Origin of the sequence: Rhizobium sp. Root1212 (genome assembly GCF_001424985.1) — a bacterium.
GTDB lineage: Bacteria > Pseudomonadota > Alphaproteobacteria > Rhizobiales > Rhizobiaceae > Pararhizobium.
The window spans coordinates 957427-1071519 of the sequence record NZ_LMDA01000001.1 but is presented as its reverse complement, the minus strand read 5'-3'; the positions used below and the strand labels follow the sequence as shown (position 1 = coordinate 1071519).

The window sequence follows — 114093 nt, the reverse complement described above, 5'->3', positions numbered from 1 at the left end:
GCAGATCGTCCAGAAGTGCTACTTCACCGAACAGCGCGCCGGCCTCGATATGGCGCAACAGAAGCTCGCGGCCCTGCGGCGTGATCAGCGACAGCTTTATGCGGCCGGAGACGAGAGCAATCATGTAATTGCCCTCGTCTCCGCGCTGGAAGATCACCGTGCCGGGGCTCCATTTGCGATGGGAGGCCAGAGTGGCAAGCGAGGCGATGCTGTCCTTGTCGAACTCCTCGAAGATCGGGAAGGAGCGCCAGAAGGCCGGGCTTTTGTTGATTTCGCTCATGCGACTTCCTCGTGCGGCACGCGTGACGGCTTTTGCCAACCTTTCCGCAGTCTTTCAGAGGTTGCAACAGGAAAAGCCGACAAAACCCTCCGCTCGCGCCGCTATCGGCTGGTGTTCCACATCTTCCCTCGCCATTATTGACGACGAATGCGGATCGTTTCCGATTATTGAACAATCTGTCTCCGGCGGGCTGGCTGGAAGAATTTGGTTTTGCTGTTAAATCTGATGCCACAACGAACCCTTAGCGGAGACTGAGTTCCCATGCAGCAGAGCCCCATCGTCCTCGTCGGACGCATCCTTCTCTCGATCATCTTCATTCTCGCCGGCTTCGGCAAGATCACCGCGCTTGGCGGCACCGCCGGCTATTTCGGCAGCATGGGCCTGCCGGTGCCGATGGTGACGGCCGTCGTCGTCGCCCTCGTCGAGCTTCTCGGCGGCATTGCCATCCTCGTCGGCTTCCAGACGCGCATTGTTTCCTACATCCTGGCGCTGTTCTGCGTGGCAACGGCCTTCGTCGCGCATTTCGATTTCGCCGACCAGATGCAGATGATCAATTTCCAGAAGAACCTAGCCATGGCTGGCGGCTTCCTGGTCCTGGCCGCTTACGGCCCCGGTGCACTCTCGGTCGACGCCCGTCGCGCCTGATTGCCTGCGGTATCGCAACAAAAGCCCCGCCGGGAGACCGGCGGGGCTTTTGCGTGTCTTGGCTTATGGGCAATTCAGTCACCGGTTGACGTTGACAGGGCCCATGATTGCATGTTGCCTGATGGGCACGAAGAATATGGCAGTTTGGTATCCCCCCATGAGCATGACTCTCACTGACATCGCTGATCGGATTGTTGAAAAGGCAGTGGATGCCCGCCGTTTTCTGGTTGCCGTCGCCGGTCCTCCGGGCGCCGGCAAATCGACCCTGGCCGATGCTCTGGAAGGGGAGCTTGTCCGGCGCGGCGAGCGTGCCGTCGTGCTGCCAATGGACGGCTTTCATATGGACAATGGCATTCTCGAAGCGCGCGGCCTGCTTCCGCGAAAGGGCGCGCCCGAAACCTTCGACGTCCGCGCCTTCGACGACATCCTGCGTGCCGTGAAAAAGGCGGATGAGGAGGTGCTGGTGCCGGTCTTCGACCGTAGTCGCGAACTGGCGATCGCCTCGGCCCGCGCCATCCCGGTGGAAACCCGGATCATCCTGGTCGAGGGCAATTATCTGCTGCTCGACGAGATGCCTTGGTCGCGGCTTGCCGGGCTTTTCGATTTCACGGTTTTCGTCGGTCCTTCCGTCGCGGTGCTCGAAGAGCGCTTGCGCGCCCGCTGGGTCCATTACGGGCTCGATGAAGCCGGCATTCAATGGAAGCTCCATGGAAACGACCTGCCGAACGGCCGGCGCATCATCGAAAATTCCAGGCCCGCCGATATCGCGCTTGAAACCTTCTCGATCGACTAAGGTCGGTTGTTTTCCGCCTCGCAATGATGGTATCGGAACCTTCGAATTTACTGATGTAGCGCCTTTGGCCCTGAAGCATTCGGAGACCTCCCATGACCGCACCCCGCCTGACGATCCGCCGTCCCGACGACTGGCACCTGCACCTGCGCGATGGCGGCATGCTCAAGGGTGTGATCGGCGATACTGCCCGCGATTTCGCCCGCGCCATCATCATGCCGAACCTCGTGCCGCCGGTCGTCACGACCGCCGATGCGAAAGCCTATCGCGAGCGCATTCTCGCAGCGCTCGCCCCCGGCGATCGTTTCGAGCCGCTGATGACGCTTTACCTCACCGAAGGCACCAATCCCGACGATGTCGAAGAGGGCAAGACATCGGGCCTCATCACCGCGGTCAAACTCTATCCGGCCGGTGCGACGACCAATTCCCACGGCGGCGTGCGCAATATCGACAATGCAATGTCGGTGCTAGAGCGCATGGCCAAGATCGGCCTGCCGCTCTGCGTCCACGGCGAGGTGACGACGCCGGAGGTCGACATCTTCGATCGCGAGGCCGTCTTCATCGAAACGGTGCTGGAGCCGCTGCGCAAGCGCCTGCCGGAACTGAAGGTGACGATGGAGCACGTCACCACCAGCAACGGTATCGATTACATCAAGTCGGCGGCATCGAACCTCGCGGGATCGATCACCACCCACCACCTGATCATTAACCGCAATGCCATCCTCGTCGGCGGCATCAAGCCGCATTATTATTGCCTGCCGGTTGCCAAGCGCGAAAGCCACCGGCTGGCGCTGCGGGCGGCGGCCACCTCGGGCGACAGCCGCTTTTTCCTCGGCACGGATAGCGCGCCGCATGTCGATCCGCTGAAGGAATGCGCCTGCGGCTGCGCCGGCATCTATACCTCGATCAACACGATGAGCTGCCTTGCCCATGTGTTCGAGGAGGAGGGCGCACTCGACAAGCTCGAAGCCTTCGCCTCGCTGAACGGCCCGGCCTGGTACGGCCTTTCGCCGAACGAAGACACGATGACGCTGGAGAAAAAGGCCGAAGCCGTGAGCTTCCCGGCCAAGATCGAGACCGAGGCCGGCCCGGTCACCGTCTTCGATCCGATGTTCCCGCTGCATTGGGACGTCGTCCGCGCTTCGAGCTGATTGCGCGCGCTTTCTTGTTGGCTTCGTGCGCGCCGCAACCTTTGCCGCGCCACTTTTCCTAGCTTTGAAAGCCCCGACCTGCTATGGCGCGGAGAGTGAAAAGCCGCAGCTGCAGGAGCCTTGCCCATGATCCAGACATCCTTTCCCGACAAGGCCGTGATGGCCGAACTCGTTGCCAAGATGCTGTGGGAAATCAAGGCGGTGCATTTTCGCGCCGATCAGCCCTACAAGCTCGCCTCGGGCATGGCGAGCCCGGTTTATATCGATTGCCGCAAGCTGATTTCCTATCCACGCATCCGTTCCACCGTCATGGATTTTGCGGCCGCCACCATCCTGCGCGATGCGGGCTTCGAGCAGTTCGATGTTGTTGCAGGTGGCGAGACCGCGGGCATTCCCTTTGCCGCCATGCTCGCCGAGCGTCTGGCGCTGCCGATGATCTACGTGCGCAAGGCGCCGAAGGGCCATGGCCGCAACGCCCAGATCGAGGGCCATATGCCGGAAGGCGCCCGCGTGCTGGTCATCGAGGACCTGACGACGGCCGGCGGCTCGATGTTCAAGTTCATCGATGCGATCCGCGCGGCCGGCGGCGTCGTCGATCACGGCATCGCGCTCTTCTATTACGATATCTTCCCCGAGGCCCGCGGCCAGATGAAGGACAAGGGCGTGACACTCCACAACATCGCCACCTGGCGCAATGTTCTGGCCGTCGCCAGGGAGCAGAAGCTGTTCGACGAGAAGACGCTCAGCGAAGTCGAGGCCTTCCTCAACGCGCCGCTCGAATGGTCTGGCCGCAATGGCGGTGTCAGCGCGCTCGCAAGCGCCTGACTCAGGCCGTCGAAAGGCTCTGGCTTTTTCGCGAGGCTTGTATTAAATCGATTGAAATCGTTGTGCAGGAGGACGTGCCGTCATGATCGTTTGCTGTGGAGAAGCCCTGATCGATATGCTGCCGCGGCAGTCGCAGGCGGGTGAAACGGCCTTTGCGCCCTATGCTGGCGGGGCCATCTTCAACACCGCGATCGCGCTTGGCAGGCTCGGCATTCCCACGGGTTTCTTCACCGGCCTGTCCGACGATATGTTCGGCGATATCCTGCGTGAGACGCTGAAGAGCAGCAACGTCGATTTCGCTCCCAGCGCCACGCTTTCGCTGCACACGACGCTTGCCTTCGTCAAGCTCGTCAACGGCTCGGCGACCTACGCCTTCTTCGACGAGAACACAGCGGGACGGATGATTACCCCCGAACATCTGCCGGCGCTTGGCGATTTCTGCGAGGCGCTGCATTTCGGTGCGATCAGCCTTATCCCCGAGCCCTGCGGCTCGACCTACGAGGCGCTGATGGCGCGCGAGCATGAAAAGCGCGTCATCTCGTTCGACCCCAACATCCGCCCCGGCTTCATCAAGGATGCCGAAGCGCACAAGGCGCGCATGCTGCGCATGGCGGCGATGTCGGATATCGTCAAGTTCTCGGACGAGGACCTCGACTGGTTCGGCGAGAAGGGCAGCCATGACGAACTTGTCGCCAAGTGGCTGACGCGCGGCCCGAAGCTGGTGGTCATCACCAAGGGCAAGGATGGCGCCGATGGCTATACCCTCCGCGGCAAGGTTTCCGTGCCCGGTGAAAGCGTCACCGTCGTCGATACGGTCGGCGCGGGCGATACCTTCGACGCCGGCATTCTCGCCTCGCTGAAGCTGAACGGGCTCCTGACCAAGAGTGCGGTCGCCTCGCTCAGCGAAGAGGCTGTTCGTGCGGCACTGACGCTCGGCGCCAAGGCCGCCGCCGTCACCGTCTCGCGCGCCGGCGCAAATCCGCCCTGGGCGCATGAAATCGGCATGTAAGCCGAGAGTATCTCACTCAGCCTGCTTTCATCCGCGTGTCATCCTGACGTGTTCAAAGACGTCAGGACATCCCGGATTGTCGATTCCATGCCTCCGGGATTTCGTCGGCTTGCGGCGGAGGTGGAGATGGATACGATGATTTTGGTCGTCAGCGATGCCTGGCATCCCCAGGTCAACGGCGTCGTCCGGACGCTGGATGAACTATCCCGCACGGTGGCGGAGCAGGGGGCGGACATTCGTTTCCTCACACCGGAGCGTTTTGCCACCATCCCCTTGCCCTTCTATCCCGACATCCGCCTCGCCTTGCCGACCCGCCGGCAAGTGGCGGAAGAAATCGACAGCGTCGCTCCTGATTTCATCCATATCGCGACGGAGGGGCCGCTGGGTCTCGTTGCGCGCCGCATCTGCCTGCAGCGCGGCCTGCCCTTTACGACCAGCTATCACACCCGGTTTCCGGAATTCGTCAGCGCACGCTTACCTATACCGGAGAGCTGGAGCTACTGGTGGCTGCGGCAATTCCACAATTCCGGCAATGGCATGATGGTCGCGACCGCGACGCTCGGAACCGAGATGGCGGCGCGCGGCTTCCGCAACATCAAGCGCTGGACGCGCGGCATCGACACCAATCTCTTCAATCCCTCGCGTCGCCGCGAGGACTGGCTGCCACGGCCGATCTTCCTCAATGTCGGCCGTGTTGCCGTCGAAAAGAACCTGCCGGCCTTCCTCGATCTCGATCTCCCCGGCAGCAAGGTCGTGGTCGGCGATGGTCCCGATCTGGCGAGCCTGAAGCAGCGTTATCCCGATGTGCACTTTCTCGGCCGGCAGATGGGCGCCGATCTCGCCGGCATCTATGCCTCGGCGGATGTCTTCGTTTTCCCGAGCCGAACCGATACCTTCGGCAATGTCATTCTGGAGGCCTTGGCCAGCGGCTGTCCGGTCGCCGCCTTTCCGGTAACGGGGCCGCGCGACATTCTTGCCGATGGTGGCGGTGCGCTTTCCACCGATCTCCGGCAGGCGGCGCTCAAGGCTCTGGATATTCCGAGGGAAAAAGCGCGGGAGAAGGCGCTGACCTACAGCTGGGCCGAATGCGGCCGGCAGTTTCTGTCCAATCTGAGCCGCGTGCCGAAAAATGCCTTTGCCGGTCGTGGACGCCGGCTTGGGACGTATTCCTGACGGCGCCCCACCCCCGCACTGTGCGTCATCCTCGGCCTCGTGCCGAGGATCTTCCAGCCTGTCCCTCTATGCGGAGACGCTGAAAGATGGTCGGGACGAGCCCGACCATGACGAAAGGAAGCCTTGGAAGCCCCCGGTGTTACTTCGCAGCCTTCAAGAGCGCCGCGACAAGCCCTGCCGTCGAGCTATCGTGTCCCGCAGCGCTTTCCTTACCTTCGACGACCGGCAGCAGCCCGGTCGCCAGTTCCTTGCCAAGCTCGACGCCCCACTGGTCGAAGGAGTTGATGTCGAACAGAGCGCCTTCGACGAAGACCCGGTGCTCGTAGATCGCGATCAGGCGGCCGAGTGCATAAGGGGTCAGCTTGTCGTAGACGAAGGTCAGCGACGGGCGGTTGCCGGGGAAGACGCGGTGCGGTGCGATCTTGCCGATCGAGGCGGCATCCATGCCCTTGGCGGCCATCTGAGTCTTGGCCTCGTCGAGGCTGCGGCCCTTCATCAGGGCTTCGGACTGGGCAAGGCAGTTTGCCATCAGCAGCTGGTGCTGATGGCGCAGTTCCGGCTCGTGGCCGTTGGCGGCGATCAGGAATTCGGCCGGGATGATGCTCGTGCCCTGATGGATGAGCTGATAGAAGGCGTGCTGGCCGTTGGTGCCGGGCTCGCCCCAGACGACCGGGCCGGAATTGCCGTCGACCGGCGAGCCGTCAAGGGTCACGCCCTTGCCGTTCGATTCCATGTCGAGCTGCTGCAGATAGGCGGGGAAGCGCGACAGGCGCTGGTCATAGGGCAGGATGGCGCGGGTGGCGTAGCCGAGAACGTTGCGATGATAGAAGCCGAGAAGGCCAAGCAGCATCGGAATGTTCTGGCGCACCGGAGCCGTCTTGAAATGCACGTCGATGGCGTGGGCGCCGGCGAGGAATTCACCGAACCTTTCCTTGCCGATGGCGATCATCAGCGGCAGGCCGATGGCCGACCAGATCGAATAACGACCGCCGACCCAATCCCAGAAGCCGAAGACGCGCTCGGAGCCGATGCCGAAGGCGGAAACCTTGTCGAGGGCGGTGGAAACGGCGCAGAAGTGATGCGCGACGGCCTCGTCGCCCAGTGCATCAACGATGAATTTGCGCGCGGTCGCGGCATTGGTCATCGTCTCGATCGTCGTAAACGTCTTCGACGCCACGATGAACAGCGAGGTCTCGGCATTCAGCAGCTTCAGCGTATCGGCGATATGGGCGCCGTCGATGTTGGAGACGAAGTGCAGGCGCGGGCCGTCATGATCAGGCGCCAGCGCCAGCGTCGCCATCACCGGGCCTAGGTCCGAGCCGCCGATGCCGATATTGACGACATCGGTGATCTTCTTGCCGGTCGCGCCCTTCAGTTCGCCGGAGCGGATCGCGTCGGAGAACACGCCCATGGCGGCGAGCACGGCGTTGACGTCCGGCATCACATCCTTGCCGTCGACGAGAACCGGCGTGTTGGCACGGTTGCGCAGCGCCGTGTGCAGAACGGCGCGGCCTTCGGTGAAGTTGATCGGATCGCCCGCGAACATCGCGTCGCGCTTCTTTGCGACGCCGGCTTCCGCGGCAAGGGCCTCAAGGCCGTCAAGGATACGGTCGTTGACGGCACATTTCGAATAATCGAACAGGATGTCGTCGAGCGTCACGCTGTATTTGGAGAAGCGGGCGGGATCGGCCGCAAAGGCCGCCCGGATATCCGTTGCCTTGGTCTCGGAAACCGTGGATTTCAGCTGTTCGACACGCGCGTTCATAGGGGCTCCTTGCGTCGCATGGGATGCGCCATCTAATCGATTTAGCAGCTGCTGATCAAGCCCCGCAGCCTCAATCGCGCAGGTTCTTGCGCAGGATCTTGCCAACGTTCGATTTCGGCAGTTCGTCGCGGAATTCCACGTATTTCGGCCGCTTGTAGTTGGTCAGAAGCTGGGCGCAGAAGGCCTTGACGTCGGCTTCCGTTAGCGCCGGATCACGGCGCACGACGAAGAGCTTGACCGCTTCGCCCGAATGGGTGTCCGGCACGCCGATCGCGGCGCATTCGAGGATACCCGGCATGGTCGCGGCCACTTCCTCGATCTCGTTCGGGAAGACGTTGAAGCCGGAAACGAGGATCATATCCTTCTTGCGGTCGACGATTTTGATCAGGCCTTCGGGGCTCATGAAGCCGATGTCGCCGGTGCGGAAGAAGCCGTCGCTGGAGATCGCCTTGGCGGTTTCCTCCGGCTTGTTCCAATAGCCGCGCATGACCTGCGGGCCGCGGATGCAGATTTCGCCGATCTCGCCGAGGGCCAGCGTGTTGCCGTCATCGTCGCGGATCTCGACGTCGGTGGAGGGAAGCGGCAGGCCGATCGTGCCGGTAAAGGCGTCGCTGTCCAGTCGGTTGGCGGTGGCGACCGGAGAGGTTTCCGACAGGCCATAACCTTCGGCGATCGGGCATCCCGTCATCTTCTGCCAGCGTTCGGCCACCGGCCGCTGCACGGCCATGCCGCCGCCGAAGGTCAGCGCCAGCGAGGAGAAATCGAGCTTCTGGAAATCGGCATTGTTCATCAGTGCGTTGAACAGCGTATTGAGACCGGGGAAGACATTGATCTTGTACTTGGCGATTTCCTTGACGAAGGCCGGGATATCGCGCGGATTGGGGATCAGGATGTTTTCGCCGCCGGTGCTGAGGCCCATCAGGCCGTTCACCGTGAGCGCAAAGATATGATAGAGCGGCAGCGCGCAGAGGAAGACGAGCCGCTCGGGCCGCGGCTTGCGCAGGAAGGCGGTTTCGAGCCACAGGCCCATCTGCACCATATTGGAGAGCAGGTTGGCATGGGTCAGGGTCGCACCCTTGGAAACACCGGTCGTACCCCCGGTATATTGCAGGAAGGCGACGTCGTCCTGTTTGACGGCAAGGTCCTTCAGCGTCTTGCCGCGGCCGGCGGCGAGCACGGCCTTGAAAGTCGTGTGCCCCGGCAGCGACCATACCGGCACCAGCTTCTTCACCCGGCGCACGACGAGATTGACGATCAGCCCCTTGAAGCCGAGCATGTCGCCCATGGTCGTCACGACGATGTGCTTCAATGCCGTGCGGCTTGCCACCTGCTCGACCGTGTGGGCGAAGTTTTCGAGAACGAAGATCGCCTTGGCGCCGGCATCGTTGAGCTGGTGCTCAAGTTCGCGCGGGGTATAGAGCGGGTTGACGTTGACGACGGTGTAGCCCGCCCGAAGGATCGCGAAAACGATGACCGGGTTCTGCAACACGTTCGGCATCATCACGGCGACGCGGTCGCCCTTTTGCAGGCCGATGGATTGCAGCCAGGCGCCGACCTTGCGGCTTTCGGCTTCCAGCCCGGTAAAGCTCAGCGACTTGCCCATGCAGGTGAAAGCCGGGCGATCCCCGTATTTTGCGCAGGATTGGACGAAGAGTTCGCCGATCGAATTGGCGGCGGGCTTAGCGATTTCGGCGGGCATGCCGGGCGGATAGGAGGCGAGCCACGGCTTTATCGTGGTCTGGCCTGTCATTTGGGCTTGGATGTCCGGCATTTTCTCTCTCCCGCGCAAAGTCTCTTTCGGCTTTCGGTTCGCCGCGCCTTTCGATCGCCCGCGGGCAATCGCCATGATGCTGCTGTCTTTGTGGTGGAAACCTCCCGAATTTCCACATCAGCAGCATGCCGGTTTTGCTGCGGCTCCTCAAGCGCATTCCCGAACTATATAACCTTAACGTAAACGTCAACGCGAGGATGGCGTTACATCGGGAATCCGGGTGGAGATCCCGCCAGATTTAGCGGGTCCTGTTGCAGTGCAAACACTTTCCAGCGGGCAATCGTCATACTATATTGCACCGCAGCAGCCCCATCTTGATTCCGGCATTCCGGCTGCTCTCTCGCATATTCGATTTTCATCCTTCGGCGCTCCGCGCCTGTTCAGGTCTTCGCCATGTCTGATGACGCACTGTCCCATGCCCCGGCTGCCCGTCTGGGCGGATATTCGATTGCGGAACTGGCGCTGGCCGTCGGCAGCTTCGCCATCGGCACGGGGGAGTTCGCGATCATGGGCCTGTTGCCACAGGTGGCGGATAGCTTTGCGGTCTCGGTTCCCGATGCCGGCGTCGTGATCAGCAGCTATGCCATCGGCGTGGTGGTCGGTGCACCGTTGATCGCGGTGATGGCGGCGCGGTATTCCCGCCGCTCGGTGCTTCTGGTGTTGATGGCGCTGTTTGCGCTCGGCAATCTTGCAAGCGCGCTCGCGGGCAGCTTCGGCCTGCTGGTCATCGCCCGTTTTCTTGCCGGTTTGCCGCATGGCGCCTATTTCGGCGTTGCAGCGCTCGTGGCGGCCGGCATGGCGCCGCCGAACCAGCAGGCGCGTGCCATCGGCCGGGTCATGATGGGCCTGACGGTCGCGACCCTGCTCGGCACGCCGCTGGCCGCATGGTTCGGGCAGGCACTTGGATGGCGGGCCGCCTTCGCCATCGTCGGCGGCATTGCGCTGCTCACGGTGCTGCTGGTGTCCATCCATGTTCCCAAGGACAAGGCCAATCCGACTGCCACGCCGCTGAAGGAACTGGGCGCGCTTGCGCGCATCCAGGTCTGGCTGACGCTCGGCATCTGCGCCATCGGCTGTGGCGGCATGTTTGCCGTCTTCACCTATATCACCCCGGCCTTGACGGAATCCGCCGGCGTACCGCTCGCCAGCGTGCCGATGATGCTGTCGGTTTTCGGCGCCGGCATGATCGCCGGCAACATCGTGGGGTCACGGCTTGCCGACTGGGCGCTGATGCCGGCCATCGGTATTGCGTTGCTCTTCAATCTGGCGGCCTTCCTGCTCTTCGCCTTCACCATGACGTCGCCGTGGCTCGCGGTCCTCAACGTATTCCTGATCGGCGGCGGCTTCACCGTCGTTCCCGGCATCCAGATGCGCCTCATTAACGTTGCCGGCGAAGCCCGGACTCTGGCGGCCGCCCTCAGCCATTCCGCCTTCAACATCGCAAACGCGATCGGTGCGTGGCTCGGCGGCGTTTCGATCGCGGCCGGTTACGGCTGGACATCGACAGGCCTTGTCGGCGCGATCATGGGCGTTGCGGGCATCGCCATCTTCCTCACCTCGGCCATGCTTGATCGCAAGGCTGCCGCCTGACGACATTGGTATGACGCCGCAATATTTCCTGATTGAAACAAAATGCGGCGTCTTACCCTTGTCATCCTCATCCTGACATCATTACTTGTGCCGCATGAAGCCCGTCAGACGTAGCAAAGCGACTGGTGGTATCGTTGCTTTGCTGGCATGCTAAAAGGTCTGACGAGGAGGAAATTGCGTGGCGATTGGCCAATTTGAACGGGGAATGCCGCAGCAGCAGGAGCCGCGCCTTTTCGGCCGTCCTGCATCCGAGCGTTCGGCGCTGATCGGGCCGATCTCGGCGGCGCGGTGGCTGCTTGTCTTCGTCCTTCTGGCCGGCGTCTATTTCTTCCATGGTTTCCTGGTGCCGGTGCTTGCCGCTCTCGTCATCGGCTTTGCCACCTGGCCCATCTATCGGCGGCTTCTGGCGGCGATCGGCGGCAATCGCACGCTCGGCGCCACCATCGCTATCCTCTGCGTCGTCGCCTTCATCGTCGTGCCGATCACGGTCGCGGCCATGTATGCGGTGGAGGAATTGCGCGGCTGGATGTTGTGGGCGATCGAGACCAACAGGGTCGGCGCGCCCGTGCCTCCGTGGTTTGCCGATATTCCCGGCATCGGCGGCTGGCTGGCGACGCAATGGACCCTATATGTCGGTCACCCCAAGGCGATCGGCGAACTCGTCCAGCTGATCAGCGGCTCGAATATCGGCAATATCTATCGCGGCGTGCTCGTGGTCGGCACCTCGGCCTTCCAGGCGCTGCTGACGCTCTTGTTCATGCTGATCTCGCTGTTTTTCGTCTATCGCGACGGCGAATCCTTCGTCGCCCAGATCGACAAGCTCGGCGAGCGCATCCTGCCGATGCGCTGGGAGCGCGTTTCGCGCATTGTGCCGCTTACCATCAGTTCGACGGTCACCGGCATGGGCACCATTGCCATCGGCGAAGGCATCGTGCTTGGCGTCGCCTATTGGCTGGCGGGTGTGCCGTCGCCGGTCACGCTCGGCCTCATCACCGGCATCATGGCGCTGATCCCCGGCGGCGCGCCGCTCTCCTTCACGCTGGTCTCCGCCTATCTGGTCGTCAGCGGTTCGCCCGTGCACGGCCTTGCACTTCTCGCCTGGGGCTCGGTGGAACTCTTCATCGTCGATAAGACGTTGCGGCCGCGGCTCGTCGGCGGGCCGATCAAGCTGCCCTTCCTGCCGACCTTCTTCGGTCTCGTCGGCGGGGTCAAGACCATGGGTTTCCTTGGTCTCTTCGTCGGGCCGGTGCTGATGGCGCTGCTGGTTGCGATCTGGCGCGAATGGCTGCACGAGGTCACGTCCCATCCGCCGCCGCCGGGCGCGATCATCCGCGAATAAGGGTCTTTACGCCCCTCAAAACTCCCTCGCAGGCGGGCCGATAACTTATCACAACGGTTACCTTTCGCGTTATTCTTCGCGAAACCAACTTGTTGTAGAGTAAGCTCGGCTAAAGCCTGTCGTGCAAAAATGCGTGCGCGGTTTTGCGATGAAACAAGGACTTGAAGCATAGGCAATCCAAGAGATCGTGAATGCTTTGGGAATGAGGGTTTGGAATGTATCGCGCTTTGACCTGCGATATCGAGGTGACGGTTGAGCCCTATTATCTGGAAGAGCAATCTGATCCGGATGACAGCCGCTATGTCTGGGGTTACCGAATTCTGATCGCCAACAAATCGGGCAGGACCGTGCGCCTGATGTCGCGTTACTGGAACATCACCGACGAGAACGGCCAGGTCGACGAGGTCAACGGCCCCGGTGTCATCGGCGAGCAGCCGGTGCTCAATCCCGGCGAAACCTACGAATATTCGTCCGGATGCCCGCTCGATACGCCGTCCGGCATGATGTACGGCCACTATTCGATGGAGACATCGGAAGGCGAGATTTTCAACGTCGCCATCCCCGCCTTCTCGCTCGACAGCCCCGGACAGGTCCGCACGCTGAATTGAAAAAGGCCCCGCGGAGCAGAGCCTTTTATCTATCTTTGTTTTTACTGCGGCCGCACTTCCGTCGCCTCGAAGCGATAGGTCGTCGAGCAGAACTCGCAGGTCACGCTGACATAACCGTCCTCGACCGTGTGGTCGATGTCTTCCTGGCTGAAGCTTGCCAGCACGTCGCGGATCTTTTCGCGCGAGCAGTTGCAGCGGTCGAAAACGGCCTGCGGCGGATAGACCCGCACACCACGTTCATGGAACAGCCGGTAGAGCAGGCGCTCGGTGCCGACGGTCGGGTCGGTCAATTCGTCCGCATCGATCGTCTCGACCATGACCACGGCTTCGTCCCAGAGGTCGTCCACCTCGAAATCGTCGTGCGGGTTGCTGCCGTCGCCGCCGGGAAGGTCGGCCTGACGCATGCGCTCCGGCGCTGACGGCAGGAACTGGGCGACCATGCCGCCGGCCCGCCAGCGATGGCGCGGCTTGCCGTTTTCATCGCGGTCGAGAAGCTCGGCCACGCCAAGGCGAACCTTGGTCGGGATCTGCTCCGATTGGCGGAAATAAACGCCGGCGATTTCCTCGAGCGAGGCGCCATCGAGCGGTACGATGCCCTGGTAACGCTGCGTATGGGCGCCTTGATCGATGGTGAAGGCAAGCACGCCTTCGCCTAGCAGTTCCTGCGGCTGCGTCTTGCCATTCTTTTCGGCCGTGGCCAGCGCCTCGGCGTTGTAGCGGGCGTAGGCGCGCACCCGGTCGGGCGTCGAGAAATCGGCGACGACGAGATCGACCGGGCCGTTGCTCTTCGTCTGGACGATGAGCTTGCCTTCGAATTTCAGCGACGTGCCGAGCAGCACGGTCAGCACGACGGTTTCGGCGACCAGCCGGGCAACGGGCAGGGGATAGTTGTGACGCTCCAGGATCGCATCCAGCATCGGCCCCAGCTGGACCGCGCGGCCACGCACGTCGAGACCTTCCACCTGGAAGGGAACGACATGGTCGTCACCGGCGAAATCGAACTGGCCAAGGCCTTGCAGGGTGCCCGTCGTGGTTTCCGTCATCGTTCTTGCTCCTTGGCATACGCTTGGGGGCCGCCGGCATGCAGTTTTGCGTGCCGGCGTCCATGCGCAGCGCTCGTTTGATCCGATGTCCGTACCCTTGCGGGACGTAGCGATCGGCAGGCCTTGCCGCCTGAAACGGTGGGCCGGATGGGTTGAATGTACAGCGTGCTAGAGCGCCCGTTAAGGGCGCCGGCGTTCCGGACGCTTAGATTGGGTGCCCGACCCGGACTTTCAAGAGATTGCGATCCCCGCCGTCAGAAGGCGCCGAGGCACCAGGCGAGGATCGACTTCTGGGCATGCAGGCGGTTTTCCGCCTCGTCGAACACGACGGATTGCTTGCCGTCGATGACGCCGTCCGTCACCTCTTCGCCGCGATGGGCGGGCAGGCAGTGCATGAAGAGCGCATCCTTGTTGGCCTTCTCCATCAGCGCTTCGTTGACCTGGAAGGGCTGGAAGATGTTGTGGCCGCGGGCGCGATGCTCCTGGTTCATCGAGACCCAGGTGTCGGTGACGACGCAATCGGCGCCTTCGACCGCCCGGTCGGCATCATGGCAGAGCAGGATGTTGCCGCCGTTGTTGCGCGCCCAGTTGAGGATCTTGTCTTCCGGCTCCGAGCCCATCGGCACGGCCATGTTGAGCCGGTAGCCGAAGCGCGCGGACCCTTCGACCAGGGAGTGCAGCACGTTGTTGCCGTCGCCGCTCCAGGCGATGGTCTTGCCCTTCACCGGGCCGTTATGCTCCTCGAAGGTCATGATATCGGCCATGATCTGGCAGGGGTGAGTGAGGTCCGTCAGGCCATTGATGACCGGCACGGTCGCGTGCTCGGCCATTTCCATAAGGCGGGCATGGTCGGTGGTGCGGATCATGATCGCATCGACATAACGCGACAGCACCTTGGCAGTATCGCCGATGGTTTCGGCGCGGCCGAGCTGCATCTCCGTGCCGGAGAGGAACAGCGTCTCACCGCCGAGCTGGCGCATGCCGACATCGAAGGATACGCGGGTACGGGTCGAGGGCTTCTCGAAGATCATCGCCAGCATCTTGCCGGAAAGCGGCTTGTCCGCGGTTCCGGCCTTGGTTGCCGCCTTTCGCACGCGGGCATCGTCGATGATGGTGCGAAGATCGGCCGCCGTCATGGCGGAAAGGTCGAGAAAGTGTTTGCTACCGGCCATTCTATGGATGTCCTGCTCTTGTTCGGCTGTTTATGCGCTTGCCTTGGTATTCTGGGCCCGGACCCGCTCGGCGGCACGCTCGATGCGGGCCATGCCTTCGCGGGCTTCCTCGGCCGTCACCGTCAGCGGCGGCAGAAGGCGGATGACGTTTTCGCCGGCGGGAACCGCCAGAAGCTGTTCGGCGCGGATCGCATGCAGCAGATCGGCCGAGGGCACCTTGGCCTTCAGGCCAAGCATCAGTCCGTCGCCCCGCACGCTTTCGATGACATCGGGGAAGCGGTCGGCTAGCGACGCAAGGCCCTGGCGGAAAACGAGGGCGACATCGCGGATATGATCGAGAAATCCATCTTCGAGCACGACGTCGAGCACGGCATTGCCGACGGCCATGGCGAGCGGATTGCCGCCATAGGTCGAGCCATGGGTGCCGGCGACCATGCCGGAGGCGGCTTCCGCCGTCGCAAGGCAGGCACCGAGCGGAAAGCCGCCGCCGATACCCTTGGCGACCGCCATGATGTCCGGCGCAATACCGGTCCACTCATAGGCGAAGAGCTTGCCGGTCCGGCCGATGCCGCACTGTACTTCGTCGAAGATCAAGAGCAGGCCGTATTCGTCGCACAGCGAACGCAGCTCTTCGAGAAATTCCTTGGGAACGACGCGGATACCGCCTTCGCCCTGGATCGGCTCGATCAGGATCGCGGCCGTCTCGTCGTTGATAGCGTTCTTCACGGCGGTCATGTCGCCGAAGGGAACCTGATAGAAACCCGGCGCCTTCGGGCCGAAGCCTTCGAGATATTTCGCCTGGCCGCCGGCGGCGATGGTAGCGAGCGTCCGGCCGTGGAAGGCGCCCTCGAAAGTGATGACGTGGAATTTTTCCGGGTGACCCTTGGAGAACTGGTAGCGGCGCGCCGTCTTGATCGCGCATTCCAGCGCTTCCGCGCCCGAATTGGTGAAGAACACCTTCTCAGCGAAGGTGTTGCGGGTCAGGCGGTCGGCAAGCTTTTCCTGTCCCGGAACCTCATAGAGGTTGGACAGGTGCCAGACCTTCTCGGCCTGATCCTTCAGCGCCTCGACCAGATGCGGATGGGCATGGCCGAGCGAATTGACCGCGACACCGGCTGCGAAGTCGAGATATCGGCTGCCATCCTCGGCGATCAGCCAGACGCCTTCGCCTCGCTCGAACCGCAGGGGCGCGCGAGAATAGGTGTCGTAGAGCGGCTTGGCTTCGGCCATGGCGCGGGTCTCCTTCGGTCTTCGTGGCTGATGGCGTCGGCTTCTCCTGAAGCGATGCCGGAGCGGTCGCGAGAAATTAAAAATGCCGCCTTGCGGCGGCTCGGGCACTATCGACATTTCACCACGGGATGTCAACAAAACTGCCGGGTTTGCGGCAATTTGCACGCGCCCGGCGCTGGCGGATTCCTTCGGGAATTTTTTCAGCTGAAGACCCTTGCAAAAATGCCACGCCTCGGCAGCAAGTTGGGGAAAACTCAAAAATCGATTCGCTCGGATTCCAGGGACTCTTGTCACGGAGTCCCCCTGTCTCTACGTTAACGGACAATTACTAGACGCAAGCGGCGGACCTAGTCACCAAAAGTATTGTGGCGTTTCAGCTTCGGCATATGGCCGGGGCGGGGTGATGGATTCTGTCCTCCCGGCGCTGTCACGGAGGCATGAGCATGAACTGGACAGACGAGCGCGTAGAAAAGCTGAAGAAGCTGTGGGCCGAAGGTCTGAGCGCAAGCCAGATCGCCGCACAGCTCGGCGGCGTCAGCCGCAATGCCGTTATCGGCAAGGTTCACCGTCTGGCGCTTCCCGGCCGCGCCAAGGCCGGCGGTACGACGGCAACCCCGGCGCGGGCCAAGCGCCCGGCCGCTGCCTCCGCTCCGCGCGCCACGACCTTCACCGCTGCCCGTCCGACGGCTGCGCCGCGTCCTGCGGTTCGTCCGGCCGGCTCCGCCGTGATGAAGGAAGAGGTCGAATTCGACATCGAGGCCGAAGACGAAATACAGACGATCGGCAGCAATGTCGTCGTGCCGATGTCGCGCCGCCTTGGCCTCACCCAGTTGACCGACCGCACCTGCAAGTGGCCGATCGGCGATCCGATGAAGGAAGAGTTCCACTTCTGCGGCAACGATAGCCCGGATACATCGCCTTACTGCACGTTCCATGCGAAGCTGGCCTACCAGCCCTCCGCCGAACGCCGCCGGGCCCGTTAAGCGCAGCTTCATTGGAAAAGCCGCCCTACCGGAAGGATGGGCGGCTTTTTTTGTTTTTCCGGCAAGTGGCGGCGGGCCGATGGTCAGCCTTCGAGAGAATAGCCGGCGCCGCGCACGGTGCGGATCACGTCCTGCATGTTTGAGAAATTCAACGCCTTGCGCAGGCGGCCGACATGCACGTCGACCGTGCGTTCGTCGACATAGATGTCGTGGCCCCAGACACCGTCCAGCAACTGCGAGCGCGAGAAGACGCGGCCGGGGGACGCCATGAAGAATTCCAGGAGGCGGAATTCCGTCGGGCCGAGGCGCACTTCGCGGGTCTTGCGGTGCACGCGGTGGGTTTCGCGGTCGAGTTCGATATCGCCGCATTTCAGCAGGGTGGACAGCACTTCCGGCTTGGCGCGGCGCAGCATCGCCTTGACGCGGGCCATCAGCTCAGGCGTCGAGAAGGGTTTGACGACATAGTCGTCGGCGCCGGTGGCAAGGCCGCGCACCCTCTCGCTTTCCTCGCCGCGCGCCGTCAGCATGATGATCGGCAGGCGTTCGGTCTCCGAGCGCTGGCGCAGCCGGCGGCACAGCTCGATGCCGGAAACACCGGGCAGCATCCAGTCGAGAATGAGCAGGTCGGGCAGCCGCTCCTGCAGGCGGATTTCGGCCTCGTCGCCACGATTGATCGTATCGACTTCGAACCCTTCGGCTTCCAGATTGTAGCGCAGGAGAACGCTGAGGGCTTCCTCATCTTCCACGACGGCAATTCTTGGTTGCATTTATTCGCTCCTTGACGCCCGCATAAGGGGGCGTTCGCCGGACCATACACGGTCCGGCGTTTCGTTTGGACTTTCGCGGTTCATCGGTCCGTTTCGGCGGCGATCAGTTGCCGATCGCGCCGACGGTGTTGGCGGTGTCGTCCTTCGGACGTTCGCCGACCGGGGCGGCGCCCGTCGCCATGTAATAGATCGTCTCGGCGATGTTGGTCGCATGGTCGCCGATGCGCTCGATGTTCTTGGCGCAGAACAGAAGATGCGTGCAGGGGGTGATATTGCGCGGATCTTCCATCATGTAGGTCAGGAGCTCGCGGAACAGCGAGGTGTAGATCGCATCGATCTCGCTGTCGCGCTCGCGGATGCTGTTGGCCTTTTCCGGCGAACGGGAGGCGTAGACGTCGAGCACTTCCTTGAGCTGCATCAGCGCAAGCTCGGCGAGATGTTCGAGGCCTCGGGCAAGCTGGCGCGGCAGGCTGGAATTGGCAACCGCGATGACGCGCTTGGCCGTGTTCTTGCCGAGGTCGCCGACCCGCTCGAGATCGGCGGCGATGCGGATCGAACCCATGATTTCGCGCAGGTCCGCCGCCATCGGCTGACGCTTGGCGATGGTGATGATCGCCTTCTCACCGATCTGTCGTTCGGCCTCATCGAGCACGACGTCGTCGGAAATGACCTTTTGGGCCAGCGCCAGATCGGCATTGACCAGGGCGCGGACGGAATCGGCGACCATCTGCTCGGCCAAGCCGCCCATCTCGGAAATCCGCCGCGACAGGTATTTCAGGTCTTCGTCATAGACGGAAACAATATGTGAGGAGCTCATCGTTCTTCCTTCGGATCACATTCAGGTTTCAAGGCAGAGAAGCCATCATCAGCCGAAGCGGCCCATGATGTAGTCCTGCGTGCGCTGGTCGTCCGGGTTGGTGAACATCTTGTCGGTATCGTTTTCCTCGACGAGATTGCCGAGGTGGAACATGGCGGTGCGCTGCGAAACGCGGGCGGCCTGCTGCATCGAATGCGTGACGATGACGATCGTGTAGTTGGCGCGCAGCTCGTGGATCAGTTCCTCGACCTTGGCGGTGGCGATCGGGTCGAGCGCCGAGCAGGGCTCGTCCATCAGGATCACTTCCGGGCTGACGGCAACGGCGCGCGCAATGCACAGGCGCTGCTGCTGGCCGCCGGAAAGGCCGGTGCCGGGCTCATGCAGGCGGTCCTTCACCTCGTTCCAGAGGCCGGCCTTCTGCAGGCTCAGTTCGACGATCTGGTCGAATTCCGCCTTGGTGCGGGCGAGGCCATGGATTTTCGGGCCGTAGGTGACGTTGTCGTAGATCGACTTCGGGAACGGGTTCGGCTTCTGGAACACCATGCCGACGCGGGCGCGCAGTTCCACGACGTCGATGTTCGGGTCGTAGATATCGTCCTCGTCGAGGGTGATCTTGCCGGTGACGCGGCAGTTGTCGATCGTGTCGTTCATGCGGTTCAGCGTGCGCAGGAAGGTCGACTTGCCGCAGCCGGAAGGGCCGATCAGCGCGGTGACGGTGTTTTCGCGGACGTTGAGGTTCACATCGAAAAGAGCGCGCTTCTCGCCGTAATAGACGGAAACATCCTTGCCGATCATCTTGTAGGGGACGGAGTTCATTTTCTGATCGAGAGCCTTTTCGACTGCTGCTTCGGACATCATGTTCATGTTTCTACCTCACTACCAGCGACGCTCAAAGCGACGCCGCAACAGGATTGCGCCAAGGTTCATGATGACGAGGAAGACCAGGAGGATGATGATCGCACCCGATGTCCGTTCGACAAATGCACGCTCTGCTTCATTGGCCCACATGTAGATCTGCACAGGCAGGGCCGTGGAGGGTTCCATCGGGGAGCCCGGATAATCGACGACGAAGGCGACCATGCCGATCAAGAGCAGCGGTGCGGTTTCGCCGAGCGCATGGGCAAGGCCGATAATGGTTCCGGTCAGGACGCCCGGCATAGCGAGCGGCAGGACATGGTGGAAGATGGTCTGCATCTTCGAGGCGCCGAGCCCGAGCGCTGCCGAACGGATCGACGGCGGCACGGCCTTCAGCGCCGCGCGGGTGGCGATGATGATCGTCGGCAGCGTCATCAGCGTCAGCACCAGGCCGCCGACCAGCGCCGCCGAGCGCGGCATGCCGGCGAAGTTGATGAAGACGGCAAGGCCCAGCAGACCGTAAACGATCGAGGGAACGGCCGCGAGGTTGTTGATGTTGACCTCGATCAGGTCGGTCAGGCGGTTCTTCGGTGCGAATTCTTCAAGATAAATCGAGGCGCAGACGCCGATCGGCAGGGCGAGAACGAGCACGATCAGCATCATGTAGAGCGAGCCGAGAGCGGCAACGCCGATGCCGGCGGCTTCCGGGCGGCTCGATGCGCCGTAGGTGAAGAGACCGGTGTTGAAGGACTTGGTGAGCGATCCGCTTTCGGAAAGCATCTTCATCCACTCGATCTGCTTGTCCTTCACCTTGCGGTTGGCTTCGGCGACGGTGAGATCGATCTGGCCCTTGTTGGCGCTGTCGATATTGCCTTCGGCGAGCAGCGAAACGGTCTGGGTCGTGCCGATCACCGACGGATTTGCGACGACGATGTCGCGCAGCTGAGTGCGGGCGCTGGCCGAAACCATGTCGGTCGCCTGCTTGACCAGGGCACGGTTGGCCGGGTCGATGTTCAGAGCCTTGACCAGCGCGTCGCGGACGAGCAGCGGATAGTTCGCCGTCATCAGCTTGGCCGGATTGTCGGCCCTTTCGTTCTTCGGATCGATGACCTTTTCGGAAAATTCGATCGGCAGCGAGATCGTGGTCTGCAGGAAGGCGGTGTAGCCGTTGGACACCACCGTCCAGAGCAGGACGAAGAGGAAGAACAGGCCGGTCAGGATGGCAGCCACGCCATAGACGCGGAAGCGCTTTTCCGCACGATAACGTTTCTTGATGCCGATATCGCGGCGGGTCTGGGCGGGGCGCACGAAAGTCGCGGGGGAGGAGGCGGTGATCTCGGTCATTCGTACTGTTCCCGATATTTACGCACGATGTAGAGCGCATAGATGTTGAGGCAGAGCGTGATCGCAAACAGGGTGATGCCGAGCGCGAAGGCCACGAGCGTCTGCGGCGAGTTGAACTCGAGGTCGCCCGTCAGCTGGTTGACGATCTTGACCGTCACGGTGGTCATCGCTTCGAACGGATTGAGCTGCATGCGGGCGGCAACACCGGCGGCCAGTACGACGATCATGGTTTCACCGACCGCACGCGAAGCCGTCAGCAGCAGCGCGCCGACGATGCCGGGCAGCGCGGCGGGCAGCACGACCTTCTTGATCGTTTCCGAGCGGGTGGCGCCAAGACCGAGCGAGCCGTCCCGCAGCGAGCGCGGTACCTGGGTGATGATGTCGTCCGACAGCGAGGAGACGAATGGGATCAGCATGATGCCCATGACGATGCCGGCGGTCAGGACGCTCTGTGCCTGGATGAAGTTCACATAGTTTCCGGTGACGAGCCCATTCAATTCCGCCGAGAAATCGCGCAGGAACGGGCCGACGGTGATCAGGGCGAAGAAGCCGTAGACGATGGTCGGGATGCCCGCGAGGATTTCCAGGAGCGGCTTGGCGATGCTGCGAACGGCGGGGCGGGCATATTCCGCCATGTAGATCGCCGCAAAGAGCCCGACCGGAACCGCAAACAGCATGGCGACGAACGCGATGTAGAGCGTACCGGCCAGCAGCGGCAACAGGCCGAACTGGCCTTCCGCACCGCCGCTGCCGGCAGCCGCGAAGCGCGGGTCCCAGACCGTGCCGAAGAAGAAGGTGCTGGGCGAGACCGACTGGAAGAAGCGGATTGCTTCCGACAGCATCGAGCCGATGATGCCGACCGTCGTCAGAATGGCGATGAAGGAGGCGAGCAACAGCGCGCCGAGCATGACGCGTTCGACGCGATTGCGGGCGCGGAAGGGAGCCGAGATGCCGCGCAGCGCGAAAACCGCGCCGGCAAGCGCGATGACGATGACGGCGGCCGTCATGGCCAGCTGGCTGCCGTCCTTCAGGTCGTTGTATTCCTGGGCGGTGCCGAGCAGATAGGGCTCGCCTTCGCTGGCCATCGGCACGCCCTTGGCGGCGAGGGTTTCGCGCAGGTTGGCGCTGCCATTGGTCAGCGCGGCGAGTTCATCGCCGCTCAGGAGGCGCAGGCCGCCGGCAACCGACATCACCTGACCGACCGCCAGCTGCACCGGGGCCTCGCCCTGGCTCGTCACGCTCTCGGGAAGCGCCTCGCGGATCGTCTTCTCGATCATGACAGGGCTTGCGACAAGCCAGACGCACAGCACGGCGAAGGCGGGCAGGAGAGCCCATATCGCCGCATAGGTGCCATGGTAGCCGGGAAGGGAGTGCAGCGTCGAAAGCTTGCCGTTGGCGCTGGCGACAGCACGCGACCGCGCGACGAAATAGGCAGTAACGCCGATAATCAAAACGATCAAAAGAATAAGAGAAGTGCTCATCAATAGGCCCCCCGGTCATTTCAATCATGAAAGCCGGCACTGCAACGAGGGAATGCGGCACGGCAATGCTGCCGTGCCGCCTGTCTGCTGTCAGAGCATGTTGCCGGCGGAGAAAGCCTTGCGGACTTCTTCGCGTTCTGCATCCGGGGCCGGAACGAGGCCGTAGGCGGCGAGCGGGCTGTCGGCGCCGATCATCTGGTCGTCGAGGAAGAATTCGACATATTCCTTGAGGCCCGGAATAACGCCGAGGTGCGCCTTCTTGACGTAGAAGAACAGCGGACGGGAAACCGGATATTCGCCGGAAGCGACGGTTTCAACCGAAGGAGCGATGCCGCTCATGGTGGCCACCTTCAGCTTGTCGGCATTGTTTTCGTAGAACGAAAGGCCGAAAACGCCGATGCCGTTCTTGTTGGAAGCGATACGGGCGAGGGTTTCGGTGTAGTCGCCGTCGATGTCGATCGCCAGACCGTCCTTACGAACGGCGATGCACTTCTTGGCGGCTTCCTTCTCGTCGGCGACGAGGCCCTTGATGACGTCGGTCGCGCCGGCTTCCTTGCAGCCTGCAGCCAGAACCTTCTCGTCGAAGACTTCGCGGGTGCCGTGCTTTTCGCCCGGAATGTAGGCGGCGATTTCGACGTCCGGCAGGTCCTTGTTGACTTCCGACCACTTCTTGTAGGGGTTGGCGACGAGCTTGCCGTCGACGACGACTTCAGCCGCGAGCGCCAGGTAGAGATCCTTCGGAACCAGCTTCAGGTCGGCATTGCCGCCGTCGGTCGCGAAAACGATGCCGTCATAGCCGAACTTGATTTCCTGAACTTCGGTGACGCCGTTCGACTTGCAGGTTTCCAGCTCGCTGTCCTTGATCTTGCGCGAAGCGTTGGCAACGTCGATGGTGTCCGGGCCGACGCCCTTGCAGAATTCCTTCAGGCCAGCGCCCGTGCCGCCGGATTCGACGACCGGCGTCTTGAAGTCCGGGAAGGTTTCGCCGAAGGTTTCGGCAACGATCTTGGCATAGGGAAGAACGGTGGAGGAGCCGGCAACCTGGATCTGGTCGCGGGCGGCGGCGGCGCCGGCAAAGGCGACCGATGCAACCAGGGCTGCAGCAGTGAGTTTCAAAACGTTCATCGAAATTCTCCCGGAATTGGGCTTGTGTTGGTGCGCCTTTTTGCGGGCGCTCGCATTGGCCGCTTCGATCGGCTGCCTCTAACTAGACCCCGATGGCCTTATCTTTTATGTCAATTCGGTGAAACATTTGTGACAGGCTAAGATATTGAATAGTATCAATTATTCAGAGTGTTTCAGCGACTGTCGCGGCTTTTGTGTCAGAACTTGACGGTAAAGACCGTGCCCTTGCCGACTTCCGACTGCACGATGAGACGGGCGCGGTGGCGGGTAAGGATGTGCTTGACGATGGCAAGGCCGAGGCCCGTGCCCTTCTTGGTGCGGCTCGCCTCGACATTGACGCGGTAGAAGCGCTCGGTGATCCTAGGCACATGCTCGGCCGGGATGCCCGGCCCATGGTCGCGCACGGAAACCTCGACCGGCTCGTCGCCGCCGCCGGTAAGCGTCACCTCGACCCGCTTGCCTTCCTGACCGTATTTGCAGGCGTTCTCGATCAGGTTCTCGAAGACTTCCGTCAGTTCGTCGCGGTCGCCCTGCACCGTTGCGGGGTGAGCGGGCAGGTCGAGAACCACCTCCACGCCCAGTTCCGACGCCAGCGGCGCGAGGCTGTCGCGGACATGGCCGAGAAGCGGCGCAAGGTCGATGCTTTCGTCGGGCGCGATATGGGATTTCAGCTCCAGCCGCGACAGCGACAGCAGGTCGTCGACCAGCCGGCTCATGCGGGTCGCCTGCTCGTGCATGATGCCGAGGAATCGTTCATGCGCCTTCGTATCGCCGCGCGCCGGTCCCTGCAGCGTCTCGATGAAGCCGCGCAGCGAGGCGAGCGGCGTGCGCAACTCATGGCTGGCATTGGCGACGAAATCGGACCGCATCCGTTCGATCCGCCGCGCCTGCGAAACATCGCGGAAGGAGAGCACGAAGAGTTGTTCTCCGGTATCGGCGGCTTTCTCCGCCGGCGCGGCCCGCACGATATAGACCGCATCGGACGGGATGCGCTCGGAATGCTCGATCTGGTTGGGTTTGCCGGTGGCGATGGTTTCGCGCACCATGTCGAGAATGCCCGGCGAGCGCAGCCGCGCCGAAAGGTCCGTATTGGCTGGAATGGCGCCGAAAGCCTTTTCCGCCGCGCGGTTCTGCAGGCGTACGCTTTCATCGCCCGAAATCACCAGGATCGGCATGTCCAGCGCATTAAACGCGGCAACGAGGATGCCGAGATCGGACGCGGAGGGGGCAGAGGTCGTCAAAACCGGTTGCGGCGGTGGCGCCGCCTTTTCGCCGCGCGGACTGAGAAGCGCGATCATCAGCACCAGCCAGAGAAGGCCGACCGCCAGCGTATGGATGCCGGCCAGAACGAGCGCGACACCCGCGACGATGGAAAGGAGAACCAGCCAGCGCCGTTCGCGCAGTGTTTCTCCCAGTCTTTCCGCAATGGCTTTCATTGTCTGCAATATGCTTCTTTCGGTGGCATGTGCGCTGCTGATAGCCGGCATTTATGACATGGATTTCACGACCTGCTTGAATTCGCAATGCGTTTGTGGCCTGCTCCCCAAAAACCGGCAGTGGCAGGGTGGAGACAGCAATGGGTGAACTTTCGATCGGTCTGGCGCAAAACGATCCTGTCGAACTGGAAATCGATGGCAAGCGCCGAAGCTTCGATGTCGACGATCCCGCGATGCCGGACTGGATCGGCAACGACGTTCTATCGTCGGGCGGCTTTCCCTATGACAAGAAGCTGAAAAGCGAGGACTACGAAAAGGACCTGGAAAAGCTGCAGGTCGAGCTGGTCAAGGTGCAGTTTTGGCTACAGGCCACCGGCAAGCGGGTGATGGCTCTGTTCGAAGGGCGCGACGCCGCCGGTAAGGGCGGCACCATCTATGCCACCCATTCCTACATGAACCCTCGTTCCGCCCGCGTCGTGGCGCTGACCAAACCGACCGAAACCGAGGCTGGGCAGTGGTATTACCAGCGTTACGTCTCGCATTTCCCGACCAAGGGCGAGTTCGTGATGTTCGACCGCTCCTGGTACAACCGCGCCGGCGTCGAGCCTGTCATGGGCTTCTGCACGCCGGAGCAATACGAAACCTTCTTCCGCCAGACGCCGCGCTTCGAGGAACTGATCGTCGATGACGGCATCTTCTTCTTCAAGTTCTGGCTCGATATCGGCCGCAAGATGCAGCTGAAGCGCTTCCACGACCGCCGCCACGATCCCCGGAAAATCTGGAAGCTGTCGCCGATGGATATCGCCGCACTCAGCAAATGGGACGATTATTCGAAAAAGCGCGACTGGATGCTGAAGGAAACCCATAGCAAGGATGCGCCCTGGACGGTGGTACGCGCCAACGACAAGCGCCGCGCCCGCCTGAACGTCATCCGCCACATCCTTCACCGGCTGGATTACGACGGCAAGGACCAGGGCGCGATCGGCAAAATCGACGACAAGATCCTCGGGTCGGGCCCTGATTTTCTGAAGTAGGGCGTTGTTTTCCCTTCTCCCCATCGGAGAGAAGGTGGCTCGAAGGCCGGGATGGGGGCTTTCCGCATGCTTGGAACATGCCGCATCACCCCTCGGTCACCTTTGCGGACATCTTCCCTGCAAGGGAAAAGGGCGCAAAAGGCTGGCGCCCCGCTTACTGCCCCGGAAGAACCCGGATGGCGAAGAGATTGAGGCTCTCGCCGGCGCCGGTCACGTCGCTCGAGAGAACGATGCTTCCGGGCTCGTTCGGCGCAAGGCTGCGGTCGAAGGTGACCTTGAACAGCATATCGATCTTTTCGTCATTGACGGTGAAGCGATGGCGGCCGCATTCGCCGAGGGTGCTGAAATCGCATTCCACGGAGAACTGCGTGGTCTTGCCCATGTCGGCCTGGACAGTGAGTGCTATCGTCGAGGTCTTGCCGGACAGTTGCTCCAGCACCGAAGCCGGGATCGGCAAACGGATATCGCCATCGGCCTCGGCGCTCGACGAGACCATGCGCAGATGCTGCCCGCCCTCGTCGCTCACCAGATCGGCGGAGGCACGCGCGCCTGCCTTCGGACCATCGCCGCTGCCGGGTGCATAGACGGAAATCCAGTCGCTGGAGAAGCCGGACTGCGCGCCGAGTGTCGAAAGGCCACCCGGAAAATCTTCCGACCTGACGCTGGCCGGCGGATTGGCGACGCTTCCGTCGCGCTCGGCCGCCGTCTGCAGCAGGCCGCTCGAAATCACCCACCAGCCGGCGGTGCCGAGGGCGGCGGCAAGCACGGCAATCACCATCAGGAAGGAGAAAATGCGGCTGCGCCAGCGGCGCTTCTTCGTCTTTTCCACCGCAATCGCGGTCTTGCGGCCGCGGTCCTTGCGATCCGCCTCGATCCGCGGTCCGTCGCCGGCCGTAAGGTCGGGCGTGTGCAATTCATCATCGGCGTCGCGCGCCAACCGCGGCTCGGGGGCGATTGTCGGCTCGACGCTTCTTGTGGCTATCAGCGGTTCGCCCCGAAGATTTGCCGGGCTTGCATCCTCGCGCCGGGTGGCGCGGCGATCCGGTGCGATGTCGAGGCTACTGTCGACCGAAGGCTCATCCTGGCGCGGCGGGGCGGCCTGTGTTGCCGGGGCTTCGACGGCCGCTTCAGCCTCGGCCTGCTTTTTCAGGCTGGTGCGCTCTTCCGTCTCGATAGCGTGGATCAGCACTTCCAGCCTGTGCCGCTGTTGGGCGATCACTTCGGGATCGTGCACATCCTGCTTGCGCAGGCCGGCTTCGAGCGCATTGCGCGCGGACTGGTAAATGCGGGCGCGCATTTCCGGGCTCGTCCGGTCGGAGCGCTCCAGCGCCTGCCGTATTGCCGTTTCCAGTCCGCTCACATCCGTCCTTTCGCTACCCCTTGGCGGTCGCCAACGAGGCCATCATCCGGTCCTTCCGCAAAGCGCGCCACCGGCCTTGAAACGCCAATGCCCACCTGCGATTAACGATTGGGTAACGGTTGCCGGCCCGATCTGCAAGTCTCGTGACTGTCGAGTCCGTGCAAGGTCTCAATAATCCCCGGCATTTCATGCTCCTCGTGGCATCTAGGCAAACACACACGTCGCTGCTACAAAAGCTTACGTTTACGCAAACGTCAAAAATCGATGAAGGAGGAAAACCCTATGTCCCTGCCAGCCATCCTCAGCGGAACCACGCGCCTTCCCGTCGTGGCGGCACCTCTTTTCATCATTTCCCATCCTGCATTGACGCTGGCGCAATGCAAGGCCGGCGTCGTCGGCTCCTTTCCGGCGTTGAATGCGCGCCCGCATTCGCAGCTCGACGAATGGCTTGCCGAAATCACCGAGGATCTCACGGCTTACAACGCCAGGAATCCGACCCGCCCGGCAGCCCCCTTCGCCGTCAACCAGATCGTGCACAAATCGAATGCCAGGCTGGAACAGGACCTGATGCTGTGCGTCAAATACAAAGTGCCGATCGTCATTTCCTCGCTCGGCGCTGTGCCGGAGGTCAACGCGGCAATCCATTCCTACGGCGGCATTGTCCTGCACGACGTGATCAACAATCGCCACGCCAATTCCGCCATCCGCAAGGGCGCGGACGGCCTGATCGCGGTTGCGGCCGGTGCCGGCGGCCATGCCGGCACGCTCTCTCCCTTCGCGTTGATTCAGGAAATCCGCAGCTGGTTCGACGGCCCGTTGCTGCTGTCGGGCGCGATCGCTACCGGCGGCGCGATCCTTGCCGCGCAGGCGATAGGCGCCGACATGGCCTATATCGGCTCCCCTTTCATCGCCACCAGCGAGGCCCGTGCCAGTGATGCCTACAAGCAGATGATCGTCGACAGCAATTCCGCCGATATCGTCTATTCCAACTATTTCACCGGCATTCACGGCAACTACCTCAAGGGCTCGATCCTTGCCGCCGGCATGGACCCCGCAGCGCTTCCCGAAGCCGATCCTTCGAAGATGGATTTCGAGACCGCGACCAGCGGCGCCAAAGCCTGGAAGGACATCTGGGGCAGCGGCCAGGGCATCGGCGCCGTCACATCGGTCACCCCGGTCGCAACGCTTGTAGATCGGCTTGAGCAGGAATACATCGCCGCCCGCCGGCGCCTGGCCCTTTGAGGGGGAGGTGTTTTTCCGGGGGTTGGTTTGAAATCCGGGCTTGAAATCCGCAAAGTTTGCTTGTATCAGCGCCTCACATTCGTTCACGGCTTGCTCCGCGAACGCTTCGGGCCGCTTTAGCTCAGTTGGTAGAGCACGTCATTCGTAATGACGGGGTCACGTGTTCGAGTCACGTAAGCGGCACCATTCAACCATCTGATACTGTAGCAATTTTTGCTGCCGATCCGCGTTGTCAACATATCGGATAGGCGCCGTGTCGGCACCCGGAATAAAATTCAAGCCGTGAAAATGATGCACAGAAAAGATGAGTTCTTGATTTGCAGCTCAGCAAAAGCTTCGTGCGCGGCCTACGAAACATCGTGCGCATCGGTGGCGAGCCGCCCATGACTACATCGAACAGCGTTTCGGTTGGCTTCTCTGACCTCGTTATAATGCGGCGTTACTAGCCCTAGGGTTGCGCTTTCGATCAGGGCGCGGGCATTTTCGATCCAAGGCGTGGCGGTCTGGAAATCCGGACCGGCGGAAAGCACGGTCTGAGGCGACAGATAGGAAGCCTCGATGATGTTGACCTTGGTGGTCTCCGCTCCTGACAGGAATTCCACGAACCCTTGCGATTTCTGCCGATGGCGCGCGAAGGAAGCGACATGCCATCCCCGGCGGCTCAGGCAACTGGCTGTTCGCCCACTCTCTTCGCCCCGGACAATGCACGAGCAATAACCCTAGAGAACGGCGCCTTTCCACCTTGGATTACACGGCGTGTCGTCCGTGCAGTCCCAATATTCGCCGGTCCGGCGTTCGTCCCGAGTGAGGCTGACATTGCGGCCTGCGAAGACCTTGCCGCTTCCTCAACTGCTCCGGCGATGCTGCAGCGTGAAGCGGGTGTCGATCGTCAGCTGCCTCTCGGGCTTTTCGCCGTTGAGATGGTCTTCGATCAGCCGTGCGGCTTCACGCCCGATGAGGTCGCCGGAGGGGCGGATGGTGGTGAGGGGCGGGTTGCAGGCAGCGCTGAAACTCAGGTCGCCGAAGCCGACGACGGCGAGCCGCTCGGGTACAGCGACCTTGAGCCGGTCGCAGGCAAACAGCGCGCCAAGCGCGATATGGTCGTTGGAGCAGGAGATGCCGTCGGCATCCGGATAGAGCCTGAGAGCGTCCGAAAGCAACATTGCACCGATTTCGGCGGACGCGGCGTCTGGATGTTCCACCACCCGCGCGGTGGCGCCGCCGTTGCGTGCGGCTTCCAGGAAGCCGTCGCAGCGTTGCTTGGCGCGACGGTCTTGATGCATGCGTGCGCCGAGGAAGACGAGGTTGCGGCGGCCCTGCTGGATGAGGTGCTCGGCGGCGGCGATACCGACCTGGTCGTGATGGAAGCCGATAGCGGAATCGATCTGCGGCCCGCCCAACTCCCAGATCTCGATGACGGGGATCGCGACATTGGCGAGCAGGCGGCGGGTCGCCGGGCTGTGAGATAGACCGGTGAGCACGATTGCGGCGGGCGCCCAGGAGAGCGCCATGCGAACCAATTCCTCCTCCTCGTGCTCGTCATATTCAGTGTGGCCGAGGATGAGTTGCAGGCGCTGCTTCTTCAGCGCCGTCTGCATGGCGGAGACCGTTTCGGCGAAGAAGGCATTGCGGACTGACGGTACGATGATGCTGACGGCGCGCGAAGACGCGGCCGCCAGGCCGCCGGCCATCAGGTTTGGTACGTAGTTGAGCTTGTCGATCGCCCGACTGATCGTCTGGCTTGCGCTCGCGGACACCGCCTCCGGTTTGCGCAGGAAGAGTGAGACGGTGGACGGCGAGACATTGGCGAGTTCGGCCACGTCGGTCATCGTTACCGACTGCATCTTGCGGCGATTGCGCGGCGGCTTCCGAATAATCTTTTCCATGGCCATCTCCGTAGCGCTATTATCGTACTTATAGCACAGTTTTTGAATTTCGACAATGAAAATGCCGCGCCAGTTTTGGCATAGTACAATGAATTAACAGCGTTTTCCGAACTATATCGGATCACTTTCGTCATCGTTCGAAACGAAAAATAAGTTTTCGAGCGCCATCTTGCATCATTTGAATCGTAGCGCTATTATTGTTGTCATCAAGCCGGAGGAACCTGGCCGCGATTGGGAGAGAGGAATGGCTTCTGTCAGCCTGCGAAAGCTGGAAAAGAGTTACGGTGCGCTCAGCATCGTCAAGGGTATCGACCTTGAGATCGGCGATGGTGAATTCGTGGTCTTCGTCGGACCGTCGGGATGCGGCAAGTCGACGACGCTGCGCATGGTCGCCGGCCTTGAAAGCATCAGCGGCGGGGAAATCCGCATCGGCGAGACCCTGGTCAACCGTCTGCCGCCGCGCGAACGTGACATCGCCATGGTCTTCCAGGACTATGCGCTTTATCCGCACAAGACGGTTCGCGAGAACATGGGCTTCAGCTTGAAGGTGCGCGGCATTCCGGCGCGCGATTCCGATGCGCGTATCAACGAGGCAGCCGAGATGCTCGGCATCGGCCATCTGCTGGAACGGCGCCCCGGCCAGCTTTCCGGTGGCCAGCGCCAGCGTGTCGCCATGGGCCGCGCCATCGTGCGCCGCCCGAAGATCTTCCTCTTCGATGAGCCGCTTTCCAACCTCGACGCCAAGCTGCGCGGCCAGGTGCGCACCGAGATCAAGCGCCTGCACCAGCAGATCGGCACGACGATTATCTATGTCACCCATGATCAGGTCGAGGCGATGACGCTCGCCGACCGCATCGTCATCCTCAAGGGCGGCGATATCGAGCAGGTCGGCACGCCGGACGAGGTCTACAACCGGCCGCAGAGCATCTTCGTCGGTGGCTTCGTCGGTTCTCCGGCGATGAATTTTGCCAAGGCCAAGGTCGATGCGGGTTGTCTCATCTTCGCCAATGGCAACCGGCTGGCGCTGTCGGCCGTGCGGCCGGGCCGCGAGCATGGGCTCGACGGGCGCGAAGTCGTCGTCGGCATCCGACCGGAACATTTCGGTCCGGCCGTCGATCCGGCGGTGGCGCTATCGGCGCGCGTGCAGGTCGTCGAACCGCTCGGCTCCGATACGCTGGTCCATTTCGCTGTCGGGGAGGACATGCTGACCGCCCGCATGCCACCGGAGGCGCGGCCTGAAACCGGTTCGGAATTCCGCATCGGCGTTGATCCGACGAAAATCCATCTTTTCGATGCCGCGAGCGAACGCGTCATCAACTGACAATCCACGGGAGGATAGAATGAATATCAGGTTCATGGCGGCCGCGCTCGCCGCCGCAAGCATGCTCGGTTCCATCACGCCGGCTTTTGCCGATACGGAACTGAAGATCTTCGTTTCCAGCCAGCACCAGCCGGATGTCTGGCGCAAGGTGCTCGACAAGTACGAGGCGGCCAATCCGGGCGTGAAAATCGCGATCGAGACCGGCGGCAACACCTCGGAAGCGCAGGCGCAGTATCTCAACACCGTCATGTCGGCGAAGGATTCGAACCTCGACATCCTGATGCTCGACGTCATCCGCCCGGCGCAATATGCGGCCGCCGGCTGGACGTCCGACTTCGAGGGCAAGGATATGTCGGTCTACCTGCCGGCCTATGCCGAGGCCAATACGGTGGATGGTAAGATCGTGGCGCTGCCGGCCTTTGCCGATGCCATGTTCCTCTACTACCGCAAAGACCTGCTCGATAAATACGGCATCGCCCCGCCGAAGACCTGGGAAGAGCTGGCGGCCGCCACCAAGAAAATCGCTGACGGCGAGAAGAACCCGGAGCTTCAGGGGCTGTCCTTCCAGGGCAAGGCGATCGAGGGCGCGGTCTGCACCTTCCTGCTGCCCTATTGGAGCCAGGGCAAGACCCTCGTCGAGAACGGCAAGCTCACCTTCGATCACGATGCGGCCGTCAATTCGCTGAAGCTGTGGAAGGGCTTCGTCGACGACGGGGTGGCCAAGAAGAACATCGCGGAAGTCGCGACCGACGACACGCGCAAGGAATTCCAGGCCGGCAGCGCCGCCTTCGCGGTGAACTGGTCCTATGCCTGGACGCATTTCCAGGGCGCTGAATCCGCCGTTGCCGGCAAGGTCGGCGTGACGCGTCTTCCCGCCCTTGGCGGCGGCGAGCAGGCAAGCTGCCTCGGTGGCTGGGAATGGGGCGTTTCGGCCTATTCCACCCATCAGGACGAAGCCAAGAAACTGGTCGAGTATCTTTCCGGCGAGGATGTCTCCGTCTTCATGGCGGCGAACGGTTCGCTGTTGCCCAGCTATGCCGGCGCCTACAAGAACGAGGAAGTACTGAAGGCTGTGCCGTGGTTTGCCGATGCGCTGCAGGTAGTCGAAACCGCCAAGGCCCGTCCGGTGACGCCGCGCTACAACGAGGTCAGCGAAGTCATCCGCACGACGGTCAACGCGGTGCTTGCCGGCGTCACCACGCCGGAAGACGGCGCCAGCCAGATCGAAGCGCGGCTGAAGCGCATCCTGCGCTGATCGGAACTGCCGGAGGGCAGGCGCGTCGTTCGCCTTCCTTCCGGCTCCCCAACCTGAATTGTCAGGAGTTGCACCGGTGACGAACACCTCCACCATCAATGCGGCAAGCACTGCCGATCGCGGCCCGCCGGCCTGGACGCGCTGGCTCGATCTCGGCGATCGGGCGCTCGCCGTGGTTCTGCTGGCCCCTGCAGCGATCCTTCTTGCTCTGATCATCGTCTATCCGGTGCTGCGCCTCGGCTATACAAGCTTCTTTAGCCTGTCGCTGACATCAGGCCTGCCGGCGGAATTCGTCGGGCTCGAAAACTACAGCCTCATGCTGGACGATCCGGTCTTCTGGGAAACCACCTGGAACACCGTCCTCATCACCTTGATCACCGTGCCCGGCGCCCTCCTCGTCGGGCTGGCACTGGCCCTGCTCGCCAATCTCCCTTTTGGCGTGCAGTGGCCGGTGCGCCTCTCGCTGCTCATTCCGTGGGCGCTGCCGCTGTCCTTCGCCGGCCTGATCTTCGCCTGGTTCTTCCATTCGGAATACGGCGTCGTCAACGACGTGCTCATGCGCCTCGGCTTCGAGGGCATCATCTGGTTCAACTCGCCGAACTGGGCCTTTGCCGCGATCTGTCTGACGATCATCTGGAAGACCTCGTCCTTCATGGCGCTGATCATCCTTGCCGGCCTGCAGACGATCCCGCGTTCGCTCTATGAAGCCGCCGATGTCGATGGCGCCGGCCGTATCCGCCAGTTCTTCGAGATCACGCTGCCGCTCTTGAAGCCCTCGATCGTGGTGGCGCTGATTTTCCGCACCATCACAGCGCTGCAAACCTTCGACATCCCCTACATGATGACCGGCGGCGGTCCCGGCACCTCCACCGCGACGCTCGCCATGTACATCCACCAGAACACGGTCTCCTTCCTCGATCTCGGCTATGGTTCGGCGCTCGCCGTCGTGATGTTCGCCCTGTCGATGTGCGTGACCGCCGTCTATCTCCGCGCCATCCGGACCAAGGAATAAGCCCATGAGCGCTGTCGCCGCCTCCGGATTTTCCGGCCTCTTCTCCGGCCGCCCGCTGCGTTTGCTCGCCGGTGCCGTGCTGATCGTCAACGGCATGTTCCCGGCCCTGTGGATACTGTTCACCTCGCTGAAGACGGAAGCGGAACTGACCGCCAAGCCGATCACATGGATTCCGCACGCCCCGACCTTTGCAAACTACATGCAGGCCTTTTCCGACCAGCCGTTGCATCTTTTCCTGTTCAACAGCTTCATGGTGGCGCTGTTGTCCACCTGCCTGACGTTGTTCATCTCGGTGCTGGCGGCCTATGCGCTGGCGCGGCTCAACCTGCGCTACCGCGGCCTCATCCTGTCGCTGATCATCGCCGTCTCCACCTTTCCGCTGGTGACGCTGCTCGTGCCGCTGTTCGAGATCATGCGCACGCTGAACCTGCTCAACACTTGGATCGCGCTGGTGCTGCCCTATACGGTGTTGTCGCTGCCGGTCTGCACGCTGATGCTCGTCTCTTTCTTCGAGGGCATTCCGCGCGATCTCGAAAACGCCGCGATGATCGACGGCTGCACGCGCATGGGTGCGCTGTTCAAGGTGGTCGTGCCGCTCTGCGCGCCGGGCGTCTTCACCGCCGGTATCCTTGCCTTCGTCAATGCCTGGGATGAGTTTCTGCTGGCACTCTCTTTCAATTCCAATCCGTCGCTGCGCACCCTGCCGGTCGGCATCCAACTCTACCAGGGCGAGTTTGCCTTCCCTTGGCCGGTCATTTCCGCCGCGCTCGTCGTCGGCATCGTGCCCGTCGCCGTGCTGATCGTCATCTTCCAGGAACGTGTCGTCTCAGGCCTCACCGCCGGGGGGATCAAGGGATGAGTGAGACGAAGAAGCGCGAGCTTTCCGAACTGCGCAGCCAGCGCTGGTTCGCCTCCGACGACATGCGGGCCTTCGCGCACCGCCAGCGCACCCAGCAGATGGGCATGCGCCGCGAGGAGTTCATGGGCCGGCCCGTGATCGGCATCATCAACACGTGGAGCGAGATGAGCCCCTGCCATTCGCATCTGCGCGACCGGGCCGAGGCCGTCAAGCGTGGCGTCTGGCAGATGGGCGGCTATCCCGTGGAACTGCCGGCGATCTCTGTCGGCGAGGTCATGGTGAAGCCGACCACCATGCTCTACCGCAATTTTCTCGCCATGGAATGCGAGGAGCTGCTGCGCTGCCACCCGATCGACGGCGCCGTGCTGCTCGGCGGCTGCGACAAGTCTACGCCGGCGCTGCTGATGGGCGCTTTTTCGATGGATATCCCGGTCATCTTCTGCCCCGCCGGCCCGATGTCGAATGGCCAGTGGCGCGGCGTGAAGACGGGTGCCGGCACCCACACCAAGAAGTATTGGGATGAACTGCGCGCCGGCAACATCACCCGTGACGACTGGGTGGACCTCGAAAGCCGCATGACGCGTTCGCCCGGCACCTGCAATACCATCGGTACGGCCTCGACCATGACCTCCATTGTCGATGCGATGGGCATGACGCTGTCGGGTGCCTCCTCCATCCCAGCCGTCGATTCCGGCCATACGCGCATGGCGTCGGCCTGCGGGTCGCGCATCGTCGAGATGGTCTGGGAAGATTTGAAGCCTTCGAAAATCCTCAACCGCGACAGCTTCCTCAACGGCCTCGTCGCCTATATGGCGCTCGGCGGCTCGACAAATGCCGCCGTGCACCTGATCGCCATGGCAAAGCGGGTCGGCATCGAACTGACGCTCGACGATATGGCCGAGATGGCCGGCAAAGTGCCGGTCGTCGCCAATGTCTTCCCCTCCGGCGAATACCTCATGGAGGACTTTTATTTCGCCGGCGGCGTCAACGCGATGCTCAAAAAGCTCTCGCGGCACCTGAAGCTCGATCGGCCGACCGTCAGCGGCCAGACCCTCGGCGAGAACATCGCCGCGGCCGATTGCTGGAACGACGAGGTGATCCGCGGCGAGGACAATCCCGTCGTGCCGCTCTCGCGCGGCAAGACGCTGGAAGTCTTGCGCGGCAACCTCGCCCCCAACGGCGCTGTGATGAAATCCTCTGCCGCCAATCCGAAGTTCCTCAAGCATGTCGGCCCGGCCATCGTCTTCGATGATCCGCGCACCATGAACAAGACGCTCGACGACCCCGACCTCGACATCACCGAGGATACGGTGATCGTGCTGCGCAATGCAGGTCCTGTCGGCGCGCCCGGCATGCCCGAATGGGGCAATCTGCCGATCCCGAAGAAGCTGCTGAAGCAGGGCGTGCGCGACATGGTGCGCATCTGCGACGGGCGCATGAGCGGAACGCACTACGGCACCTGCATCCTGCACGTCTCCCCGGAAGCCGCCATCGGCGGTCCGCTGGCGCTGCTCATGACCGGCGACCTGATCGACCTCGATGTCGCCGCCGGCACGATCGACATGCGCGTTTCGGACGAGGAGCTGGCCCGCCGTCGGGGCGATTGGAAGCCTTCCGCCCCTATCTACGAACGCTCCTTCGCCGCCCTCTACCAGCGCCATGTCAGCCAGGCGCACGAGGGCTGCGACTTCGACTTCCTGACCGGCACGCAACCCGTGCCTGAACCGCCGATCTACTAAGGGACAAGACCCATGAGCAGCAACAACCCCTTCAAGTCCTGGCTCGGCGATGCCACGCGCGCTACCCCGCTCGGCACTTGGCTGATGGCCGCAGCCCCCGCGACGGCGGAAGCGCTCGGCTACGGCGGCTTCGATTTCCTCGTCGTCGACATGGAGCATGTGCCGGTCGAGTTCACCGATCTCGCCCATATCCTGCGCGCTATCGGCTGCACGCCGGCCGACGCCGTGGTGCGGCTCGCCTGGAACGATCAGGTGCTGGTCAAGCGGGCGCTGGATGCCGGCGCACGCACCGTCATGCTGCCCTTCGTACAGAGTGCGGAAGAGGCGAAGGCTGCGGCATCCTATACGCGCTATCCGCCGCACGGCATTCGCGGCGTCGCCGCCGTGCATCGCGGCTCGCGTTTCGGCACGATCCCGAACTATCTCCAGACCGCCAACGACGACATCTGCACCATCGTCCAGCTCGAAACGCCGGAGGCGATCGAGCGGCTGCCGGAGATCGCCGCCGTCGAGGGCATCGATGCGCTGTTCGTCGGTCCGGGTGACCTTTCTGCCGCCATGGGCCATATCGGCAATATCGCTCATCCCGAAGTGCAGGCGCTGATCGAGAAGGCGGCCAAGGATGCGCACGCTGCGGGCAAGCCCGTCGGTATCGTCGGCCCCAACCCCGACATGGTGAAGCGCTTCCTCGGCTACGGCTACGATTTTGCCGCCATCGCCTCCGACATCGCCATGATGACGGGCCGCGCCAACGAATGGCTCGGCCAGCTGAAAGGCGTAACTCAGGCGCCCGCCGCGGCGACGGCAGCTTACTGAGGATAAGACGGTGGAACACGGTTTCAGCCCCGTTCTCGATTTTCAGGCCGCCCTTGGCGAATCCCCGCTCTGGTCGGTCGCCGAGCAGGCGCTTTATTTCGTCGATATCAAGCGCTGCCGCATCCATCGCTACGATCCCGCGACGGAAGCACTGGCAACGATGGAATTGCCGGAGGAAGTCGGCTGCATCGCTCTCGCCCGCGGCGGCGGCTTCATCGCCGGCCTGCGCTCCGGTCTCTGGCTGCTTGACGCTGACGGTACGCCGCAGAAAAAGCTTGCCGACAATCCCGAGGATCAGACCATCAGCCGCTTCAACGACGGCGGCGTCGATCCCGCCGGCCGCTTCGTCGCGGGTACGGTGGACGAGACACGCGAAAAGGGCATCGCCAGCCTTTACCGTTACGACAGCCGCGGCCTGGTGCGCCTCGCCGAAGGGCTGCTGACCTCCAACGGCGTCGCCTTCTCGCCGGACGGGCGACGGCTCTATCATTCCGATACGCTGCGCTACACGCTCTATATCTATGACTACGACCCGGCGACAGGTGCGGCGACGAACCGCCAGGTGTTCGCTCGCTTCGGCAGCGAGACCGACAAGGGCCGCCCGGACGGCGGCGCGGTGGATGCAGAAGGCTGCTACTGGACGGCACTCTTCGAAGGCGGCCGCGTGCAGCGCTATGCACCCGACGGCACACTCCTTGCCGAGTATCCGGTGCCCGCGAAATGCCCGACCATGATCGCCTTCGGCGGACCGGATATGAAAACACTTTACTGTACCAGTGCCAGCATCGGCCGCCCCGCAGAAGAACTTGCCGAATATCCGCATGCCGGCGCGTTGTTTTCCATGCGCACCGACGTCGCCGGCCTCGCCCGGCCCCTGTTCAACCCAGCCCGCTGAGGCATGCCCATGACCTACGATACCGTCCGCTACCATTCGCTCGAAGGCCGCAATGTGCTGATTACCGGCGGCGCCTCCGGCATCGGCGAGGCGATGGTGTGCGCCTTCCGCGCGCAGGGCGCCAATGTTTCCTTCCTCGATATCGACGAAGCAGCCGGCAAGGCGACGGCGCAGGCGACCGGTGCGGAATTCCACGCCTGCGACCTCACCGATATTCCGGCGCTCCGTGCAGCAGTGGCCGAGGTTGAGGCAAGGCATGGGGCCGTGGATGTGCTCGTCAACAATGCCGGTAAGGACGATCGCCACCGTATGGACGAGGTGGAGCCCGATTACTGGCGGCGCATGCTGGCACTGAACCTCGACCACCAGTTCTTTGCCACGCAAGCCGTTGCCAAGGGCATGCGCGAAAAGGGCAGGGGCTCCATCGTCATGATGGGCTCGGTCTCCTGGATGCGCGGCAATCCGGTGATGGTCGGCTACACCACTGCGAAGGCAGCGATCAACGGCATGACGCGCACACTCGCCCGCGATCTCGGCCCCGACGGTATCCGCGTCAATTGCATCGTGCCGGGCGCGGTCGTCACCGAGCGCCAGAAGGCGCTCTGGGCCGGGCCGGAAGAAAGCCAGAAATTCATCGACCTGCAATCGCTCAAATTCCGCCTCGATGCCGGCCATGTCGCCCGCCTCGCACTCTTCCTCGGCTCGGACGAAAGCAACGGCTGCACCGGCGCCAATTTCATCGTCGATGCCGGCCTCACGCAGAATTGAAGGTTTTTGTCATGCTTCTCGAAAAGATCGCCAACGGCTTCACGCTTTGCCTCGACGGCCGCGAGATCCTGCGCCACACGCCTGAAAATCCCGCCATCTTCGTCGGCCACGGCGAGGAGCGGATGGAGATGTACCGCGGCAATTTCGACATCGAGGACTATGTGGTCGAGCGCATAGCGCTCGCCCATGCCGAGGTCGAAGGCAACACGATCCGTCTCTCCAACGCGCCCGGCCAGCCAGTGCGCTTCGTGCTGACGGTGGAAGGCGACAGCCTTCGGCTGAAAGCGCCGGATGCATCCATCAATCGCCTCTGGCTGCGCACCGTCGCGGAAAAAGCCGAGCACGTTTGGGGCGGCGGCGAGCAGATGTCCTATTTCGACCTGCGCGGCCGCCGCTTCCCGCTCTGGACCTCCGAGCCGGGCGTCGGCCGCGACAAGACGACCGAAATCACCTTCCAGTCCGACGTGTCAGGCAAGTCGGGCGGCGACTATTACAACACCAATTATCCGCAGCCGACCTATGTCTCGTCGCGGCGCTATGCGCTGCATGTCGATACCACGGCCTATGCCGTCTTCGATTTCCGCCGTGAGGGTTTTCACGAGGTTGAAGTTTGGGAAGTGCCGGATAAGATCGAGTTCTTCACCGCAGGTACCTTCCGCGATCTCGTTTCGAAACTCTCTTTGCGTTTCGGTCGCCAGCCGCAATTGCCCGATTGGGTCTACCACGGCGCGATCATCGGCCTCAAGGACGGCAAGACCTCCTTCGAGCGTCTTGAAAAGATGCGTGCCGCCGGTGTCAAGGTTTCGGGCCTCTGGTGTGAGGATTGGGTGGGGCTGCGCCACACCTCCTTCGGCGCGCGCCTCTTCTGGGACTGGGTGGGCAATGAGGAGCGCTATCCGCACCTGCGACAGAAGATCGCCGAGCTTGCCGACGAGAACATCCGCTTCCTCGGCTATGTGAACCCGTATCTCTGCGTCGATGGCTCGCTCTTCCCGGAAGCGGAAGCAAAGGGCTATTTCGCGACGGATGCCGAGGGCAAGACCGCCCTGGTCGATTTCGGCGAGTTCGATTGCGGCGTGGTCGATTTCACCAATCCGGATGCCAGCGCCTGGTTCGCCGAGCGGGTGATCGGCGAGAATATGCTCGATTTCGGCCTTTCCGGCTGGATGGCGGATTTCGGCGAATACCTGCCGATCGACGTGCACCTTGCCAACGGCGTCGACGCCAAGCTGATGCACAATGCTTGGCCGACGCTCTGGGCCGAGGTCAATGCCCGCGCCGTCGAAAGCCGCGGCAAGACGGGCGAGGCGCTGTTCTTCATGCGCGCCGGCTATACCGGCGTGCAGACCTATTGCCCGCTGCTGTGGGGCGGCGACCAGTCAGTGGATTTTTCCCGCCACGACGGGCTCGTGACTGTCATGTCCGGCGCGCTCTCTTCCGGCCTGCTCGGCAATGCCTATCATCATTCCGATATCGGCGGTTACACCAGCCTCTTCGGCAACGTACGCACGGCCGAACTCCTGATGCGCTGGGCGGAGATGGCGGCGTTTACACCGGTCATGCGCACCCATGAGGGCAACCGCCCGCGCGACAATCTGCAGATCGACCAGGACGAGGCGGTGCTTGCCCATTTCGCGCGCATGACGGCGATCTACGTGCATCTCGCGCCCTATCTGAAGGCGCTGTCGGGCGAGGCCGCTGAGACCGGCCTGCCGGTCCAGCGCCCGCTCTTCCTGCATCATGAGGACGACTGCGCGACTTACGCCATCCAGGATGCCTACCTCTACGGCGCGGACCTGCTGATCGCCCCCGTCTGGAAGGCGGGGGAGACAAACCGGACCGTCTATCTGCCAAAAGGGGAGCGCTGGGTACAGGTCTGGAGTGGTGCGATCCATGAGGGTGGTCGCGAGGTAACGGTTTCCGCGCCGCTTGGACAGCCGCCGGTCTTCTATCGCGAAGGCGCGGAGCGGGCGGCGATGTTTGCGGGCATCGGGACACTCTGAACATGGATACGGCCAGCCTCGTCATCCTGCTGCTGCTGGCGGCAGGCGCCTCCTACGTGCAGACGCTGACCGGCTTCGCACTCGGTCTCCTGATGATGGGCGGGGTGGGGCTGACGGGTGTCGTGCCACTGCCGGATGCCGCGGTGCTTGTGGGCATCCTTGGGCTGGTCAATGCGGCGCAGGTGCTCGCCAAGGGCTGGCGCGACATCGCACGGCGTGAATTCCTGCTGGTCATCGTCGTCAGCCTTGCCTCCCTTGTGCTCGGCTACTGGCTGCTGGGCTTGATGGTCGCCGCCTCGCTCGACTGGCTGAAACTCACGCTCGGAGGAATCATCCTCCTCTCCAGTCTCCAGCTTCTCCTGCGGCCCACGCCGTTTGAAAAGCCCTCGGGGGCGGGCTCCTTCGTGTTCTTCGGCGCCATTGCAGGCATCATGGGCGGTCTGTTCTCCACCGCCGGCCCGCCGCTCGTCTACCACTTCTATCGCCAGCCGCTCCGGCCGGTTGCCATCCGCGAGACGCTCGTCGCCATCTTTGCGGTCAACGGCATGCTGCGCCTGGTGCTTGTGGGGCTCGCGGGGAACATGCCGTCCTCGTCCTTCTGGTGGGGCCTGCTCTGTATTCCCGTCGTCATGGCCTTCACCGCGCTCGCCCGTCGCTACCCGCCGCCGCTGACGCCGACCGGCCTCCGGCGCGCCGCCTTCTGTCTTCTGTTCCTGTCCGGCCTGTCGCTCGCTGCGCCCGCCTTCCTCAAGCTTTTCGGAGATTTCTCATGACGCACTCGCTCAAAGTCGCTCTCAAGGATGCAAGCTTGCTGTGCGACAAGGCCTTCGTCGCCGGTCGCTGGGTTTCCGCCGCGGACGGCAAGACCTTCGCCGTCACCGATCCCTTTGACGGCTCCGTCATCGTCGAGGTTCCCTCGCTCTCGCGCGAGGAGGTGGGAAGCGCCATTGACGCTGCCGAAGTGGCGCAGAAGCTCTGGGCCAAACGCACCGCAAAGGAGCGCGCCAGGGTGCTCAACGCCTGGTTCCAGCTCATTCTCGACAATGCCGACGACCTCGCGCTGATCCTGACCAGCGAGCAGGGCAAGCCGCTGGCGGAAGCCAGGGGCGAGGTAGTATCGAACGCGGCCTATCTCGAATGGTTCGCGGAAGAAGCCAAGCGTATCGACGGCGACATCATCCCTGGCGCAAATGCCGGCCAGCGCATCATGGTGCTGAAGCAGCCGGTCGGCGTCTGCGCGGCCATCACACCGTGGAACTTCCCGAACGGCATGATCACCCGCAAGGCGGGGCCGGCGCTCGCCGCCGGTTGTTCCATGCTCCTGAAGCCCGCCTCGCAGACGCCGCTGTCGGCGTTGGCGCTGGCCGTGCTGGCAGAGCGGGCAGGGGTGCCGTCGGGCGTGTTCTCCGTCGTCACCGGCGAGGCGCGGCCGATCGGCACGGAGTTCTGCCATAACCCCAAGGTCGCCAAGATCACCTTCACGGGTTCCACCGGCGTCGGCCGCTGGCTGATGAAGGAGGCCGCCGACGGTATCAAGCGCCTGTCGCTGGAGCTTGGCGGCAACGCGCCCTTCATCGTCTTCGACGACGCCGATCTCGATGCGGCCGTGGAAGGCGCGATGATCTCGAAATTCCGCAATGCCGGCCAGACATGCGTGTGCGCCAACCGCATCTATGTGCAGGAAAGCGTGGCGGAAGCCTTCACGGAAAAGCTGCTGGCGAGGGTTTCCGCCATCACGCTCGGCCGGGGCACGGAAGCGGGCATCACGCAGGGTCCGCTGATCGACGATAAGGCCGTGGCCAAGATCGAGGAGCATGTAGCCGACGCGCTGGAAAAAGGCGGAACGCTCATTGCGGGCGGCAAGCGCAGCGCGCTTGGCGGCACCTTCTACGAGCCCACTGTCATCACGGGCGTCACACAGGCAATGAAAGTCGCGAGCGAAGAGACTTTTGCCCCGCTTGCCCCGATCATTTCGTTCAAGGACGAGGATGAAGTCATCGCCATGGCCAACGACAGCGAATACGGCCTTGCTTCCTATTTCTACGCCAGAGACATGGCTCGTGTCTGGCGCGTGGCCGAGGCGCTGGAGGCCGGCATTGTCGGCGTGAATTCGGGCCTGATCGCCAACGAGATGGCCCCCTTCGGCGGGGTCAAGCAATCCGGCCTCGGTCGCGAGGGCTCGAAATACGGCATCGAGGGCTTCCTTGAGATCAAATATGTCTGCGTCGCGGGGCTCTGACGATGCGAAGGGATGCGGCTAAAGGTGCTGTTCGCGAAAATGAACGACCTCGCCAGCGGCACCTCCTCGGCCCCGATACGGCCTTCGACGAGATCGAGCACGGCATTGGCCGCGTAGAGCACGTTGGTGCCGGGGCCGAAGACGGCAGCCACTCTGTTTTCCATGAGGGAATCCTAATTCTGCCGCGGAATGACGCCGCCGACGACCACGACGATGACCTCCTAACCACGGTCGACGGCCGCCTGCCGACGGCTTCGTCGTTCGGGCGTTTCGGCAGGCCGTCGGCAATCGCTTTCGTCATACCGCCGAGCGTCCACCTCCTCGATCAGCGCCCAGGCCTTTCGGAGAGCGACAAGCTCGGGGGAACCCTTGCGGTCACGTTCCAACGCTCCGCCGAAAAGTCAACGCAACCCGCAGCCCCGGTTCTGCATCGGCCAGCACGAGATCGGCGCTGTGAAGGTCGGCCACCGCTTTCACCAGCGCCAGCCCCAATCCGGTGCCTTCCGTGCTTCGGCTTTGCTCGAGCCGGTAGAGGCGGCGCAGGACCTTTTCGCGCTCTTCCGCGGGGATGCCAGGTCCGGTGTCGCTCACGGATGCGATCACCAGGTCGGCAGTTCCGCGCACGGCGCAGGTGATCCGCGTGCCGGGGGCGCAATGGCGGATCGTGTTTTCGATGAGATTTGCCAGGGTTTGCGTCAGCAGTTCCCTGTCGCCGCTCACCGGGGCTGGATCGGTAACATCGAGATACAGGGTATGGCCGGCGTCGGCGGCCACATCGGCATAAATCTCCGCCATGATCTGCATCAGGCCGGTCAGATCGACAGTCGTGAACTGCGCGCGCCGCGCGCCGCTCTCGATCTGGGCGATGCGGAGCAGGGCGGAGAAGGTCTCGTTGATCCGGTCGCTTTCGGCGATCGCCGCCATCAGATCGTCTTCGGCGGGGAGGCCGTCCGCAAGCCTGGTGGCGGCATTCTCGATCCTGATGCGCAACCGGTTGAGGGGGGTGCGCAGGTCGTGGGCAATATCGGCGCTGACTTGCCGCATCGCCTCGACAGAGCTTTCGAGCCGGACGAGACTGGCATTGATCGCCGAAGAGATGCGGTCGAGATCGTCTCCCCGCCCGGAAACCGGCAGGCGTGCGGACAAATCGCCATGCGCCAGCAGGGCGACGGCGGCCTCGGCGCTGGAAAGCCGGCTTTGGACCCGCGCTGCGAGGATCGCGCCGGCCGCAACGGTCGCAAGCCCCGCAACGAGGGCCGCCCATCCGAAGGCGCCGAGAACGATGTTTTGCAACTGCTGTTGATCGGAATTGGCCAGGGCGACCGTAAGTCGGTATTGCCCGGCCGGCCCTGAAAATACCCGGTAGAGATAATTGGTGGGAATGTCCAATTCGGCGGCCGCGATCGTGGACCAGCCGCGTGGCAGCGCGGTGTCCCTTATGTTGCCTGCAAGCAACTGGCCGTTGTCGTCCGTCAGTAGATAGGCGGTCGATCGATCCGGACTGGCCTGGATGCGGGTGGTGATGGCTTCGATGAGGTCGACCCGGTCGTTGAGCAGGCTTGTCTGGGCGATGGCCGTGAAGATCTCGGTCACGCGGGCGTCCTGCCGCGTCGACAGTCGTTCCCGCATCAGACCGTAGCCGACACCGCCGGCAAGGATCAGTGTCGTCAGCACGAGCAGGGTCACGCCCAGCGCCAGCCGGAACGAGCTGTGCCGCCACAGGTCAGCGGGACGCATGAAGCGAATAGCCCATGTTCTTGACCGTGTGCAGCAAGGCAGTTTCGAAGGGTTTGTCGATTTTGGCGCGCAGGCGGCTGACATGGGTCTCCACCACCGAGGTCTTGGGATCGAAATGGAAATCCCAGACCCGCTCCAGAAGCATGGTGCGCGTCACCACCCGTCCCTCATTGCGCATCAGCACTTCGAGCAGCGTGAATTCGCGGGGAAGGAGATCGATCGGCTGGCCGGCGCGGACGGCGGTCCTGCGCATCAGATCAAGCTCCAGATCGGCGACGCGCAACACGGTCTTCACCTCCTGCACCGGCGGGCGGCGGGCGAGCGCGTTGACGCGCGCCATCAGCTCGGCGAAGGCGAAGGGCTTGGTCAGGTAATCGTCGGCGCCCGCCTCCAGCCCGTCGACCCGGTCGTCGATGCCGCCGAGCGCCGTCAGGAACAGAACCGGTGTCCTGCGGCCTGCGGCCCGCAAGGCCCGAACGAGCGACAGCCCGTCCAGCCCCGGCAGCATCCGGTCGATCACCAGCACATCATAGGTCTCGCGGGTCGCCTGAAACAGGCCGTCGGTGCCCTCAGCCAGTACATCGCAGGCATGGCCCTGTTCGGTGAGGCCGCGCGCGACATAAGCGGAAACGGAAGGATCATCCTCGATCAGCAGGATACGCATGGGGAGCTTTCGGTTCTTCAAGGAAGGAGCAGCGGCAGTCCGGATACGAGAGCGGCTTAACGCCCGGTTCTCGCTCACTATACAAATCTGTAATCCGGTTGAAAGCTGGCTGCATGGCAAGGCGTTTAATGCCGTCCGGGCCGGGGCACATCGCCCCGCCGGAGAGATCATGAAATAGCCTCCCACCTCGATCGCCGGGCCGCGTGCCGCTTGCGCCTGCCGCGCCCCTCGCTCCTTCGGTCCAGACCCGCATGATGCCCGTCTTCCGACAGCCCAAACCCTGCCCCGAACCACCGGGACCGGGCCTTCGTGAACCGTAAGCAGGATTGACAATGAACAGTTCGAACATGGAAAAGACCGATCCGACCCGGATCGGCAACAAGATCGCGACCGTGACGGCCGCCTTCTGGCTTCTGAAAATTCTGGCGACAACCCTTGGAGAAACCGCGGGCGATTTTCTGGCCCAGACGCTCGGCCTCGGTTATGTCGCAGGGCTGGCGATTACCGGGGGCCTGCTGCTCCTGCTGCTCGCCGCCCAGATTCGGGCGCGGGAGTATCACCCCGTCCTGTTCTGGGCCGCGATCGTCGGCACGACGACTGCAGGCACCGAGATTTCCGACATGATGGACCGGACCCTGGAGCTTGGCTACGCCACCGGCTCGGTGCTGCTGCTTCTGGGGCTGCTCGTGGCGCTGGCGGTCTGGTACAGGAGGGAGGGCACGCTCTCCATCGAGGGCATAAGGCATCGCCAGGCCGAGGCGATGTTCTGGATCGCTGTGCTGTTTTCCAACAGCCTGGGCACCGCCTATGGCGATTTCCTGGTAGACAATCTTTCGCTCGGATATCTCGCCGCCGCCGCGGTCTGCACCGCCGTCATCGCGGTCGTGATCCTGCTGCACTATAGCCACGCCATCAACGATGTGGCGCTTTTCTGGGTTGCCTTCATCTTTACGCGACCGTTCGGCGCGACATTCGGCGATCTCCTGACCAAACCGCTGGCAAAGGGCGGCTTCGATCTCGGCACACAGAATGCCTCGTTGGTCTGCTTCGTGCTGATGGCCGTTCTCATCGGCCTCACGATGCGGGCAAGCCGCCAGCCGCAGCCCCAGTTGGTGCGCAAGTGACGATGTGGGGGCGGCGCAAGGTCGCCCCCACACGAAATCCGCCGCCATTACAGATCTGTAAGCTTGCTGAAATCCGGCTGCATGCTTGCGCGCTCACAACCGTCGCGCAGAGAGCAGGCACATCCCTTTTCGGAGCACCATCATGAAACAGTTACTTCTGGCGACGGTGCTGATCGCCGTGCCCGTCGCCGCCTTTACGGGTTTTCAGCTTTACCAGAATCAGGCGAGCGCCGCAGCCGGATTGGGCGATTTGTCGATGTTCAGCTCCATCGTGAGGGATGTGCAGAAGATTGCCGGCACGGGCGACCTGCCGGGCGCGAAGACCCGGATCAAGGATTTCGAAATCGCCTGGGATCAGGCCGAGGCCGGGCTGAGACCCATGGACCCCGCCCGCTGGGATACGATCGACGAGGCCGCCGACGCCGCCCTGTCTGCGCTGCGCACCAAGACCCCCGATCCGGCCGCGGTCGGTGAAACGCTCGCGGCCCTGCAAACCGCCTTGACGGACCAGAAGGCGGTGACGAAATGAGCACGGTACATTCCGCATCCCCCGTGAACCGCGTGCCGGAGGTAACCCTCAGTTTCTGGCTGATCAAGCTGATGGCGGTCACCATGGGGGAAACCGCCGCCGATTATCTGGCGGTCAACCTCGGCTTCGGCCTGACGACGACGTCCTTGATCATGACAGCAGTGCTGATCGGGGCGCTGGTTCTGCAATTCGGGCAGAAGCGCTATGTGCCCTGGAGCTATTGGCTGGCTGTCGTGCTGATCAGCATCGTCGGCACCCTGGTCACCGACAATCTGGTGGATAATTTCGGCGTGCCGCTCATCGTCACGACGATCCTCTTCACCGTCGCGCTCGCCGTCACCTTCCTGCTCTGGTTCCGGTCCGAAGGCACGCTTTCGATCCATGCGATCTTCACGACCCGGCGCGAGGCCTATTACTGGCTGGCGATCCTGTTCACCTTTGCTCTGGGAACGGCGGCGGGCGATCTGGTGGCCGAACAGTTCGGGCTCGGTTATCTCGCGACCGGCATCCTGTTCGGGATGATCATCGCTTCGCTTTCGGCCGGCTATTTCCTGCTGGGGCTCGACCCGATCCTCGGCTTCTGGCTAGTCTATATCTTCACCCGCCCGCTCGGTGCATCCTTCGGGGACTTGCTGTCGCAACCCGCGCAATATGGCGGGCTGGGACTGGGCACCGTCGTCACAAGTGCCCTGTTCCTCAGTGCGATCGCGGTGATCGTTGCTTCCATGAGCTTCGGTCGCGACGACCGGGACTGCCCGACTTGATATGACGGAGACTATTCTTCGGGACAGTCAGGAAATCGAGGCCGGGTTCGTCGCGGAACTCGGTCTCGCCTGTTTCCCTTCCGATCAGGCAGCCCTTCATGAAGAGCAGGTTGATGCGGAGGCTCGGGACCCAGAGTTACCCAGCTCCGTATGAAACCGCATCCTGGCGTGGCTATTCATCAACGTGCTTCGATGGCTTATTTTGCCAACAGGCACCGAGGCCCCCGCCGGGTCAGCTGGCCGCTTTTTTTTGCGCTTGCGCACGACGAGAAGTACAACCGATATGACACCTTTATAATACGGAGTGCACGGCGTCCGGGTCTTTTAGCGCATCAAGCGGGCCGATAAGCGCCGTTCGGGGAGGCACGAGAGTGGGCGCGACGAGGTGGGTCATGATCGGCGGGCGGGTCGTGCTCAAGATGGAGAGACCCTTGGTGATCATTGCCTCCGCGTCTTGGCGGATCATGAACAGTGGGAAGGGCAGGAACGAGGCGAAGGGATCATAGTCGAAACAGCCGACCACGATATCGGCGAAGGCTTCCTGCGGGTGTTGTGCGAGAAAGCGCATCAGGCCCTCTAGATTGATCGAAGAGTTGACGAAAAAGCCACGCGGCAATCGGCCATGCCTGGCATGAAACGCCTCGAAGGCGTGGGCGGTGTTGCCGGGCGAGTAGCCGGTTGGCTGGATGCACGAGTCAGGGTCGCCACCGAGCATCGCGCGCTTTACGTCCCGGAAGGCGCGGATACGTTCGCGGCTGGCGTGGTCGTCACGCCCACCGAAGAGGTGGAGTTCATCCGGCGCCACCGGGCCTTGCTCGCGCATCCGCTCGATGAGTGCCTGCGTCAGCAAGCGACCTCCCTCGTAGTTGTCGGTAACGACTGACGGCGCCTTACTGCCGGGCAAGTCGATATTGACATGCTTCAGTCCGGCCCTTTCGCAGATGTCGTGCACGCCGTCTGGGTCGGTCGCGCCAGCGATCAGCAGTTCGTCGATCGAGTAGGAAATCAGCGACTCGACGATCTGATGCTCCTCGTCCGGATCGCGGCAAGCGCTGACGACGATTGGGCACTGGCCGGTGCTTCTTACCTGTGCTTCGAAATATTGGGCCATGGACGAGAAGTAGCGGTTGTCATGTACCGGCAGCAGGAGCCCGACGAGGCCGGAGCGGGAGGAGCGCAGGCCACGCGCCTGCAGATTCGCGGAATAGCCATGCTCTTCCGCCAGTTTCTGGATCAGCTCGGCCGTGGCTTCCTTAATGCGCCGTTTGCGCCACGTGCCATTGAGCACCGCGCTCACCGTCGAGGGCGAAATGCCCGAGATGACCGACAGATCGTAGATGGTCGCCTTCTTCTTGGTCTTGTCCGTCATTCGTCAGTCTCCTGTCGCGATTCTTTTATTAGCAAACCCCTCTTGACGAAAGAGTTCTCTTCGCACATGGTTATTGCACCATCGATTGCGCAAAAAAGAAACATCGATTGTGCATGATGGATTGCCGGAGGAGGCACACGTCCTCATATCGAGAGAAACGGGGCGGCCAGACCGAGGAGCGGTCTGGCGCACCTAGTCGCGTGGGCGACATTTGGAGGAGAAGTCATGAAGAAGTTCGTCATTGCGGCGTTCGCCGCAACCCTTTCGCTTGCCGGTGCGGCAGTTGCCTTTGCGGCGGACGCGCCGAAGGTCGGTGTGGTCGTCAAGATCGGCGGCATTCCGTGGTTCAACGCCATGGAGGCGGGCATCAAGGAGCAGGGCCAGAAACTCGGCGTCGACGCCTTCATGGTCGGGCCGACCAGTTCCGACCCGGCACTGCAGGTGCGCGCCATTGAGGACCTGATCGCCCAGGGCGTCAAGGTCATCGGCGTCGTGCCGAACGATTCCAAGGTACTCGAGCCCGTGCTCACCAAGGCGCAGGCCGCAGGCATCAAGGTCATCACGCATGAATCTCCCGCCCAGAAGGGCGCGGACTGGAACTTCGAGCTGGCCTCCTCGAAGGGCTTTGGCGAAGCCCACGGTAAACTTCTCGCCGAGCAGATGGGCGGCAAGGGCGAATACGCGGTCTTCGTCGGCTCGCTGACCGTGCCGCTGCACAATGCCTGGGCGGACGCTGCCATCGCCTACATTAAGGCGAACTATCCGGACATGACGCTTGTCGGCGAGCGCTATGGTGTTGCCGAGGACGTCGATAAGAGCCGTTCGACGGCGCTCGACCTGATCGCCGCCCATCCCAACCTCAAGGGCTTCCTCGCCTTCGGTAGCCAGGGTCCTATCGGCGCCGGCCGCGCCGTCGAGGAACGCCGCAAGACGGGCGAGATCTTTGTGCTCGGCCCGTTCTCGCCCGGCCAGGGCGCAAAGCTCATCAAATCAGGCGCGATTTCCGGCGGCTTCATGTGGAACCCGAAGCAGGCGGGCGAGGTGTTCGTCACGCTCGCCGACCGCCTGATCAAGGGCGAAAGCGTCAAGGAAGGCGATGATATTCCGGGCCTCGGCGTGATCAAGCCTGAAGGCAACGACATCATCGTCGATCAACTGCTGCCGATCAACAAGGACACGGTCGACGACCTGGCCGCCATGGGCCTCTGAGATAGAGGCTCCTCCCGGGTGCCGGGCCGGTCCTTCGGGGTCGGCCGGTGCTCCGCACAGAACAGGCGTCCGGCTGCCCCGGCGCGGTTCCCTCTCTTCCCATTCCATCGACAGGCGACACCCATGAGCAACGCTACGGAAACGGGCGCGGCCGCTCCGCCGCTCCTTTCGCTTCGCAATATCAACATGACGTTCGGCGGCGTACGCGCGCTGAAGAACGTCTCTTTCGAGGTCATGCCCGGCGAGGTTCATTGCCTGGCGGGTGAAAACGGCTGCGGCAAGAGCACGCTGATCAAGGTCATCACCGGCGTCTACAAGCCGGCGGCCGGCGCCGAAATCGCCTTTGACGGCGAGACCGTCCCTCACATGACGCCGGGTATCGCCCAGTCGCTCGGCATCAAGGTCATCTGGCAGGACCTGGCACTTTTTCCCGAAATGACCGTGGCGGAGAACATCGCCTTCCAGACGCTGTCCGGCGCCCGACCGCGCTTCGTCAGTTATCCGAAAATCCGCAGGATCGCGGAAGAAGCGCTGGCGCGGCTTGGCGTTAAACTCGACGTCGACCGGCCGCTGAAGGACTTCGCCATCGCCCAGCGCCAGATCGTCGCGATCGCCAGGGCGCTGGTAGGCGAGGCGCGTATCGTCTTCATGGACGAGCCGACCGCCTCGCTCACCCAAGCGGAGACCGACCATCTCCTTTCGATCGTGCACACCCTGTCCGCCTCCGGCGTCGCCGTGGTCTTCGTCAGCCACCGGCTTGCCGAAGTGCTGGAAATCTCCTCGCGCCTTACCGTGCTCAGGGATGGCAACCTCGTCGGTGTCTATCCGGTGGCAGGCATGACGCAGTCGCGCGTCACCGAGCTGATGACCGGCCGCACCTTCGACCAGAATGTCCGCGCCCGCGATGTTTCGAAGAACCCCGTCGTGCTGTCGGTCAAGGGCCTGTCCCGGCCCGGCGAGTTTTCCGACATTTCCTTCGAGCTTCGCCGCGGCGAAACGCTCGGGGTCACCGGCCTGCTCGGCTCCGGCCGCACGGAACTGGCGCTGACGCTTTTTGGCATGCGGCAAGCGGCATCGGGAACGGTCACGCTGGAAGGTGTCCCCGCGTATTTTTCCTCCAACCGCGAGGCGATCGCCGCCGGCATCGCCTATCTCTCGGAGGACCGTCTGGCGCTCGGGCTCAACCAGCCGCAATCCATCGCCGATAACCTCGTCCAGGCCTCGCTCGACAGCATCCTCTCCGGCGGGCTGATCTCGTCGGAAAAGAAACGCTCGCTGGTCGCGCGCTGGATCGCCGATCTCGGCGTGAAGATCGGCAAGCAGGAGGATGCGATCTGCACGCTTTCCGGCGGCAACCAGCAGCGCGTGGCCATCGCCAAATGGCTCGCCACAAATCCCAAGGTGCTGATCCTCGACGCGCCGACCGTCGGCGTCGATGTCGGCGCGCGCGCCGGCATCTTCGAGATCGTCGCACGCCTTGCCGAAGCGGGACTCGCCATCATCCTCATCTCGGACGAGGTGCCGGAAGTCTATTTCAACGCCGACCGGGTCATCCACATGGAAAAGGGCCGCATCGCCGGCTGGCACGACCCGCGCTCGACCACCCTCAAGGACATGGAGGCGGCCGTCTATGCGTAAGCTCTTCCTTTCCCACACGACGGAATACGTGCTGCTCATCGTCATCGCGGTGATCAGCATCTACCTGTCTTTTGCCGCTGACCGCTTCTTCACGCTCGGCAACGCCTTCGACCTGCTCAATATCAGCGCGGTCAACATAATCTTCGCCGTCGGCCTGCTCGTGGTGCTGATCGCGGGCGGCATCGACATTTCCTTCGCGGTCGCCGCCTCGGTGGTGCAGTACGTCGCCGTGCTGCTCCTGGAGCGGATCGGCGGGGGCGGATGGATCTCAGGTCTCGTCGTCGCCGCAGGCATCGGCGTTGCGCTTGGCGCCGTCAACGCCTTCCTCGTGCATCGCTTCCGCATCATCTCCATCGTCGCGACGATCGCCACCTTCAACGTCTATTTCGGCCTGCTGATGTTCTTTACCAAGGGCGTGTCGATCTACAACCTGCCGGACTGGCTGACGACCCGCGTCATCGTTTACGAGCGCGAAATGGCGGACGGCACCTGGGCGGAGATCACGCTGCCCGTCGTCGTCATGATGGTCTGCGTCCTCGTTACCTGGCTCTTCATCACCCGCACGACGACCGGCCGGCAGCTCTACGCCTTCGGCGACAATCCGGAAGGTGCCCGCCGCTTCGGCATCAATATCGGCGCCATGCAGTTCATCGCCTTCGGCTGGCTCGGCCTGATGGCGGGCATCGCCGGGCTGATGCAGGCACATTATGCGCAGGAAGTGGTGCCCAACGCGCTCTACGGCTGCGAGCTCGACGTGCTGGCCGCCGTCGTGCTTGGCGGCGCGCGGCTCGGCGGCGGCAAGGGCTCGGTGTTCGGCTGCGTGCTCGGCGTGCTGCTCGTTTCCATCACCCAGAACGGCCTCAACCTGATGGGCGTCTCGCCCTTCGCCTTCAAGATGATCGTCGGCGCCATCATCCTCGTCGCCATCACCCTGTCGAGCGCCCGCCTCGGCAACCTACTGCCGGCCTTTGCGAAGACCGCCAAAACCGAAGGAGCAAATCGATGAACGCGCTCGCCGCCCGTTTCAATGCCATCTTCGGGGCCGACATGGCCGGCCCCTTCGCCGCGCTCGCCGCCGTGCTGATCGTCTTCGGCCTCGCATCGCCGCAGTTCCTGACCGGGGCGACCTTCGGCTCGGTCGCGTTCCAGCTGCCCGAGCTCGGCATCCTGACGCTCGCCATGCTGCTGCCGATCCTGACCGGCGGGCTCAATCTCGCCATCACCTTCACCGCCAACCTGGCGGGCCTGACGCTCGCCTGGGTCCTGCAGGCGAATGGCGGTATCGATGCCGGCCCGGCCGCCTTCCTGCTGGGATCGCTGCTGGCACTTGGCGTCGGCGCGGCGAGCGGCCTGGTCATGGGCCTCGTCATCGCCTTCACCCGCGCCCATCCCATCCTCGTCACCCTGTCGATGATGATCTTTTTGCGCGGGCTCGGTGAATTCCTGACGCGCGGCAGCGATATCTCGGGCTTCCCCGCCTTCATTGCTCCGATCGGCCACGGCAGTCTCTTCGGCATACCCGTGCCGCTTTTGATCCTCATCGGCTGCGTGCTGGCAAGCCACGTCCTCTTGTCCCGCACCAAGCTTGGCTTTTCCACCTACATGATCGGCTCCAACATCGAGTCCGCCCGCTATTCGGGCATCAACACCCGCAAGGTGCTGGTGCTGGTCTATGTGCTCTCCGGGGCCATCGCGGCGGTCGCCGGCATCATCATGCTGGCGCGCTTCAATTCGGTGCGCGTCGGCCACGGTGAATCCTACCTCTTGATCACCGTGCTCGCCTGCTTCCTCGGCGGCATCAATCCGTTCGGCGGCTTTGGGCGGGTGCTGCCCGTCTTCGTGGCGCTCGTCGTGCTGCAGCTCCTGTCCTCGGGGCTCAACCTGCTCGGCGCCAACCAGCATCTCGCAACGGCCGTCTGGGGCATCCTGCTCATCGTCGTGATGGTGCTCCGTTGGCTTTCCACGAAATTCCTCAAACCCACGAAATAGGAGATACGACCATGGAAGGTTTCGGCGTTCACACAAGCATGTGGACCATGAACTGGGATCGCGCGGGCGCGGAAAAGGCGATTGCCGGCGCGGCGCACTACAAGATGGACTTCATCGAGATCGCACTGCTCAACGCGCCCGCCGTCGATGCTAAACACACCCGCGACCTGCTTGCAAAGACCGGTCTGCGCGCCGTCTGCTCGCTCGGCCTGCCGGAGCATGCCTGGGCCTCCGTGCATCCGGAGGCGGCGGTCGAATACTTGAAGGTGGCCATCGACAAGACTGCCGAAATGGGTGCAGAGGCGCTTTCGGGCGTCATCTTCGGTGGCATCGGCGAGCGCACCGGCGTTCCGCCGACGGAGGCCGAATACGACAACATCGCCAAAGCACTTGAGGCGGCAGCCAAACATGCCCGCCCATACGGCATCCAGCTTGGCGTCGAAGCCGTGAACCGCTACGAGAACCACCTGATCAACTCGGCCCAGCAGGCCGTGGCCATGGTGGAGCGCGTCGGCGCGAACAACATCTTCGTCCATCTCGACACCTACCACATGAACATCGAGGAGAAGGGGGCCGCCAACGGCATCCTGATCGCCCGCGACCACCTGAAATACATCCACCTTTCCGAAAGCGACCGCGGCACGCCGGGCTACGGCAACGTGCCGTGGGACGAGATCTATGCCGCACTCGCCGCCATCGGCTTCAAGGGCGGGCTTGCCATGGAAAGCTTCATCAACATGCCGCCGCAGGTCGCCTATGGGCTCGCGGTCTGGCGCCCCGTGGCCCGCGACATGGAAGAGGTGATGGGCAACGGCCTGCCGTTCCTGCGCAACAAGGCCGAGCAATACGGGCTTATTTAAACCGGCCCAGCCTACCTCCAGGCTTCGTCCGGGAGGTAGGCTGCAAAGCCGTTTTGCGATGGTAGGGAGTACGCTTCGAACGATCATGGCAGAGGCCCGCAAGCTCGGGGTCGCGGGATCGCCGCCGCACCCATGGAGGAGCGATCGACGATCGCCCGCGCCGCCGCGATGCGCTCGATGTCGCGGATCAGGATCTCGATAGTGGCCGTAGGTGCTGGGCCGCGCCGACTGGCCAGGGTATAGGCGACGATGAGCGTGGCCTTGTCGCGCTCGGTGGGCCGAAGCGGGTTTTCAGTTCCTTCTCCCTCAGGAAGAAGAAGTCCTCGACCTCGCCGGTATAGGAAAGCGCCTCAGGATCGATCTCGCGCGAGATGGCTTCAAGTACTGCCGCGATGCGGCTCGAGGTCAAGACTCCCGACGGCACTCTCTTCGTCGTCGAACGGCCGCTTCCCCTCAACACAGTCGTCGCCATCGGACTCAAGAACGGCGATATAGCCCTGATCAACGGATAGGCTGCGCAGTCGCTTCTCCCGTCAAAACGAAAGCACGCAACCACGAACATCGCGCGGTAGGCGACAGGCCTCCGGCATCCCGACGGGAGACATGGAAAGGCTCGATCCCGCTACGTCCCCGGCGCGGCGCCTGTGCTTTCGCGGGGAACAAACTCGATCGGCAGGAGTGACGTGGACGTTAGCGGCTTGCCCGAAATCGCATCGACCAGAACCTCGACCGCGCGTGCGCCCATGGCGGCTCCGGGCGTGCGCAGGGTCGTTAGTGCGGGCCGGACGTAGGATGCCACATCCAGGTCGTTGAAGCCCAGGACAGACAGGTCTTTCGGGATGTCCAGCCGCAACTCGATCGCCTGCTGCATCAGGGCGATCGCGATTACGTCGTTGACCGCAAACACGGCCGTCGGCCGGTCCGATCGCGCAAGCTCCGGCGCGGCTCGTCTGCGGACAGCTTCGACCGTGTAGTGGTCCGCTTCCCACGCCTCTGCGGAAAGGCCCAGTCTCGCGGCTGCAGCTTCGAACCCGTTACGGCGGCGCACAGGGCCGGGCCAGGCGGGCTTGACGCTCATCACCGCAACGTGCGTGTGGCCGAGCGCCGCAAGGTGTTCGGCGGCCTGTTCGCCGCCATCCTCATCCGCCGCGGAGACGCTGCAGATGAAATCGCGCTTGCGGTTCTCCTGAAGCAGCGCGATGGGGACCTTTTCGGTGCGGGCAATGCGTTGCAGGCGTTCCAGCTGCGCTTCCGGCATCAGTTCCGTGCTGCAGATCAGCGCGTCGGCGCGACCTTCCCGGACGAGCCGTATGGCCTCCACCTCCGCCGTTCCCTGACGTGTCAGAACAGGCGTGACGTAGTAGCCAAGTTCGCGCGCCCTGTTGGTGGCTCCGTAGAGGAACATCCCATGAAGCGGCTCCCAGCCTTCCCGCATGCGCTCCTGCGAGAGGTCCGCGCCATCTTCCAGCAGCATCGCGATCATACCCGATTGCTTCAGCCGAAGGGCACGCGCGGCGGCACTCGGCCGGTAGCCTAGCTCGCTGATGGCAGCCTCCAGGCGTTGAAGGTTCTGGCCTCGCGGCTTGAAGCGCCCGGTCAGGAAGTTGGACACCGTTTGCGCGGAAACGCCGGCGAGCGCCGCGACATCAGCGATGGTTGGGGGCTTCGTTTTCTTGTCCACCTGCGCTCCTCACCCTGCTTTGCGGCCCAGCTACGTTAGTACGCGATCCCTGCGACGGACAACGGCTTGTTGTTCCGTCAGCCAAAAATTGTGAACGGCTTTTGCTGAAACCTCTTCGGGCAATTTGGGCGTCCGCTTGCCCTTCGAGAGGATTTTTCTGCGCCATGCCCTTGCATTTTCCCATTTCGCGGCTCTAATGTTTATATCGTTAAAGTTTTTTCGGCAAGCCGCCTTTCAGCCTCTTGACCATGCCGGACTTTAATATATCGTTTCGTATACGAAATGGCGAAAAAGCAAGGGAACGCGCGCCATGAACGATACCAGGCAAATTCCAACGCAACACGATCTGCCCGAACGGGGAGACCCCGCCGAGGCGGGTGGAAGTCAGATTGCGAACGCAAAGGCGCTCTGCCCCATCGACGGGGTGTCGGCGCCTTGCGGACAGCCATGCGGCAGCTGCAATCGGCGCGGCCGCATGGCCGAGTACCTGGCGGGAGGGTTTTGAAATGCTGAAAATGCTGGCGGGACGGTTGGGCAGCGGTGCGGTAACGCTCGTGCTCGTGTCCCTGATTATTTATCTCGCGACGATCGCGCTGCCGGGGGATGCTGCTGTTGCCGTGCTTGGCAAGACCGCGACGCCGGAGTCGCTTGCCGCCTTCCGCACCGAGCACCATCTCGACCAGCCCGCGGCGCTGCGCTACCTCACCTGGGTCGGTGATCTGGCGACGGGCGATTTCGGGGTCTCGGTCGTCAGCGGGGAGCCGGCAGGCAATCTTCTGGTCAGCCGGGGGCTGAGGACGCTGACCCTGATGGCATTCGCCGTCGTCATCGGATTTCCGCTCGGCACGGCCATCGGCGTTTTCGCCGCCGTGCGGCGCAACAGCACGGTGGATCACGCAATCTCCCTCACCATGCTGGTCATCACCGGCATACCGGAATTTGCGCTTGCGGTGCTGACCGTGCTCGTGCTGAGCACGACTGTCTTCCAGCTTTTTCCGGCGGTGTCGATCTACAATGCGGACCAGTCGATCTTCGCGCAGTTCGACGTGCTCGTCCTGCCGATCCTGACGCTCGTGCTGACGATCCTGCCTTATATCGCGCTCACCATTCGCGCGTCGATGATCGAGATCCTCGACAGCGATTTCGTCGCCATGGCGCGGCTGAAAGGTGTGCCGGAGGGACGTGTGGTGCTGCGCCATGCGCTTGCCAACGCCGCCGGCCCGCTCATCCAGGTCTTTGCCGTCACGCTGGTCTACATGGCGGGCGGCGCCATCATCGTCGAAACCGTGTTCCAGTTTCCGGGGCTGGGAAGCGCCCTGGTGGAAGCCGTGCGCAACCGCGACCTCGTCGTGGTGCAGGCGACGACGCTGGTTCTCGCAATCATCTACATCGGCGTGAACATCCTGGCCGACCTCGTCGTCGTCGCCCTCACGCCCCGTTTGCGCACGAAGGTGACGTCATGACTGTCCTGCAAATCCACGAAGACCAACCCGCGCCCGTCGCAGCCAAGAAGCCGGCCGGAATCCTGCTTTCGACGCTCGGCACGCCAAAAGGCCGCATCGGCGCCATTCTGCTCGGCTCCGTCGTGCTGCTGGCGATCCTCGGACCCTGGCTCACCTCCGTCGATCCTGAAGAACTGGTCGGCATTCCCTTCGATCTTCCGGGCGCGGACGGCCACCTGTTCGGGACCGACTATCTCGGCCACGACACGCTGAGCCGGTTCCTGCATGGCGGGCGCGCCATCATGGTGCTGGCGGCCATCTCGGCGCTTCTCGGTGTCGGGCTGGGCACGGCGCTCGGGCTGATCGCGGCCTATATGAAGGGCACGATCGGTTCGATCGTCATGCGGGCGCTGGATGTGCTCCTGTGCTTTCCCGCCCTGGTGCTGACGTTGCTCGTCGCCTCGATGATCGGCACCTCGCTGCCGCTCGTCTGCATCGTGGTGGCGCTATCGCATGTGCCGCGCACGGCGCGCGTCATCTATGCCTCGGCCCTGCAGCTCTCGGAGCGCGAATTCGTCGTCTATGCGGAAATGATCGGCGCCAGCCGCTTTGGGGTGATGCTGCGCGAACTGCTGCCTAATCTTGCCGGCCTCGTCGCGCTGGAGCTCGGCCTGCGGGCCACCTGGTCGATCGGCATCGTCGCCTCGCTCAGCTTCATCGGCCTCGGCGTCCAGCCGCCGGCCGCCGACTGGGGCCTGATGATCAACGAGAACCAGCCGGGCCTGCTGCTGCAGCCCTGGCCGGTCCTCCTGCCGGTGGCGGCGATCTGCATCGCGACCATCGGTGCGAACCTCTTCACCGACGCCTTCAGCCAGAAAACCGCAGGCGTGAGCCGCACCATTACGTCCGGGGGTGAGTGATGAACGTTGCGCCGAACCATCTGAGCGTGCCGGCGGGCGCGATGCAAGCCGCCCTTCAGGTCGAGGGGCTGAGGATCGACGTTGTCGGCTCGAAGACCAATATCGTCGCCGACATCAATTTCAGCCTGCGGCCGGGCGAGATCATGGGGCTCGTCGGCGAATCCGGCTCCGGCAAAACCACGGCGGCGCTGGCGCTGCTCGGCTATGCCAAGATCGGCACGGCGATAACAGCGGGATCGGTGCGCATCCGCGGCACGGATATTCTGCCGCTCTCCTGGCAGGAAATCCGCCGTCAGCGCGGACGCCTCATTTCCTACGTGCCGCAGGACCCCGGCGCCTCGCTGAACCCCGCCATGCGGATCGGCGCGCAGATGCTGGAGGCTCTCAACAAGGATGGCAGGGACCCCGAGGCGGCCGAGCGGGTGGCGCAGGCGCTCACCGACGTCGCGCTTCCGGCGACGCCCGAATTCCTGAGCCGTTTCCCGCATCAGCTTTCCGGCGGCCAGCAGCAGCGCGTCGGCCTCGCCATGGCCTTCATCGGCCGGCCGGCGGTCGTCGTCCTCGACGAGCCGACGACAGGGCTCGACGTCACCACCCAGGCCCATGTGCTGGCGACGGTGCGGGAACTGTGTGCGCGCTACGGCACGGCTGCGGTCTATGTCAGTCATGATCTCGCGGTCGTCAACGATCTCGCCGACAGCGTGGCCGTCATGTACCTCGGCCGCATCGTCGAATCCGGGCCGACCCATCTAACGCTGCGCTCGCCGGAACATCCCTATACGCGACTGCTGATCTCGGCGATCCCCGATCCGCTGGTGCGCCGCAGGCTGCGCGGCATTGCCGGCCATGCCCCCTCGGTTTCGCGGCGGGACGATGGCTGCGTTTTCGCCTCGCGCTGCCCGGACGTGCTGGAAAGCTGTCGTCGCTCGGAGCCGCCGCTGCTGCGGCTCCATTCGGATGGCCACAAGGTGGCGTGCCTGCGCCGGCAGACGACCGACGATACCGTTCCGTTCCGGGTGCCGGAGATCGAGGCGGCAGTGGAACGGGTGGAAAAGCCCGTGCTGCTCCGCGTATCCGGGCTCGATGCCGGCTATGGCAGCGTCCGCATTCTCAAGGGGCTCGACCTGGAGATACGTCGGGGCCTGTGCACCGCCATCGTCGGCGAGTCCGGCAGCGGCAAGACGACGCTCGCCAAATGTCTCGGCGGCCTGCACACCGATGCCAAGGGAAGCCTTCGACTGCACGGCGAAACGTTGCCCTTCGGCACCCGCCAGCGCAGCACGGAGCAGCGGCGCGCGGTGCAATACATCTTTCAGAACCCCTATAGTTCGCTGAACCCACGCTGCACGGTGCATGAGCTGATCGCGCAATCCATCGCGGCCTTCACGGAAAAGGGCAGGGCGCCGCGCCAGTCCGTGGCCGAGCTGCTGTCGATGGTCGCGCTCAATCCGCGCCTTCACGACCGCTACCCGCAGCAGCTCAGCGGCGGCGAGCGCCAGCGCGTGGCGATTGCGCGTGCGATCGCGGCCGACCCAGAAATCCTGATCTGCGACGAGATCACCAGCGCGCTGGATGTCTCCGTTCAGGCGTCCATCGTCCAGCTTCTGAAGACGCTGCACCAGCAGTCCGGCACCACCATCGTCTTCATCACGCACAATCTCGCGGTCGTGCGCGCCATCGCCGACCGGGTCGCCGTCGTCAAATCCGGGATGCTTGTCGAGGAGGGGCCGAGCGATGCCGTGCTCGATGCCCCGCAAGACCCCTACACGCAGAATCTACTCCAGAGCACACCCCGGCTCTGGTGGAGCTAACCAGCCAAATGAGGAGTGAAGACATGAGCACGATGCAAGCCCCCGATGTCAGCCACCTGGTCGATCTCGAGCGCTATCCGATCGACGATCTGGCCAGCCCGAAGCGTCGCGAACTGATCGAGAATGCCAAGGCCTCGCTGCGCGAAAGCGGCCTTGCCAGCTTTCCCGGCTTTCTGACCGAGAAGGGCCTGGCGACCTGCGTTGCCGAGGTGGAAAGTCTAAAGAGCAAGGCCTATGCCCGCGATCTCCTGCGCTTCATCTATCCGCAGGAAACGCTTGATCCGTCGCTGCCGGCCGATCACCCGTTCCGCAAGCCGCAGCCGCTGATCCAGCGCATGCTGTCGGCCGACGTGTTCGACGGTGAAAGCGAGCTGCGCAAGATCTACGAATGGGGCGGCCTGCCGCCGTTCTTCGCGGAAATCCTGGACCAGAGCGTCCACCACATCGTCGATCCGTTCCTGTCGCTTGCCGTCATCATGATGAACAACGGCCAGACCCACGACTGGCACTTCGACGGCAATGACTGGGTGGTCACGCTGCTGTTGCAACGCCCGGAATCGGGCGGCCAGTTCGAGTTCGTGCCGCATACCCGCGATAAGGAGAATCCGGGCCTCGACCGCGTCGAGGCGGTGCTACGCGGCACCTCGGAGGAGGTGATCTCCATCACCCAGGATGCCGGTACGCTCGTGCTGTTCTACGGCGACCAGTCCCTGCACCGCGTCGCGCCGTCCAACGGGTCGCGTGACCGCATGGTCGCGGCTTTCTCCTACGACAATGCGCCGGGCTTCGTCTTCAACGAGAAGGTTCACATGAACGCCTCCGGACGCACGACGCCGCTCTACGTCTCGCCGCGGCTCAGCGCCATGGCGGACGCCGCCAACTGAACCTTACAAGACCCTGATCACTCCAAGGCTGAAGGAGCCGGTGATGAAACCTAGTTTGCTCATGCCCGCAATGGTTACACGACGCAATGTCCTGCTCGGTGGGGGCATTGCCGCCGCCGCGGCGCTCGCCGGCCCCTCCCTCCTGCGAAGCGCCCAGGCCAGTGAAGGTGCCACCCCGAAGCGGGGTGGCACCGTCCGGGTCGGCGCGGAGGATGCGAGTTCCAAGGACAACATGGACCCCGCGCTCGCCTTTTCCGGCTTCGCCGCGATGATGTGCCGGGCGATGTACGATTCGCTCGTCAAGGAGGATGCGACGGGGAAGCCCTACGATTCACTCGCCGAGGTCTTCGAGCCCGACGCCACGGCGCAGGTCTGGACCATCCGCATCCGCGACGGCGTGACCTTCCATGACGGCAAGGCGATGACCATCGACGACGTCATCTTCTCGATAACGCGCGCCATGACGACGACCGGTTCGCTTGCCGTGCGCAGCCTGGAGGCCCTCGATCCCAAGGGCATCGAGAAGGACGGCAAGCTCACGGCCCGCCTGAAGCTGAAATATCCCTATTCCTTCTTCAAGCAGGCCTTCTTCCATCCGTGCCTCTCCATCGTGCCGAGCGATTTCGACGCGAAGAAGCCGGTGGGGTCGGGACCGTTCAAGTTCGTCAGCTTCGAGGACCAGAAGTTCGCCGCCGAGCGCAATCCGAACTACTGGCTCGACGGCAAGCCCTATCTCGACCGCATCGAAGTGATCGGCTTTGCCGATCCGACGACGGCGCGCCTGAACGCCCTGATGAGCGGCCAGATCGACGCGATGCCGAACCTCGCCTTCACCCAGGCGCGGACCATCGAGGGCCGGGAGGATATCAAGCTGCTCTCGGCGGCTGGCGCCTCGTTCGAGCCCTTCACCATGCGGGTGGACCAGCCGCCGTTCAAAGACCCGCGCGTTCTGGAAGCCTTCAAGCTGATGGTCGATCGCGAACAACTGGTGCGCAACGTCTATGCCGGGCGCGGACGGATCGGCAACGATCTCGGCTGGGCGCAGGACCCCTATTACAATGCCGGCATCCCGCAGCGCGCTTACGACCCGGACAAGGCAAAATTCCTGCTCAAGGAAGCCGGGCAGGAGGGTCTCGAGGTCGAGCTGAATCCGAGCCCCGAAGCCCCGTGGAACTCCGCGGCGGCGCAGGTTCTCGCCCAGCAGGCCAAGAAGGTCGGCGTCACCATCAAGCTGGCGGCCTCGGCCGATCTTTCCAGCTTCTACGACCAGAAATACCTGAAGGTCGATTTCGCCCAGGACATGTTCGGTCCCAACCCCCTGTCGGTGACGGCCGGTTATTCGCTGCTGCCGGATTCGCCCTACAACGAATCCCACTGGAAGGACGAGAAGGCGGCCGAGCTGTTCAAGCTCGCTTCCTCCACCGGCGACAGCGACAAGGCGCGCCAGTATCTCAACGATTTCCAGCAGCTCGTGCACGACAAGGCCGGCTGGATCGTCTGGGGTTTCCGCGACAGCCTGCAGGCCGTCAGCGGCAAGTTCGGCGGGCTGGAACCGTCCCTGCGCGGCGTCAACATGCACGACCTGTCCGGCGTCTGGGCACTTTGAACCAACCGTGGCGCTCCGGCGCCACGCCCTGTTTCCTCCCCCGCCTTGCGCGCCGTCCGGTCATCGGGCGGTGCGCAAGATCGGTTTTTGCCACGAGGCCCATGCGATGATACCGAACCTTTCAAGCCCAGTCGCCCCTATCCGCGCGGAAGACTGGTATGAGGTCGTCCCCTTCGCCGACGGCGTCTTCATGATCCACGAACCCTGGATTCACCCGTTCTTCCGCTGCAATATGTGGTTCGTGCGCGGGAAGGAACGCGATCTTCTCGTCGATACCGGCCTTGGCCATTTCAGCCTGCGGGCGCATGTACCGCTCCTCAGCGGCCGGCCGATCGTCTGCGTGTCGAGCCACGCCCATTTCGACCATATCGGTAGCACCCACGAATTCGACACCCGTCTTGCCCATCCGGCCGAAGGGGAAATTTTCGCCGATCCCCGGCCGGAATGGACACTCGCTGCCGGCTACGCGAACGAAGATATGTTCATGGTCGCGCCGGAAGGCTGGGAAAGCGCCGCCTACCGCGTCAAACCCTGTGCGGCCACCGGTTTCGTCGAGGACGGCGACACGGTCGATCTCGGCGACCGGCAGTTCGACGTCATCCACACACCCGGCCATTCGCCGGGCGGGATCGCGCTGTTCGAGCGGGCGACCGGAACGCTGATCGCCGGCGACATCGTCTATGACGGCGACCTCATCGACGACACGTTCCATTCGGACAGGGAAGCCTACCGCGCCTCGCTCGACCGTGTCGCGGCGCTGCCGGTGCGCATCGTGCACGGCGGTCATTTCCAGAGCTTCGGGCCGACGCGGCTCAAGCAGCTGGTCGCGGCCTACAAGCGCTGACGTCGCGGACGCGCGGCGTCACATCACCGCGCGCAGGTCGGCCGAGGACTGGCGCAGGTGACCGACGATGCCGGCGCGTGCGGCCTGCGGATCGCCGGCCATGATGGCGTCCGCCACCTGCTTGTGGAAGTCGCAGTCGGAGGTCTTCACCTGCAGGCGGTCGCGGCAATAGTACCAGAGCCGGACGCTCAGATTGAGATATTGGTTCAGCGACGCTTCCAGAAAGGGATTGTGCGCTGCACGGTAGATCAGGCGGTGGAACTCGGTGTCGAGCGCGTTGATACGCAGCTGGTGCGTTTCGCCGAGCAGCGCCTCGACGCAGGACATGATCGCTCGCCGCTCCTCGATACCGGCGCGCGAGGCGGCCAGCTCCGCCGCCAATCCCTCCATCTCGACGCGCGCCTCCGTCAGCCAGCGCTCGTCCGCGAGGTTGATTTCGCTGACGAATGTGCCGCGCCGCGGATAGACGACGATGAGATGCTCGAGCGCCAGGCGTTTGATCGCATCGCGAACCGGCGTCAGGCCGAGCCCGAGGTCATTGGTGAGGTCGCCCTCGTTGAGCGGTGCGCCGGGCGGCAGGGCGAGCGAAATGATCCGGTCGCGAATGCTTTCATAGGCGAGGCCCGCCGCCGAACCGGCGTTGTCACGTTGGCGCTTGCTCCGCATTTCAAAAATTTCAGATCGCATCCGTGTTTTCCTGCTCTCATCGGTTTTACCAGAAATAGCGTTGACAAGCGCCGAGGAAAAGATACGCTAACTAAAATTTCAGTTTAAAGACGATAAAAACTTTACTGCGAAGAGGGATATCGGATGGCCGCATCTCAAAGTGGCGTGGAACTGCGCTCCCTGGTCTGCCGCTACGGACCGGTCGAGGCTGTGCGCTCCATGGACCTGACGATCGCACCGGGCGAATTTTTCACGCTGCTCGGGCCGAGCGGTTGCGGCAAGTCGACGACCCTGCAGGCGATCGGCGGCTTCGCTCCGCCGTCGGGAGGACGGATTCTCGTCGGCGGACAGGACATCACCCACCTGCCGCCGGCCCGCCGGCCGACCAACTATGTCTTCCAGAATTACGCGCTGTTTCCGCATATGAGCGTGGCGGAGAATGTCGAATACGGGCTGAAGCGCCGCAAGGTGCCGGCGGGTGAGCGGCGCGAGCGGGTGCAGGCCGAGCTGAAGCGGGTCGGCATGCAGGATTTTGCCGGCCGCCGGCCCGCCCAGCTCTCGGGCGGCCAGCAGCAGCGCGTGGCGCTTGCCCGTGCGCTGGTCAACCGGCCCGCCGTGCTGCTGCTCGACGAGCCGCTGTCGGCGCTCGATTTCCTCATGCGCAAGCAGTTGCGCGAGGAATTGAAGGCGATCCAGAGGGATGTCGGCACCACCACCGTTTTCGTCACCCACGACCAGTCGGAAGCCCTCAGCATGTCCGACCGCATCGCGGTCATGAATGCCGGACGGATCGAGCAGATCGGAACGCCGGGCGAGATCTACGAGCGCCCGCAGAGCCGCTTCGTCGCGGAGTTCGTCGGCAGTGCCAACCTGCTGCCGGGCAGGGCCATCGGGGCGGACGGCCTCTGCCTCGTCCTCGATGCCGGGATCACGGTGCGCCTTGCCGGCGCACCCGCGCCCGAAGGCCGGCGCTGCCTGCTGATGGTGCGGCCGGAGCACATGCGGCTGGTGGAGGAGGGCGGCCTTCCCGCGACGCTCGCCAAATGCACCTATGTCGGCGACCATCACGAAATCCTCGCGACGCTGGCCGACGGCGGCGCGGTCACGATCAAGCAGCAGGACCGGCCGTCGCTTAGCCCCGGCGCGCCCTGCCGCATCGCCTTCGACGAGACGAAGGCGCACGTCATCCCTGCATCTTAGCAGGAAAACCCGAGCCGCCCGGCGGCCCCACCATGTGAAAGAGGAAGCCCATGCCCCAGGACAACACCACCGAAACCGCCGCAAAGAGCGGCGTTCAGGTCATCAAATTCGGCGATCCGGCCAATGACTGGCACGACTACGGCGATATGCCGGGTGACCGCACGCCGGGCAATCCGATCGGCCAGCACGCCTCGGTCTGGAAGTCGACCGACGGCCGGGTGACTGTCGGCCTGTGGCGCCGTGACGCGGATTTCGGCGACTTGCTCGGCACCGGCCAGTGCTTCGACTTCGTCATCGAAGGCGATGTGACCGTGACCGACCAGCACGGTGTCAGCCACGTCGCCAATTCCGGCGACCTCCTGATCTACAACGAGAGGGACGAGGGCAGCTGGGAGCAGCCCGGCCCGATCCGCAAGATCTTCATCCACGTGCGCGACTGATCTTGATATCGACCATAGAAGGGGAACGTCCATGAACAGGTACAGCTTCACGGCCAATCGCCGGCAGACCCTCAAGCTCCTCCTTGCCGGAGCGGGCGTCATGGGCGGCCGCTTCGCCATTCCGTTCTCCGCGGCCCATGCCGCGGAGAGCACCATCGTCTGGGCCGCCAATTCCGGCGAATGCGACCCGGCCGATATCGCCCGTTTCAAGGAAGCGACGGGGATTGCGGTCGACTATCGCGAGGTGATCTCCGATGCCGACCAGTTTTTCGCCAGCGTGCGTCCGCAATTCACCGCCGGCCTGCCGATCGGCTATGACGTGATCTGCATCTCCAGCGCCTATACGTCCTTCTATGCGGACAACGGCTGGCTGGAACCGCTCGATCCCGCCGCCTTGCCGAACGTGCAGAAGAACCTGCTGCCCTCGCTGAAATCGGTCAAGCATGCCGATATCGCCATCCCCTTCGACTTCGCGCCGGTCGGCCTTGCCTTCAACCGCGCGCATTTCAAGGACGGGCTGGAATCCTGGGGGCAATTGCTCGACCCGGCGGTCAAGGGCAAGGTCGGCCTCTACGCCACGCCCGTCGTCAATGTCGCCGCCTGGGGGCTTTACCTCAAGTCGCAAGGCAAGATCGACAACTTGCCGGCGGAGATGACGCTGGAGGAAGCCATGGAAGTCCTGGCCTTCCTGAAACCGCATATCGAAGGCGGCCAGCTGCTGCCGGCGCAGGGCGAAAATGCCGGCCAGAAACTGTCGAACGGCGACCTCATCGCCGCCATGGCCCCGCCCGTCAACATCTCGCAGCTCGATCCGGCCAAGGTCGGCTTTGCCGTGCCGAAGGAAGGCGCACCCGCCTATGTCGATCGGCTCGGCATTCCCAAGGGTGCCGCGAACCCTCAGGCCGCGCTCGCCTTCATCGACTGGTGGTTCCGCCCGGAAAATGCCGCGAGCTCCTGCCGCTATACGCTGCAGTATCCCTATGCCGTCGGCGTAAAGGAGGAGCTTGCGAAGCTCGATCCGGCGCTTGCCGCCAATCCGCTGATCTTCCCGCCCGCCGACGTGCTCGACCGGCTGTTCCCCTATCCGGCGCCCTGGGACCAGCGCGAGCGCGCCCAGATCGCCCGAACCTGGACGCAGATGATCAGTGGCTGACATGATTTCCGCCCAGGACGCCGGCCAACCGGCACGCTCCCCAGGGGCGCGCGCCGGTTGGCCGGAAATGCTGCCGACTCTCGTCTGGCTCGCGGCCCTCTTGATCGTGCCGCTCGTCTATATCTTGCGCATGTCGTTCAGCGCCGATCCCTTCGCGCTGACGGCAACCGGCTGGTCGCTCGCCAATTATGCGGATTCCATCCCGTTCTACTGGGACAATCTGCTGAATTCCGTCCTGATCGGACTTTCATCGACCATCCTCGCCTTCGCTATCGCCATGCCGGTCGCCTACGGCATTTCCTTCTACGGCGGGCGGTGGAAGGCCGTGCTGCTCTTCGCCTTCTTCGCGCCGTTCCTCACCAGCTACCTGATCCGCATCGTCGCCTGGCAGACCCTGCTCGGCGCGAACGGTCCGCTCTTCGGGCCGCTGCAGCAGGCGACGGGCATCGAGGTGCGCGTGCTCGGCACGCCCTTCGCGGTGGTGGCGGGCCTGACCTATCAACTCGTGCCCTTCGTCCTGCTGCCGCTCTATACGGCCTTCAACCGGGTCGACCGCACGCTCTGCGCAGCCGCCGAGGATCTCTATTCCGGCCGTTGCGGCCGGTCGGGCGCGATCCTGGGTGCGGCCGGTGGGCTTGCCATCGGCCTCCTGCTTGCCGTCGTGTTCTTCGGCGGGCGTGGTATCGCCGCACCGGGGCCGCTGCTGTTCGTGCTTGCGTCGGCCCTTCTCTGCAGTGCCATCGGCGGCACGATGACGGAGCGTTTCGCGCTGATCGTTTTCCCGCTCAGCCGCAACGGTTTCGTCGCCGCAGCAGTCCTGTCGTTCATCCCGGCGCTTGGCGACTACGTCAATGCCGCGTTGCTCGGCAATGTCCGCACGCAGATGCTCGGCAACGTCATCCAGGCGAAATTCCTAGTGGAGCTGGACTATGCGGGGGCGGCTGCGCTCTCGGCCACGCTGCTCGTCGCTGCGATGCTGCTCCTCACCCTTCTCCTGCGTCTCATTCGCGGCACGGAGCTTCTCGATGTCGTCTAGCACCACCATCATCCGGGAAGGCTGGGCCGTCAGGCTCGTGATCGCGCTTGCCCTGGTGTTCATGTTCGCGCCCGTCGTCACGATGATCGTCTTTTCCTTCAACGATCCCGGCGGCCGCTTCAACTACGAACTCGGCACCTTCTCGCTGGAGGCCTGGCGCAGCCCCTTCGCGGTGCCGCAGCTCGGTGTCGCACTCGGCAACAGCCTCATCGTGGCGGCAGTCTCGGCGGTGCTTGCGGCCTTGCTCGGCACGCCGGTCGGCTTCGCGCTGGGGCGGCGGAAGTTTGTCGGGGGCGGCGCGGTCTCCGGTCTCACCTTCATCCCGCTCGCGACCCCGGAAGTGGTGCTCGGCGCCGGCATGCTGATCCTCTTCGTGGCGACGGCGACGATCCCCTTCCTGAAGACCATCACGGGCGGCCTGTTCTATCCACTCGGTTTCCCGAGCGTCATAGCCGCCCATACGACGCTGGGCTTGAGCTTCGTCATCATCAATGTGCGCTCGCGCGTCATCGGCGCCGGCGTGACGCTGGAACAGGCGGCGCGCGACCTCGGCGCCTCCGGTTTCACCGTGTTCCGCACGATCTGGCTGCCGATCATCCTTCCGGGCATCCTTTCCGGCGCGCTGCTCACCTTCGCCATCTCGCTCGACGATTTCGTGCTGACCAATTTCACGGCCGGCGGGACGACCATGTTCCCGACCTGGCTCTACGGCCTGATGCGCCGCGAACTGCCGCCGCAGATCGCCGTGGTCGGCACGCTGATCTTCCTCGTTTCGCTCGGTCTCGTCGCCATCTCGGCAAAAATCTCGGGGCGCCAATCGGTCAACTGAACAGTCTCAACATGCCGGTGACGCGTGGGGTCAAGACGCCGGTGGAGCTTCGCGTGCTCTTTCGGTTTTCGTCGAGCGGCCCGATCAAGTAGTGGCGCTCAAGGCAGCATGACGGTTTTAAAAACACCGAAGAGTTCTGCCGGTGACCTGCGAAGCCGGAGTCTGCTTGCTGATCGCGGAAGAGGGAGACCAAACGGTTCCTCCCTACCTTTCGGGGCGCCGGCCGTCGTTCGGGCGGAAGCTCTTTGTCGGTCGCAAACGATGAAAGGTGCATATCGATCCTCACTTCTGCGCCGTAGAGCGGAAAACTAAGCGCCAAACGCATCGAAATTGGGTCGGCTTTTTCTCTACTAATTCGATCGACTATGAGAACTTAGAGTCATTCGGTTTCTACCGTCGTTCCCAGGAGAGAAGGCCCCATGACCCAGATCACGCGACGCACCTTTGCCGCCCTTGCCGCGGCGACCATTGCCGCCACCATCAGCTTTTCCACGGCCCATGCCGAAGATGTCACGCTCAACATCGGCTACCAGCCGATCGTCGAGCCTTCCCGCGTGCCGCAGGCCGATGGCACCTATGAAAAGGTCACCGGCGCCAAGATCAACTGGCAGAAATTCGACGGTGGTGCCGATGTCATCGCCGCGATCGCGTCCGGTTCGCTCGATATCGGCTATGTCGGCTCCTCGCCGCTTGCCGCGGCTGCCAGCCGCGAGCTGCCGATCGAGACCATCGCCATCGTCGGCCTGATAAGCGAGGCGGAAGCGCTCGCCGTGCGCGACATCGCCAAGCCGGAGGATCTGGCCGGCAAGAAGATTGCGACCCCCTTCGTCTCCACCGCCCACTACAGCCTGCTGACCGCGCTGAAGCATTGGAACGTCGACCCGAAGTCGGTCGAAATCCTCAACCTGCGCCCGCCGGAAATCGCCGCCGCCTGGCAGCGCGGCGATATCGATGGCGCCTATGTCTGGGACCCGGTCCTGGCCGAGATCAAGAAGAGCGGCTCGGTGCTCGCGACCTCGGCGGACGTGGCGACCTGGGGCGGCCCGACCTTCGACGCCTGGATTGTCAGCAAGACATTCGCCGATGCCCATCCGGATGTCGTTGCCGCCTTCGTCAAGGTGACCGGCGACGCGACGGCCGCCTATCGCGCCAATCCGGCCGCCTGGGATGCGAAATCTCCCGAAGCTGAAAAGATCGCCCGCGTGACCGGCGCCAACAAGGACGAGGTTCCGGCCTTGCTCAAGGGCTACAATTTTCCCACGCTCGAAGAGCAGGCCGGTGCCGACCTGCTGGGCGGCGGAACGGTGAAGGCCGTGACGGCCACCGCGGCCTTCCTCAAGGAGCAGGGCAAGATCCCGGCCGTTCTGGAAGACTATAGCCCCTATGTCTCCGCCCGCTGGGTCGAACAGGCGGCGAAGCTCTCCTTCTGATTTCGATCGACAGTCTTTGCGCGACGCAGCTTTTGGCTGCGTCGCGTCTTCCATGAGGAGAACAGGATGACGCGCAGTACACTCACCTTCGGCAATATCGGTCTGTCCTATCGATCACGGGATCGCGGGGGCGAGCCGCAGCGGGTGCTGGATTCCATCAATTTTGCCGTTTCCAGCGGCGAGTTCACCGTCATCATCGGCCGCTCCGGTTCGGGCAAGACCAGTCTGCTCAATCTTGCCGCCGGCTTCCAGCTGCCGACGGACGGCAGTGTGCTGCTGGATGGTATCCCGATTAGGGGGCCGGGTGCCGAACGCGCCGTCGTTTTTCAGGACGATGCGCTCTACCCCTGGGTGAATGCGCGCGACAATGTCGCCTTTCCGCTCAAGCTGCGCGGCGTCTCCAAGGAAAACCGGCGGAAGCGCGCCGATGCGCTGCTGAGTCTTGTGGGCCTTTCCCATGCCGCGGACCGGCGCATTTGGGAGCTTTCCGGCGGCATGCGCCAAAGGGTCGGGATCGCACGGGCGCTGGCATCCGAGCCGCGTTTCCTGCTTCTCGACGAACCGCTCGGCGCGCTTGACGCGCTGACGCGGACGAAGATGCAGGGCTTTCTTCTCGATATCTGGAAAAAAAGCGGCGCGGGTGCGCTGCTGATCACCCACAGCATCGACGAGGCCTTGCTGCTTGCGACCCGCGTCATCGTTCTTTCGCCCAATCCCGGCCGGATCGCCGCGTCGATCGACACGGGCTTTGCGGCCGAACTGCTTGCCGGCGCAACGCCCGAGGCTTTGCGCAGCTCCGGCCTTTTCAAACGCACCCATGAAGAGCTGACAGGCCTTATCCATAGGCTTTCGCCCGAAGAGGAGCTTGCCGCATGACGATCGTCGCCGGGCTTTCGGAAAAGCTTTCAAATGATGCCGCGCCGGGGACGACGGCGATCCGCCGCCGCCGGGTTCCTACATCCGTCATCTCTGCCCTGACGGTGCTGGCGCTGCTTCTGGTTTGGCACTTCGCCGCCGCGGCCGCGCTGGTGTCGCCGGTTTTCCTGCCGCCGCCGCTGGTGGTGGCGAAGTCGCTATGGACACTTGTGACGGAGGGATTTGTCGATTCCACGCTGGCGCAGCATGCAGCCGCAAGCCTCGGGCGGGTTCTTGCAGCGCTTGTGGCTTCGGTCGCGATCGGCGTTCCCGCGGGATTGCTGATTGCGACAAGCAGGGTCGGCCGCGGTATTCTCGATCCGATCGTCGAATTCCTGCGGCCGCTACCGCCTCTCGCCTATCTGCCGCTGATCATCATCTGGATCGGCATCGGCGAGGCGTCGAAGGTAACGGTCATCGCCCTTTCCATGCTGCCGTCGATCATCATCGCAACGGCGGCAGGCGTAAGGGCGGTTCCAAAGGATCATATCAATGCCGCGCGCTCCTTCGGAGCCACGCGCGCCCAGGTCCTGCTTCACGTAATCCTGCCCTCTTCGGTTCCTTCGATCCTGACGGGAACGCGGATCGCGCTCGGAACCGGCTGGTCGACGCTGGTTGCAGCCGAGTTGGTTGCTGCCACACGCGGCCTGGGGTTCATGATCCAGTCAGCGGCGCAATTCCTGGTGACGGACGTCGTCATTGCCGGGATTTTCGTGATTGCGATCATCGCCATCCTGCTGGAAGTCGTCGCCCGCGCACTCGAACGCTGGATCGCACCCTGGGCCTCGGTGCGTTGAGCCGGAGATTGGGGCTAACGTCATAGCCGCGAGCGGCTTCCCCTTGCCGTCGGGTCGGCCATGTAATCGTCAAGCGCTGTGCTCATTTAAGACAAGCCCGATTACGGTTGCGGGATTGGCTTGCCGCCAGCCGAGCACGGACAAGGCTTGGCTTAATACCAGCGACCACGGCCATAAAAGCCGCCGCCCAGCAGAAGGACGATCAGAACGACGATGAGAAGTGTGGTGATACTCATGACAGGCTCCTGTGAGGGCTTGTAACCGTCTCCGCCGCTTTGCCGTGGGTGGCAGGCTGCGGACGGATTGCACCTCACATCGAGGCAACGTTCCAGGGCCGATATTGTTCCGAAGGAAATCGCCTGAACCAGTGGAAGGACTGTCGGCGCCGCATTTGCCACCTGCGGGGAAAAGGCGCAAAATCGGCTTCGGCACCGGGCGTGCAAATGTCGTCGCTACGCTTTTCATGGCAGCCATTGCGGGAGGTGGAGATGATTTTACGAGACATGACGATGACGGAATGCGAGGCCACGCTGTCTGCAAACCGCATCGGGCACCTGGGATGTATTTCCGGCGACCGTCCCTATGTCTTGCCGATCCGTTATATCTTCCGGAATCATGCTTTCTACAGCTTTTCGCTGCCTGGAAGGAAGATCGACAGCCTGCGCTCCAATCCCCGCGTTTGCGTACAGGTCGAGCAACTGGCGACGTCGGAAGAATGGCAGAGTGTTCTTCTGGAGGGCCTCTACCGGGAACTGCCGGACGACGAAAAAAGCCATGGCGAACATATGCGCGCCTGGGAACTGCTGCAGGAGCGGGGCAACTGGTGGGAGCCCGGCGCGTACAAACCTGAAGGGGCTGCGCAGCCGAGTTCGGAATTGCAGCCGGTCTTCTATCGCGTGGAAATCCAGACGTTGTCGGGCCGGCGAGCCGCAATGACCTGACTTCAGATCCGTCACTCATATCCGAGCACTTTAAACTGCGCCTCCATGTCTTGATTTGACAACCGCGACACATGCCCCAAATTCTGCTTGGATCGGGTTTGAGGAGATGAAGTCGCGATGCGGAGTCCGGCTCGGCAGATAGGCTTACTCATCAAAGGGGCGCTCGGCCGCCATGCGCGCGGCCCCACAAGTCCTGTTTTCTCGATGCGCAGCTTCTGGGGCCTGATGAGTGCCTATTGGCTTTCCGAAAGCTGGCGCGAGGCCTGGGGACTGACATTTGCCATCCTTGTCCTGACGGCACTGTCAGCCCAGGCTAGCGTCTGGTTCGCCGTCACTTCGGGCGAGCTGATCAATCGGATCGCCTATTTCCATCATCCGACCGCGCCCACCACGCCCACGGCCCTGTTGACGACAGCGGCAACGCTTGCCGCGATCGCGGTCATGAGGGACGTGTGTTTCACGGCCGTCCGTCATTTCTTTTCGACCACGCTTCATCGCAAATGGCGCGAGTGGCTCGACCGGCGCTTCAACGAGGCCCTGCTCGACACCAATCATACGCATTTCCATCTGCAGCAGATGGGATCGGAAGCGTCCGGGTCCGCTGTCCCGGCGCCGGACAATGTCGATCAACGCGTCCAAGAATCGATCAAAGGCATGACCGGGGGTGCGATCGGGCTTGCGATGGGCATTGCGGGCGTCGTGCTGTCCCTCGGCTTCGTCGGCAGCAAGCTCATCGAGATGTCGAGCGACGTCCGGGGGCTCGAGTTTCTGGGCAGTTACGGCAGCGCCTGTCTGGCTTTCCTGGCGGTGGCGATTTATGTGCCGCTCAACACCATCATCGCAGCCAAGCTCGGCGGGGTGCTCCAGCGCCTGTCGGTGCGGATGCAATGGGCTGAGGGAAGTTACCGCGCCGAATTGAACACCCTCCTGCACCGCAGCCTCCATGTCGCCGTGCTCCATGGCGAGAGAGCCCAGAAAGTCATCAACAAGCGCCGGTATTTCGATATCGACCAGACCTGGGCCAGCCTGAACCGGGTGACTGCCGGCTATATGGGGTTCGAACTGGTCCACAATTTCCTCGGCTCTCGGATTGTCGCCTATGCACCGGGCCTGCTCCCCTACATGGATAACAAGGTCAGCCTGCAGCACTACGTTACGGGTGCCGAACTGGCGACCGCGCTCATCAACGAATGCTCGTGGTTCATCCACGTCATGCCCGATATTGCAACGCTGAGGGCCAATGCCCGGCGCATAACCGATCTCGCGAAGGCGATCGAAACCGTTCAGCGGCCCGAGGAATTCTACGCGCAAACCGGCCTCTACGAATTCCAGTATACCAAGCAGGACCCGGCGCTCGGACTGACCGTCGATGGAATCGGCCTTCTGCACGCGGGCGCCGATCTTCCCTTTCTGACCGCCGATAGATTGCAGTTCCTGCCGGGCGAGTGGACTTTGGTCGTCGGCGATTCGGGGAGCGGCAAGACCTCGCTTATCAAGGCGATAAACGGTCTGTGGGCGCACGGCCGCGGCATGGTCGCCATGCCGAGGCATGTCAGGGGCCTGTATGCCGCCCAGGACGTCAAGCTTCAGGCCGTGTCCTTGAAGGATCTCGTCTGCCTTCCGGACTCGTCCGACGACTATCCGGATACGCGTGTCGCCGCGGCGCTGCACAAGGCGGGGCTTGGCGAATTTATCGAAGATCTCTCAAAGGACGGCCGCAACGGCCAGAGCTGGGATCTGCTGCTGTCCGGCGGCCAGAAGCAGAAGCTCGTCCTTGCCAGAATCCTGTTGCTGCGGCCGGGTCTGCTGTTTCTCGACGAAGCCACGAGCGCCCTCGATATCGAGGCGGTGCATGCGTTCCACCAGGCGATCAAGGATCATTGCCCGGATGCGACTGTCATCGCGGTCATGCATGACGTTTCGCCCATACGATCGGCAAGCGGCGTCGATTTCTTCGATAGCGTGCTCATCATCGAGAAAGGTATTGCGGAAAAAATACCCATCACGGCATGGCGTCAGACCGTAGAGTCGTGACGCGAATGCACCGGCTCACGCCTCGCCGCCCGGCACTCGATTCGATCATGGCGATTGAGGGAAGCCGGCTTGGAACCTCTTCCATATCCGGGCGTTTCTCCATGTTGGATCGGGCACTACCGGCATTCCGCCGGCACTCCCGAATGGGAGAATGTCATGAGAACGATATTGATTGCGATAGGTCTGGTATCCGTTTTGGGCGGAGCGGCCTTCGCGGCCGGGCCTGCCAAAATGGTCGATACCAAGATGGGCAAGGCTTGGGCTGACGAAAAGGGTATGACCCTCTACACTTTCGACAAGGATGCCAAAGACAAGTCCAATTGCGACAAGAGCTGCCTGAAGAAGTGGCCGGCATTCCACGCTGCCGCTGGCGCCAAGGCTGAGGGAGATTGGTCCCTGGTCAAGGCGGCGGACGGCATGGAAATGTGGGCCTATGACGGCAAGCCGCTCTATACATATGCCAAGGACAAGAAAGCCGGAGAAACCAACGGCGATGGCGTCGGTGGCATTTGGCATCTGGCCAAATAACAACGTCTGCTATCCTTTGAGCGTGCGGTCTTCGGATCGCCCCCGGTCGTAAGCGACCGCCCACGGCCCTGCAATACGCTATGGCCGTGCATTGAAAGCACGTTGTCGCCGGAGGCGGTCGACCGCCTCCGGCCTGTGACGAAAAGATGTACACCCATGGGTTAAGGCGTCTGAAGCTCGATTGCGCGCTGATGCGCCGCAAACACCGCCTCGCGCATCATTTCCTGTAAGGCGTTGTCTTTCATCAGAATGTGCAGGGCGGCCTGTGTCGTGCCGCCGGGACTTGTGACCTGTCGGCGCAGGTCTGAGGGCAACACATCCGCTGTCATGGCAAGCGCACCGGCTCCGTCGATCGTTTCCCTCGCCAGGGCCAACGCAAGTTCGGGAGATAGGCCCAATTTCGCGCCGGCTTCGGCGAGACATTCGATGAAATGGAAGACATAGGCGGGGCCGGAACCGGAGATGGCTGTCGCCGCGTCTATTGCCGCTTCGCTTTCCACCCGATGCACGGCCCCGTTCGCCGACAGAAGTCGCGTCACGCTTGCGATCTGCGCCTGACTTGTCCGTTCGTTCGGGCAAAAGACGATGGAGCCTTTGCCGATGGCGGCCGGCGTATTCGGCATGGCCCGGACGATCGCCGCCGCGCCGAGGCCGGCGGCGATGGCCGCCATCGGAATGCCGGCAGCAATACTTACGGTGACACCTTCGCCCACATGCGGCCGGTAGACCGGCAGCACTGCGGCCATGACCTGGGGCTTGACGGCGAGGACGGCGATCTCGGCTTTGAAGCCGGGTCCGAGCGTGTCCGCCGACGCATGGGTCCTGACCCCAAGGGCGCCTGCCTCTTTGCGCAGCGAGTCGGCTGGCTCGACGACATGGACCGCGTCGGCGCGGATCAAGCCTGCATCCAGCCAGCCCCGCAGCATCGCGCGGCCCATATTGCCGCATCCGACAAGCAACAGCGGGCCGTTCAGATCATCATTCACCATGTCAGGCCTCCATCGCCGAAACGCCGTTGATCACCAGGTCGGCGATTGTCTTGCCCCAGCCGTTTTTTTCGGTCGCAAAGAAATCGCCGATCACATAATTGGCGGCCAGAACCTCCACCGGCCCGAGCGGCGAGAGCGGATCGGTGGCGAGCGCGCCGAGCGAGACTGCTGCCGAGCCCCAGCGGCATGAGATCATCTGGAAATCCGGCGAGGTATCGCGGGCGATCACCCGCTTGTTGAGGATCTTTCCGTCTGGCGCCGGCTGGATGTGGATGTTGAGATGCGGCGTGGTCTTCAGCGGCTCGGCTTGCGTGCCGTCGAAGGTGCAATCGATAGTGATCAGCGGTATGCCGTGGCGGACCACACTTGCCGTCGCGCCGCCGCTGAGCTCGGTTAGCTCGATCGTGCCGAATTTTTTCGGGTAGCCCCAGAGATCGCGGCCGGCGGCGATGGCCGCGTCGTTGTCCTCGTATTCGAACAGGAAATAACCGCCCGTGCGATCGCCAAAACGCACCGGGATGACGATGCCGGCATCCATGAAGGGCGCCTTGCGGCAATTGGTGAAGTCCGAAACGTAGACCAGGAACCGGTCGCCGGCGAGCGTGAACGGCGTGTTCTCCAGATACTGGCCGAGGATTGCCGGATCGCCCCGGCAGATGGCGTTGAGGCTGCGGTTGCCGAGGCATTCATACGGCACGAAGGGGTCCGGTATCAGCGGCGCCTGGAGCGGCATGTTGTTGGCATTGTGAAGCGGAATGCGGGTCATGACGGTGTCTGGCCTTGTGTGAAGAGATGACGGGGACGATATGAAAAATACGTATCAAAAATTCATGAAACTGAATTTGATAGCGAAGCATTCCGGCACGTCAAGCCATTTCGGCAGCTACAAACGCCGTGTCTGGCGGGCTTTCCGGCGCTACTTTCCCCGCAACGGTCGTGATGAACATAAAATATGTGATAAAAAACATGTGCTTGAATATCGGTTCAAGTTCATCAGCTGTAAGGTCGCTTGACAATGATGGAAAATTGATCTGAAATGTCAGTGCAACAAGGTTCTGAACGACAGTGAGCGAAATGAAACAATACGACCCGCTACAATTCTGGAATTTCCTGCGTTTCGGACCGGGAAACGTCACCTATGCCTGCCCCGGCCTGAAAACGCTCTCGGTCTATTGCCGCGGCGAGCGTGCGCAGATGGAACGGCTCCTTGAGCCGCTACCCTTCGAACTGGCGGACGACCGCTTCGTCGTGTCGGTCGCCGATTTCGGCAACAATTCCGGCCGCACCTATTTCGATGCGGCGATCATCCTGCCGATCCGCTACGGCGAGCATGTCGGCGGCACCTATTATTTCGAATATGAGGACAAGCACACCACCGTCGCCGGCGGCCGCGAGTTGTGGGGCTATCCCAAGCATTTCGCCCGCATCGAGATGGAAGAGACCGAAACCGGCATGCGCGGCCGCACCTCGCTCTATGACGACGTGATGTTCGAGATCGCCGTCGATTTCGATCCTTCCGTCAGCCGCGAGGCCTGGGCTGACCTGCAACTGTTCCCGCATTATCAGGTGCGCGCGGTACCCCAGGTCAACGGGCCGGGCTTCCAGTCTTTCGACATCATCAGCCGCAACACGGTCAAGGATTACAAGCTGACGGAACGCAAGGTCGGCCGCGGCAGCGTCTCGCTTGGCGCGACGATTGCTGCCGGCGACGAGCGGTTGCGCGTGGTCGAGGTCCTCGGCGCGGAATATTCCATCGGCGATTTTGCCTCCACGCCGGAAAACGGCGTGCCGACCGTCGTGGCGTCGCTTGTTTGACGCATTTGCCATGCCGAATCCGGATTTCCGGGTTTGGCATATCGATACCAGAATGAACGCTCGATCCTGAGGGGAGAACATAGAATGAGCAAGGTATCCATCAAGACGCTGCTGGCCTCCGTGGCCCTGTTGGCCGCGGTTCCGGCCATGGCGGCAGACGGCGCTTTCGGCCGCTGCGAATTGCGCGCCGATACGGCCAAGCATGCATTGACGCCGGCGCATGAAGGCGTGCTGACCATCGCCGTGCCGCTGCCTTCGCCGCAGGCCTATCAGGGCAATACGCCCGAAACCATCGACGGCGGCTATCTTTATTGCCTCGGCGCCGAAATCGCCAATCGCGGCGGTCTCGGCAAGATCGTCGTCAAGAACGCCTCCTTCGAGTCGCTGGTGACGGGCAAAGGGACCGATTTCGACATGTCGATCTGGGACCTGTTTCCGACCGAGGAGCGCAAGAAATCCGTCGATTTCTCCGGCAGCTACCGTTTCACCGATACGGGCGTAATCGCCAAGGCCGGCAGCGATGTCACCGCCGAGACGCTGGGCTCCAAGCGCATCGGCGTGCTGCTCGGCTCGGTGCAAGAAAAGTTCGTGCATGAGAAGCTGAAGCTCACCGGGGACTTGCGCATCTTCCAATCCAACGACGACATGTGGGCGGCACTGATGGCCAACCAGATCGACGCCGCGCTGGCCGACACCGAAACGGCATTGCCGCGCGCAACGGCATCCAACGGTGCGCTGAAGGTCTTCGGCCGCTATCCGGTCGGTGGCGACGTGGCGATCCTGTTCCCGAAGGGCTCGAAGAACGTCGCACCCACCGATGAAATCCTCGCCGACATGCGCGCCGACGGCTCGCTCGAAGGCATCGAGGTCAAGTGGCTGGCGCCGATCCTCGGCGCTCCGGTCTCCACCATTGCGCAGTGGTCCACCGAATGACGATGACAAAGACCATGGGCGATCCGGTCTCGGCAACGGCGGCGGACGGGGCGACCCGTCAGACGCCGCCGCTGCCGACCGGCTGGCCGCTGGCCATGGCCGCCGCATTCGCGGCGGCCTCGGTCGGCATCGCTTTCCTCGCCGGCAGCAGCGTTGCCGCGCTGATCGGCGAAACAATGCGCCTTCCCGGTGCGATGCTGGCGGCGCTTGGCATCGCGCTTGTGCTTGCGGTGCCGATCCGCCGGGCGCTTGCCGCCCGTAGCCGGTCCCGCGAGGCGTGGACGGCCGGCGATCCCGTCGCCGCCCGTGTGGCGGCCGCCCATGCTCGCCACCATGCCTTTACGGCGATGGGCGTCGGCGGCTTCCTGCTGCCGGTGCTTGCCGTCGCGACATTCCTGACGATCAACGACGCGGTGGTTTACAAGACCTTCCTGCGCGGCGACGTCATCCTCGCAAGCCTTCTCGATGTGACGCGGGCTTTTGGCGCGAACCTGTCGATCGCGATCACCGCCCAGATCCTCTCGATGTTGCTGGGCCTGCTGCTCGCCGTCGGCCGTTCGTTGCAGGGGTCGAGCTTCGTTCTGGTCCGCGGGGTCTGCATTTTCTATGTCGATATCTTCCGCAGCCTGCCGGCCATCGTCATCATCTATCTCGTTTGTTTCGGCGTGCCGCTGATGGGCATTCCCGTTCTCAGCGACGGCGATCCGATGCTCTATGCCATTGTCGCGCTGTCCCTGACCTACGCCGCCTATAACGGCGAGCAGTTCCGCGCCGGTCTCAAGGGTATCCACCACAGCCAGATTTCCGCTGCCCAGTCGCTCGGCATTCCGCCCGGCGCGGTGCTGCGTCTCATCGTGCTTCCGCAGGCCATGCGCCGCATCGCAGGCCCCATGCTCGGCAATTTCATTGCGCTGCAGAAGGATACGGCTCTGGTGAACATCGTCGGCATCGTCGATGCCTTCACCCAGGCCAAGATCTATTCGGCCAACTACTACAATCTTTCGTCCGTCACCGTGGTCTGCATCCTCTTCATCGCCGTCACCATTCCGCAGACCCGGCTGGTCGATTATCTCGTCGCCCGCGCCGAGACCAAGGAGGGCCGCTGAGATGGCAAGACCGCTGATCGAACTTCAGGGCATCGGCAAGTCGTACGGAAAATTCCGCGTCATCGACGGAATCGACCTCGACATTGCACGCCATTCGGTCGTCTCGCTGATCGGCGCGTCCGGATCGGGGAAATCGACGCTGCTGCGCTGCCTCAACGGTCTGGAGGATATCCAGCAAGGCGAGATCCGGCTGAACGGCGAGGTGATTTCCGGCCTCGGCATCGACCATGTGGTCCTTCGCCGGCGCATCGGCATGGTGTTCCAGAGCTACAATCTCTTTCCGCATATGTCGGTGCTCGGCAATTGTACGGTGGCGCCCGTCATCACCGGCGCCTGCGGCCAGGAAGAGGCGGAGGCGAGGGCGCTTTCCATGCTGGAGCGCGTTGGCATGCGCGACAAGGCTAATGCCTTTCCCGACCAGCTTTCCGGCGGCCAGCAGCAGCGCGTGGCCATCGCCCGCACCATGATCATGCAGCCGGAGGTGCTGCTACTCGACGAGATCACGTCGGCGCTCGATCCCGAACTGGTGATGGAAGTGCTCGATCTGGTGCGCGATCTGGCGAAGCAAGGCATGACGATGCTACTCACGACGCACGAGATGAGTTTTGCGCGGGAAATCTCGGATAAAGTGTGCTTTCTCTACAAGGGCCGCATTCTGGAGGAGGGGCCGCCGGAAGAGGTGTTCGGGGCGCCCCGCGAGGCGGCAACGCAATCCTTCCTGCGGCGGGTGACGGCCGCGGGGCGGCTTTAAGATGAAGGTGCACCGGGCTGGGAACGAAGGACATATCATGACGAACATCGCGGCCGGTGCGGCCATGCTGTCGGGCAGCGACAAGGCGACCAAATCGGAGGAACGCTTCAGCGACAAGGCATATGGTATCCTGCTCGACCGGCTGGTGCGTCTGCATTATCAGCCATTGCAACCCCTTAACGAGCGTGAGCTGACTGCCGAGCTGGATATCGGGCTCGCGCCGATCAGAGAGGCGTTGCGGCGGCTGGAAGGGGAGCACCTAGTGGTGATCTATCCCCGGCGCGGTATCTTCGCCGCCGACATCGGGCTGCGCGACCAGCAGTCGATCAAGGAGGTGCGGTTGGAGCTCGAAGGGTTGGCGGCCTCGCTTGCCGCCATGCGGGCAACGACGCAGGAGCGCCAATCGCTGATGAAATTCGCGGAAAAGCTTGCCGAAGAGCGGGACATCTCGCTTCAGATCGCAGGCGACGCCGAGATTCACCGCCGGATCTACCGGATGGCGCGCAATGACTATCTCGCCATCATGCTGACGCAGAACTTCAATCTTGCTCTTCGCCTCTGGTATTTCTGTAACCAGAGCGCGCCCTCGCCAACCCCGGAAACCGTGGATCACCGCCCGCTGGTGCTGGCGATCCTGACGGCGGACAGCGAAAAGGCTCGCACACTCATGCGCGAGCACGTCGCTCACGATTCCGACCGCGTCCGCGATCTCCTGTTCAAAAGTACGGCCTGACGGTTTTCGCCAGCAACCTGGCGAACGGATCGAGGCGGCTTCGCTCGCCTTGGCGGATGCGTTCGCTGTTTCGCAGGCGTGAAACTTTGAAGAAGAAAATTCATGTGTATTGACGCCACCAACAGGAAAGATGGTCTCCCAATGTCTCAAGACGCCTACGCCCTTCCGCAGCGCGCGCCGCTCTATCAGGCTCCGCCGTTCGACTACAAAGCCTTCAGCAAGGTCAGCGTGTTCTGCCGCGTCGACGAAGCGGACATTCGGGCGGCGCTGCCTGCCCCGTTCGAGCCGCGCGGCGATGTGATCGAGTTCTTCATCATGGATGTGCCGGAGGGCGGAGCGCTGGGCTCCTATGCCGAGGGCGGCATCGTCGTGCCGATGAGCTACCAGGGCAGGCCCGGTGGCCATGTGCTTTATGAGATCGTCACCAATGACGATTCCATGGCGGTCGGTCGCGAGGTCTGGGGCTATCCGAAAAAGATGGGCGAGGTGGAATGGAAAGCGACCGAAACATCGGTCTCGGCAAGCTTGTCACGGCGCGGCGTCTCGCTGATCGAGATCGACTTCAAGGCGGAGGGGCCTACCTTCGAAAAGCCGGCGCTGCATCCGCGTTTCCAGACGCGCATCATTCCCTCCCCGGAACAGGCGGCCGTGCAGACGCAGATCATTGAAAATTCGCTCGGCCAGTTCAAAACCATCCGACACAGTTTCGGCACAGCCGAAATCAAGGTCGACGGCAGTGCCGGGGACCCGTTCGGCGATCTGCGCATCCGCGAGATCGTCGGCGCCGAAATGATCGTTGCCGACTTCGTCTTGGGCTACGGCAAAATCGTCGGTTGATGCCGCATGGGACCTGCCTTCGGGGTGGCGAGCATGATGTTCGCCACCGGCATTGACTTCATGAAACGTTTGCTGGATTTCGTCATGACAGTCAACTCGTCAGGTATGATCAATGCCCAAATCCAGTGCCGAAATAGGCCAGACCGATCACATCGGCAGGACGCTGCGTGAACTGCGACGCTCCCGCCGCGTTACGATCCAGCAGCTCGCCGATGGGCTGAGCCGTTCCACGGGTTATGTCAGCCAGCTCGAACGTGGCATGTCGCAGCCGACGCTCAAGGATCTTTACGCGGCCTGTGCGATCTTCGGCGTGCCGATGAGCTGGTTCGTCGATCAGGAGAAGAAGCAGCCCGAGGCGGAGCGCGAGAAGGATTTCATCGTTCGGGCCGCTGATCGTCGTTTCATGCTGCATCGGGGGGCCAGGACCGAACTCCTGACGCCGCAGCTCGATTCCGACGTCGAGTTCATGATGTCGACCTTCGAACCGGGTCTGGAGACGGAACCGAAGAACGTGCCGACCGCCGGCGCCGAATATGGCTATATCCTGAAGGGGCGGCTGGAATTGTGGGTCGACGAGGAGAAGTTCGACCTCGCGGAAGGCGACAGCTACCGTTTCAACCGGTCTTCGACCTATCGATCCCGCAACCCCTCGCAAACCGAACGGACCGTCATCATCTGGGCCGGCGTATATAAATAACCGCCGGCACCCATAGCTTTCTTATCGTCCGGGCGGTTTCCGGGCATTGCGGCTCAGCGTCTTCGTCAACAGCCTGGCGGCCTTTGCGCTCGCGCGGATGGACTGGACCGGGCGAAAGCTGGTCCTGACGTTGGTCATCGTGCTCTTGGTCGTGCCCTTCGAGGCCGTCGCCATCCCGCGGCTCTTTGTCGTCAACAATCTGCCCTGGCTGGGCTTCTCCGGCGGTCTCCATATCGAAGGGACCTGGCTCAACTCGCTGCACGTGCAGATATTGCCCTTTGGGGCGGATGCCTTTTCGATCTTCCTGTTCTACCAGTTCTTCCTCGATATCCCGATGGATTTCGACGAGGCGGCCAAGATCGACGGGGCGACACCCTTCCAGATCTACCGGTTGATCGTCATGCCGCTGTTCAAGCCCGTCATCGCCTCCGTCGCCATCCTCCAGTTCCAGGCGCGCTGGAACGACTATCTCTGGCCGGTCATTGCCGTGCCTGGAGAAACCTATCGCCCGCTGACGGTGGGTATCACCACCTTCTACACGCAAAACCCAAACTGGGGGCAGAACCTCGCTTATGCCGCGATGATCACGCTGCCGGTGCTCGTCGTCTTCATCCTGTTCCAGCGCTGGTTCATCCAGAGCGTCGTTTCCGCCTGCCACCCGAGCGGCTATTCGATGACGTGGAGACGATGCTGGACACGGTGAAGCCCGATGCAGTCGTGGCCTTCGGATCGATCCGCGCGCACCGCGGCGTGGTGTTGGCTACAGCGCGCTTGCCGATTTCGGTTGCTACGGCGTCAATCTCGTCACGACGCTTCTGGAAGGACGCCGGCCGCGGAGCGTCACGGCGGCGGTCCGCCGCTTCAAGCCGGATATCTATCGAAGGGTAGAGGACGATGCGACCATCCTGCTGGATTACGGCGATTTCGATGCCGTGATCCAGCCTTCCTGGTGCTGGCCGTTCCCGCGCAAGGATATGGAAATCCACGGCGATGCCGGCTACATCCTGGCGCCGGACGCAAACACCGTGCGCTTCAGGCGCGCCGGCGAGGAGCGCGAGACCGTGCTTGGCGTTCCGGCTCTCCCGCCCGGCCATCACGAACCGTTCGCGTTTCTTGCCGGGTTGGTGCGAGGCGAACGCAGCCTCGCTTCCTACGATCTCTCCGGCCTCGACAACAACCTGATCGTATCGGCAGTGCTCGATCTTGCGAAGGCTTCGGCCCTGCAGGGGCGGACGCTTACCCTGGATGAGTGACGAAATTCCTTCCCGTATTCGGTCTCGCGCAGCATCAGGATCACGACGAGCGGCATGGGCGGCGCTTTCGATACTTCTTTCGGACCAGGCCAGGTGCAGCGTTCGCATTTCGAACCTCCAGTCTCCACCGGAGAGGGAGAGCCGTACAGCTAGCGCCGACCTTAAAGTCGTTCAGGTGGGTGTCAGCGACGCATTTTAAGTCGGCGTCAGCTTTATCGAAGGAAATTCAATACTCTTCAGTACGCTTGCCGCACTTGCACGCGCCGCTGCAGGCTCCTTGCTCCTCCCGTGCAACATCAAAGGCCACTTTGACGGGGGTGTGCATGTCACGCAGACGGTATGGAGTGGCTTGCGCGAAGGTATGAAAAAGCAGAAGGACAGGTTATGTCGGCATCCTCCCCGGTTTCGTTCTCGCGCTCCCAGCGCGTGGTCCATTGGCTGACAGCCGCACTCGTCTTTTTCAATCTCCTGTTACCCGACGGCATGAACGAATGGAACCGGGCAATGAGACGTACCGGTTCCGCAAACCCGGAGCAGATCGCAAGCGCCAACCTTCATGCCTATGTAGGTATCGCCATCCTCGTTCTGGTTGTCTTGCGTCTGGTATTGCGGCTCGCGCAGGGCGTTCCGCCCGCGCCACCGCAGGAACCGGTCATCTTCAAGCATTTGTCAAAAATCGCCGTATCGACCTTTTATTTTCTTTTGGTTGCCATGCCTCTCAGCGGTGCGGCTGCCTATTACCTGGGGTATGAGGGGCTGGGCGGCATTCATGCCGATTTTCTCAAGATCATTCTCTGGATCGTGCTCGCCGGCCATGTGATTGCTGCCCTGGCCCATCAGTTTTACTGGAAAACCAATGTGCTTCGCCGGATGACGGCCGGCTAGTCCGGATTTCCACACATATCGTCGGCCAGCTTTTTTGCGCAGCCGGAGCGCTACGGCTTACGTTGGATACTCTCCTGCTTGCACGAGGGGATCGACCCAATCACTGTCGCGATTCCTGACGGCGGGAGTGCAACCCCTTCGAAAGACCCCCTGCATTACCTAAGCTGTCGTTAATAAAAAGGTGGTCGCGGCCTTGTACACGGGACTGAGACCGTTCTATCGCTGTGGAACGAGGCCCTCCGCTATTCAATGACGATGATCGGTTGGATATGCGGGTCGAGGGTTTTCTGAGGGAGGTCGCAACAATGTCACAAGCTATTCACCCGGCAGCAACAGAACATCTGCCTGCGTTCATCGTCGAACCGGGACAGACCGACTACTTGTTCAACGGCGTCATCGTTTTTCTGCTTCTGGCCGTTCTCGTGGTCGGAAATCTGTATTTCCAGCTCCACGCGATCCCGGAGCGCCGGGCGCACCGAACGAACAAGGTTCAGATGGAGATCGTCGCCGTGCTGGCGCTGATATCCCTGTTCACGCACAACCATCTGTTCTGGATCGCGGGACTGCTGCTGGCCTTCATCGAGATTCCGGACTTCTCGACACCGCTCTATTCAATCGCCCAATCCCTTGGGAAGCTTTCGGGACGTGACGCTGAAACGACCGGCGATCCCGCCTTGGTTCCTGAGGAGACCGCCGTGCACGCGGTGCAACCAGCGCCCGCGGCAACGACACAGGCGGAAGGGATCTGACCGATGCTTGAGCTCCTTTTGTGTTCCATGTTGACCGTTTTGCCCGACTATCTTTTCCGCCGCTACGGCCAAGGCAAGAGGGTCGGCCGTGAACTCACCCTCTATACCGTCTGGTACGAACTCCGGTGGGGCATAACGGCCTGCCTCATCCTGACGATCTCGCTGATCACGCTGATTTTCTACTATCATCCCTCGTCGAAGAACGTGACAGCTCTCTTCCGCACCGTCACCATCCTTCCCGAGACGAGCGGGCGTGTCGACGAGGTTTATGTAGGTCTGAACCAGAAAGTGGAAGCCGGTGCGCCGCTCTTCCGTCTCGATAGTTCTGAGCAGAAAGCCGCCCTCGAAACCGCGCACAGGCGCATCGCCGAGATCGATGCGCAGGCGAAAGTGGACCAGACCGAGCTTGTCGGCGCGGACGCCCAGATCAGGGAGGCGACAAGCTCCTATCAGATGGCGGTGGACGAGTACGAGATGAAGGCCCAGCTTTTGAAGAGCAATGCCGTTTCCCGGCGCGAGGTCGAGAGGCTGGAGACTGGCATTGAAAGCCGCAAAAGTGCGCTTGACGCATCGATTGCGAAAAAGAAGACGCTCGAAACGGCGATTTCCACGCTTTTGCCAGCGCAACGAGCCAGTGCGGAAGCTGCGTTGGCAGAGGCTCAGGTCGAGCTAGACAAGACGGTCGTGCGAGCGGGTGTCGCAGGCACCGTGCAACAGTTCGTCCTTCGTCCAGGCGACGTCGTGAACGCGATGCTCCGGCCGGCCGGTATTCTGGTGCCGGAAAACGCTGGGCGGACAACATTGATCGCGGGCTTCGGGCAGATCGAGGCGCAGGTGATGAAAAAGGGAATGATCGCCGAAGCGACCTGCGTCGGAAAGCCCTTCACCATCATTCCGATGGTCGTCACCGAGGTTCAGGACGTCATAGCGGCCGGACAACTGCGACCGACGGACCAACTCGTCGATGTCCAGCAGATGGCGCAACCTGGAACGCTGACGGTCTTCCTCGAGCCGCTGTTCCCCGGTCAGCTTGACGGCGTTCCACCTGGCAGCAGTTGCATTGCAAACGCCTACACGAACAATCATGACGCGCTCGCGGACGAGAATATCGGCACGTTACGGTGGGCGTTTCTCCATGCGGTCGACGCGGTCGGGCTTGTGCATGCGATGATCCTGCGCATGCAGGCCGTATTGCTACCGGTGCAGACGCTCGTGTTCTCTGGTCACTGAACCGCCTGCCGGGGGTCTGTGATATTGCCGCCGCCCCTGGTTCACAACTGGACGACATGGGCGGCGGGCTACTCGCTCAGACGATCAGACAACCGATCGGGAGCGTGGAAGAAAAGAACCGTGAGAAACGTTGGGATCGCGGGCTTTCTCGATGAAGCCGAAGCGCCACTCGGTTTTCGCTTCGCGCTCGCCCATTTCGCAACGAGTCCGGAAATCTTTAGTTTCCGGGCAGCCCTCTCTGGAACTTTTGACCGCGAGCGCAGTTCAAAAGCGACGACGTGGAAAGGAGTCTGCCATGGAAGATGATTGGACGAGGTGGCTGCACGAACGCGCTTATGCGCTTTGGGAGGGCGACAATCGCCCCGATGGTCGGCACGACGAGCATTGGCGGCAAGCCGAGGAGGAACTGAAGCAACGCGCTCCCTCCGCAGAACAGCCTGACAAATCCGAGAAGAAGAACAGCGGCTAAACAGGCATCGTCGCTGCGAGGCTATTTCCGTTTTCTTGCCGCCCGTCCGTCGGGCGGCGCTTTTTCCATCCATTTTCCCGCTCCGAACCCAACGGTGAACCATGGACCTGGCTTTCTCCCAGCTTGACTATCTGAAACCCGAACTCGGTGCGGAATACACCGGTGAAGGCATTCATTTTTCTGTTTTCTCTGCTCATGCCGAACAGATGGACCTTTGCCTCTTTTCCCCTGACGGGAAGACGGAGACGGCGCGCATGCAGCTTCCGAAGCGAGAGGGGGATATCTGGTCGGGCTATATTGCGGGTCTCAAACCCGGCACGGTTTACGGCTACCGCGCCCACGGGCCATATGACCCGGCGCAGGGCCATCGCTTCAATCCTAACAAGCTTCTGCTCGATCCCTATGCCAAACAGATCGTCGGAGAACTTGTCTGGGACGACGCCCTTTACGGCTATGGGGTAGGCGATCCTCAGGATGATCTTTCATTCGACGAGCGCGATAGCGCGCCGTTCATGGTGAAAGGCGTGGTTCAGGATACCGACTTCGATTGGGACGGCGATCAGAGCATTCGCCGGCCGTGGACCGAAACCATCATTTATGAAGCCCATGTCCGCGGATTGACCATGCAGCATCCGCAGGTGCCCGAAGAATTGCGCGGCACCTTCCTCGGCATGTGCAGCGAGCCGATCATCGAGCATCTGGTCAAGCTTGGCGTTTCCGCGGTGGAGGTGCTGCCGATCCATTATTTCCCGGATGATCGCTATCTCACGGAAAAGGGACTGCGGAATTATTGGGGCTATCAGTCGCTTGGATTCTTTGCGCCCCAGCCGCGCTATCTCGCGAAATCGCGCATCATGGAATTCAAGACGATGGTGAAGCGCTTTCATGCGGCCGGCATCGAAGTGATCATGGATGTCGTTTACAACCACACCGCCGAGGGCTCCGAGCGCGGTCCGACGCTGAGCTTTCGCGGTCTCGACAATCTAAGCTACTATCGTCTTTCGCCGGACGATGCCCGCCATACCTATGATACGACCGGCACCGGAAATACGCTCAACGTCGCCCATCCGATGGTCATGCGCATGGTTCTCGACAGCCTGCGCTACTGGGTGGGGGTGATGCATGTGGATGGTTTCCGGTTCGATCTGGCAAGTACGTTGGGACGGACCCGCCATGTCGAGTTCGATCGGGACGGGGCTTTCTTCCACGCCATCCGGCAGGACCCGGTTCTGGCCGGCGTGAAGCTAATCGCAGAGCCCTGGGATGTCGGCGATGGCGGTTATCAGGTCGGGGGCTTTCCGTTTCCCTTCCGTGAATGGAACGACAAGTATCGCGACGATGTGCGGCGCTTCTGGAAGGGCGACGAAGGCATGGTGCCGAAGCTCGCCGAGCGTGTCAGCGCCTCGGCGGTCCAGTTCAATCACTCCGATCGCGGCGCGACGGCCTCTATCAACTTCCTGAGCGCCCATGACGGTTTTACACTGGCCGATACGGTCTCCTACCGCGACAAGCACAATGAGGCCAATGGCGAGGAAAACCGCGACGGGCATTCCAACAACCAGTCTGACAATATGGGCGTCGAAGGGGAAACCGACGATGCCGGGGTCAACCATGCCCGGCTCAAGCGCCGCTTCAATATGATGGCGACGCTGCTCCTGAGCCAGGGCGTGCCGATGATCCTTGCCGGCGATGAAATGGGAAACAGTCAAGGCGGTAACAACAATGCCTACTGTCAGGACAACGAAATCAGCTGGATCGACTGGGATCGCGACGAGGAAAACTTCCTGGAGCTCTGCAGCAACCTGATCGCCTTGCGCAAGGAGCATTCCGGTTTGCGCCCGGAGCGGTTCTCCAACGGCGAGGACGGACCCAATCATATCGACTGGTACAAAGCCGATGGTACCTTGATGGACGAAGGAGCCTGGGAGTATCCGCAAAACCGCATTCTCGGCGCCTGCCTCGTTGCAAGATCAATCGAGAACGATCCGCCGGAGGTGACCGACCGGTTGTTTGTTATCTTCAACGCAGGCGGGGAGGCGGAGTTTACTTTGCCGTCGGTGGAAGAAGGCCTTGCATGGCGGCGGCTTCTCGACACGCGTGCCGACGATCCGTTCCTCCAGGATGTGGTTGAGAGCAGCGTTTTCGTATCGGCGGAAAGCGTTATGGCGTTTACCGCCGACGGGTGAGGGAATTCCTGTGTCGATGCGGCAGCACCGAATGCTGCCGCTTCACCGGGCGCGCACTGAGTTCAATTATTGATCTCGACGTGGAGAACAGGAAGCCCGTTTTCCTCCAATGACGACAAAAATTTGCGTCTGGTGGAACCGGTCGATGCCTCATCCTCGAGGGCTGCCCGGCATGCCGCGACTGCCTCCTCGTAGCGGGAACCGAATTTGTCCGGGAAAATCGAGACCAGAGCCTCCAGTGCTTCAACAGGGCCGCTCACGGTATACGGATAACCATCGGATGTTTCGAAATGCACGGGCGTCGCCCAAGCTTGTCTACCCATTGTTTGAACCTCTTAGATGTAAGTTTGCCTGGATTTAACCCGTAGGGGCCTGGTTCGTTCCACCAGAACGGGAGCGTTCGGAGCCGTGCGTCGTGGCGACCAGCCGTAACCTGCCGGCAAAACGGCATGTTGAGCATCAGAAACTTTTGAGGGCGGGACGAATATGGAGCCTCAATCAGGCGGGCTCACGATTGGTGAACCGGGCATTGCCAAGTCCGGTTCCGATCGTCATCACACCCCAGCGCGACACGTCGCCCATTGAAGGGAGCTGCGAGAGGCCCTGAACGACAGCGTCATTGTGCATCATCACGAACGTCTCATGGCCGCCGATGCAGGGGATGGCTTTCGTGATGGCTGTGGGCAGGTTGAAGTGATCGCTTTCCCAGTTGCCGCCGGGCAGATTGTGGGCACCACGTTCGATGGCGCCGTCCGGATTGACAATGCCGGGGCAACCGATGCCGATCAGCGGCGCAAGTTTCAGTTTTCCCTGGTTGGATACGAGAGTGTTCAGCATGTCGGCGAGCCGCTCGACGGCGGCACTTCGGCTCGGCTCGTCGTCCGTATGCCGCCAGATATCCGAATCCCGCACCGATGCATCGACGATCCTGTGTTTTTCTCGCGCGAACTCGACGATGCCGGCGCGTATGTTGGTTCCACCGATATCGACGGCAAGGATCGCGTTGTGACCTTTCAGCATCCAGGCGGGCATCAGATGAACCGAGCCGATCAGTCCGGCGTCATCCGGATGCTGGGCGACCGGGACCAGATCGACATTCAGGCCGCCGGCGCGCAGGATCATCATGGTGCGGGCAATGGCAATCTCTCCGGTACGACTTTCTCTAAAGCCGCCACCGACGACGATGCGTTCGGTCTTCGCCCATGCTTTGAACGCCATGAACTTGGTGATGACATCAGCGAAATCGCGAGAAAAGTCCTCTATGGTGGCCATAGCCAACGCGACATCGCTTACATTTTTGCTCTCCAGGAGAGCATCCACCTTCTTTTTGGAGACAGTGTTGGTGAGCGTTTTTCCAAGCGGATCGTCGCCATAGTCACGTAAAACTTTTCGCCAATGGTGCAACTTTTCCTGGAAGGCGCCCTTGTTGGCCTTGTCGCCGACGAACTGGCCGCGCTCGCGCGTCTCGTTATTGTAGTCGTCAACCAAAACCGATGGCAGTTCAAGCGCGCCGTGAATGAGAGGCGTATGTCCCTGCAGCTTCTTCGCAGCGCGTGGTTGTGCCATTGAAAACCCCCATGGATGACGTCCGCAATTCGCACAACGCCTCGATCAAACGGATGTTCCCGCGAGCGAAAACGCCTTGTCGATATCCGCGTGGAGACTAATTGCCTTGAGGATGGCAGCCGGAGGATGGGTCGTGCAGGATGATGATGTGACAGTGCCGTTGCTGGAGACTTTATTCACGTCCCCGAGCGAATGGGCCTTGTTCCTGGACATCGACGGAACGCTTCTGAACCTTGCTCCGACGCCGGATGCCATTGAAGTTCCGACAGAACTGCCTGGGCACCTCAAACGGCTCCACGACAGACTTGGCGGTGCGATGGCTTTGGTTACGGGGCGATCGCTGGTTTATGCCGACAGGCTGTTCAGGCCCTATGCCTTTCCGCTTGCCGGATTGCATGGCGCGGAATTCCGCGATGCCAACGGCCTTTCCGGCGTGGTCGAGACCGAGGCTTTTAAGGCGTTGAAACATCTGCTGGTGAAGGAGGCCGAGGCGTATCCTGGCGTGCTGATAGAGGACAAAGGACCGGCCGTCGCCGCACACTACCGTCTGGCCCCGGACTACGAGAAGCTGCTGGAGGAACGCATGCGTTATTATGCCGAGCTTGCCGGGCCTGAATGGGCGTTGCAGCTCGGCAAGATGGTGTTCGAATTGCGTCCCGCAAGAGCGAGCAAAGGCGATGCGGTTCAGCGTTTCCTGCAGGCTGAGCCGTTCAAGAGCAGGCGGCCCGTGACGATCGGCGATGACCTGACAGATGAGGCGATGTTCGCAGTGGCCAATGCGCGTGGTGGCATTTCGATCCGCGTCGGCGCGATCGATGCTCCAAGCTGCGCCGGAAACCGGCTGTCATCGCCGGCACTCCTACGGAACGTACTGGCATCCATGGTGGCGTGACATTGTCAGCCGAGCGTCCAGCGTACCGACCACGGTCCATATTCCCGGTCGGAGATTTCGCCTTCCTCCCAAAGCACTCTTCCATGGAGAATGCCCTGGGAGGGTACTTCCGCGTCGGAGAGATTGGCGATGAGGGCGAGTTCACCTTCGGTGGTCTGCCAAGCCACTTGGACCACAGGTCCAGCGCTTTGTCCCCGTCCGCCGCGCCTGATCCCGGCGAGCAATGGCATAATTGTTTTTCGGCGGACATCCAGCAGGGCCTGATAGTGGATCAGATGGGTGGAATTCCGCGAGTTCGCGAGGCTCGGCCAGTCGAGTTTTGCATGGAAAAAGGTGTCGCCGCTGGCCGGGTCGATTTCCACGCTCGATTGCGCGTCCATTTCCAGGAGACTGGAAAACTCCTTGCGCCGCCCGTCGCGCACTGTGCGGTTTAACTCGACGTCGAAATCGCAGAAATAGGGGAACGGCTGGCGGCTGTCCCATTCCTCGCCCATGAAGATCATCGGAATTTGCGGCAGAAGGAGATAGATCGCGGCCAGCGCTCGCCGCTGGGCCGATGTCGTGCTGTCGCTCAAACGATCCCCCTTGGCGCGATTGCCGACCTGATCGTGGTTCTGGATGAAGGCGATGAAAGCCGTGGGCGGAAGATGCCCGCTCGGCTGTCCGCGCGGTTTCCCGCGGGCGGGCATGTCTTCACCTTGAAACGCAAAACCTTCCGCCAGTGCGCGTGCGATCTTCGCGCCGTCGCGGGCATAGTCCTTATAGTAGCCAAAATCCTCGTTGGTTGCGGCAGTATGCAGAACGTGATGCGCATCGTCGTTCCATTGGGCCGTGAAGAGGCGGGGTGCACCATCGCCATCCCGCTCGAGAAACTGACTGTCGTTGTCCTCGTTCTCCAGGATGAGGTGAATATGCCGCTCTGGAAAACTTCCGCGAACGCGGGTGGCCAGTTCGGTCAGGAAATGCGTTTCGCTGTCATCGCGCAGGGCATGCACCGCGTCGAAACGGATACCGTCGAAACGGAAGCGGTCCAGCCAGTAGACCGCGTTTTCGATGAAGTAGTCACGGACCGATCGGGCGCCGTCGCCATCGAGGTTGATGCCTTGGCCCCAGGCGGAACTGTGCTTGTCGCTGAACACAGGTGCATAGCGCGGCAGGAAGTTTCCATCCGGGCCGAGATGGTTATAGACGACATCGATGAAGACGCTCAGACCACGTTGATGCGCCTCGTCGACAAGCCGCTGCAATTCCTCCGGTCGCCCATAGGCGTGGAAGGGTGCATAAGGAAGCACGCCGTCATAGCCCCAGCCGCGATCACCCGAAAAATCATTCAACGGCATCAGTTGCAGCACCGTGACGCCAAGGCGCGTTAGGTGATCGAGCTTCGAAATCGCTGCGTTGTAAGTACCTTCAGGGGTAAAGGTACCGATATGCAGTTCGTAAATGACGCTTTCTTCCCACGGCCGGCCTTTCCAGTTCGTGGCTTTCCATATGTAGCTTTCCAGATCGACGAATTCGCTCGGGCCGTGCGGGCCGGCCGGCTGGAAGCGCGCGGCGGGATCTGGAACCACAAGTCCATCCTCCAACACGAAGCGATAGTGCAGAGGTTCGTTGTTCCGTGGATGGAATGTCGTGTACCAGCCTCCCGCCTGCCGTTGCATAGGCTCATCGTCTTGTCCCTCTATCCTCAAACTCACTTTGCTCTGGAGGGGAGCCCAGAGGCGAAACAGAATGTCCCCGCCCTGTATGGCTGGTCCGAAGGAATATGTGAGCAACGGCGCCTCTCATGGTCGTGAAGGTGGCCTGCTTCGAACGATGACGCTACGTCATTGTTCCCGGTATTATTCAATCGGTTGCGGAACCTTTCGTCGCTGCGGAGCTTTCGCGACGCAGAAACATACATCCCAGAGGTCCCATGCAGCCGCCGGTCGCCACATATCGCGTTCAGTTTCGCCAGGGTATGACCTTTGACCGTACCATCAAGAACCTTCCGCACATCAGAAGTCTCGGTATCAGCCATGTCTACGCCTCCCCGATCTTTACTGCGACGTCGGGCTCGACCCATGGCTATGATGTGACCGATGCCAATGAAATCGACCCCGCCATTGGAGGACGCGCCGGATTTGATCGTTTCGTGGCGGGGCTGAAAGAGCATGGGCTTGGCCTGATACTTGATATCGTACCAAACCACATGGCCGCCTCGCAGGAGAACGCATGGTGGTGGGATGTCATGGAGCGGGGACGCGAAAGCCGCTTCGCCGGCTATTTCGATATCGACTGGAACGAGCGGTTGACGCTGCCGCATCTTGGCAAAAGCTTTGCCGAAGCCGTTGCCGATGACGAGCTTCAAATCGAACGGCGTGAAGCCGGCACATACACTCTCCGTTATCACTCAGCCCGTTACCCTCTGTCGCCGGAAAGCACCCCGTGGCTGCTCGAGGAGACAGGCGGAAATCCGGGTGCGCTCTCGGCCTTTTCCCGGTCTCCGGAAAAGATGGCGGCCCTGCACGGCCGCCAGCACTGGCAACTGATCCATTGGAAAGAGGCGGCCCGGCATCTTTCTTACCGCCGCTTCTTCGAGGTGACCGGTCTCGTCGGGATGCGTGTCGAGGACCCGAGGATTTTCGACGAATCCCATCGCCTCATCCTTGACCTGGTGAGAAACGGCGCGGTCCAGGGTCTGCGTCTTGACCATATCGACGGCCTCGCCGATCCCGCCGGCTATTTGAAACGCCTTCGCGAAGCTGTCGGCGAAGATGTCTTTATCGTCGTTGAGAAAATCCTTGGGCCCGGCGAGAATCCGCGACCCGAATGGCCGGTCACCGGCACGACGGGATATGAATTCATCGAAGCCGCCAGCAATCTCTTCATCGACAGGATCGGCCTTGAAAAGCTCGATCGTCATTATCGAGGTGTCGTGCCCTCACTTGGTACGTACGAGGAAGAGCGGCGGCAGGCGAAAATGGATATGGCGACACGCAATTTCGCGGGCGAAGTTTCGCGACTGGCAGGCATCGCAGCGAAGCTCCTGCCAAAAAGCAGGCATTCGGATCTTGCGTCCGCGATCTGCGAACTGCTGGTGTGTTTCCCCGTTTATCGAACGTATGGCACGGCGGAGGGGTTATCTCAAACGGATGCGGCCATCCTCGACGATGTTGTTGCCAACGCGAAACGTTGGGTAGAAGACGTGGAAGCCATTGATGCCGTGGCGGGACTGCTTCGCAGTTCGGCATCAGACGCGGCGGAATTTCGTACCCGCTTTCAGCAACTGACCGGGCCGATCATGGCAAAGTCGATGGAAGACACGCTCTTCTATCGTTACAACGGCCTTATCGCTTCAAACGAGGTCGGTGGCGAGCCGGGAGATGCACGCGGCGGTGTGGACGCTTTTCACGCTGCCATGCTTGAGCGCATGCGAACCCAGCCGCAGGGTCTGACGGCAACCTCGACCCACGATACGAAACGCGCAGAGGATGCGCGGGCCCGCCTCTATACGATCAGCGAGGACGCCGACGCTTGGGCTGGCCATGTCGCGCGATGGCGGCAAATGAATGCAGATTTGATCGGGCGCCTTTCCGATGGTCCGGCGCCCGACCCAAATACCGAATGGCTGCTCTACCAGGCGCTGCTTGGGGCCTTGCCCGAGGAAGCGACAACCGAACGGCTTGTCGGCCTACAGACGCGATTTTCGGCTTATGCGCTGAAGGCGATCCGCGAAGCAAAGACGAGGACCGATTGGGCGGAGCCCGATGAAGACTATGAAGCAGCCGTTGAACGGTATGCGAGGGCGCTGCTCTCATCGGACAATCGGGATTTCGTCGATGACTTCATTTCCACGGTGCGGCCTTATATCGTCGGCGGCTATCTCAACAGCCTGACCCAAACCCTGATCAAAATCATCGGTCCGGGTGTCCCTGATTTTTACCAGGGCACGGAAGGCTTCGATCTTTCCCTGGTCGATCCCGACAATCGGCGGCCCGTGGACTATGAGCTGTTCGAAGCGAAAGATGAGGCGGAGAAAAATCCCCGTTTCCAGAAACTCAACCTCATCAAGGCCGCGCTCAAGCTTCGCCGTCAGCGCCAAAGCCTGTTTTCGGAAGGTGGCTATCTGCCGCTCCACGTCGAAGGGGAGCGCGCCGACCACGTCGTCGCCTTCATGCGCGTGAAAAGGAACGACTATGCTATAGCCGTTGCTCCGCGCCTGATGTTTTCGCTGGTGCAACCTCAGACACTGGCCGCATCGCGTTCCTTTTGGGGCGACACCAGGATCATTATCCCGGCTTCATTTGCAGGCAGAAAACAGGAGCTGGTAAACGGTCGCAGATTCGAGACAGGAGACCTCCCCGTATCTGCGGTTCTACGCCAGCCCGTCGCGCTTATAGTCGAAGCCTGAAGTCGTCCCCAGCGGTGAGACATGGTGTGGCCCGGCGCAAGGAGTGTGGCTGCAGATCGTATCACAGTTCCTGCCTTGCTTCGGTTGGAAGAAGCGAGCGATAGAGAGCTGCATATCGCCGGGCACTTCGTTGCCAACTGAAATTTGCTTTCATGGCCTGAACCTGCAACTGCCTCCAGAAGGAGGGATGTCCGAAAGCGGTCAGCGCGCGATCGACGGCGTGGTAAAAATCTTCCACCGAGCCCGGCTGAAACTGGAATCCCGTCGCTACTTTCGCGTCCATAGCCGCCTCATTCGCGTCGATAATTGTTTCGGCAAGGCCGCCTGTGCGTGCAACGATCGGAATTGCGCCATACCGCAACGCATAGAGTTGTGTCAGGCCACATGGTTCAAATCTCGAGGGCTGCAAAACCATGTCGCTGCCGCTATGCAGCAGGTGCGCATCCGCTTCGTTGAAGTCGATACTCAGCACCACCCGCCCCGCATATTGTCTTGCTCGTTCGGCCAGCGGAGCGATCATCGCAGGATCGCCCTGGCCGTAGACGACCAGCTTGGCACCCCGATCCACAATGCCGGGTATGATGGGTTCCAGCAGATCGAGCCCTTTCTGCCAGGTCAATCGGCTAATGACGGAGAGGATAGCGCCATCGTCCTTGACAAGGCCGAAGCGATCTTCGACCGCAGTCCGGTTTGTATGGCGTTTCTCGATTGTGGCGATATCGTATTTCGCGGGGATCAAGGGATCGGTTGTCGGATTCCAGAGGTTCTCGTCGATGCCATTGATGATACCGCGCAAGCTATCTCGCCGCGTGGAAAGAAAACCGTTCATGCCCATGCCGAGTTCAGGCGTCAATATCTCGCGAGCGTAGGTGGGGCTGACGGTGGTGACGATATCGCTCAGCGCGATACCCGCTTTCAAAAAACTGATGTCGCCGTAATACTCCATGCATCCGGTATCGAAGTGGTGGGGTGAAAGGCCAAGAGCCGGAAAGATTCGGGCGGGGAACTGTCCTTGAAACGCAAGGTTGTGAATTGTGAGAACGGTAGGCGTCTCTACCATCAAGTCTTTCATGTAGGCAGGGGTCAGTGCAGCCTGCCAGTCATGGGTGTGTACGATATCGGGCGTCCAATCCGGTATTTCCCCCGCAGCAACTTTCGCCGCTGCCAGGGAAAGCGCGGCGAACCGCTTCCAATTGTCGTCATGGTCGCGCCCTTCGGCATCGAGATATGGACCGCCCGGCCGCTCGAAGAAGGCCGGGCAATCCAACAGGAGAAGCTGAGCGCCGTTATGATTTCCGCGAAGCACTATTGCTTGCTCGTCGAGCAACCGCAGTCTCGCGACTTCCTCCAGGCCGGTGAAACTCCTGCTGATCTGTGAATATGCGGGGATGAGTGAAACAGTGGCGACACCATGCCCCTCAAGGGCTTGCGGCAGTGCGCCTGTAACGTCTGCAAGGCCGCCGGTCTTGATGAGAGGGAACAACTCCGAGGACACCGACAGAACATTCAGCGGTCTTGCGGCCGCAGGGGTGTGACGGGCCGAGGGCGCGTCATGCGTGCTTTTGGAAAGCCGAACGCAATTTTGATGCGCAACCGAATGCTGTGATTTATTGCGGAAATGATTGATATCAGCAGTTGGTGCCGCCGTGGAGCGCACAAACGGCACCAGGGTGGAATTTCCGCTTCTTGATGTCATAAGATAGACCATATCCGCGCGATCGGCCAACACATCGGCCCTGCCGCCGCCAATCTCCCGGACTTCAAAACGACCTCCCTCGCCAAATGTTCCATGCAGACTGCGCTTGATTGGTTGTCGCTGCATGATCGAAAGTGGTTACAGCGGTCGGCGGTGGTCTCTTGTGGGGACCGGTAAATGTCTCGATTGAAATCTGGATAGATGCGGCGAGCCGTGCGTCTGCTGTCCCGTTCGATCATCGCGTCAAGAGCATCGGATTAGAACGCAATTTATCGAACGTATCGGAACGATTCCTGGCCTTGTCGATTTCTCTCGCGCGATCTTGCGCAAGAGGAGAAACACCATGAAATCCCTTTCTGACATCTTCGAGCATACATTGCAGGATGTATATTACGCCGAAAATGCCATCACGAAAGCACTGCCGAACGTAGCAAAAGCCGCGAAAAGCTCGGAGTTGAAAAAGGCGGCGGAGCAGCATCTCGCGGAAACGAAGGAGCAGATCAAGAAACTTGACCAAGTGTTCAAGTCCATCGGCAAGAAGCCTTCCGGTGAAAAATGCGACGCTATCGAAGGCCTGATCAAAGAGGCCGATAGCCTGATGGAAGAGGCTGAGGGAACAGCCCTCGATGCCGGTCTTCTTGCCGCTTGTCAGGCCGTTGAGCACTACGAGATCGCCCGCTACGGCTCACTGCGCGAATGGGCAAAGGATCTCGGTCACGATGAGGCGCACAAACTTCTCAGCGAAATTCTCGACCAGGAAAAGGCGACAAACAACAAGCTTACCAATCTCGCCGTGACGTCGATCAACAAGACGACGACGAAAGTAAAGGCTGCATAGTACGTCGCACGTTCCATTCCTTTGCAGCGACGCAGCTCAAATGGGCTGCGTCGCGCCGCAGTTGAGCGTGGTGAACCGCACCGGGTTTAAGCGCCTGGACGTGGACCCCTGTCGGTCCGCACCCGCAGCGACCTTGCCTTGAAGATCGAGATACGCCTCGGGCCCACCGGACCGCATGAACCGCCAATTCAAAGCCCCTGCGCCGAACGGGTTGCGGATTTCACGTATGTCGCAACATGGCAGGGGTTCGTCTAGGTGGCATTCGTCATCATCGATGCTTCCGCACCAGCTGTCCCGCGGCCATGCGGCTGCAGCGGGAAAAGGGCCTGACGCTGTTCATCATCAGCCACGACCTGCCGCTCGTTGCCCATATGTGCGACCGGCTGGCGGTCATGCACAAGGGCGTGGTGCGCGACATCATCACCAGCCAGCAACCACCAGCCAGGACCTGATCGATAACAACGCCAAGGACGAATACACGAAAGAGCTTCTGAGCTCTTCTCTCTAAGCTATCCTCCCGGATGATGAGGTTCGGGCCTCGTCCGAGGGGTGACGCCATGGCAGATCGACGATGTTCTTTCGCGACGTGTGAAAATAGAATCTCAGTCGGCGAGGATTTCGCTTGGAATCCCTATAGATGCGAGGAGCCCCTCCCGCTTCCACTCCCGTTCGATCGTCGCGTGCAGCGCGCTCGCCAACCCTTTTTCCAGGCGGCTGCCGAAACCCGAATTCTGCTCGGACGATGGCTCGGGACCGCCGGTCTCCCGCCAGACAAGGAGGGTAACACCGTTCTCGTGCCCGATGCGTAGATCGAGTTGTCCCTCTGCCGCGGAAAGCGATCCATACTTGGCGGCATTGGTTGCAAGTTCGTGCAACAGCAATGCGATATGCGTCATTGCCCTAGTGCCGACGACGGGATTTGAGCCTGTGATTACGATCCGCTCCTCCGCACCGTACGGTTCGAGGATCGCCTTGATCAGCGTATGCAGTGCAATCGTCTGCGTATTGCCGGAAATGCTTTGCCAATCCGACATCGTCAATTCATGAGCGCGCACCAGCGATGCAAGCCGCGCCTGGATCGTCGTCCGGAGGTTCTCGACATCCGTGGCGGATCGGCCGCTGATCGAGACGATCGCGCTTGCCAGCGCGAAGAGGTTCTTCACGCGATGGCGCATTTCTCCCATCAGAAGCTGTTGCTGCTCCTGGGCAAGACGTTTCTCCGTTATGTCCCTGGCTATCTTCGAAGCGCCGACGATAATGCCATCGGCATTGCGGATCGGCGAAATGGTCAGCGAGATGTCGATCAACGAACCGTCCTTGCGCCGGCGAACTGTCTCGAAATGCTCGACCTGCATGCCGCGCTGGATTTCGGCGATGATCGCGGGCTCTTCATCCAGCCGGCCCTCCGGAATGAGGATGGTAACGGGCTTGCCGATCACCTCTTCCGCCTCGTAACCGAAGAGTCGCGTCGCACCGGAATTCCAACTCTGTATGATGCCTCGCAAATCCTTGCTGACGATCGCGTCGTCCGATCCTTCGATGATCGCGGCCAGCCAGTCACGCGGATCGGGCGCATTCGCGACCAATGCTGCCATGAAGCTCGGCACAGGCCCGTGCAGTGTCGCCGGCTCTCTGACCGGCAAATTGGTAAGCCGGGGAACGTGCTCGCTTCCGGCCTGTTTGCTCTCGCTCGAATTTTCCACGGGACATCCCCTAAATCGTATTCTTCTTTGCGGGACGCCGACTGTCACGGTAACTCGCGCGGATCATTCCTCTGTATAGCAGTTGTAACGGCCCGTTGCACGGTGGAACAAGGGTATTGTCCATACCTTCGCAGGAGGAGCGCGCACGGCTGACCGCGTTTTGCATCCTCGTTCTCCGGCAAACGAAGCGCAGACTCGCGCTCTTTAATATGATAATATACTCATATTTGGAGGGGACGATGTTGACTCCGGATCGATCGACCGTCGCCGTGCTGGGCTTTCTCGCCTGCGCCGCAACGCCGCTGGCCGCAGCCGAACCGATCGGCAAGGCGGTCCAGATCAAGACATTGGTGACCGGCGCAAGCGGCGATCTGTCCACCAACGACGCGGTCTACCAGGACGAACGAATACGGACGTCCAAATCCGGCCTTGGCCAGTTCCTGTTTCAGGACGGTACCAAGCTGGCGGTGGGGTGGGGCTCTTCCGTCGTGATCGACAAGTTTGTTTTCGATGGCTCCCGCTCGGTGAAAAAGCTGACCCTCAACGCCGCGAAGGGCACGTTTCGCTGGGTAAGCGGAAATTCGAAACACTCGGCTTACGAGATTTTGACGCCCGCAGGAACGATCGGCGTGCGGGGAACGGCATTCGATTTCTATGTCGGTCCCGACGGCACGACCGCCGTCGTGCTCTTGAACGGCGCGGCAACCTTCTGCGGCGCGGGTGGCTGCAAGCAATTGACCCGGCGTTGCGACTGTGTGGTCGCCAAACCCAACGGAGCGCCTTCCGATACCCGGCGTGTGGATCGCGGTATCTTCCGGACGCTCGGCAACAACCGGGCGCTGCCGTTCCTTTCCGGCAGTCAGGCGCTTGCGGCAAGCGCCGGCTCCGGTGGTTGCGGTCTTGCCAGTGCCGCAGACATTCCGCGCAACGACATCGCACCGCGCGATACCATTAAAGAACGGCCAACGCCGACCAAGCCGGAGGACAAGCCCGACGAGGAAAAGCCCGGCCCCGATCCTGACAAACCTCATCACGAGCACCACGATAGAGATCACGGCAAGCACGACAGGCCGCACGATGATCGCGACAAGCATGACAGACCGCATGGGCATCACGGTGATCACGGCAAGAATGACCACGGAGATCGCGATCACGGTCACAAGGGCCGTCACGACAAAGAGAGAAACGGATAGGACGATCCTTCGCGACAGGGATCACTTGGAGGCAACCCTGTCCTTTTTCGCCGTCGGGCGCTGAAAATGTTCGGCCCTGCGCGGGATGCGGCGGTAGAACTCGGCAAGATCGACTGGCAGCGCCGAGGCTTGGCGCTTTGCGGCCCGCGCGGCCTCCCGTGCGGCCGGCGATCGCGAGAAGAGGGTCTCGACCAACTGCCCGTGGGCATGCCGTAATTCGCTGAATGCGGCGGATATGGCGACGTTCTCGTCGCCGACAACCGCGAAAGTGCGCGTCCGCGTGCTTCTTCCCTTCAACGCCAGCGCCCCCGCTTCGAGCAGGGCATATTGTGGCACGAGATCGGCCGTGCTCTCCGAGACGAGAATGTCGAAACAGACATCCTTGCAGGCGGCTTCGATGCGGGCTGCAACATTGACGGTGTCCCCGACGGCCGAATAATTGAAATGGGTCTCCGCGCCCATGTTTCCGACGCAGGCAAGGCCGGTATGAATGCCGATACCGATACCGACCGCCCGTCCATCGCCAAAGCCGAAGGCATCTTCGGCGTTGAGACGGGCAAGCGTTTCCCGCATGGCCAGCGCCGCATGCACCGCCTTGGCGGCATGGTTGGTGACATCGACCGGTGCGTTCCAGAAGGCCATGATCGAATCCCCGATAAACTTGTCGAGGGTCCCTTCGTTTTCGATGACGTGACGGCTGAGCGCGTCAAGGAACGTGTTCAGGAAAGCGACGACGGCGGTGGGCGCCAGCCGTTCGCTGATTTCGGTAAAGTTTCGCACATCGACGAACATGACGGTGAGTTCCCGGTCGTCGCCGCCCAGACGCAGGGCGTCCCTGTTATGTTCGATGCGATAGAGCAGGGAGGGAGAAAGGTAATGGCCGAAGGCGGCCCGGACCTCCCTGCGCTCGCGGTCGATCACCAGAAACCGGAACGCCGTCGCCGAGAAATGCGTGATCGAGCCGCTGATGATCGGCGCCAGGGGGTCAAGCAGAAGGCCGGCATAGAGAAATGCGAACCAGGAGGCGGCAAGAGCAAGGGCCGTGATCAGAAGGCCGCAAGCCAGCGCCATGGCGGGACTGACGAATGTCGTCAGGATGACGAGCGCCGTGCCGACCACCGCAATGGACAGGATTTCAAGGCCGTCTGCCCAGTCGGGCCGCGATAGAAACCGCCCGGAAAGGATCTGCTCGACGGTCTGGGCCTGCAGCGAAACGCCGGGCACGTTGGTTCCAAGGGCGGTGGTTCGAATGTCCTGGAGGCCCGCGGCCGAGGTCCCGACGAAGACGATGCTGCCCTCGATGGCCTTGGCTGTTTCGGGCGGGACGCCGTCGGCGGCCAATATCTGCCGCGCCGAAATATATCGATCTGCCCGGTCGGGGCTGACATAAAGCCAGAGTTCACCGGCCGCGGTTACGGGAACGACAAAATCGCCGATCTTGACCAGGGTGATGGTGTCCGGCACGTCGGGCGCGTCGGCAAGGACGTAGGTCGAGGCCCCCTGGGCGACGCGCAGCGCTTCGAGCGCGAGATTGGGATAGAGCTGCTCGCCGTCGCTCAGGAGCAAGGGTACGGTGCGGACCACGGCCGACGGATCTCCGGGATTGAGGCTGATATGCCCGATGCCGGCGGCTGCCGCGGCAAGCTGCGGTCGCAAGGGCGTCGCGCTATCGAGCCGTGGAGGGGCATGGAACGGGGGCTCGCCGGTAAACGCAAAGCCGGCCTTCATCTCCGGCCTATAGCGGCCATCATTTGACAGGGCGAAACCCAGCACCACCGGCTTGCCGGCGATAGACCGGGCGAATATCTCGTCATTGTCGGGCAATTGCCCAAGCAAGGACGGATCGATGCCCACGACATCGCGCATGACCGCGCGCGGCGAAAGACGGTCGGGCTCCGAGAAGAGAATGTCGAAAGCGATGGCCGATGCGCCCAGCTCCGAAAGCCGGTTCACCAGCAGGGCCATGCGATCTCTCGGCCACGGCCATTGGCCCAGTTCCTTGAGCGAGGCTTCGTCTATGTCGACTACGCGGACCGGCAAGTCCTCGAACGTCCTCGGTACGATGCGCTGATACTCGTCGAATGCGACTTCGCGGGCCTGCCTCAGGAGCAGCGGGTCGCTGGCGCGCAGGATCGTGAGGATCGCGACGATCACCAGACCGACAATGACGCCAACGTGTTGCGCGCGTGTCATGAGAACGCCATCCGCCCCTCGGGTGAAGGAGCCTAGCACACCTGCCGCAGATGCGGAAAAGGCGATGCAAGTTCTCAGGAGGAAGGATACGCAGTTGTTCGGGACGGAGGAGAATGCGGGCCGCAAAAAAACGCCCGCGGGAAGCGGGCGTTTGGAGCGTGATGCAGGCGGTACGTGCTCAGGCTTTGACCGAGCGCAGCGCCTGGGCGAAATCGTCGATCAGGTCGGCGCTGTCCTCGATGCCGGCGGAGAAGCGCACGGTGCCGGGCGAGATGCCGAGTTCGGCGCGGGCCTCGTCCGAGAGGTTCTTGTGCGTGGTCGTTGCCGGATGGGTGATCAGGCTCTTGGAATCGCCGAGATTGTTGGAGATGACGACGACGTCGAGCGCGTTCTGCAGCGCAAACGCCGCTTCCTTGCCGCCCTTCAGCTCGAAGCAGACCAGCGTCGAGCCGCCGGTCATCTGGCGGGCGATGATGTCCGCCTGCGGATGGTCCTTGCGGCCGGGATAGATGACCTTGGCCACCTGCGGCTGCTCGGCGAGGAAATCGGCAAGGCGGGCGGCGTTTTCCGTCTGCTGGCGCACACGCAGCGGCAATGTCTCGACGCCCTTCAGCAGCGTCCAGGCATTGAACGGCGAAAGCGCCGGGCCGGTGTGGCGGAAGTAGTCGTGCAGGTTCTCGTCGATCCAGTCCTTGCTGGAGAGCACGATGCCGCCGAGGCAGCGGCCCTGGCCGTCGATATGCTTGGTGGCGGAATAGACGACGACATGGGCGCCAAGCTCCAGCGGCTTCTGGAACAGCGGCGTCGCAAAGACGTTGTCGACGATCACGGTTGCGCCGATCGCATTGGCGATTTTGGCGACGCCGGCGATATCGACGATTTCCAGTGTCGGGTTGGTCGGGCTTTCGAGGAAGAAGACCTTGGTGTTCGGGCGAACGGCGGCTTCCCAGTTTGCGAGGTCGCGGCCATCGACGAGCGTGAACTCGACGCCGTATTTCGGCGCCAGCGTTTCGACCACCCAGCGGCAGGAGCCAAAGAGCGCGCGTGCTGCGACGATGTGATCGCCAGCCTTGACCTTGCAGAGAATGGCGGAAGCGACGGCGGCCATGCCGGAGGCGGTGGCGCGGGCGTCTTCGGCGCCTTCCAGCATGCACATGCGCTTTTCGAACATGTCGTTGGTCGGGCTGCCGTAGCGGGCATAGATGAAGCCGTCGGTCTCGCCCTTGAAGCGCGCTTCGGCGGCTTCCGAGCTGTCATAGACGAAGCCCTGCGTCAGGAAGATGGCCTCAGAGGTTTCGCCGTGGTTCGACCGGGTTGTTCCGCCGTGTACGAGCTGCGTTGCCGGGCGCCAGTTTTTGCTCATATCAGTCACTTTCAAAACAAAAAAACCGGCCGCAAAAGCAGGCCGGTCCGAGACCCGGCCTTTTTAGCTATTTATTTTACGTGGCTGCAAGCCGGCCGGCCAAATCACCACGGGATAAAGCTGCAATACTGCCGATCCCGGCTTGCGTCAATTCCCCAGTTTTGGTTTGTCTGAAGGGAACATCAACGGACGGCTCATGGCTCGCAAGACAGGTATATTGGCGGATCGCGCAATCGCCGCTCTCTTTGAACAGGGGCGGCTTGCCAGCGAGGCTGCGCTGGATGCGGATCAGATACAGCCGGCAAGCCTCGACCTGCGTCTCGGCTCCACTGCATTTCGTGTCCGCGCCAGCTTCATGCCCGGCCCCGGCCATCTGGTGGCCGACAAGCTCGACCGGCTGCAGCTGCATGTCATCGACCTCAGCGAGGGGGCGGTGCTGGAAACGGGCTGCGTCTATATCGTGCCGCTGATGGAAAGCCTCGATCTGCCGGCGACCATGTCGGCCTCGGCCAATCCGAAAAGCTCCACCGGCCGCCTCGATATCTTCACCCGCGTCATCACCGACCGGGCGCAGGAGTTCGACAAGATCCCTGCCGGCTACAAAGGCCCGCTCTATCTCGAAATCAGCCCGCGCACCTTCCCGATCATCGTGCGCCGCGGCTCGCGCCTGTCGCAGATCCGCTTCCGCATCGGCCACGCGCTTCTGAGCGAAGCCGAAGTGATGGCGCTGCATGAAAGCGACGTGCTGGTCGCCAGCGACACGCCGAACGTCTCCGGCGGCGGTATTGCGCTTTCGATCGATCTCAAGGGCACCGGAGCCGATGGCCTGATCGGCTATCGCGGCAAGCATCACACCTCGGTCGTCGATGTCGACAAGAAGGGCGAGCACGGCATCTACGATTTCTGGGAACCGCTCTATAGCCGCGGCCGCGACGAGCTGATCCTCGATCCCGATGAATTTTATATTCTTGTCTCGCGGGAGGCGGTGCATGTGCCCCCGCATTTCGCCGCCGAGATGACGCCGTTCGATCCGCTCGTCGGCGAGTTCCGCGTCCACTACGCCGGCTTTTTCGATCCCGGCTTCGGCGATGCCTCGGCCGGCGGTACCGGCAGCCGTGCGGTGCTGGAAGTACGCAGCCACGAGGTTCCCTTCATCCTCGAACACGGCCAGATCGTCGGCCGGCTGGTCTACGAGCATATGATGGAGCGGCCCGAGGCGCTTTATGGCCTGATCGGCACCTCGAACTATCAGGCCCAGGGCCTGAAGCTCTCCAAGCATTTCCGCTCCGAATAGCCTGCTGCTTTTGGCTGGCTGGCCTTGATTCGGTACCTCTTTCGGGTGCCGTTTCCGCATTGTCTTTGCACCCTCCAAACTGGGGGGTGAGAGGGCAAAACCCGTCCGATACGCTCATTTTACCATTTGTTAATAAAGACAAAGCGGCGGGGGCGCGGCGCCCGACAACATCACCGACTTCAATACGAAGGAGGATTTGCTACTGCTCAATCTGCGGTCGCTCGGCCCGACGGCTCTGCCAACCGACAAGGTGACGCTAGTTGCCAATACAAACCCCGTGGCGACCTCCGCGACCGGCGGCCAGTTCCTTTACGAAACCGACACCGGCAAGCTCTTCTTCGACAAGAACGGCAAGCTCGGGGGCGGCCTCTACCACATCGCGACCCTGACGACGAAACCGGCGCTGACGGCCGCCAACCTGGTCGCCGACAGTTTTTTGACGCTGCCCCGACTGGAGGGCAAAACCGCTTCGGAAACGGCGACGTCCCTGCTCAAATCCGGAACGAGCGGTAATGACACGCTCAAGGGGCTCGCCGGCAACGACCTGCTGTTCGGCGGCTACGGTGATGACAAGCTCGATGGCGGAGACGGCAATGATCGCCTCGTCGGCGGCTATGGCATCGATACGCTGATCGGCGGCAACGGCAACGATTTCATCCGCACCGGGTCGCAGGCGCGGGCAATGTCGATCTTTATGCGGAGACCGTGAAAGATACCGTCGATGCCGGCGCCGGCAATGACCGGGTGATCATCGACAACAGCGATGCGGCCCTCGGCGGCAGCGGTGTCGATACGCTCGTCCTCCAGTCCCGCCCGTCCGACAAGGGCGCCGCTCCCTTGCTGAAACTGGATTTCGCCCTGATCACGGCAGCCAAGGTGCAGACCTTCGGTCTGGGAGCGACGGCAGCCGGTCAGTTCGAAAACGTGGACGTGTCCCTGGACGGCCTGAAGGCGGGCTCAACGCTCTCCGGCACGGCCGGTGATGACAAGCTGATGTTCGGCATCGTGCCTCCGTCGGACGGCGGGCCTCTGACGGGAAGCGGTCAGGGCGGCTCGATCTTCGGCCGGGGCGGAAACGACTACATTTCTGGATCGGCCTTTCCGACAAGCTGGATGGTGGCGCCGGCGACGACATCATCCGCAATTTCGGCGGCGATATCATCACCCTCGGGCAGGGGGGCGATCAGGTCTATACCTCGCAAGGCGCAGGCGGCATGACCATCAAGGATTTCACCGCCTCGGACACGATCATCTTCGAGCAGTTGGAGAACACAGGCCTCAATCTGGTTTTCGACTCGACCAAGCTCGCGATCGGCACCATGACCCAGGGCGCGCATGCGGGGCTCGCGCAATTCCTCTACAACCCGGCGACCGGCAGCCTCATGCTCGACACCAACGGATCGATCACCGGCGGCGTGGTGACGGTGGCCTTGCTGGAGCATGCGCCGACGCTGGCGGCCAATCAGTTCGCGGTGGAGTTCTATCTCTGACGGCTTCGACGTTCGTAGCTCGTGAAGGACGATAAGTCTTAACCCCTGCGGGGTGCAACCTTACCCAAAGGTATGTCTGCGCACGAAAATTGCCTAATCGACACGGTCGTCGTTCGAATGTGTGATAGGCGCACCCGGTCAACTTAGTGCGTGAGGCGATCCGCGACCCCTTGTACCGGCTGGAGGACCGAAGCATGCCCCCGTCGCTCAAGGCGACTCATGATAGGCAAATTGCCGCCGTGGAGACGAACGACACGCCGTTTCCGGGCCGGAGGACGTCGACGCGCGGCAAGGCGGCGGAGCCTGTGCGCGCCAAATCCGGTCTTTCGCTATTGGTCGTCTTCTTCCTCGGCAGCCTTTTCATTCCGTGGCTGTGGTCGATCGGCCCGGTGATCATCTCGCCATTTCGCCTCATCCTGATTTTCAGTGTCGTGCCCTGTCTGTTCATCTGGGCCGGCGGCAAGGCCGGAGGCTTCCGTTTTGCGGATTTCATGATCCTGTTCCATGGCCTCTGGTGCATCGTCGCGCTTGCGGCCGTCCATGGGTTAACGACCGGGGTGCAATCGGGCGGCATCATCTTTGTCGAGACGGTCGGCGCCTATCTTCTCGGCCGTTGTTTTGTCCGCAATGCCGATCAGTTCCGGGCCGTCGTTCAGGTGCTGTTCTGGGCCGTCGCGATCATCCTTCCCTTCGCGTTGGTGGAAGTCGTCACCAACAAAAACGTCGCCCTTTCTTTCTTCTCGAGTTTCTTCCCCACGCATGTCCTTGCCTTTAACGAGCCGCGCTGGGGTTTCCGCCGTGTGCAGGCCGTATTCGAACATCCGATTTTGTTCGGGGTGTCGTGCGGTGCCATTCTGGCGCTGGTTCACCTCGTGCTCGGCGATAGAGGAACCGCATTCCGGCGCTGGACGCGCTCGGGCGTCGTTCTGCTCACGGCGTTCCTTTCCCTGTCGGGCGGCCCGATGACGGCCATGGCCGCGCAGATCGGACTTTTGTCGTGGAACTGGCTTCTCCGCAACAATGAGAAGCGCTGGCTGATCGTCTGGGCGCTGGTTGCGGCGATGTATGTCTTCATCTCGCTCGCGTCCAACCAAACGGTCCCCGAATTCTACCTGACCTATTTCTCCTTCGACAAGGGCTCGGCCTATTATCGGATTCTCATCTGGCATTTCGGTTCGGGCTCGGCACTGAATCACCCGCTTTTCGGCGTCGGCTTCAATCGTTGGGATCGCCCCATGTGGATGCCGGGCAGCATCGATATGTTCTGGCTCTATTCCGCCGTTCTCTTCGGATTGCCCGCCGGCTTTTCCATGATGCTGGCGTTCCTTTCCACGGTGTGGACGATCGGGCTGAAAAAGGGACTGGATGCAACGCGCCTTCAATACCGCACTGCTTTCCTGATTGTCATGACCGGTTATTTCCTGGTCGGCTGGACGGTTCATTTCTGGAATGCGACCTATGTGCTGTTTCTCTTCCTCCTGGGAAGCGGCAGCTGGCTGGTCGAAGTCGAGAAACCCGCCCCGGCGCGCGCCAAACGGCAAGTCCGGCAGCCCCGGCTGGCCCCCACGACCACCCCGCAACCCGACCCCGCGTGACATGCGCGCGACCCTGCCGTTCGCATGGAGAAGGATGAAAATGTGGACTATCGCGTCATAGGAAATACGGACCTCACCGCATCCGTCCTCGGCCTCGGCACGTCGAGACTGACGTCGGTCTCGACGGGGCTGTCGCGCCGCCAGGGGCTGGGTCTCATTGCGGCTGCGGCCGATCAGGGCATCAATTTCATCGATACCGCCGATATCTACGGACAGGGCGACAGCGAGGCCGTCATCGGGCAGGCGATCAAGGGCATGCGGGACCGCTTCATCGTCGCCACCAAGGTCGGGTACCGTTTCGGCGAAAAAAGCGGTTTCCTCGTCAAGGCGATGCCGCTGTTGAAACGGGCACTGCGTCCTTTCAAGGGCGCGCGACGCTTTGCGGCCAGCATGCGCAACAACGCCCACGACAGCAACCTGATCACACAGGATTTCTCCGCGGCCTATCTGGTCGCCGCCGTCGACAACAGCCTGCGCCGGCTGGGCACCGACTATGTGGACATCCTCTATCTGCACGATGCCCCCTCGGGCTTCGAAAAATCGGAAGGTCTGTTCGAGGCTCTGTCGCTGATCCAGCGGGCGGGGAAGGTGCGGTATTTCGGCATCTCCGCCGAGCATGACGACGCGCTGAAGACCGCCTGCTCCAACCCGCTGCTGCGGCTGGTGCAGACCGATCTGCACCCCTCCCGTTCCAGAGAGACATTCTCCTCGATCGAAGACGCCGGAAGAGGCGTCGTCGTCAACAAGGTGTTTTCCCGCGGTCAGGAAGAGGCCGTCAGCGCCTTTGCGCAGCGGCACGGCGTCACCGTGCGGCAAGTGCTTCTCGGCTATGCCCTCCGGCAGCCGTTCGTCGCCTCCGTGCTCACCGGCACCACCAACCGCGATCATCTCTCCGAAAATATCGCCAGCGTCCGCATGGCCAGGCATCTTCCCTATGAGGAGCTGGGCATCTGATGGTGCGGGCCAGCCCACCGCCCCACGGGAGCGTGACGGACTGCGACCTGCTCGTCATCGGCAGCGGCCCGGCGGGCATCACGGTTGCTTCGGCGATGGCGGGCACGGCCTGCCGTGTCGTGCTTCTGGAAAGCGGCGGCCCGCGCGAAACACCGGAAAAACGCGACCTGTTGCGGGGATATGTCTGGCCTCAGGGAAGCCATGAACCTCTCGAAAACAACCGCCGCCGCCAATTCGGCGGAACCTCGACGGCCTGGGGTGGCCGCTGTATCCCATTCGATCCCATCGATTTCATGCCGCGCGAGTGGGTTCCACTGAGTGGCTGGCCGAGCCCGTGGGAAGATGTGAGCCTTCATCTGGCGCATGCAGCGTCGCTCTGTGAGGTCGGCGATCCCGTCTTCGACGTGTCCTCCGCCTTCCCGGAGCGGCCGGCGGAAATGATCGCAGGCTTCGGAGAGGCAGACATCAGCTCCGCCCAGCTTGAGCGTTGGGGCCCGCCGACGAACTTCGCCCGGCGTTACGGGCCGCAGCTGGAGCGGAGCGAAAATGTAACCGTCCTGTTGAACAGCACCGCGACCGCCCTGAGGCTTGATCCCGCGACAAGGCGTATCGGCAGCGTGGAGGTCGCGGTGAGCGCCGACCATCGTTTCCAGATCCGTGCTCGAAGGGTCGTGCTCGCCTGCGGCGGGATCGAAAATGCGAGGATATTGCTGGCCTCGAATGACGTGATGGTTGCCGGTATCGGCAACGAGTTCGACACGGTCGGGCGCTATTACATGTCCCATCTGAGCGGGATGCACGCCTGGGCGGAATTGAAGGATCGTGGAAAGAGCCTCGTCTTCGACTTCGAAAAGCACGCCGGGACCTATGTGCGGCGCCGTCTATGGGTGACCCCGCAGGCGCAGCAACGGGAGCAGATCGGCAATTCCATCGCAACTTTCCTCACCCCGTTCACGGATGACGGCTCGCAATCGACCGCGCTGTCGTCGGCGATCTTCCTTGCGAAGTTCGGCATCGGTTTCGCCCGCCAGCGGCGCTTGTCGCATATCGCCGACCACAAGAAGCTGCTTTTCGAGCATGCGTCCCGCGTCATCAGGAATGCCCCGAAACTTGTGCCGCAGGTCGCGGAGGCGGTGCGGCAACGCTATTTTTCCGGTCGACGCCTTCCCATTCTCCTGCCGCGAAAGGAAGACCTCCACAACCGTTTCGGCCTTTGTTACCAAACCGAACACGCACCGAACGCGGAGAGCCGCGTCGTGCTGCACACAGAGCGCGACGCGTTCGGTATTCCCCGCGCCGAGTTGCGGGCGGCGTTCAGCGAGATCGATGTTCGAACCGTCGTTGCAACGCATGCCCTCATCCGAAAGCAATTGCGAAATACCGGAACCGGCGACCTGATCTACAATGAAGACAGCCTTCGGGACGAGGTGCTCGACCGGCTGCGCACATTCGATTCAGCGGCGCATCACATCGGTACCACGCGCATGTCCTCCAGCCCGCGCGATGGCGTCGTCGACAGGGATTGCCGGGTCCACGGAACGGAGAACCTGTTTGTCGCAGGTTCCTCGGTCTTCCCGACAAGCGGTCACGCCAATCCCACGCTGATGATCGTGGCGCTCGCC

The 114093-nt window shown here is 62.3% G+C and carries 106 protein-coding genes, 1 tRNA gene, 2 pseudogenes and 1 riboswitch (2 of these 110 cut by a window edge); of the genes and pseudogenes, 76 read left to right on the top strand and 33 right to left on the bottom strand.

The window, feature by feature from the left end; all coding sequences use genetic code 11:
- Window positions 1-280: the start of a Crp/Fnr family transcriptional regulator gene (locus tag ASC86_RS05065; RefSeq protein ID WP_056316931.1), read on the bottom strand. The gene continues 425 nt to the left of window position 1, outside the view; the window shows 280 of its 705 coding nt (coding positions 1-280); its start codon is at window positions 278-280; its stop codon lies off the left edge, out of view.
- Between the two features lie 261 nt (window positions 281-541).
- Here ASC86_RS05065 and ASC86_RS05060 point away from each other — a divergent pair, with 261 nt between their 5' ends.
- The 6 genes from ASC86_RS05060 to ASC86_RS05035 all read left to right on the top strand — a co-directional run bounded on the left by ASC86_RS05060 (window position 542) and on the right by ASC86_RS05035 (window position 5873).
- Window positions 542-925 (top strand): DoxX family protein, encoded by a 384-nt coding sequence (locus ASC86_RS05060; RefSeq protein ID WP_056316928.1) that lies wholly within the window; start codon window positions 542-544, stop codon window positions 923-925.
- 157 nt (window positions 926-1082) lie between these two features.
- Window positions 1083-1718, top strand: a complete 636-nt coding sequence (locus ASC86_RS05055; RefSeq protein WP_056316925.1) for a nucleoside triphosphate hydrolase — start codon at window positions 1083-1085, stop codon at window positions 1716-1718.
- Between the two features lie 92 nt (window positions 1719-1810).
- Window positions 1811-2866, top strand: a complete 1056-nt coding sequence (gene pyrC / locus ASC86_RS05050; protein WP_056316921.1) for a dihydroorotase — start codon at window positions 1811-1813, stop codon at window positions 2864-2866.
- A 126-nt stretch (window positions 2867-2992) separates the two neighbouring features.
- Window positions 2993-3691: an orotate phosphoribosyltransferase gene (locus ASC86_RS05045; RefSeq protein WP_056316917.1), complete on the top strand. Its 699-nt coding sequence runs from the start codon at window positions 2993-2995 to the stop codon at window positions 3689-3691.
- An 82-nt stretch (window positions 3692-3773) separates the two neighbouring features.
- Window positions 3774-4700 carry a carbohydrate kinase gene (locus ASC86_RS05040; protein WP_056316913.1) on the top strand — a complete coding sequence of 309 codons (927 nt, stop codon included), beginning with the start codon at window positions 3774-3776 and terminating at the stop codon, window positions 4698-4700.
- A 126-nt stretch (window positions 4701-4826) separates the two neighbouring features.
- A complete protein-coding gene (locus ASC86_RS05035; protein ID WP_056316910.1) occupies window positions 4827-5873 on the top strand; it encodes a glycosyltransferase family 1 protein in 1047 nt (348 codons plus the stop codon).
- Window positions 5874-6012: 139 nt separating this feature from the next.
- Here ASC86_RS05035 and pgi read toward each other — a convergent pair whose 3' ends face one another.
- Both pgi and ASC86_RS05025 read right to left on the bottom strand, forming a co-directional pair.
- Window positions 6013-7638: a glucose-6-phosphate isomerase gene (pgi, locus tag ASC86_RS05030; RefSeq protein WP_056316907.1), complete on the bottom strand. Its 1626-nt coding sequence runs from the start codon at window positions 7636-7638 to the stop codon at window positions 6013-6015.
- Between the two features lie 70 nt (window positions 7639-7708).
- Window positions 7709-9409 carry a long-chain fatty acid--CoA ligase gene (locus ASC86_RS05025; protein ID WP_056316904.1) on the bottom strand — a complete coding sequence of 567 codons (1701 nt, stop codon included), beginning with the start codon at window positions 9407-9409 and terminating at the stop codon, window positions 7709-7711.
- Between the two features lie 393 nt (window positions 9410-9802).
- On the opposite strand from ASC86_RS05025, the gene ASC86_RS05020 reads away from it, so the two are divergent.
- The 3 genes from ASC86_RS05020 to apaG all read left to right on the top strand — a co-directional run bounded on the left by ASC86_RS05020 (window position 9803) and on the right by apaG (window position 12946).
- Window positions 9803-10999, top strand: coding sequence for an MFS transporter (locus ASC86_RS05020; RefSeq protein WP_056316901.1), 1197 nt, complete (start codon window positions 9803-9805; stop codon window positions 10997-10999).
- Window positions 11000-11204: 205 nt separating this feature from the next.
- A complete protein-coding gene (locus ASC86_RS05015; RefSeq protein WP_056316898.1) occupies window positions 11205-12338 on the top strand; it encodes an AI-2E family transporter in 1134 nt (377 codons plus the stop codon).
- A 215-nt stretch (window positions 12339-12553) separates the two neighbouring features.
- Window positions 12554-12946: a Co2+/Mg2+ efflux protein ApaG gene (gene apaG, locus ASC86_RS05010; protein WP_056316895.1), complete on the top strand. Its 393-nt coding sequence runs from the start codon at window positions 12554-12556 to the stop codon at window positions 12944-12946.
- Between the two features lie 41 nt (window positions 12947-12987).
- Here the strand turns inward: apaG and ASC86_RS05005 are convergent, their stop codons facing one another.
- The 3 genes from ASC86_RS05005 to ASC86_RS04995 all read right to left on the bottom strand — a co-directional run bounded on the left by ASC86_RS05005 (window position 12988) and on the right by ASC86_RS04995 (window position 16391).
- Window positions 12988-13989: an Hsp33 family molecular chaperone gene (locus ASC86_RS05005; protein ID WP_056316891.1), complete on the bottom strand. Its 1002-nt coding sequence runs from the start codon at window positions 13987-13989 to the stop codon at window positions 12988-12990.
- Window positions 13990-14243: 254 nt separating this feature from the next.
- Window positions 14244-15161: an ornithine carbamoyltransferase gene (argF, locus tag ASC86_RS05000; RefSeq protein ID WP_056316887.1), complete on the bottom strand. Its 918-nt coding sequence runs from the start codon at window positions 15159-15161 to the stop codon at window positions 14244-14246.
- A 30-nt stretch (window positions 15162-15191) separates the two neighbouring features.
- Window positions 15192-16391 (bottom strand): aspartate aminotransferase family protein, encoded by a 1200-nt coding sequence (locus ASC86_RS04995; protein ID WP_056316883.1) that lies wholly within the window; start codon window positions 16389-16391, stop codon window positions 15192-15194.
- A gap of 443 nt (window positions 16392-16834) precedes the next feature.
- Here ASC86_RS04995 and ASC86_RS04990 point away from each other — a divergent pair, with 443 nt between their 5' ends.
- Entirely contained in the window at window positions 16835-17374 is a 540-nt protein-coding gene (locus ASC86_RS04990) for a GcrA family cell cycle regulator (RefSeq protein WP_056316879.1), read from the top strand.
- Window positions 17375-17457: 83 nt separating this feature from the next.
- Here ASC86_RS04990 and phoB read toward each other — a convergent pair whose 3' ends face one another.
- The 7 genes from phoB to phoR form a co-directional block, all read right to left on the bottom strand.
- Window positions 17458-18141: a phosphate regulon transcriptional regulator PhoB gene (gene phoB, locus ASC86_RS04985; RefSeq protein ID WP_056316873.1), complete on the bottom strand. Its 684-nt coding sequence runs from the start codon at window positions 18139-18141 to the stop codon at window positions 17458-17460.
- A 103-nt stretch (window positions 18142-18244) separates the two neighbouring features.
- On the bottom strand, window positions 18245-18958 hold the full coding sequence (phoU, locus tag ASC86_RS04980; protein ID WP_056316869.1) for a phosphate signaling complex protein PhoU: 714 nt from the start codon (window positions 18956-18958) through the stop codon (window positions 18245-18247).
- Window positions 18959-19006: 48 nt separating this feature from the next.
- Complete coding sequence (pstB, locus tag ASC86_RS04975; protein ID WP_056316866.1) at window positions 19007-19822, bottom strand: phosphate ABC transporter ATP-binding protein PstB; 816 nt, start codon at window positions 19820-19822, stop codon at window positions 19007-19009.
- A gap of 12 nt (window positions 19823-19834) precedes the next feature.
- On the bottom strand, window positions 19835-21157 hold the full coding sequence (pstA, locus tag ASC86_RS04970) for a phosphate ABC transporter permease PstA (protein WP_056316861.1): 1323 nt from the start codon (window positions 21155-21157) through the stop codon (window positions 19835-19837).
- Window positions 21154-22638, bottom strand: coding sequence for a phosphate ABC transporter permease subunit PstC (gene pstC / locus ASC86_RS04965; RefSeq protein WP_056316858.1), 1485 nt, complete (start codon window positions 22636-22638; stop codon window positions 21154-21156). The genes pstA and pstC overlap by 4 nt, the downstream gene beginning before the upstream one ends.
- A 90-nt stretch (window positions 22639-22728) precedes the next feature.
- Complete coding sequence (locus tag ASC86_RS04960; protein ID WP_056316857.1) at window positions 22729-23763, bottom strand: substrate-binding domain-containing protein; 1035 nt, start codon at window positions 23761-23763, stop codon at window positions 22729-22731.
- A gap of 197 nt (window positions 23764-23960) precedes the next feature.
- Window positions 23961-25199 carry a phosphate regulon sensor histidine kinase PhoR gene (phoR, locus tag ASC86_RS04955; protein WP_056316854.1) on the bottom strand — a complete coding sequence of 413 codons (1239 nt, stop codon included), beginning with the start codon at window positions 25197-25199 and terminating at the stop codon, window positions 23961-23963.
- Window positions 25200-25339: 140 nt separating this feature from the next.
- Between phoR and ppk2 the strand changes: the two genes are divergently transcribed.
- Window positions 25340-26233 carry a polyphosphate kinase 2 gene (gene ppk2, locus ASC86_RS04950; RefSeq protein WP_056316850.1) on the top strand — a complete coding sequence of 298 codons (894 nt, stop codon included), beginning with the start codon at window positions 25340-25342 and terminating at the stop codon, window positions 26231-26233.
- 154 nt (window positions 26234-26387) lie between these two features.
- Here the strand turns inward: ppk2 and ASC86_RS04945 are convergent, their stop codons facing one another.
- On the bottom strand, window positions 26388-27593 hold the full coding sequence (locus tag ASC86_RS04945; RefSeq protein WP_056316846.1) for a hypothetical protein: 1206 nt from the start codon (window positions 27591-27593) through the stop codon (window positions 26388-26390).
- Between the two features lie 282 nt (window positions 27594-27875).
- On the opposite strand from ASC86_RS04945, the gene ASC86_RS04940 reads away from it, so the two are divergent.
- The gene (locus ASC86_RS04940) at window positions 27876-28835 is read left to right on the top strand and encodes a nitronate monooxygenase family protein (protein ID WP_056316844.1); all 960 of its coding nucleotides are present in this window, start codon (window positions 27876-27878) and stop codon (window positions 28833-28835) included.
- 110 nt (window positions 28836-28945) lie between these two features.
- Window positions 28946-29021, top strand: a tRNA-Thr gene (locus ASC86_RS04935).
- Window positions 29022-29182: 161 nt separating this feature from the next.
- Here the strand turns inward: ASC86_RS04935 and ASC86_RS04930 are convergent.
- Together ASC86_RS04930 and ASC86_RS04925 are read right to left on the bottom strand one after the other, a co-directional pair.
- Window positions 29183-29437, bottom strand: coding sequence for a hypothetical protein (locus ASC86_RS04930; RefSeq protein ID WP_056316841.1), 255 nt, complete (start codon window positions 29435-29437; stop codon window positions 29183-29185).
- A gap of 243 nt (window positions 29438-29680) precedes the next feature.
- Window positions 29681-30721, bottom strand: coding sequence for a LacI family DNA-binding transcriptional regulator (locus ASC86_RS04925; protein WP_244477524.1), 1041 nt, complete (start codon window positions 30719-30721; stop codon window positions 29681-29683).
- A gap of 244 nt (window positions 30722-30965) precedes the next feature.
- Between ASC86_RS04925 and ugpC the strand changes: the two genes are divergently transcribed.
- The 11 genes from ugpC to ASC86_RS04870 all read left to right on the top strand — a co-directional run bounded on the left by ugpC (window position 30966) and on the right by ASC86_RS04870 (window position 43628).
- Window positions 30966-32042 (top strand): sn-glycerol-3-phosphate ABC transporter ATP-binding protein UgpC, encoded by a 1077-nt coding sequence (gene ugpC, locus ASC86_RS04920; protein WP_056316835.1) that lies wholly within the window; start codon window positions 30966-30968, stop codon window positions 32040-32042.
- 34 nt (window positions 32043-32076) lie between these two features.
- Window positions 32077-33297 carry an ABC transporter substrate-binding protein gene (locus ASC86_RS04915; RefSeq protein WP_244477540.1) on the top strand — a complete coding sequence of 407 codons (1221 nt, stop codon included), beginning with the start codon at window positions 32077-32079 and terminating at the stop codon, window positions 33295-33297.
- A gap of 76 nt (window positions 33298-33373) precedes the next feature.
- Window positions 33374-34309 carry a sugar ABC transporter permease gene (locus tag ASC86_RS04910; protein ID WP_244477523.1) on the top strand — a complete coding sequence of 312 codons (936 nt, stop codon included), beginning with the start codon at window positions 33374-33376 and terminating at the stop codon, window positions 34307-34309.
- Window positions 34310-34313: 4 nt separating this feature from the next.
- Window positions 34314-35168: a carbohydrate ABC transporter permease gene (locus tag ASC86_RS04905; RefSeq protein WP_056316829.1), complete on the top strand. Its 855-nt coding sequence runs from the start codon at window positions 34314-34316 to the stop codon at window positions 35166-35168.
- Window positions 35165-36907 (top strand): L-arabinonate dehydratase, encoded by a 1743-nt coding sequence (gene araD, locus ASC86_RS04900; protein WP_056316827.1) that lies wholly within the window; start codon window positions 35165-35167, stop codon window positions 36905-36907. The genes ASC86_RS04905 and araD overlap by 4 nt, the downstream gene beginning before the upstream one ends.
- Window positions 36908-36919: 12 nt before the next feature.
- Window positions 36920-37723: an aldolase/citrate lyase family protein gene (locus ASC86_RS04895; RefSeq protein ID WP_056316823.1), complete on the top strand. Its 804-nt coding sequence runs from the start codon at window positions 36920-36922 to the stop codon at window positions 37721-37723.
- A 10-nt stretch (window positions 37724-37733) separates the two neighbouring features.
- Entirely contained in the window at window positions 37734-38618 is an 885-nt protein-coding gene (locus ASC86_RS04890) for an SMP-30/gluconolactonase/LRE family protein (RefSeq protein ID WP_056316821.1), read from the top strand.
- 3 nt (window positions 38619-38621) lie between these two features.
- Window positions 38622-39386, top strand: coding sequence for an SDR family oxidoreductase (locus tag ASC86_RS04885; RefSeq protein WP_082509878.1), 765 nt, complete (start codon window positions 38622-38624; stop codon window positions 39384-39386).
- A gap of 11 nt (window positions 39387-39397) precedes the next feature.
- On the top strand, window positions 39398-41389 hold the full coding sequence (locus tag ASC86_RS04880; protein WP_056316816.1) for an alpha-glucosidase: 1992 nt from the start codon (window positions 39398-39400) through the stop codon (window positions 41387-41389).
- Between the two features lie 2 nt (window positions 41390-41391).
- Window positions 41392-42162: a TSUP family transporter gene (locus tag ASC86_RS04875; RefSeq protein WP_056316813.1), complete on the top strand. Its 771-nt coding sequence runs from the start codon at window positions 41392-41394 to the stop codon at window positions 42160-42162.
- A complete protein-coding gene (locus tag ASC86_RS04870; RefSeq protein WP_056316811.1) occupies window positions 42159-43628 on the top strand; it encodes an NAD-dependent succinate-semialdehyde dehydrogenase in 1470 nt (489 codons plus the stop codon). The genes ASC86_RS04875 and ASC86_RS04870 overlap by 4 nt, the downstream gene beginning before the upstream one ends.
- 77 nt (window positions 43629-43705) lie before the next feature.
- On the opposite strand, the pseudogene ASC86_RS26475 reads toward ASC86_RS04870, so the two are convergent.
- The 3 genes and pseudogenes from ASC86_RS26475 to ASC86_RS04860 form a co-directional block, all read right to left on the bottom strand.
- Window positions 43706-43858, bottom strand: a pseudogene (locus ASC86_RS26475) (protein sbm); the annotation flags it as partial.
- Between the two features lie 145 nt (window positions 43859-44003).
- Window positions 44004-45365 carry a HAMP domain-containing sensor histidine kinase gene (locus tag ASC86_RS04865; RefSeq protein WP_056316809.1) on the bottom strand — a complete coding sequence of 454 codons (1362 nt, stop codon included), beginning with the start codon at window positions 45363-45365 and terminating at the stop codon, window positions 44004-44006.
- Window positions 45352-46029: a response regulator transcription factor gene (locus ASC86_RS04860; RefSeq protein WP_056316806.1), complete on the bottom strand. Its 678-nt coding sequence runs from the start codon at window positions 46027-46029 to the stop codon at window positions 45352-45354. Before ASC86_RS04860 ends, ASC86_RS04865 begins: the two co-directional genes overlap by 14 nt.
- A 332-nt stretch (window positions 46030-46361) precedes the next feature.
- Here ASC86_RS04860 and ASC86_RS04850 point away from each other — a divergent pair, with 332 nt between their 5' ends.
- The 3 genes from ASC86_RS04850 to ASC86_RS04840 all read left to right on the top strand — a co-directional run bounded on the left by ASC86_RS04850 (window position 46362) and on the right by ASC86_RS04840 (window position 48446).
- Complete coding sequence (locus ASC86_RS04850; RefSeq protein ID WP_244477522.1) at window positions 46362-47153, top strand: hypothetical protein; 792 nt, start codon at window positions 46362-46364, stop codon at window positions 47151-47153.
- Between the two features lie 142 nt (window positions 47154-47295).
- Window positions 47296-47682: a hypothetical protein gene (locus ASC86_RS04845; RefSeq protein WP_056316796.1), complete on the top strand. Its 387-nt coding sequence runs from the start codon at window positions 47296-47298 to the stop codon at window positions 47680-47682.
- A complete protein-coding gene (locus ASC86_RS04840) occupies window positions 47679-48446 on the top strand; it encodes a hypothetical protein (protein WP_056316792.1) in 768 nt (255 codons plus the stop codon). The genes ASC86_RS04845 and ASC86_RS04840 overlap by 4 nt, the downstream gene beginning before the upstream one ends.
- Before the next feature lie 292 nt (window positions 48447-48738).
- Here ASC86_RS04840 and ASC86_RS04835 read toward each other — a convergent pair whose 3' ends face one another.
- Window positions 48739-49815, bottom strand: a complete 1077-nt coding sequence (locus ASC86_RS04835) for a substrate-binding domain-containing protein (protein WP_056316789.1) — start codon at window positions 49813-49815, stop codon at window positions 48739-48741.
- 225 nt (window positions 49816-50040) lie between these two features.
- Here ASC86_RS04835 and ASC86_RS04830 point away from each other — a divergent pair, with 225 nt between their 5' ends.
- From ASC86_RS04830 to ASC86_RS04810, 5 genes are all read left to right on the top strand, one after another.
- The gene (locus ASC86_RS04830; protein ID WP_056316786.1) at window positions 50041-51024 is read left to right on the top strand and encodes an autoinducer 2 ABC transporter substrate-binding protein; all 984 of its coding nucleotides are present in this window, start codon (window positions 50041-50043) and stop codon (window positions 51022-51024) included.
- A gap of 123 nt (window positions 51025-51147) precedes the next feature.
- Window positions 51148-52662: a sugar ABC transporter ATP-binding protein gene (locus ASC86_RS04825; RefSeq protein WP_056316783.1), complete on the top strand. Its 1515-nt coding sequence runs from the start codon at window positions 51148-51150 to the stop codon at window positions 52660-52662.
- On the top strand, window positions 52655-53668 hold the full coding sequence (locus ASC86_RS04820) for an ABC transporter permease (RefSeq protein WP_056316780.1): 1014 nt from the start codon (window positions 52655-52657) through the stop codon (window positions 53666-53668). The genes ASC86_RS04825 and ASC86_RS04820 overlap by 8 nt, the downstream gene beginning before the upstream one ends.
- Window positions 53665-54651 (top strand): ABC transporter permease, encoded by a 987-nt coding sequence (locus tag ASC86_RS04815; RefSeq protein WP_056316778.1) that lies wholly within the window; start codon window positions 53665-53667, stop codon window positions 54649-54651. The genes ASC86_RS04820 and ASC86_RS04815 overlap by 4 nt, the downstream gene beginning before the upstream one ends.
- An 11-nt stretch (window positions 54652-54662) precedes the next feature.
- Window positions 54663-55511 carry a sugar phosphate isomerase/epimerase family protein gene (locus ASC86_RS04810; RefSeq protein WP_056316776.1) on the top strand — a complete coding sequence of 283 codons (849 nt, stop codon included), beginning with the start codon at window positions 54663-54665 and terminating at the stop codon, window positions 55509-55511.
- A 119-nt stretch (window positions 55512-55630) separates the two neighbouring features.
- On the opposite strand, the pseudogene ASC86_RS26470 reads toward ASC86_RS04810, so the two are convergent.
- Window positions 55631-55935, bottom strand: a pseudogene (locus tag ASC86_RS26470) (argininosuccinate lyase); the annotation flags it as partial.
- Here ASC86_RS26470 and ASC86_RS25575 point away from each other — a divergent pair.
- Window positions 55883-56023, top strand: a complete 141-nt coding sequence (locus ASC86_RS25575; protein WP_156386900.1) for a hypothetical protein — start codon at window positions 55883-55885, stop codon at window positions 56021-56023. The pseudogene ASC86_RS26470 and the gene ASC86_RS25575 overlap by 53 nt on opposite strands.
- 110 nt (window positions 56024-56133) lie before the next feature.
- Here the strand turns inward: ASC86_RS25575 and ASC86_RS04805 are convergent, their stop codons facing one another.
- Window positions 56134-57192, bottom strand: a complete 1059-nt coding sequence (locus ASC86_RS04805) for a LacI family DNA-binding transcriptional regulator (RefSeq protein WP_056316772.1) — start codon at window positions 57190-57192, stop codon at window positions 56134-56136.
- A gap of 506 nt (window positions 57193-57698) precedes the next feature.
- Here ASC86_RS04805 and ASC86_RS04800 point away from each other — a divergent pair.
- The 6 genes from ASC86_RS04800 (at window position 57699) to ASC86_RS04775 (ending at window position 64699) form a co-directional block, all read left to right on the top strand.
- Complete coding sequence (locus tag ASC86_RS04800; protein ID WP_056316770.1) at window positions 57699-58655, top strand: ABC transporter permease; 957 nt, start codon at window positions 57699-57701, stop codon at window positions 58653-58655.
- Window positions 58652-59554, top strand: coding sequence for an ABC transporter permease (locus ASC86_RS04795; RefSeq protein ID WP_056316768.1), 903 nt, complete (start codon window positions 58652-58654; stop codon window positions 59552-59554). Before ASC86_RS04800 ends, ASC86_RS04795 begins: the two co-directional genes overlap by 4 nt.
- Window positions 59554-61365: an ABC transporter ATP-binding protein gene (locus ASC86_RS04790; RefSeq protein ID WP_244477521.1), complete on the top strand. Its 1812-nt coding sequence runs from the start codon at window positions 59554-59556 to the stop codon at window positions 61363-61365. The genes ASC86_RS04795 and ASC86_RS04790 overlap by 1 nt, the downstream gene beginning before the upstream one ends.
- A 23-nt stretch (window positions 61366-61388) precedes the next feature.
- Window positions 61389-62249 carry a 2OG-Fe(II) oxygenase gene (locus ASC86_RS04785; protein ID WP_056316765.1) on the top strand — a complete coding sequence of 287 codons (861 nt, stop codon included), beginning with the start codon at window positions 61389-61391 and terminating at the stop codon, window positions 62247-62249.
- Window positions 62250-62292: 43 nt separating this feature from the next.
- Complete coding sequence (locus tag ASC86_RS04780; protein ID WP_082509876.1) at window positions 62293-63855, top strand: ABC transporter substrate-binding protein; 1563 nt, start codon at window positions 62293-62295, stop codon at window positions 63853-63855.
- A gap of 106 nt (window positions 63856-63961) precedes the next feature.
- Window positions 63962-64699 carry an MBL fold metallo-hydrolase gene (locus tag ASC86_RS04775; RefSeq protein ID WP_056316759.1) on the top strand — a complete coding sequence of 246 codons (738 nt, stop codon included), beginning with the start codon at window positions 63962-63964 and terminating at the stop codon, window positions 64697-64699.
- Between the two features lie 18 nt (window positions 64700-64717).
- Here ASC86_RS04775 and ASC86_RS04770 read toward each other — a convergent pair whose 3' ends face one another.
- Window positions 64718-65386: a GntR family transcriptional regulator gene (locus tag ASC86_RS04770; RefSeq protein ID WP_200943769.1), complete on the bottom strand. Its 669-nt coding sequence runs from the start codon at window positions 65384-65386 to the stop codon at window positions 64718-64720.
- A gap of 123 nt (window positions 65387-65509) precedes the next feature.
- On the opposite strand from ASC86_RS04770, the gene ASC86_RS04765 reads away from it, so the two are divergent.
- The 11 genes from ASC86_RS04765 to ASC86_RS04715 all read left to right on the top strand — a co-directional run bounded on the left by ASC86_RS04765 (window position 65510) and on the right by ASC86_RS04715 (window position 76668).
- Window positions 65510-66565 carry an ABC transporter ATP-binding protein gene (locus ASC86_RS04765; RefSeq protein WP_056316755.1) on the top strand — a complete coding sequence of 352 codons (1056 nt, stop codon included), beginning with the start codon at window positions 65510-65512 and terminating at the stop codon, window positions 66563-66565.
- A 50-nt stretch (window positions 66566-66615) separates the two neighbouring features.
- Complete coding sequence (locus ASC86_RS04760) at window positions 66616-67005, top strand: cupin domain-containing protein (RefSeq protein WP_056316752.1); 390 nt, start codon at window positions 66616-66618, stop codon at window positions 67003-67005.
- A gap of 31 nt (window positions 67006-67036) precedes the next feature.
- Window positions 67037-68158 (top strand): extracellular solute-binding protein, encoded by a 1122-nt coding sequence (locus ASC86_RS04755; protein ID WP_056316749.1) that lies wholly within the window; start codon window positions 67037-67039, stop codon window positions 68156-68158.
- Window positions 68151-69194, top strand: coding sequence for an ABC transporter permease (locus ASC86_RS04750; protein WP_156386899.1), 1044 nt, complete (start codon window positions 68151-68153; stop codon window positions 69192-69194). The genes ASC86_RS04755 and ASC86_RS04750 overlap by 8 nt, the downstream gene beginning before the upstream one ends.
- Window positions 69184-70023: an ABC transporter permease gene (locus ASC86_RS04745; RefSeq protein WP_056316743.1), complete on the top strand. Its 840-nt coding sequence runs from the start codon at window positions 69184-69186 to the stop codon at window positions 70021-70023. The genes ASC86_RS04750 and ASC86_RS04745 overlap by 11 nt, the downstream gene beginning before the upstream one ends.
- Before the next feature lie 419 nt (window positions 70024-70442).
- Window positions 70443-71453 carry a taurine ABC transporter substrate-binding protein gene (gene tauA, locus ASC86_RS04740; RefSeq protein ID WP_056316740.1) on the top strand — a complete coding sequence of 337 codons (1011 nt, stop codon included), beginning with the start codon at window positions 70443-70445 and terminating at the stop codon, window positions 71451-71453.
- 66 nt (window positions 71454-71519) lie between these two features.
- A complete protein-coding gene (locus ASC86_RS04735) occupies window positions 71520-72329 on the top strand; it encodes an ABC transporter ATP-binding protein (protein WP_056316737.1) in 810 nt (269 codons plus the stop codon).
- Entirely contained in the window at window positions 72326-73165 is an 840-nt protein-coding gene (locus tag ASC86_RS04730) for an ABC transporter permease subunit (protein WP_056316734.1), read from the top strand. The genes ASC86_RS04735 and ASC86_RS04730 overlap by 4 nt, the downstream gene beginning before the upstream one ends.
- 503 nt (window positions 73166-73668) lie before the next feature.
- Window positions 73669-74106: a pyridoxamine 5'-phosphate oxidase family protein gene (locus ASC86_RS04725; RefSeq protein ID WP_056316732.1), complete on the top strand. Its 438-nt coding sequence runs from the start codon at window positions 73669-73671 to the stop codon at window positions 74104-74106.
- Between the two features lie 204 nt (window positions 74107-74310).
- Complete coding sequence (locus ASC86_RS04720) at window positions 74311-76140, top strand: ATP-binding cassette domain-containing protein (protein ID WP_056316729.1); 1830 nt, start codon at window positions 74311-74313, stop codon at window positions 76138-76140.
- A 156-nt stretch (window positions 76141-76296) separates the two neighbouring features.
- Window positions 76297-76668, top strand: coding sequence for a hypothetical protein (locus ASC86_RS04715; protein WP_056316726.1), 372 nt, complete (start codon window positions 76297-76299; stop codon window positions 76666-76668).
- Window positions 76669-76829: 161 nt separating this feature from the next.
- Here the strand turns inward: ASC86_RS04715 and proC are convergent, their stop codons facing one another.
- Together proC and ASC86_RS04705 are read right to left on the bottom strand one after the other, a co-directional pair.
- Window positions 76830-77642, bottom strand: coding sequence for a pyrroline-5-carboxylate reductase (gene proC / locus ASC86_RS04710; RefSeq protein ID WP_156386932.1), 813 nt, complete (start codon window positions 77640-77642; stop codon window positions 76830-76832).
- Window positions 77643-77658: 16 nt separating this feature from the next.
- Complete coding sequence (locus tag ASC86_RS04705; RefSeq protein WP_056316718.1) at window positions 77659-78423, bottom strand: acetoacetate decarboxylase family protein; 765 nt, start codon at window positions 78421-78423, stop codon at window positions 77659-77661.
- 308 nt (window positions 78424-78731) lie between these two features.
- On the opposite strand from ASC86_RS04705, the gene ASC86_RS04700 reads away from it, so the two are divergent.
- From ASC86_RS04700 to ASC86_RS24940, 13 genes are all read left to right on the top strand, one after another.
- Window positions 78732-79472, top strand: coding sequence for an acetoacetate decarboxylase family protein (locus tag ASC86_RS04700; protein WP_156386898.1), 741 nt, complete (start codon window positions 78732-78734; stop codon window positions 79470-79472).
- 84 nt (window positions 79473-79556) lie between these two features.
- Window positions 79557-80405, top strand: coding sequence for an ABC transporter substrate-binding protein (locus tag ASC86_RS04695; RefSeq protein ID WP_056316711.1), 849 nt, complete (start codon window positions 79557-79559; stop codon window positions 80403-80405).
- A complete protein-coding gene (locus ASC86_RS04690; protein ID WP_082509873.1) occupies window positions 80402-81511 on the top strand; it encodes an ABC transporter permease subunit in 1110 nt (369 codons plus the stop codon). Before ASC86_RS04695 ends, ASC86_RS04690 begins: the two co-directional genes overlap by 4 nt.
- A gap of 1 nt (window position 81512) precedes the next feature.
- Complete coding sequence (locus ASC86_RS04685; RefSeq protein ID WP_056316704.1) at window positions 81513-82262, top strand: amino acid ABC transporter ATP-binding protein; 750 nt, start codon at window positions 81513-81515, stop codon at window positions 82260-82262.
- Between the two features lie 37 nt (window positions 82263-82299).
- Window positions 82300-82995, top strand: a complete 696-nt coding sequence (locus ASC86_RS04680) for a GntR family transcriptional regulator (protein ID WP_162244972.1) — start codon at window positions 82300-82302, stop codon at window positions 82993-82995.
- A gap of 141 nt (window positions 82996-83136) precedes the next feature.
- The gene (locus ASC86_RS04675) at window positions 83137-83832 is read left to right on the top strand and encodes an acetoacetate decarboxylase family protein (protein ID WP_056316699.1); all 696 of its coding nucleotides are present in this window, start codon (window positions 83137-83139) and stop codon (window positions 83830-83832) included.
- A 112-nt stretch (window positions 83833-83944) separates the two neighbouring features.
- Complete coding sequence (locus ASC86_RS04670; RefSeq protein WP_056316696.1) at window positions 83945-84529, top strand: XRE family transcriptional regulator; 585 nt, start codon at window positions 83945-83947, stop codon at window positions 84527-84529.
- 46 nt (window positions 84530-84575) lie between these two features.
- Window positions 84576-85232: a carbohydrate ABC transporter permease gene (locus ASC86_RS04665; protein ID WP_056316693.1), complete on the top strand. Its 657-nt coding sequence runs from the start codon at window positions 84576-84578 to the stop codon at window positions 85230-85232.
- A gap of 229 nt (window positions 85233-85461) precedes the next feature.
- Window positions 85462-85782 carry a hypothetical protein gene (locus ASC86_RS04660; RefSeq protein ID WP_056316690.1) on the top strand — a complete coding sequence of 107 codons (321 nt, stop codon included), beginning with the start codon at window positions 85462-85464 and terminating at the stop codon, window positions 85780-85782.
- A gap of 384 nt (window positions 85783-86166) precedes the next feature.
- Window positions 86167-86667, top strand: coding sequence for a cytochrome b/b6 domain-containing protein (locus ASC86_RS04655; RefSeq protein ID WP_056316687.1), 501 nt, complete (start codon window positions 86167-86169; stop codon window positions 86665-86667).
- A gap of 305 nt (window positions 86668-86972) precedes the next feature.
- Complete coding sequence (locus ASC86_RS04650) at window positions 86973-87416, top strand: hypothetical protein (protein WP_056316685.1); 444 nt, start codon at window positions 86973-86975, stop codon at window positions 87414-87416.
- 3 nt (window positions 87417-87419) lie between these two features.
- The gene (locus ASC86_RS04645; RefSeq protein WP_056316682.1) at window positions 87420-88646 is read left to right on the top strand and encodes a biotin/lipoyl-binding protein; all 1227 of its coding nucleotides are present in this window, start codon (window positions 87420-87422) and stop codon (window positions 88644-88646) included.
- A 295-nt stretch (window positions 88647-88941) separates the two neighbouring features.
- Window positions 88942-89115, top strand: coding sequence for a DUF2934 domain-containing protein (locus tag ASC86_RS24940; protein WP_082509871.1), 174 nt, complete (start codon window positions 88942-88944; stop codon window positions 89113-89115).
- On the opposite strand, the gene ASC86_RS26075 is transcribed toward ASC86_RS24940, so the two are convergent.
- Complete coding sequence (locus ASC86_RS26075; protein ID WP_162244961.1) at window positions 89112-89291, bottom strand: hypothetical protein; 180 nt, start codon at window positions 89289-89291, stop codon at window positions 89112-89114. The two genes, ASC86_RS24940 and ASC86_RS26075, sit on opposite strands and share 4 nt — an antisense overlap.
- Here ASC86_RS26075 and glgX point away from each other — a divergent pair.
- Complete coding sequence (gene glgX, locus ASC86_RS04640; protein ID WP_056316679.1) at window positions 89217-91301, top strand: glycogen debranching protein GlgX; 2085 nt, start codon at window positions 89217-89219, stop codon at window positions 91299-91301. The two genes, ASC86_RS26075 and glgX, sit on opposite strands and share 75 nt — an antisense overlap.
- Window positions 91302-91363: 62 nt before the next feature.
- Here the strand turns inward: glgX and ASC86_RS04635 are convergent, their stop codons facing one another.
- Together ASC86_RS04635 and ASC86_RS04630 are read right to left on the bottom strand one after the other, a co-directional pair.
- The gene (locus ASC86_RS04635) at window positions 91364-91624 is read right to left on the bottom strand and encodes a DUF982 domain-containing protein (RefSeq protein ID WP_082509870.1); all 261 of its coding nucleotides are present in this window, start codon (window positions 91622-91624) and stop codon (window positions 91364-91366) included.
- A 175-nt stretch (window positions 91625-91799) separates the two neighbouring features.
- Window positions 91800-92867, bottom strand: a complete 1068-nt coding sequence (locus ASC86_RS04630; protein WP_056316672.1) for an ROK family protein — start codon at window positions 92865-92867, stop codon at window positions 91800-91802.
- A gap of 133 nt (window positions 92868-93000) precedes the next feature.
- Between ASC86_RS04630 and otsB the strand changes: the two genes are divergently transcribed.
- Complete coding sequence (gene otsB, locus ASC86_RS04625; protein ID WP_244477520.1) at window positions 93001-93759, top strand: trehalose-phosphatase; 759 nt, start codon at window positions 93001-93003, stop codon at window positions 93757-93759.
- Window positions 93760-93764: 5 nt separating this feature from the next.
- On the opposite strand, the gene treZ is transcribed toward otsB, so the two are convergent.
- A complete protein-coding gene (treZ, locus tag ASC86_RS04620; RefSeq protein WP_056316667.1) occupies window positions 93765-95534 on the bottom strand; it encodes a malto-oligosyltrehalose trehalohydrolase in 1770 nt (589 codons plus the stop codon).
- 140 nt (window positions 95535-95674) lie between these two features.
- Here treZ and treY point away from each other — a divergent pair, with 140 nt between their 5' ends.
- On the top strand, window positions 95675-98152 hold the full coding sequence (gene treY / locus ASC86_RS04615) for a malto-oligosyltrehalose synthase (protein ID WP_056316663.1): 2478 nt from the start codon (window positions 95675-95677) through the stop codon (window positions 98150-98152).
- A gap of 61 nt (window positions 98153-98213) precedes the next feature.
- Here the strand turns inward: treY and glgA are convergent, their stop codons facing one another.
- Window positions 98214-99662 (bottom strand): glycogen synthase GlgA, encoded by a 1449-nt coding sequence (gene glgA / locus ASC86_RS04610; protein ID WP_056318274.1) that lies wholly within the window; start codon window positions 99660-99662, stop codon window positions 98214-98216.
- Window positions 99663-100191: 529 nt separating this feature from the next.
- Between glgA and ASC86_RS04605 the strand changes: the two genes are divergently transcribed.
- Together ASC86_RS04605 and ASC86_RS25570 are read left to right on the top strand one after the other, a co-directional pair.
- Complete coding sequence (locus tag ASC86_RS04605) at window positions 100192-100686, top strand: ferritin-like domain-containing protein (protein ID WP_056316660.1); 495 nt, start codon at window positions 100192-100194, stop codon at window positions 100684-100686.
- Window positions 100687-100988: 302 nt separating this feature from the next.
- Window positions 100989-101138, top strand: a complete 150-nt coding sequence (locus tag ASC86_RS25570; protein ID WP_156386897.1) for a hypothetical protein — start codon at window positions 100989-100991, stop codon at window positions 101136-101138.
- Between the two features lie 150 nt (window positions 101139-101288).
- Here ASC86_RS25570 and ASC86_RS04600 read toward each other — a convergent pair whose 3' ends face one another.
- A complete protein-coding gene (locus ASC86_RS04600) occupies window positions 101289-102437 on the bottom strand; it encodes a PAS domain S-box protein (protein ID WP_156386896.1) in 1149 nt (382 codons plus the stop codon).
- 191 nt (window positions 102438-102628) lie between these two features.
- Between ASC86_RS04600 and ASC86_RS04595 the strand changes: the two genes are divergently transcribed.
- Entirely contained in the window at window positions 102629-103582 is a 954-nt protein-coding gene (locus tag ASC86_RS04595; RefSeq protein ID WP_056316657.1) for a FecR domain-containing protein, read from the top strand.
- A 21-nt stretch (window positions 103583-103603) separates the two neighbouring features.
- Here ASC86_RS04595 and ASC86_RS04590 read toward each other — a convergent pair whose 3' ends face one another.
- A complete protein-coding gene (locus tag ASC86_RS04590; RefSeq protein WP_056316655.1) occupies window positions 103604-105775 on the bottom strand; it encodes an adenylate/guanylate cyclase domain-containing protein in 2172 nt (723 codons plus the stop codon).
- A 178-nt stretch (window positions 105776-105953) separates the two neighbouring features.
- Window positions 105954-107138 carry an O-succinylhomoserine sulfhydrylase gene (locus tag ASC86_RS04585; protein ID WP_056316651.1) on the bottom strand — a complete coding sequence of 395 codons (1185 nt, stop codon included), beginning with the start codon at window positions 107136-107138 and terminating at the stop codon, window positions 105954-105956.
- A 42-nt stretch (window positions 107139-107180) separates the two neighbouring features.
- Window positions 107181-107259: riboswitch (SAM riboswitch) on the bottom strand.
- Window positions 107260-107334: 75 nt separating this feature from the next.
- On the opposite strand from ASC86_RS04585, the gene ASC86_RS04580 reads away from it, so the two are divergent.
- The 7 genes from ASC86_RS04580 to ASC86_RS04550 form a co-directional block, all read left to right on the top strand.
- Window positions 107335-108432, top strand: a complete 1098-nt coding sequence (locus tag ASC86_RS04580; RefSeq protein WP_056316649.1) for a 2'-deoxycytidine 5'-triphosphate deaminase — start codon at window positions 107335-107337, stop codon at window positions 108430-108432.
- Between the two features lie 196 nt (window positions 108433-108628).
- Window positions 108629-109141, top strand: coding sequence for a hypothetical protein (locus ASC86_RS26465; protein WP_056316646.1), 513 nt, complete (start codon window positions 108629-108631; stop codon window positions 109139-109141).
- Entirely contained in the window at window positions 109138-109650 is a 513-nt protein-coding gene (locus ASC86_RS04570; protein ID WP_056316642.1) for a hypothetical protein, read from the top strand. Before ASC86_RS26465 ends, ASC86_RS04570 begins: the two co-directional genes overlap by 4 nt.
- Window positions 109647-109922: a hypothetical protein gene (locus tag ASC86_RS04565; RefSeq protein ID WP_056316640.1), complete on the top strand. Its 276-nt coding sequence runs from the start codon at window positions 109647-109649 to the stop codon at window positions 109920-109922. Before ASC86_RS04570 ends, ASC86_RS04565 begins: the two co-directional genes overlap by 4 nt.
- Window positions 109923-110161: 239 nt before the next feature.
- Window positions 110162-111517 (top strand): O-antigen ligase family protein, encoded by a 1356-nt coding sequence (locus tag ASC86_RS04560; protein WP_156386895.1) that lies wholly within the window; start codon window positions 110162-110164, stop codon window positions 111515-111517.
- A gap of 42 nt (window positions 111518-111559) precedes the next feature.
- Window positions 111560-112471, top strand: a complete 912-nt coding sequence (locus ASC86_RS04555; RefSeq protein ID WP_162244971.1) for an aldo/keto reductase — start codon at window positions 111560-111562, stop codon at window positions 112469-112471.
- Window positions 112471-114093: the 5' portion of a GMC family oxidoreductase gene (locus ASC86_RS04550; RefSeq protein ID WP_056316631.1), read on the top strand. Its footprint extends 33 nt past the window's final position; only the first 1623 of its 1656 coding nucleotides appear in the window; the start codon lies at window positions 112471-112473; its stop codon lies off the right edge, out of view. The genes ASC86_RS04555 and ASC86_RS04550 overlap by 1 nt, the downstream gene beginning before the upstream one ends.

Coding starts and splice junctions, on each gene's coding strand:
- pstA (WP_056316861.1), bottom strand. CDS start 21,157: ATGACCGAGATCACCGCCTCCTCCCCCGCGACTTTCGTGCGCCCCGCC.
- apaG (WP_056316895.1), top strand. CDS start 12,554: ATGTATCGCGCTTTGACCTGCGATATCGAGGTGACGGTTGAGCCCTAT.
- ASC86_RS04630 (WP_056316672.1), bottom strand. CDS start 92,867: ATGGCACAACCACGCGCTGCGAAGAAGCTGCAGGGACATACGCCTCTC.
- ASC86_RS04925 (WP_244477524.1), bottom strand. CDS start 30,721: ATGGAAAAGATTATTCGGAAGCCGCCGCGCAATCGCCGCAAGATGCAG.
- tauA (WP_056316740.1), top strand. CDS start 70,443: ATGACCCAGATCACGCGACGCACCTTTGCCGCCCTTGCCGCGGCGACC.
- ASC86_RS04725 (WP_056316732.1), top strand. CDS start 73,669: ATGACGATGACGGAATGCGAGGCCACGCTGTCTGCAAACCGCATCGGG.
- ASC86_RS04940 (WP_056316844.1), top strand. CDS start 27,876: ATGTCCCTGCCAGCCATCCTCAGCGGAACCACGCGCCTTCCCGTCGTG.
- ASC86_RS25570 (WP_156386897.1), top strand. CDS start 100,989: ATGCGGCTGCAGCGGGAAAAGGGCCTGACGCTGTTCATCATCAGCCAC.
- ASC86_RS04775 (WP_056316759.1), top strand. CDS start 63,962: ATGATACCGAACCTTTCAAGCCCAGTCGCCCCTATCCGCGCGGAAGAC.
- phoU (WP_056316869.1), bottom strand. CDS start 18,958: ATGAGCTCCTCACATATTGTTTCCGTCTATGACGAAGACCTGAAATAC.
- ASC86_RS04765 (WP_056316755.1), top strand. CDS start 65,510: ATGGCCGCATCTCAAAGTGGCGTGGAACTGCGCTCCCTGGTCTGCCGC.
- ASC86_RS04730 (WP_056316734.1), top strand. CDS start 72,326: ATGACGATCGTCGCCGGGCTTTCGGAAAAGCTTTCAAATGATGCCGCG.
- ASC86_RS04685 (WP_056316704.1), top strand. CDS start 81,513: ATGGCAAGACCGCTGATCGAACTTCAGGGCATCGGCAAGTCGTACGGA.
- ASC86_RS04790 (WP_244477521.1), top strand. CDS start 59,554: ATGAACGTTGCGCCGAACCATCTGAGCGTGCCGGCGGGCGCGATGCAA.
- ASC86_RS04715 (WP_056316726.1), top strand. CDS start 76,297: ATGAGAACGATATTGATTGCGATAGGTCTGGTATCCGTTTTGGGCGGA.
- ASC86_RS04895 (WP_056316823.1), top strand. CDS start 36,920: ATGAGCAGCAACAACCCCTTCAAGTCCTGGCTCGGCGATGCCACGCGC.
- ASC86_RS05040 (WP_056316913.1), top strand. CDS start 3,774: ATGATCGTTTGCTGTGGAGAAGCCCTGATCGATATGCTGCCGCGGCAG.
- ASC86_RS04675 (WP_056316699.1), top strand. CDS start 83,137: ATGTCTCAAGACGCCTACGCCCTTCCGCAGCGCGCGCCGCTCTATCAG.
- ASC86_RS04795 (WP_056316768.1), top strand. CDS start 58,652: ATGACTGTCCTGCAAATCCACGAAGACCAACCCGCGCCCGTCGCAGCC.
- ASC86_RS04690 (WP_082509873.1), top strand. CDS start 80,402: ATGACGATGACAAAGACCATGGGCGATCCGGTCTCGGCAACGGCGGCG.
- ASC86_RS04680 (WP_162244972.1), top strand. CDS start 82,300: ATGACGAACATCGCGGCCGGTGCGGCCATGCTGTCGGGCAGCGACAAG.
- ASC86_RS04835 (WP_056316789.1), bottom strand. CDS start 49,815: ATGACGGACAAGACCAAGAAGAAGGCGACCATCTACGATCTGTCGGTC.
- phoR (WP_056316854.1), bottom strand. CDS start 25,199: ATGAAAGCCATTGCGGAAAGACTGGGAGAAACACTGCGCGAACGGCGC.
- ASC86_RS04860 (WP_056316806.1), bottom strand. CDS start 46,029: ATGCGTATCCTGCTGATCGAGGATGATCCTTCCGTTTCCGCTTATGTC.
- ASC86_RS04695 (WP_056316711.1), top strand. CDS start 79,557: ATGAGCAAGGTATCCATCAAGACGCTGCTGGCCTCCGTGGCCCTGTTG.
- ASC86_RS05045 (WP_056316917.1), top strand. CDS start 2,993: ATGATCCAGACATCCTTTCCCGACAAGGCCGTGATGGCCGAACTCGTT.
- ASC86_RS04670 (WP_056316696.1), top strand. CDS start 83,945: ATGCCCAAATCCAGTGCCGAAATAGGCCAGACCGATCACATCGGCAGG.
- ASC86_RS04780 (WP_082509876.1), top strand. CDS start 62,293: ATGAAACCTAGTTTGCTCATGCCCGCAATGGTTACACGACGCAATGTC.
- ASC86_RS04655 (WP_056316687.1), top strand. CDS start 86,167: ATGTCGGCATCCTCCCCGGTTTCGTTCTCGCGCTCCCAGCGCGTGGTC.
- ASC86_RS04635 (WP_082509870.1), bottom strand. CDS start 91,624: ATGGGTAGACAAGCTTGGGCGACGCCCGTGCATTTCGAAACATCCGAT.
- ASC86_RS04810 (WP_056316776.1), top strand. CDS start 54,663: ATGGAAGGTTTCGGCGTTCACACAAGCATGTGGACCATGAACTGGGAT.
- argF (WP_056316887.1), bottom strand. CDS start 15,161: ATGGCCGGTAGCAAACACTTTCTCGACCTTTCCGCCATGACGGCGGCC.
- ASC86_RS04800 (WP_056316770.1), top strand. CDS start 57,699: ATGCTGAAAATGCTGGCGGGACGGTTGGGCAGCGGTGCGGTAACGCTC.
- pstB (WP_056316866.1), bottom strand. CDS start 19,822: ATGAACATGATGTCCGAAGCAGCAGTCGAAAAGGCTCTCGATCAGAAA.
- ASC86_RS04580 (WP_056316649.1), top strand. CDS start 107,335: ATGGCTCGCAAGACAGGTATATTGGCGGATCGCGCAATCGCCGCTCTC.
- ASC86_RS04990 (WP_056316879.1), top strand. CDS start 16,835: ATGAACTGGACAGACGAGCGCGTAGAAAAGCTGAAGAAGCTGTGGGCC.
- ASC86_RS04590 (WP_056316655.1), bottom strand. CDS start 105,775: ATGACACGCGCGCAACACGTTGGCGTCATTGTCGGTCTGGTGATCGTC.
- pstC (WP_056316858.1), bottom strand. CDS start 22,638: ATGAGCACTTCTCTTATTCTTTTGATCGTTTTGATTATCGGCGTTACT.
- ASC86_RS05060 (WP_056316928.1), top strand. CDS start 542: ATGCAGCAGAGCCCCATCGTCCTCGTCGGACGCATCCTTCTCTCGATC.
- ASC86_RS04585 (WP_056316651.1), bottom strand. CDS start 107,138: ATGAGCAAAAACTGGCGCCCGGCAACGCAGCTCGTACACGGCGGAACA.
- ASC86_RS04830 (WP_056316786.1), top strand. CDS start 50,041: ATGAAGAAGTTCGTCATTGCGGCGTTCGCCGCAACCCTTTCGCTTGCC.
- ASC86_RS04720 (WP_056316729.1), top strand. CDS start 74,311: ATGCGCAGCTTCTGGGGCCTGATGAGTGCCTATTGGCTTTCCGAAAGC.
- ASC86_RS04865 (WP_056316809.1), bottom strand. CDS start 45,365: ATGCGTCCCGCTGACCTGTGGCGGCACAGCTCGTTCCGGCTGGCGCTG.
- ASC86_RS04905 (WP_056316829.1), top strand. CDS start 34,314: ATGAGCGCTGTCGCCGCCTCCGGATTTTCCGGCCTCTTCTCCGGCCGC.
- ASC86_RS04870 (WP_056316811.1), top strand. CDS start 42,159: ATGACGCACTCGCTCAAAGTCGCTCTCAAGGATGCAAGCTTGCTGTGC.
- ASC86_RS05055 (WP_056316925.1), top strand. CDS start 1,083: ATGAGCATGACTCTCACTGACATCGCTGATCGGATTGTTGAAAAGGCA.
- ASC86_RS04605 (WP_056316660.1), top strand. CDS start 100,192: ATGAAATCCCTTTCTGACATCTTCGAGCATACATTGCAGGATGTATAT.
- glgX (WP_056316679.1), top strand. CDS start 89,217: ATGGACCTGGCTTTCTCCCAGCTTGACTATCTGAAACCCGAACTCGGT.
- ASC86_RS04745 (WP_056316743.1), top strand. CDS start 69,184: ATGTCGTCTAGCACCACCATCATCCGGGAAGGCTGGGCCGTCAGGCTC.
- ASC86_RS04770 (WP_200943769.1), bottom strand. CDS start 65,386: ATGCGATCTGAAATTTTTGAAATGCGGAGCAAGCGCCAACGTGACAAC.
- phoB (WP_056316873.1), bottom strand. CDS start 18,141: ATGCAACCAAGAATTGCCGTCGTGGAAGATGAGGAAGCCCTCAGCGTT.
- pyrC (WP_056316921.1), top strand. CDS start 1,811: ATGACCGCACCCCGCCTGACGATCCGCCGTCCCGACGACTGGCACCTG.
- ASC86_RS05035 (WP_056316910.1), top strand. CDS start 4,827: ATGGATACGATGATTTTGGTCGTCAGCGATGCCTGGCATCCCCAGGTC.
- ASC86_RS04565 (WP_056316640.1), top strand. CDS start 109,647: ATGACCATCAAGGATTTCACCGCCTCGGACACGATCATCTTCGAGCAG.
- ASC86_RS05020 (WP_056316901.1), top strand. CDS start 9,803: ATGTCTGATGACGCACTGTCCCATGCCCCGGCTGCCCGTCTGGGCGGA.
- ASC86_RS04650 (WP_056316685.1), top strand. CDS start 86,973: ATGTCACAAGCTATTCACCCGGCAGCAACAGAACATCTGCCTGCGTTC.
- ASC86_RS04850 (WP_244477522.1), top strand. CDS start 46,362: ATGAACAGTTCGAACATGGAAAAGACCGATCCGACCCGGATCGGCAAC.
- ASC86_RS04875 (WP_056316813.1), top strand. CDS start 41,392: ATGGATACGGCCAGCCTCGTCATCCTGCTGCTGCTGGCGGCAGGCGCC.
- ASC86_RS04645 (WP_056316682.1), top strand. CDS start 87,420: ATGCTTGAGCTCCTTTTGTGTTCCATGTTGACCGTTTTGCCCGACTAT.
- ASC86_RS04595 (WP_056316657.1), top strand. CDS start 102,629: ATGTTGACTCCGGATCGATCGACCGTCGCCGTGCTGGGCTTTCTCGCC.
- ASC86_RS04815 (WP_056316778.1), top strand. CDS start 53,665: ATGAACGCGCTCGCCGCCCGTTTCAATGCCATCTTCGGGGCCGACATG.
- ASC86_RS04700 (WP_156386898.1), top strand. CDS start 78,732: ATGAAACAATACGACCCGCTACAATTCTGGAATTTCCTGCGTTTCGGA.
- ppk2 (WP_056316850.1), top strand. CDS start 25,340: ATGGGTGAACTTTCGATCGGTCTGGCGCAAAACGATCCTGTCGAACTG.
- ASC86_RS04705 (WP_056316718.1), bottom strand. CDS start 78,423: ATGACCCGCATTCCGCTTCACAATGCCAACAACATGCCGCTCCAGGCG.
- treY (WP_056316663.1), top strand. CDS start 95,675: ATGCAGCCGCCGGTCGCCACATATCGCGTTCAGTTTCGCCAGGGTATG.
- ASC86_RS24940 (WP_082509871.1), top strand. CDS start 88,942: ATGGAAGATGATTGGACGAGGTGGCTGCACGAACGCGCTTATGCGCTT.
- ASC86_RS04995 (WP_056316883.1), bottom strand. CDS start 16,391: ATGGCCGAAGCCAAGCCGCTCTACGACACCTATTCTCGCGCGCCCCTG.
- ASC86_RS05005 (WP_056316891.1), bottom strand. CDS start 13,989: ATGACGGAAACCACGACGGGCACCCTGCAAGGCCTTGGCCAGTTCGAT.
- ASC86_RS04840 (WP_056316792.1), top strand. CDS start 47,679: ATGAGCACGGTACATTCCGCATCCCCCGTGAACCGCGTGCCGGAGGTA.
- ASC86_RS04825 (WP_056316783.1), top strand. CDS start 51,148: ATGAGCAACGCTACGGAAACGGGCGCGGCCGCTCCGCCGCTCCTTTCG.
- ASC86_RS04755 (WP_056316749.1), top strand. CDS start 67,037: ATGAACAGGTACAGCTTCACGGCCAATCGCCGGCAGACCCTCAAGCTC.
- ASC86_RS05025 (WP_056316904.1), bottom strand. CDS start 9,409: ATGCCGGACATCCAAGCCCAAATGACAGGCCAGACCACGATAAAGCCG.
- ASC86_RS05015 (WP_056316898.1), top strand. CDS start 11,205: ATGCCGCAGCAGCAGGAGCCGCGCCTTTTCGGCCGTCCTGCATCCGAG.
- ASC86_RS04885 (WP_082509878.1), top strand. CDS start 38,622: ATGCCCATGACCTACGATACCGTCCGCTACCATTCGCTCGAAGGCCGC.
- ugpC (WP_056316835.1), top strand. CDS start 30,966: ATGGCTTCTGTCAGCCTGCGAAAGCTGGAAAAGAGTTACGGTGCGCTC.
- ASC86_RS04820 (WP_056316780.1), top strand. CDS start 52,655: ATGCGTAAGCTCTTCCTTTCCCACACGACGGAATACGTGCTGCTCATC.
- ASC86_RS04960 (WP_056316857.1), bottom strand. CDS start 23,763: ATGAACGTTTTGAAACTCACTGCTGCAGCCCTGGTTGCATCGGTCGCC.
- ASC86_RS04845 (WP_056316796.1), top strand. CDS start 47,296: ATGAAACAGTTACTTCTGGCGACGGTGCTGATCGCCGTGCCCGTCGCC.
- ASC86_RS04880 (WP_056316816.1), top strand. CDS start 39,398: ATGCTTCTCGAAAAGATCGCCAACGGCTTCACGCTTTGCCTCGACGGC.
- ASC86_RS04915 (WP_244477540.1), top strand. CDS start 32,077: ATGGCGGCCGCGCTCGCCGCCGCAAGCATGCTCGGTTCCATCACGCCG.
- ASC86_RS25575 (WP_156386900.1), top strand. CDS start 55,883: ATGGCTTCAAGTACTGCCGCGATGCGGCTCGAGGTCAAGACTCCCGAC.
- ASC86_RS26075 (WP_162244961.1), bottom strand. CDS start 89,291: ATGAATGCCTTCACCGGTGTATTCCGCACCGAGTTCGGGTTTCAGATA.
- araD (WP_056316827.1), top strand. CDS start 35,165: ATGAGTGAGACGAAGAAGCGCGAGCTTTCCGAACTGCGCAGCCAGCGC.
- pgi (WP_056316907.1), bottom strand. CDS start 7,638: ATGAACGCGCGTGTCGAACAGCTGAAATCCACGGTTTCCGAGACCAAG.
- ASC86_RS04760 (WP_056316752.1), top strand. CDS start 66,616: ATGCCCCAGGACAACACCACCGAAACCGCCGCAAAGAGCGGCGTTCAG.
- ASC86_RS04735 (WP_056316737.1), top strand. CDS start 71,520: ATGACGCGCAGTACACTCACCTTCGGCAATATCGGTCTGTCCTATCGA.
- ASC86_RS04785 (WP_056316765.1), top strand. CDS start 61,389: ATGAGCACGATGCAAGCCCCCGATGTCAGCCACCTGGTCGATCTCGAG.